Below are 97,465 nucleotides of genomic sequence, written 5' to 3' on the forward strand. Positions count from 1 at the left end.
GAGGTGGTTGAGCCCCCAGAGGTGGTAGAGCCCCCAGAGGTGATTGAGCCCCCAGAGGTGGTTGAGCCCCCAGAGGTGGTAGAGCCCGAGTCAAAGACGTTAATGGTAACAGAGTCATACAGTGGTCTACTATCAGTGTTGCCTGATGTAGATGGAGACGGTATTGCTGAGGTTGGATTGATGCAGGTTGATGAGGAGTCATTAAAGGTTCGTTTGCAGATTTTGAGTGGTAATGACAGAGCTAGTATAAAAGAGCTTGTATGGGTAAACAATTTCGATGACTCCTCTTTGAAGTTACATATTATCCCTGATATGAATGGTAACGGTATCGATGAAGTTGGGTTATTTGGCGTGACAAGTAATGATAGTAAACCGCAGGTTGTTGTTCGAGATTTAGGGACTGGAAATAACGTTGGTGATGTTTATGGGTGGGGGGCTAATTGGAGTGGAGTTAGTGCATTGATTTTAGAAGATATGACAGGAGATGGAATTGCAGAAATTGCGATTCAGGGTCATTCAACAGAAGACGGAAGCTATCAATTAGTTGTTAAAGCAGGTGGCAGTAATTTAGTCTTAAGTACTTATAGTTACCCAGATATTTATGTTGCTCCGCAATATAGCCAACACAGCGATCTTGACGGTGATGGTTTTGCAGATATTAGTCTTTGGGGGAGGTTAATAAGTGATAATAATATACAAGTAAATGTCATTAGTGCTGTGAATTCTGATTTTACTATCGAAACTTATGAATATCCAGACAGTTGGGATGATGTTAGCTGGAACCGTCTAAGTGACAGTAATGGCGATGGTAAAGTAGATTGGGGGTTATTTGGTAAGCTGAGAGAAGATGGCCGTATACAGCTAATCGTTGAAAATGGTACTGACCCTATTAGTAATGAATCGATATATCAATGGCCTGCTGAGATCCAGAATGCAGGGTTTTATGTTGTTCCTGATATGACTAACGATGGAGTAGATGAGGTTGCAGTTGTAGGTCAACTAGAAGTTAACGGACATCACTACCTGCAAGTGCAAGACGGTGCTATCCGAGGCTCAGTTTTAGCCGTGCATGACCTAGATTTGTCGTTAAGTACTGTAACTTATCATCTTTTTCCTGACTTAAATGACGACAATCAAGCTGAAGTAGGCTTTATGGGGGTTAATCAAGAAGGTGAGTACGAGCTTTATGTTCAAAATGGAGATGGAGTAAGTGGAACTGTTGTTAGCTACAATTTAGGCTCTGATTGGGATTTAGCCCCAGTCATAGTTTCATTGGATGACGGATTATCTGATTTGCTCGCTTACTATACCAATTTTGAAGCCGGGAAATCAATATTAACAGAGAATTTCGATACCAATGAGATGACGCTTAAATGTTCAGGTAATTGTCCTGTTGTTACAGATGAAGTGACATACAACGGAGAGTATTCACTAAAAGTTGAATTGGATATCAAAACCAGCCCCATTAGCTACAGAACTGAAATTCAAGAAGCTGCGTTCGCTAATTTTGATGATACATTTTGGTATAGTTTTAGTATCTATTTACCTCATGCCTATGTGTCAGATTCAATATGGGAAATAGTAGCACAATGGCATGCTTATCCTGATTTCGAATTGGGAGAAACATGGCGTAACCCCCCTTTGGCAATATTCACTACAAATGGAGAGTGGATGATTGATAATAAATGGGATAGTAAAGTTAATACCTTTGAAAGTGGTGATAAAGTTTATGATGGGAATGAGCAGTGGAATCTTGGGGAGTATGAAACGGGGAGCTGGATAAATTGGGTTTTTCAGGTGAAATGGTCGCATAAAGAAGACGGTTTGATAAACGTTTGGAAAGACGGAGAATTAGTTGTTTCTAAAACAGGCGCTAATACATTTAATGATAAAATTGCACCATACTTTAAAGCAGGTATTTACAAAGGTTGGCATGACAGTTCAGTTTTAGATGAAAACAATGCCACAAATAGAACTATTTATTTCGATGATGTTGCCATTAAAACGGACTCCAGTAGCTCAAGTGCTATAGCTACGTTACAGTGAGCGAAACTCTGGTTGTCCTTTTAAGTTAGGTGTTTAAAAGGTAGCTAAGCTATCGTGATATTAAGTGGGTGGATTATTTATAATAGTTCGCCCATTTTTTGTTTTTACACTTGCTAAATAATGAAGGGAGTGTGATTTGGCATCAACTTTGCTTTTGCTGGTATGTTGTACGTACACAAAATTTATAAACCCTGAAGCTTTGTTGTGATGTTTGGCTAAAGGTGAAGATACTACCGAGTGTTTTTGAAAATAGTAAAATTAACTAAATAATGGTCTTGGTACTTACTATGATAACAATTAAGTTTATTAAAGCTTTGAGTTTAAGTGTTTTATTAATTCAGCAAGTTAATGCTGCCGTTGATATTTCTCCGATTATTTCTTATCTAAATTCTGATAAGAGCAATAAGAAAACCTTCTTATGGACTGGTGCCACAGAAGGTGTGGTGAGTGCGGCTACCCAAAACTGGAATACATTAAGTGCTGTAGATTGGGGGGTAACTAATAGATCTACTGATTTAGCTGAGCCTGTAAAGCTGTATGCAGATACAGACCCAGGGTTTTCAGGACCAAATGGAGAAAGTTATGGTATTGAAATTGAAGTTGGGTATGTACCTCCAGAGCCTAGGAGTGCAGGCTCGGCGGTGGTTCGTTATTATACTGATTTTGGACAAAGCGGTATCGTAAATAGTGGGATAGATAGAGCCGAAATTTTTATTCAGTCAACCTTAGATACTATGGAATTATCAGAGGGGGATACTATTTGGGTGGGATGGTCTGAATATTATACTCATTTAGATCATCATAGGGATACCAGTCTATTTCAGTTTAGAAATCAGTCTGATGTTTATACCTTGGCTGATAAAGGATTCTCAGAAGAAGAAGTATTAGATTTTTTTGAGTCAGGGTTGACCGATGGTGGTCCGGCTGCGGCTGTATTACATAAATCTATTGATAACGCCGCTCATTACCGCTTTAGTGTCAGGCATGGAACCCCTGCAAATTGGACTTTTACGGCTCATACATTAGAAGAGCCCGTTGCAACTGGGAGGTGGTATGACATTATAATAAAACTTAAGTACTCTCAAGAATCAGATGGAGAGTACAAAGTGTGGTTTTACGATACAACAAAAAACCACTCTAATTATTCAATCGATGACGAGTTAGAGTGGGATTACGCAGGTAATACCATGTATGACTATCCTGATACATACTCACCAACTATGGAGTTTCGGACAGGGTTGTATCGGTATGAAGCCAAAGAGGCCCTCGATATTGATGAAAGCAATCGCTATATGACTAAATATATGGGGCCAACGAGGTTATGGTTGGGCAGTGATGATGAAGGTTTTGACTACGTAAAACCACGTGATTAATTTTAATTTAGGGTATTTTATAATGAGTTTAGTAAAAAAAGTGATCTTAAGTGTAGTGCTATTGTTAGGTTTGAGTTATCAATATGCGGTAGCGGGTAATAACAGTGGTGAAGTAGTGCCTCGCTACTATAAGTTAGGTGGAGATTACTTAACTATTTATGCTGGTGCTGGATATGAGTTTATTGATAATGAGGCGTGTAAAGGCAGTACGAATAGTACTGACGCCATTGTAATTGAAACTGCACGAGATGATTTTAATGAGCTTTATGCAAGTGTAATGTTAGGGTTTGCAAATGACTTAAAACTTGCATTTTGGTTAGATGGGAGCTGCTCTCCTGAAACTCAAGGAGGACCTTACCCTATAGCCATATCGGTTTACGTAGTTAAATAAACAATATATTTAACAATAAGTTACTATTAATCAAACGATTGCCCTCAAAAGATTAAAGAAATGGTGAGTATATCAAAGTGACGTTAGTTCGGCCCTTATCCATAATAAAGATACTTCTTTTTCTGGTGTTTAGTCGTGACGCTTTGGCGGTTGACAAAAACTTTTTACTGTCAGAACATTTTGAATCTGAGGCGTTGCCTTTACGCTGTTCTGGCAACTGCCCTACAATAACAGAAGATTTAGCTTTTAGTGGGGCCAAGTCACTTAAAATCCAGCTTGATCTTGATAGTAGCCCTGTAAGTTACAGAACTGAGGTACAACAAGCGGGCTTTGCTAATTTTAAAGATGTGTATCGGTATGCCTTTAAGATTTATTTGCCAGATTCTTATGTAGCTGACTCTGTTTGGGAGTTAGTTGCTCAGTGGCATGCTTACCCTGATTTTGAAATTGGTGAAACTTGGCGTAATCCTCCATTAGCGTTAGCAACAACAAACGGGGAATGGACAATTAGCAATGCATGGGATGCAAAGAGAAATACCTTCGCAACTGGGAACAGAGTATATGATGGCCAAGAAAAGTGGGTGTTAGGAGATTATGAAACTGATGTATGGACTGCTTGGCTATTTGAGGTTAAGTGGTCACATACAGATGATGGCTATATCAAGGTTTGGAAGAATGGAGAGCTGGTTGTTTCCAAAAGTGGGCCGAATACTTTTAACGATAAAGTAGGTACTTACTTTAAGGCCGGTATTTATAAAGGGTGGCGTAACAAAAACACTATTCCTAAAAATGGGGTGAGATCTAGAACACTTTATTTTGATGACATTACAATTGAAACCAAAAATGGCGGTGTGGATCCACTAAAGTAATAAGTCAATTTTTAAATCTAATCATCATCGTTTTTCACTTGCTTGAGTTAGTTAAATGTTCGGTATATGAGTCATTTGTTAACTTTTAATTGGCTTGCGACTTCATTAGGTCGCTAGTAAAAATTAATGTATTTTTAATGACTTTAAAAATTAAAAACTTAGTTTATTCATGGCTAAGTAGCTAATCATAATAACTTTGTGTAAATTTGAAGTCATAACTTGTTTTGTAGTCATGGAGTATATTAGGTGAGTCAAAGAATAGAGTATTTTGACGTATTACGGGGGCTGGCAATAATTGCAGTTGTCGCTATTCATAGTTCGGTAACAGGACTTCAATTTAGCGAGCAAAGCTTTAATTTTAATTTTACAGTGTTTTGGCGCAACCTTTTAAATTTTGCTGTGCCTTTATTTATAGCAATTTCGGGATATTTTTTAGCAAATAAACAATTGTCTTCTGCCGCAGAGTATACTGCTTTTTTAAAAAGACAAATACCAAAGGTGTTGATACCCGCCGCTATTTGGTCGTGCATTTATTGTGCTTTTTCTCTCGTTGTTTTAAATCGACCGCTAAACCAAGAGTTATTTAAGCTAGTTACATTTCAAGCATCAATTCCTTTTTATTTTATTGCATTAATTATTCAACTTTACCTTCTTTTACCTTTATTGCTGAAATTTTCGAACCTGACTGGTTTGTTGTTCAGTATTATTTTAAGCCTGTTATCAGCTTTGTTGATTTTTTACCTTAGATATTACACTCAAATAGATTTACCAATCATTATATATGCTGGGAACTTTGCATCTTGGCTGATGTTTTTTATGCTTGGTCTTTGTTATGGCAAGGGTAAAATTAACATATCAAACAAAGTATTAGTTTCATTAACTATTGCTTTTTATTTACTATCTTGCGTAGAGTCAATTATTTTAATTGAAGAGTTCCATCAAGCTGGAGACGCCTCCTCAGCTATTAAGGTATCTTCTTTTTTGTATTCATTCTTTTTAATTATTTTGATGTTTGGAAATGCTAATTTGACAAAGTCAAGACTTTTAAGTGATTTAGGGCAGGTTTCATTTGGCGTGTATCTTGTTCACATGTTAGTTATAACAATATTAGTAAAGGTTTTGACTCTACTCGTTCCTAGTCTGCAAGGCTATGCTGTTTTGTTTCAAATTACTTTACTAACACTAACTCTTTTAACCAGCTTTACTAGTATTAAATTTGTAAACCGAGTAATCAAAAATAGATTAACTAAACTTATTGGGTTTAGTTAATCTTATAGTTGGGATTTTTAGTTCTACTAGAGCGCTACTCTAGTAGTTTTACCTTATTTTGAACATTACCTGTGAAATGACACAATTATTTTCTATTAATTATTATATATGGCTGAAATAATCTTATTTAATATCTTTTTATTAAAAATATTATTATAAATATGAAATATAATTGAACCAAACAAAACTGCTAAAAATGTATTTATTAGTGGAGAAGTTATACCTATGGTTTCAAATACCGTTCTCAACTGAAAGTGGGTTAAATATATAAAAAGTGAGCCTGCTGATACAAAACTGACTGGCTTCATTAGTACTTTATTAATACGGAAATTGGATGGTAAAAATAATAATATTAAAAAAGAAATAGTGAAAAAGCCAGTATCAAATACACCTCCATTAAAAGCAAAAGTCGTTAATACAAAGGCAAAAGCGGTTACTATTTTTTCAAAAGTTCCACTAACAAACTTAATGTAGAAGCCAAATGAAAACATAAATAATAATAACCAAGGTAACCTTTGATATGAGTATGTCAAATTGAAACCATACTTAGTGATAAGTAAAAGTAAGCATGAAGTAACAAGAAGTATCAATGCTGATTGTTTGATGTTATTTCGTGTAAATTGTCTTACAGAGCTAAAGGATAGTAATGCATATAAAAATACTAATATTTGGATATAAACTTCAATAAACCAAAAACCATAGCCTTTAGGGTGTTCATTATTAGTAATACTCGAGACTAAAAGAACTGATTCTAAGTTAAAAGAGCCGCTAAAAATATTAAGTATTAAAATATATCCTATTGTCGGGATAAGAACTTTAATAAACATTATTAGTAAGCCCTTAACGCTGTCGCTGCTTAACAACTTATCTATCTTAAATGTTGCTATATTGAAGCCAACCAGTAATAGTAAAAGGTATGCGCCGCCGCCGCCATAGTCAAAAAAATCAAAATGTTCTGAGACTATACAAACTATTGAGAAAAAACGTAATACAGTAGGTATATCATGACTTCTTTTTGTGTTACCCATAATAGCAACCTCTTAAAAATGTTTACGAAAATATCGAATTAATAGAGTGTAAATTGCTGTAAGTTAAATCAACCTTTAGCAATTAAGTTATATAATTAGGCTACTGATATTCGCTAATAGTTTTTTATACTCATTAGACTCTTTTAGTACCCCAGAAGATAACCCTGAATTTTCAGCTAGAATACTGAATAAATCGTCTTGTGTTTTGGCCACATAGACTCCATCTACATTAGAAAATGACCTTGCTGTCGCTAATTGATGATCATTTCTGTGCTCACCTAAAGATGCATCTCTAGGAAAAATAATAATTGGCTTGTTGACTCTTAGAGCGGTTAATATTGAGCCCATTCCTGCATGAGAAATAATGAATCTACACTTCTTTATGTATTCTTCGAATTGCTCTGGTTCTAGAGATTTTAATACAGTGATATTGTTCGATTGAAACTCTGATGAACCAACTTGTGCTACGACCTCCTCTTCGCCGTTGGACTCTACAACCCATTGTTCAACATATTTTATCAAGCGATCGAAGTGTATTTGTGTTCCAACTGTAACTAGTATCATATTACGCGACCTATGTACTTAACACGGGATGTGGCCAGACCTTCCCATTGAGTAAAGCAATCATGAGCGAGGAAAGACGCTAATCGTCCGGAGAAAGAGATTTCTTCAGAATTAGCGATGCTATCTAACCAAATTGTTTTTATGCCTCTAAGTCGAGCCAAAAGAATAGTTATTAAACCCGGTAATGCTCCGGTTGTAATCACGAATGTTGGTTTCTCTTTTTTTAAGATATTCCAAATTCCAGCTATAACTTTAGGTGATCTAGATATGGTGTCTCTACTAATGTCTCCAATAGTATAGTAATTATCGTCTTCAGATAACTCTGTAGGTTTGGTGTAAGTGCATGCATAAATCACTTCACAACCTTTAAACGCAGGTAAAACTCTGCATAACTGTACCCAGTGCCCTCCTGGAGAAGATAACGCAAGTATTTTATTGTTATTCATTTATTTTCTTTCAAAGCTTTAGGTTAGTTAGTTAAAATTCGGGAGTATAAAGCTTCCCATTTAGGTAGTATCACTTTTGAAGAAAAATGTGTTAAGTAGTGCCTTTTAGCGTTTGCTATGACTATTGAGTTATTATTACTTAATACATAGTCTAACTTTAGTGCCATTTCTTCAACTTTCCCTGGTTCAACAAGGTACCCTGTTGAGTTTTCTATTATCACTTCAGGTATACCTCCTACTGGAGTCGTTATAATTGGGATCTCGCAAGCCATGGCTTCGATAATCACCATTGGCAGCCCCTCATTATAAGAGGGAAGAATGAACACACTGCATTCGCTCAATAACTGAGTTTTTTCTTTTGCGTTCACCCAACCATGGTTAGTAACTGAATCATTTAATGCAAGTTCATTAATTAAAGATTGAACCTCATTATTTTCACCTGCACCACATAAATGTAAGTGAAACTCGCTATTAACGTTTTTTAAGGATTTGAGTAGGTCGTAGATACCTTTTCTCTTAATAAAAGCTCCTAAGAAAAGGATTTGATTAGGAACTCTTTCTATATCTTGTTTTTCTATATCTACGTAATTATTAATTACCGCGACTTTTCTTCCGGATATGTTATTTATGAAATCTTGCCAACTTTCAGATAACACAACAAATTCATCAACGTGATTAATAAGCCACACAATTAACTTCTTTTTTGAAGGGCTACTATTAGAGTAATAGTCTTTAAATTCAGAACCGTGTAAATGAACAATAGTCTTGTGGTTAAAAACTTTGGCAATCAATACGAAAATCAATTTTCTAAAAAAGCTGCCTTTGTAAGACATATGACAATGTATCAAGACATCTGTGTTTTTAAAACATAAATTAATTAATTTAATTATTGCAGATATAAACAAATATACGTCATTAAATTTTCCTGCTCCAGCATGTGTACCTATACGTGTATGTTGTTTATTAGAAAATAAATCGTTATCGACATAGCCTTGTATTACTGAGTCTATGCCACCCTTTTGAATTGTACCTAAGCTAATTATATGCATTGTTTTTACTCAAACCTTGACTCTATGGAAAACAGGTTTCCGGAATATTGACATTCAAATAATTTCTGACTACAACCAAAGTACATATATGTATGAGTCAGGTTTTTCTGAATTTTACGCTAATGCATCGTATAAAAATTTAGCAGACCCATCTCTTAATTTTGCTAGCTTTTGGTTTACTTCTGAATAATCGATATTCATTAGGCTCTTTGCTAGTTCTGCAGGATCAACATCACCTCTATAGATATGATTTTCTAATCCTAAAAGAGCGAGTAAGCTTTCTAAACGGGCGAGACCGCGATTATCATTAGGGTAATAAAGAAAAGGTTTTTCAAATAAAATGGCAAAACAAACACAATGAAATGAATCTGTAATCACTAGTTTACTTTCTCGAATATCACTTAACCAATCACTGACAGGACGATAATAGTATTTTCTTCCCTGAGATGAGTAATAAATGTTTTTATTAGAAAAGCTAAAATTTGAGGATGTATCTTCTATGCATTTTTCAAATTTATCGTCGATATCAAGTTTATAAAAGACTATGTCAGAATTATCTTTTGGGATTGCTTCTCCAATAACTGAATCAAAAAATGCACGGCCAACCAACAGTGTAGGGTCTAAAACGTGTTGAGCGTCTACTCCAAAAGTATTTTTGCATATATCAACACCAGAAATTTCTCGCACAGAAACAGCTGTAAACTGTTTTACTTCATCAGCAAATTTCTTGGTGTCTTGTTCGTTAAGTTCCCAAAAGTCGTTACCAAAACTGGCTGCATAAGATATTTTCTTTACGTCATTATTTAAGAACGCTAAAAAATAAACAAGAGCTGAGCTGTCTGCATAGGATGGCCGCCATACTTGGTCGCTCCCTACAATGGCATGAGTATAATTTAAATTTGCTTGCTTAATTTGTTCAAAAGAGTGATAGGTATTGTCACTTCTTGGTAGCCATTTTTGCCTGAATTCTTCAAAAATTTCAGGGTTAATAAATGATGCATGTTCTATTTTTTTTTCTTTTAAACCAAGGTCTCTTAAATATCTATTTATAATACTTTTGAGCTTTGTTTTAAGTTTTGGCTTTGCCCCTTGGGGGATAAAGTTTATATGCTCTGATTCATATCCTAGTGTGTGATTTATATAGAAATGTAACGCTGCTGCTTGCAGTACTGCACCATAGTTATGGTTGGAATATTGGTAATTGACAATGCCTATTTTGTTCATATTTTCCTCTTTAACTCTTCATTGTTTAATGAAAAGTTTAATTTTTTTAATTAGATAAAACTTACAATGTCGTTCACATCTCTACGAGGAGATCTAGGAACGGAGGTATCCTCTGGGGCATAACCTATTGCCATTAGCATTATTATACGTTGAGAAGGGGCAAGGTTTAATAACTTATGAGCCGCTTTGTCTGTCTTGGGTCTCACACACCAATTTAAACAGCAGCTACTTACGTTGTTTGCTTTCAATGCTAAAATTAGACTCATTGAAAAAAGCCCACCATCAATGTAAGGCTCTGGCTTTTCGATAACCCCAAAAAAGCAGCTGGCATCAGCACTTATAACCGCAATATGCGGTGCTAAGTGGCCAAAGCCCGCATTACCATTTTGATGCGATAGTAGTTTTTTCTTCATTTCTGGATCACTCACTATCTTGATATCCCATGGTTGGCGATTACAGGCTGATGGTGATAATTGAGCCATGGAGATTGAGTCTAGCAAGATTTCTCTAGGAACTGGTTTATCTATGAAGTTTCTTACACTACGACGTGCTTCCATTAATGTTTTAAAGTGCTTATGATCACTATTCTGGCTGGTATCTATTGTCATTAGCTTGCAAGGAGTATTATAAGCCCCTCGCTGACAATCATGGTTAATTAGAAAGGCTTTTACATCACTTAAAATGACATCTTTTTCATCTAAATTAAATTCTAGGATTCTGTCGTGATAACTTTGAAGTGTACCAAGAGCGCCAAGGTAAACGGGATCGCTTGCTAAATTTCTAGTATCCCATTTATTTAAAATTTCCATGAGAGATCTTGCGGGCTCTAAACCAAATAAACGCTTTGGACCTGGCATAACTAGTCCTTTTTCTAATTTGTGGTATAGAAAAATGAGCTCGGAGCTGATGATCGCTCTTTTAGGGTCTGAAGTGCGCCAGTTCATGGCTTTGTAGTTCTGCGTAATGTCGTACCAATAATAACGAAGGTTGGTAATTCGTAAGATTTCTGTTTTAACCCGAAAGTAAGCCCGCCAGATTAAAGGGGACTTTTGTATCATTTGTTTTAGTTTTTGTTTTAATTGCAAAATAAATCGCCTTTAAAGTAATTTTAGCTAGTAGCTTTTTTAGTTTTTATTAATGACATTACTTTTTTCAGGCTTCCGATATAAAGAAGCCATGTAAATGATATTAACGCTATAAAAAAATACGATAGATATAATGAAGTTATATAATACTCAACTGTCACTATCAAAACATGAAATATGACTAGTGGTATTAGATTATCTCTGAATGCTGTAAACAGAAGCATTCGTTTTTTAACACAAGAAAATAGTAAACCCATTACAATCGCATTCATTACGGTACCAAATACCGCATATAGTAAAATGGTAGTAGATAAACTAACTTCTAAAAATATACAAGCAACTAAAATGCCAGTGCGCACGATAAAATTACAAGCATGATAAACTAACCTAATATTTTGTTTGTTCATCACATCAAATATGCCGCCAAAACCTTGTACCAGTAATGTTGTCATTGCTAAATATGACAATGAGCTGGCCAGTACTCCAGCATCAGCCCATTTTTCACCTAATAAAATAGTAAAAAGAGACTCACCTACAACAGCTAAAATTGAGAACGGGACCAGTAGGAAAGATAAAAGTAACTTGAAAAAACTCTCTGTGTCCCTCTGAACCTTAGGCAGGTTGCCTTCTGCAATATCTTCAGCAATTTTTTGAGTATAGGTTTTAGATATGGCGTTACCTAATGCTGTTACTGGGATATTTACTATTCTATTAGCTATTGCATAAAGACCAGCGGATACAGCTGAAAAGTAGGCTGCAATAATGATAACTGGAAGTTGTGACCCTGCGCTAATTAACAACATAGAAGGGGTATTATACTGTAAATACCTTTTATATTTTATGATGGTTTTTTTGTAAGAAATGACTTCAATACATGGTGAGTCTGTATTGTTTGGTACTTTCTTAAATGTAGGTGTTAAATACAGGATTGCTAATACATTTGAGAGAAGCCTAGCTACTACTAGGCTCAGTGTAGATGCATATCCTGCGAAACCTGCGGCGATGGCTACTGTTCTATCTATTAACCCCTCAGCTACTTTTGAAACACTCACTAAACCAAAATTCTTTTTTCTAACCCCCCAATAAGTGGATATTAAATAACATCCTTGAAACAAAACAAACATAGGAATGGTGTACACCATCCATTCAGCTGTGGATATATCTAGGTAAGAAACTATTTCAGTTTTGAATGTGATTAGTATGCCACTTAAAAGCATACAAAAGGTGATCATAATTCCAAATGAAAGATGAAGTATTTTATTCGCTTCTACCTCGTTCTTTGGAATGAGCAACGCCAAGTGTAAACTAAGTGTTGATAGCGTCGTAAGTATAAGTGAAATTGCCAAAATTGCAGAAAATGCTCCGTAATCCTCTACACTATATAGCCGAGTGATAATAGGGATCGCTATGATTCCAATTACCTGACCAAGGGCATCGCCAGTAAGTAATTTACTTGTGTTTTTTAGAAAACTCGAAGGCATAAGTAGTGGCTCTGGTATTAAAGTGAAGTGGAGAGTTTGTCATAATGCTAAGTAGTTGGGGTACTAGTAACCTTTAGCTTGTTTTCATAATACCAAGTCAGATAGAGCAATATTCCGCCCATACCAATGCACCATGAAGCAGTAAAAAAGCTTAAGGGTAGAAGAGACAAGGTAAAGCCTAATATAAATGCAAAAGCCGCCACTGAATATGGGTCAGTTCTGCTGCTTTTAATGTAGTATCGCTTGAAAACCACAAGTGACTTTAAAGTGAATACAATCCACATTATTAGACCTAAAGGGCCAAATTGGAATAATGTAGAAAAAGCACCTATATCCACTACGTTATATGGAGGTTGGTTGAGAACATTATTACTTTCAGATGTTCTTGACATTGTGCCAAAGCCTAAACCATAACTTTCTTTAAATATTTCGTAAAAATGCTCAGTGCTTTCGAATCTAATTGATATATTGCTCTCATCATCATGGGCTGTCATGTTACCCAAGCTTTCTATGTGTTTGGAAAATATGATAGGGAATACTGTGAAGATAATGACTACTGCAATTGTTAACAGTGAAAAGGTTTTTTTAGTGAGCCCTTTTAACATTAGCAAGGTTAGACATGCTACTCCCATTGCTAAGAACCCCATGCGGCTTTCCATTATCATAGCTTGCACTAAAAAAAGCATAGCTGTAATACCTAATAGAAATTTGTTAGAAAGCACTCCTTTCTTATTATTAATTATTAGACTTACTGTTGCGATAAAGCCAAAAATTACTTCGTTTTTAAGTAATACAATTCGTCTTCCCTCTAACATGAAAAATGCTGACCGTCTTTGGTATTGATCTAAAAATGAAAATCTAAAATACTGATCTGCAACCAAGAGCAAAGATACTGTAACGGCGACTATAATTAGACTCACCACCAACTCTTTACTAGTAACTTGTATTACGTAAAAATAATAGAAAATTAGAATCGGCGCAAATATATAGAGGGACGGTATCCAATCCCCTAGGGGTTTTGGAAAGAGTAGAGCCGAAGAGTAAAAAGATACAAAAAAAATGACAAAAAATGCAATAAGCGGGTAGTAAAAAGTACTAATTTCACGAGACGCCTTTTGAGTAAGCATCTTGTAAAATGCAATACCACTAAAGACAAGCAAAACAGTGGCAAATGCCATCGCACCTAAGAACCTATTAATTCCTATAATACTCGATATTAGTCCAAAAGTTTCAAATATCACAAAGACTGCAAGCAGAATCTTTAATTTAGACGCGGGCTCTTCTTGAAATTGCAGAATAGTATTAATAGCAATGACTCCATATACGCTAAAAAAAACCGTGAAGGTTAACTTTAAAAAAATTTATCACATTTTGTGACTTAAATTCTTATTTTGAGCATTCTACCATTAAATAAAATAATAGTCGGTTTTCGATAGTTATTTATAGTGAAATTTCATAAATAATCTAAGTATTATTTTTAAAGTGCTTTTTAAAAATCTATTATGGTACTGAAATATATAATATTTTAATTTTATTTTTTCCATAATGTGTAGTTATGCCTAGTTAACACTGTAAGCTACATTAAGTTAACATAAGTGTTATTTTTATTTAATGATGATCTTTTATGATATTAATTGTGCTTTAAAAAAATATAGTTTTGAATATTTCTCTTTTAGATATGAAAGGGTAGATAACAAGTTAATTAGGTCATCTTTAAAAAGGTTCTATCTTTAAGTACTTTATGGTGGTAAAACGCAGCAGATGCGTGGCCTAAAATCAATATCCATAACAATAAAGAGCCAAGCACATCTTTATGAATGAAATCCATTAATGGCTCAATACTTTTGGCTGTTGTATTTAAAATACCGACAATAAAGTAATCGTTAAGTGAAGTACTAGCAAATTTAGGTATAGTAAGTATCTTAAAAAATTGAGTATTGGTACCCGTGCCAACATATCCTGTGATAACCATAATTATAGTCGAAGCATAAAGTAGAAAGTGCCCGATGTGAGCGCAGAGGTGAGCTAGGCGTGAACTCGGCTCTAGTGCTGGTTGTTTGTTTGTAATTCGCCATAAAATTCTTAGCGTTATAATAACCCCTATGCTAACCCCAAACGAAAGGTGCAAATGTAATGCTATTCCATTCATAGAGGTCCCTGGCTCTGTAAACCAATGCCTGAAGTAAACTGTTATATAGCTAAAAGCAAAAAATGCTGCCGTTCCCCAATGAAGGAATTTTGCAATAAGTCCATAATTTTCTTTTGTATTTTTGTATTTCATTCTTAAGGCTCTCAATATGGTTATTGGACTAAAGCAATCATTTTATTGACAAAGCTTTGCCAAATCGATGTATCTAGAATTAACGGCTTTCTTGCGTAGACAATTGTGAAAAGGACAAGGCCAAATATATAGGTTGGGTGAATAACATTCTTTTTATGATAATCAAATACCATGGCTAACATTATAGGTGATAGCCACAATAAGAGTTTTGAGCCTGGTACTGGAAAATATGGTATTCTTATTACAGCAGCGATAGTTAAAAAAAGTGTTGCTAGTAACATTAGTCTTTTATGCACTTCGCTTTTATTTCGATAATAGAAAGCTGCGATCACTAAAGCCGGAAAAACTATCATGTCAGTTAAAGGTTGTAATAAAAAATACCTAGCACTTTCTAATTGCTCGTTTTCTACACGAAGTGAGAACCTATCATAGGTTACATACAACCCATTTATTGTTAGAGTAATAGCTAAAGGTAACCCTAACTTACCTAGTTTCTTATGCTGCTCAATTTTACCAAGTGCAGGAAGTATAGCCTGTAGTGTGTAAAAAAAAATCCAACTTAAAAATAATATAGCATGGCTATGAATCAACAAGTTTACTTCGCTAATTCCTATAATTGCATCGTATACGGAGGGTAAAAAGCCCATAAGTATTAAAGTTAGCATTAAAGCAGAAATAACAAGGTATAACATTATTTTCTGTGAGCGTAATATATTATGTACGGATGTTTTATTATTGCTATTGTCCATTGTTCACCTTTTCAAAGTCCATTTTTTAGTTTTGAATTTAACATATTCATAAATATTCGAAATTCACACTAATTTAAAGGGGGATATCAAAACCCATGAGTGAACCCAAGGGGATGATATTTACTGATAAATACCTTCGTTATATGACGCCACGTTGCTCTTGGTCTAATTCAATAGATTCAAATAACGCTTGGAAATTCCCCTCTCCAAAACCTTTATTACCTTTTCTTTGTATGTACTCAAAGAAAATTGGACCAATACTATTCTTAGTGAATATCTGTAATAAGTAGCCGCCACCTTGTTTCTCTCCACCGTCTACCAATATTCGACGTCCCCTTAGCTTACTAACCGACTCTCCATGTTCTGGTAACCTATCGTCTAATAATTCGTAGTATGTATCTGGAGTATCTTGGAACTCAATGCCAGCTGAATGCAAATTGTCTACTGTACTAAAAAGGTTGTCTGAGCGTAATGCAATATGTTGAATACCTTCACCATTGTATTCTTGTAAATATTCAGCAATTTGAGATTTATTATCTTTCGTTTCATTCAACGGAATAATAACTTTGCCGTTGGGGCTAGCGATAACTTCACTAAGTAGTCCGGTTTTTTTACCTTCTATATCAAATGTTCGTAAACTAGCAAACCCAAATACTTTGCCATAAAAGTCTTTTTGTTTTTCTATGCCCCCTGGGTATAGGTTATGGGTTAAGTGATCGACTTCACAAAGGTAGTTATTGAAAAGCGGAGCTACTGTGTTGGGGGCAAATAGTTCTAGAAGTTGTTTCTCTGCGTTTTTATCTACTAGGTAGATAATTGATGTGCCAATTCCTTGTATGGCTGGTATATCATAATTAACTTGTTCTGCAGCAATAGCGCCGAGTGCAAGGGCTTGTTTAAAAGCTTCTCCACTATTTTCAACTTTAAAACCAAGCGCTGAAGCGCCTCTATTATGAACCGCTCTAAATTTCAGAACGTTACCATTATCTGTAGGGTTAGAAATGAAGTTTATATTTCCGTGTTGATGTAAGGTGATTTCACTACTTTCTTTATGTTGTGAAGGTTTTAGACCCATATTATTAAATAGCTCAACCAATAACGCTGGTTTACTTCCTGTAAACTCAATAAAGCTAATACCTTCAACATTTACAAAATTATTTTCCACACCTATTATCTCCATCAATATTAATTCGCTAAGTTTATTTTTATCGCTATTTTGATTTTGAGGTCGTCAATATAACCTACGAACTCATTATTTTACTAATATGCATTTTTGTCGTTAAAGCTACGCAAAAAGGTGAATATGATAATTTTAAAATCTAGCCACAGTGACCAATTTCTAATATATTCTAAATCAAGTTCGATACGCTTTTGCATTTTATCTAAAGTATCTGTTTCTCCTCTTGCACCATTTACTTGGGCCCATCCTGTTATCCCTGGTTTAACTTTATGTCTTAACATATAAAAGTCTATAAGCTTACGGTATTCCTCATTATGCGCGACTGCGTGAGGCCTTGGGCCTATTACAGACATATCTCCCTTCAATACATTGATAAATTGTGGAAGTTCGTCCAATGAGGTACGTCGCAAAAACGCGCCTACTTTTGTAATTCGAGAGTCACCTTTAGTTGCTTGAGTGACTATATTGGCATTCTCTGTCACTGTCATTGATCTAAATTTCCACATTTTTATTTTACGACCATTGAGCCCATATCTGTCTTGCTTAAAAATGACAGGGCCTTTTGAAGTAAGCTTCACAGCAAGGGCAATGATTAACATGGGGATTGCTATCATACTCATAATGATTGTTGCTAAGAACATATCTTCTAAACGTTTTAGCGCTCCTAGACTGCCCTGCATTGGGTTGTCGTATACACTGATGGTTTGAATGTTTCCTACATGTGCCATTTCACCATGCATTAGACAATACATGAATAAATCAGGCACAACATGCACGTTGGCGGTTGAGTCACCCAATTCGTGCAAAATATCTTGAATTCTTGCTTTAGCTATAATTGGAAGAGAAATGTAAATCACATCATATTTACCATTTTTAGCATTTTCGATACCTTCAGCAAGGCTTCCGCGGAGGTAATAGTGGTAATTTTTATCTAATCTATCTTTACTGCGGTCATCATAAAAGGCACTTAAACGGTATCCTGTTTCTGGGTTATTAATAACTTCATTTGCTAAGCGTCCACCTTTCTCTGACAAGCCGAAGATTGCAATATTACGGGTGTTGTAACCTTTCCGACGCATGTTGCGTAAAAAAAGCTGGAAACAATAGCGCCATGTAATTAGAGAGAAAAGGCTTAAAACCATCCAAGTACTTAAAGAAATTCTTGAAAAATCATCACCACTTTTAGAAAAGAATACGTAACATAGTACTAATATTCCAGAACATACCCAGCAACATACCGTGTAAAAGATTATTTGTTTAAAAAAGCCAGCTCGCCATGAACGATATAAAGAAAATGATTCTGCTGCCAAAGCAAAACCTACTGAGCTGATCAGAGAAACTGTAAAATAATGTTCGTCGTAACTGTGCCCATATAGAACAACACTTACGTACAAAAGTATTTGAATTGCAATTACATCGATTAGCCGGTACGCAGCCGCCAATCTGTTTGTGTTATTTTTAACCATGCCATGTTGAGTAGCCATACATCTTATCCTTACCCATTTTGATTTAAATTAACAGAAAGTTGCTATTTAAATTATCCAAACACTATACTTATAAAGTTCAAAAAACAGTCTATCTAAATAGAGTCGTTTCTATCTAATGATCTGTAACATAGCATTTTTTACGCCACTCTGATCGTATAATAATAACTAAACATGTTAATGGATATTAATGTTTTTGTTTGTTAATTATTTATGATTTTTTTGTGCTTGTTTTTAATCAATCTGTTAGTTTGAAAATGAAATTTATTGGGAGCTTTTTGAATAAAGTTTGTTTCATAGCTGATCGATTTGGTTGAGGCTCTAATTGGCACATATATTGTGCGAAATCAATGCGTAAGCAGAAGGTAGTTTGAGATAATTCTACCATCACCTTATATCAAGAGCGCTTAATATAAGCGCTCTATCAATGTTCTGTTGAATCTGAGGGATGTTAACTTATCTGGTTTTGTTGCGTGAAGTAGCTATCAAACCCAGTATTGTTAGAGCTAATATAGAAATCGTAGTAGGGGCTGTTACTTCAGTTGTTGCTAGTTCTGGTTCAATAATATCTACATCAATCATAAAATCGAAACTACCGCTACCAAGTAACATGCTAGAACCACGCCCAAGGTAATTAGGATTAGAACCCGTTAATAGCATTGAGTAAAATAGTTCATCTTGGTAATGCTCTGTATACGTAGTAGTAACAGTTGCAAGGGCAGTGTCATATGTAAATGCATGGCCAGAACTTGTCCCTGACCCATCCCCGAAAACCGTGTCAAATACCAAACCTATATTCACCCCTTCAATTAATATTGATTCAATACTTCTAATGGTTGTTAAAGTCCAAGCACCTGAGAATGTACTTGAAGCAATTGGGCCAATAGTGTCGCCTTCTTGAGTCAGTGACCAGACCCTATTACCCACACCGCCAGATTCAGGGCCAGTAGATTCCCATACGTCAGATTGGGTATCGCCATTGCCAAACGTTACTGTTACTGACAATCCTGCCATGTCTGCGCCAGTAACCATACTGATTAAACCAGCTTGAGCTTTGCTGGTAGAAAATATTGTTAAGAACCCTAAAATTAACAGTTTTTTCATACATAACTTCCTTAGTCTTTGACGAACATTCTTAAAATTCTCAAGCGTGTCTTCTATTGAATGGGACACAACTATTACATATGCTTGATTAAGCATTATTTGTGCCTATATTTTAATTTGTTTATATAACAAGGTGTTATATTTTTTTTAGTGTCTTTTTTGATGCTGTTATTTAATGAGTGTAAATTTACCTGACAATATTTAATATTCAGGTTATTTCGTTGTAAAGCTATATTTGTATCAGCTCTCGTAAAACTTTTTAAGGATTGCAAATGTATTTTTAGTTTAATCAGTTAGTATTTTGGCGTACAGTTTGCTTGTTATTTAATTAAAGTTTTAGTTGTGACAGAAACTAATTTTGCGAGTACATAAAAAGGAGAATAAATAGTGCTAAAAGCTATACAGGAACAAATTAAGGCGTCGATAGAGACAAAAGAAATTGTGTTAAAAGATGAGCAATTACAACTTGAATTGGTGAGTTTAGTTGAGGCGTGCTTAACCTCTTTATCAGCTGGAGGAAAAATTATTTTCTGTGGCAATGGTGGCAGTTTTGCAGATGCCCAGCACTTATCAGCAGAATTTACTTCTAGATTTATGTTTGACAGAGCGCCTTTGCCGTCACTTGCTTTAGGCACAAACAGCTCTGCGATAAGTGCCATTGGAAACGATTATGGATACGAATTTGTTTTCTCCAGAGAGTTACAAAGCATTGCTACTTCTGATGATGTATTTGTTGCCATATCTACTAGTGGCAACAGTAAAAATGTCATAGCGGCTATTGACGTAGCAATAGAAAAGTCAGTTCCAACTTACGCGTTTACTGGCGCTAATGGTGGTAAAATGAAGTCAATGTGTAATGCACTTTGTATACCTTCAAATGATACAGCTAGAATTCAAGAGTGTCATATATTACTGGGTCACATTCTTTGTGGGCTAGTTGAAAAGCAGTATTTTGCTAGATAGGTGCTTTCTAAAATTTCTGTATTAAGAGTATTTAACGAATTAGCACATGAAAATCACTTACCTCTATACCTCATTATATTCATGAATACCGAAGGCTAGAGGTAAGTTTATTAGAGTGGTTTTAAGTTTAACTATGCTAATAACCAATATTCGCTTTGGTATTTTTAATTTTATGCCAAATTAGAGTGCATATTGTTATTTACCTAACGAATAGGTGATATATATGTTTCAAATTACATTACCCTCAAAGCCTGCTAAAACACTGGTTGTAACAAGCTGTAAGCTCCTATTGGTTAGCTTTTTTTTAATTGGGTGCGGCGGCAGTGAGCCTGAAAATCCAAAAGTTGTAGATACTCCTGAACCTATCATTGTTGCCCCAGAACCAGAACCAGAACCAGAACCAGAACCAGAGCCAGAACCAGAACCAGAACCAGAACCAGAGCCAGAGCCGAACTCAACTGCTAAGTCAGCACCACAAGGTATCTTCCATAGTGCGGGAGTGATTAAAGCAAGTAATGCACGTGCCAGCCTGGTTAGAGAAGATATCGACGGTCAAGACTATGTGTCGGGAACATTGGTTAGAGTTAGCTGGAAAGTTATTAACCCTTCTGAAGGTGTCTTTGATTTTAGTTCGATTGAGAAAGAGCTGACACAGGCAGCCATTTACGATACCGGAATTAATTTAGCTGTGGTTGATAGTAAAGAAATGCCAGAGTTTGTATTGGAACAATGCGAGACATTTTCCTATGTTTTTCAGGCCACCGACACTTTTGAAACATGTTTACCATGGGATACAAGTTATCAAGATTTTAAAAGTGAGTTAATTTTTAAGTTAGGCGAGCAGTTTGACAATCATCCTAGTTTGTCTTCAGTTTATTTTACGTATGCGGCCATGACTAATGGAGTTGAAATGCATTGGCGTGTAAATGAAGATGAATACAGAGAAGCTGGGTATACTGCCGATAAGTTATCTCAAGCATATAACGATGTTATGGATATGTATGCTGAAGCATTTGAAACTACTCCGGTTATAATGGAAGTACATTCTGTTTTTAATGAATCATATTTGGCAGATAATGCCTTCGATTATTGTTATGATGTTTTAGGTTCACGTTGTGGTGTCGCTATATGGTGGTGTGCATCAAGAATGGCAACGGATCCTAAAGAAGCCGAGTATAAAGTTTTTCATATAGCTCAACAGGCTACCAAATTAACGTTTGCTGTATGTCAAACAATTGGAAGTTTTACTAGTTCTCCTGAAAGATTCAATGACGTTCTTGGTTGGACCTCAGAGGAGGCATTAAGGTATGAAATGGAGTTCTTTTTAGAAGAAGGATTTAATACATTTGAGCTGTGGAGTAACGATTTAACTAACCCCTCCTTAGTTGAAATTATTACTGAAATATATCCACAGCAATGAGTTAGAATTGTAATGTCTAAATTGTAGTAAAGTGCAGCACAAATATTAATGGATGGATAGCTCATATGGATAACAGTTTAGATCAATCTGGTTCGAAGGCCTTCTTTTTGGATAGAGATGGTGTCATAAATATAGACCATGGATATGTCTATAAAATTGAAGATTTTGAGTTTATTCCCGGAGTTTTTGAAGCTTGTAAAATTATATCTCAGGCCGGGTTTAAAATTGTCGTAGTTACTAATCAAGCTGGCATTGGTCGCGGTTATTATACTGAGCAGCAATTTAACGAGCTAACATCATGGATGGTAGAGCAATTTGAACAGCAAGGTGTAGCAATATCAGAGGTTCGGTTTTGTCCTCATCATGCCGAGTCAGGAATTGGCCGCTATAAACAAGAATGCTTTCACCGTAAGCCTAATCCTGGAATGCTATTAACTGCCGCAAAAAACTTGAATATTTGTTTAGAACAATCCGTTTTAGTGGGTGATAAATATTCTGATATGTTCGCTGGCGCTAATGCTGGAGTGGAGGCTTTGTTTTACGTTACTGAGGCCGAACTTGAAGTTAAAAAGTCTGACTTCTTCATCCGTTGTCAAAGTTTGCATGAAGCAGTAACTTTATTTTTTGATTAAACAATGATCACTTCGATATTAAAAAGAAAAGATAACTGATATCTCCATTGTTAAACAAACATGACAGACTATTCAATATCGTACTTGAATATAAATATTTTAGGACACTACCATTCTTCCCTGAGAACCATTAACGTCGTGTACATTTGCGCTAAATAAGCGGCGCTATAAAGTTCATTCTTACAACTTATGTCGTTAGTTATCATTTTAGAGGCAGGTATTACTCACTTTAATTTCCTTTCAAATCAACTCTAGTACTATTAATTGCATACCTCGTAAGATTTTGCTAACCAAACAGCTGGTAACTGGTTGGAGCAAGTAATAAGTGAGTTAACTTAGTTAATCTAATACTTTTTAATACCCCCTCGAAGCAACAACATTTATAGATGTTTTGAGCATATATGCGTGTTATCTCTGTCAGTATTTTTTACAACTCTAATTGAGCTGGTGGATTTTTTACTCAAGTAATTGAATTGTCGAATGATTATTTGTGGTCCACTTCATGCATTCTCTTTCATATATGAATTTGAAATATGTAATTTGTTTTAGTGAGACACCTGATTTAAGCAGTTGATATAGTTAGGGATTTGTTGACTAGGTTGCTTGAGAGTTAAGCCCTTTATATGATTGGGAATTACTTAGAATATTGATTTTTTGCACAAAAATGACACATTGGCTGCCTATCTAAAGTGCATTAAGTTTAAGCATCAATTCAATCAATTGTTAATTGAAAGTACAGTTTTTTGAATGGTTTGAATTTAAGTTGTTGTTTAATATGCTTATTCCTTTTGTGGATAGATAAGGTTTGTGGTTTGGCATTAGTCTCGACTTTTATTGTTTTATGTTTGTGCACTAAAGTGGTTCAAGGTTATAATGTTGTATCTTTAAAAATTTATCTCATTTGATTTTTTTGCCAATGTTATTGGCTCAATTAAAGTCAATGTGTTCGATTAGAGTAAAGAAATGGAGGGTCAAAACCCATGGAAGTTTTCCGTTCAAGAGCGCCATTACGTATAAGTTTTGCCGGTGGAGGTACTGATGTTAACCCGTTTGCATCTTTATATGGCGGTTTTGTACTTAATGTGACAATAAATAAATATGCATATACCAGCATAGTTAAAACTGAAAGCTCAAATGTATCTGTCACATCTTATGATTTCGAAAAGACGACAGAGTTTTGCAGCAAATCCTTGGCAACAATTGATTCAGATGCATGTTTTGTTCGCTCAGTTTATCAACATTTAATGTCTAACGCCTCGGGGCTCAAAGTTATTACCCACAATGATGCGCCTCCAGGGTCTGGTTTAGGCTCTTCTTCTGCCATGATGGTATCTATCATTGCTGCATTTAAAGAGATGGAAAATCAAGTTATGAGCCCATACGATATAGGGCGTTTAGCCCATGACATAGAGCGTTTAGAGTTAAAACAACTCGGGGGAATGCAAGATCAATATGCCAGTGCCTTCGGTGGATTTAATTTTATGGAATTTGATGGTGATAGCGTACTTGTAAATCGCCTGAAAATTGATCCTTGGGTGGTCAGAGAGCTCGAGTATAACATGATATTAGTCTACACCCAGAAATCCCGCCTTTCCTCAAATATTATCGAAGACCAAATTAAAAATGTTGAAGCAAACAAAGCCGATAATATCGAAGCAATGAAGCAGATTAAGCAACATGCACAAGATATGAAACGCGTATTACTTATGGGTAAAACTAATGAATTTGGTGAGCTGTTACATGAAGCTTGGCAGCAGAAAAAAATGATGGCTTCTTCGATAACAAATGATGAGCTTGATGAGATGTACGATGTAGCCAAAAAAGCTGGAGCTATTGGTGGGAAAGTCAGTGGTGCTGGAGGCGGTGGTTTCATGATGTTCTACTGTGAAAGCAATAAGAAGCGAGACGTTGTAAGTGCTTTAGAAAAAATGGGTGCTAGGGTCGAGAGCTTTAAGTTTGAACTTGATGGTGTCGAAAGTTGGCGAAATGTAAGAACAGAGCAAAAATTCAAGCGTCACTTTAGTTCAGGATTTTTAGCGCAATAATAAAATTTAGGGATAAGAAATGAGCACTAACTCCTCTTCAGCTAGCCTCAGTTATAAGTCGATTGAAGCTGATATTAATAATACTGCAGAAGTTTTAACACTGCCTAAAAAACTAACGAGTGTGTCTATTATTTTTCCGGCATATAACGAGCAGGAAAACATTGCAGATAGTATTAATAATGCGATAACCGCCTTCGAAAAATATTTTGATAAAATTACTGTTATTCCTGTGAATGATGGTGGTGCAGATAATACTGGAAATATTATTGATGAAATGGCTGCAAAAGATGAGCGTGTTAAACCTGTTCATCATGAGGTGAATCAAGGGTATGGAACCGCACTGAGAAGTGGCTTCAAGGCTGCAACCCATGATTATATCTTTTTCTCTGACTCTGACGGACAGTTTGACCTTGAAGAAATATCTAAGCTTCTACTTTATATTGATAGTTACGATATGGTGTTAGGATATCGAGAGAAAAGAGCTGACCCTTTTCATCGTAAAGCGAATGCTTGGGCTTGGGGCTCCCTTGTCAGAATGTTGTTTAAAATAAATGTTAAAGATATCGATTGTGCGTTTAAATTATTTCGTCGCAGTGTGTTTAATGAGATTACGTTAGAATCTGGTGGTGCGATGGTTAATACAGAACTCTTAGCCCTTGCCACGAAGCGCGGGTTTACAATGAAGAACGTTCCCGTAAGCCATTATTCCCGTGAATTAGGGGAGCAAACAGGGGCTAATCCTCTTGTAATAATCAAAGCGTTCGCAGAACTCTTTAAGTTGTACGCCAAAATTTCGTAGTTATTGACGGTGAATTTATAATGCTTTATCAGCAGTTTTTGAATCAAGTGGAGCGATACCCTGCGGCTATAGCTGTTTGCGCTGGCGAAGAGCAAGTTACCTACAAAGAGTTATTAGATCGCATAGATACGCTCTCAAATTTTATGGTGCAAAATGGTGTCTGTCAGGGTGTTGTGGTTTCTATTTCATTCCCTAATAGTATTGAGTTTGTGGTTGCAAGTTTTGCAACGTTTAAATTAGGGGCGGTTTTACTGCCTCTTAATGTTAACTATACCGACGAAGAGATAGAAAGCTACTTAAAGCAAGCTAGTGCTAAATTTTTGCTAGGTAATGATGAACAAGTAAATAGAATCTCAAAGTTAAAAGATGAGTTAAAATGCATTTCGTTAGAGGGAGATTTGTCTTCTAGTGTTCATGTGGACAATCGAAGTGTGTTTGTCAACAAAGCTCTAATTATGTTTTCCTCGGGCTCAACTGGTGGCTCAAAGCAAATTATACGCAGTTATCAGAATCTAGTCTCAGAATGGGGTATTGCACGAGATACAATTGAAATCACTTCATCTGATGTTTTTTTATGTTCCGTCCCCTTACATCATTCCCACGGTTTCGGAAACTGCTTAATTGCTGCTCTTTTAAATGGCGCTAAATTAGTTATTACTATTGGAGAGTTTAACCCCAGAAACGTTGTTAAAACGCTTGCTAATCACAAAGTAAGTATTTATCCATCTGCTACCTTTATGCTTAAGATGTTGTCTAGGATTAGGATGAGAGAAGAGCCTGATCTTACTAATTTGCGCTTAATCTATTCAGCAGGAGCTCAGCTAGAATTAGACGTTATTAAGGACTTTCAGAAAACATTTTCAAAAACACCTTATCAACTATATGGTTCTACTGAAACAGGTGCTATTGCCATTAATGTAGGAGGAGGGGAGTTGAACTCTGTAGGTAAACCTATGGTGAATACTGAGGTCGAGGTCATTGGCGACGATGGAGAAAAACTACCTGTTAATCAACCCGGAGAAATCGTGGTTTCTAGCCCTTCTGCAGCGACTTTCTATGAAGGGAAACCAGAGCAGTCTTCGAGAACTTTTAAAGATGGATGTTATTTCACTGGGGACCTAGGCTATTTAGATGAACATGGCTTTTTATTCATAACTGGAAGAAAAAAGGCCATGATCAATGTTGCGGGTTTAAAAGTTGATCCTGAAGAAGTAGAGACTGTGTTGCTTCGAATGCCACAAATTAAAGAGGTAGTTGTACTTGGTAAACTTGATGGAGATTATGGAGAGTTAGTTAAGGCTGTTGTAGTCCCAGAGTCTGATGTAACTGAAACACAAATTATAGAGTATTCAAAGCAATACTTGGCTGAATATAAATGGCCAAAAAATATAGAGTTTAGAAGAGAAATTCCAAAAAGTCCTTTAGGAAAAATACTTCGAAAGTATTTGTAAAGGTAGGACGGTTAGCAAACCAGCTCAAATAGGAAGGTATTTATGTTAAAAGAGCATTTTAGAAGTCGGGGTTTTATTGAAGGCGGTATTGTTCGCAATATCAATGAAGATGCAATGGACATGGAGGCTCTTCCGCCTTTTTTGAGAACATTGCTAGTTACCGATGGTACGGTTACAAAAAGCCTAGAAGCTTTCTTCTGGGAAAATATTAAAGTTGAGAAGCGTTGGCAAGAAGAGTTCATTCTCACAATGGACTTGCCTTTTATTCAAGCGAAAGTTGATGATCTTACTTTGAAAAGGGAGGTCATATTGCGAGGTGTGTCGACTAATGATATTTACGCTTATGCAACCTCCTACCTACGTACCGAGTTGTTAGATGAAAATATTAAAGCTCAAATGATAGAAGGCAAAATCGGCATTGGTGAATTGTTGAGAGAAATTGGCCTAGAAACCTATCGAGAAATTGTCGATTTTGGGAGAGAGGTTTTCCAAGCTTATAATAGATTAGATGGCGAACCTGAATACGTCGAAACCATCTATCGAACATATATCATCCACATTGGCGGTAAGCCGGCAATGCAAATAACTGAACGTTTTCCCATCCGTTTATTTCAAAATAAAGCTAAGTAGCAGGTCTCCATATGAGTAATAAATCTGACATTATATCGTCTTTGAAAGAGTGTTTAACTAAGGTCGTAAAGAAAGATTTTAGTGAATTCGGTAATGACGACCCATTACATTTAGATTCAATAAATAGAATATCCCTAATTGTAGAATTAGAGTGGGTATATGACATAGAGATCGACTCAGCATCATTAGAGCCGGAAGTGTTTGACACATTTGGATCGCTAGCTTCGTATATTGAAAAACTGGTGGACGAACGTGTTTGATTTAATAGCGGGTGACCTTAAATTTAAACAAGATTGGTTTTTAAGTCAAAAAAGCTGGTTTGTTAAAAATATTAGAATCTTTTTAGAGCCTGGAACGATAGCCACTGTGGTATTTCGCTATGGTAATTGGACAAGAACATTTAAGTTTTCTCCTATTCGATTTTTACTCCGTATTCCCTATATTTTAGGGAAGATGGTTGTCGTGCTGGGCTTTGGTATTTATATCCCATCGAAAGCTAAAATTGGTAAAGGTTTTACTATTCATAATTTTTCAGGAATTTTCATCAGTGAAGGAGAAATGGGCGAAAATGTTATCGTTTTTCAAGGCGTAACAATTGGTCACCTTAGAGGGCAACCTCACCCTCCCAAAATAGGGAATAATGTTTTGATTGCCGCAGGAGCTAAAGTCCTCGGTAGTGTCACTATTGGTAACAACGTTGTTATTGGTGCTAATTCTGTGGTCATAAATGATATTCCAGACAACTGTACCGTAATGGGTAATCCTGCACGAGTTATATCAAAAGAAACAAACTGGATGTCAGAAAAAATTGCAGGTAAAGACGATAACTATTAAAGCTCAGGCAATCCTAATACTAATAAATAACCTAAGTTGAAATATTAATATGTTTAGTAACTTAAAAGCAGATTTAAAAAAACGCATAGAGTTTGAAGGGAGATCTACAACCTTTATAGGATATGTTGCCACTTGGTTTACCCGTAGTTGGTTAGCAACCATAGTGTACCGATTCGGACGTTACGCCGGTGATGTTAAATTCGCACCTTTGGGTTTGATTTTAAAAGTGATTTATTATCCCATTTTTTTTATAACTCAAGGGCTTACAGGTATTAGTATTCAAGCTCACTGTAGAATTGGAGCTGGATTTGTTGTTAGTGGTGGAGGCGGTATTTTTATTTTGGCCGAGTCAATCGGTCCTAATTTTGTCGCTAGTTCAGGTATTACCGTTGGAAATGTCAGAGGAAGTAAAAATCTACCCATTATTGGCAACGACGTTTTTATAGAGCCTGGCGCCAAAATTTTAGGTGAAGTCAAAATTGGTGACAATGTAATTGTTAGAGGCAATAGTTTAGTACTAACTGACATTCCCGAAGATACAATGGCCGTAGGTAATCCCGCTCGTATAAAAAGAAAACCAATTGAAGAGGGAAGTTAGATGTCTGAGGAAGAATTTTGTGTAGATTTTATTGGCATTGGTTCTGGTAAATGCGGTTCTACTTGGGTTTATGAAAATATAGTCCAACACCCAGAAGTCTTTTCTGGGAACCCAAAAGAAATACATTATTTTGGCGACCTGTATGAGTCTCAAGATTTTGATTGGTATCGCTCATTATTTTCTGGCGCTGAAGGTAAACTTAAAGGCGAGTTTTCAATAAGCTATATGTATCATCCTGATGCAGCTCAGAGAATTTATGATCGGTTTCCCAATGCCAAAATTATCGCTATGGTGCGTGACCCAGTCGAAAGAACATATTCTGATTTTCAGCATTTTATTCGCAAAGGCGATGTTTCAAAAGATTATCCATTTTCTGAGTTTATTAAGGATACTGATAAATTAAAATTTGGTTATTACACAAATTATTTAGCTCCTTTCTATCAACTGTTTCCAAAGGAAAATATCTTAGTTTTAGTATTAGAAGAAATGCAACATGATCTTGCAGGGTGTTACCGAGAAATTTTTGAGTTTATCGGTGTTGAAGATAGTGGATTTTTACCTGAAGGCGTTGAAAATAAACGTAATCAGGGGATGAATTATCGATTTTTGAAATTAGAAAGCATCTTGGTAAGAAGCTACCGGTTTATGGCTCGCAGAGGCTTAACTGGTTTTGCTGAAAGATTGAAACGTTCAGGTGTGGCGCAATTTATTCGACATTTGAATGCTAAATCAGCTCCTTTGCCTGACATGGACAATGACAGTCGTCAAAAGTTAAATCAATTTTTTGCAGAAGAACAAAATAAATTAGTAGAAATGTTAGGTAGGGAACACCAAATATGGACTCGCTAAATATGAGTGGAATTAAATCAGTTTTAAATCGAACACCAACATTACGTAGACTATTAATACCTGGGCCTTCTGTAGCTTTATGTTCTATGGGAGGGGTAGGGTCCACTGCTTTAGCACGGCATATCGGTTCTATCGCGGATAAAACTATAAGAGAGCATGCATATTCTCCATCTGTTTATCACAATGAAAATCAAATTAAGCTCGGATATGTTTTTGGTAACCCTTACAACAGCGTTTTATCTGTATTTAGACGTGGTTATCAGGACATGCATAGCAAAGCTATGAATGCGAATAGTGGTGTCAAACCTGGGAGTCTAAAAGGTGTCGAATTAATAGATTACCTAAACTCAGGAATTGATCAGTTTGGTTTAGATAGGCAGTTAAGTAATTGGCTTAACCCTGGATTATGTAAGCATCCTACTATCTTAATTAAGTATGAAGAGCTTGAAGATAACATCGAAGAAGTATTAGATTTTTTTGATTGTGAAAAGCCTTTTGATGTTAAAACTAGAACGTCTTCATGGACATCTCAACCAGCACCCATAGTGAGTGGTTTAGAAAGCCTTTATGGTAATTTTTATCAAAAGGTGCAAGATATGCCAGCGATAACCATTCTGAACACTAAAGAAGAAATTCAGCAGTCAGTTAAGTCTAATCATGAGTGAGTCAACATTGAAACATAAAGTAGTAATGGTTGCAGCATGTCCTTTCCCAGCGAATCATGGTTCTCCAGCTTCAATTAGAGAAATGTCAGAAGCATTGGTAGACCTTGGTCATGAAGTTCATATTTTGACTTACCCCATTAAGGAAGATATTCCGGTTAACGGTCCGAAAATTCATAGAGTATGGTTTCCTTTTCTGAATAAAAAGAAAGTCACAGTAGGACCAGCATTAGAGAAATTTGTTTACGATCCACTCATGATATTGAAACTTATTTGGTTAATTTGGAAATATAAGATTGACGTAATACATGCTCATAATTATGAAGGGGCCTTAATTGGTTGGTTTGCGAAAATTGTCACTAGACGTCCTATGTTATATAACGCTGTCAATAATATGGTTGATGAGTTAGTCACATACGATTTTATATGGTCTAAGAAGTTTGCCTTACGGTTAGCTAGGATCCTCGATAAAACTATTCCATTTACAGGTGATTTTGTCACTTCAGTGTCTGATTCTTTAAAGACCTACTTGGTCGATATTGGGGTAAAAGAAGATAAAGTTCAGGTGTTACCTGCGGGCGTAAACGCGAAAATGTTTGCCCCACAAGAGATTTTGGCCGTTAGAGAGAAGTATGGCTATACCGCAGATGATAAAATCGTCATTTATACTGGGAGTCTTGATGCGTTTCAGCGTATCGATTATTTGTTACAAGCCACGAGTTTAATCAAAGATAAAGTTACTAATTTAAAGCTCATATTAGCAGCAAATATTGCTAATCAAAAAGACTTAGACTCGATTAGGCAACAAATTACTGAACTAGGTATTGAGGAAATTACCTCAATTGTAGAAGGCTTAGAGTTATCCAAATTACCCGATTACCTAGCGATGTCAGATGTGGCAACGTTACCACGTACCGATTGTCCCGGTCATCCAGTTAAAATTCTTAATTATATGTGTGGCAGCATTGCAATCGCTGGGTTTACAGGTGCTGCAAAGGGGCTGCATCATATGAAAAATGCCTACCTTGTTGATGATCATAATGTTGAGCAGTTTGGTGAGGGTATTGAGTTTTTACTTAATCACCCAGAGGTTTCAAACCAAATTGCAATGAGTGCCAGAGAAACGTTAGGTAATTTATACGAGTGGACTGTTCTTGCAAAAGGTATTGCCATTATTTATGAAATGCTAAGAACAAGAGATTTCGATACTAAAAGAGCTGAGTTAAAACAGTACATAAAAGATAGTTATCAACCAAAGTTTTGGGATAAGCGCGCCGCAAGTAATGAGCAAGTTCCTGCGGACATTATAGAGAAAAGAAAAGGTGATAGACGTCAGCATGACTCAAAGATTAAGTTTATTGAGCGCAGGAAAGTGATTGATGCCGAATAATAGCGAGTCAATGTCAATAAGCCCTAAGCTTGGCATTGCGGCCTTAAAAGTAGATTTACGCCGAAAGCGTCAACACTACACTAGGGTCAATAACTTTGTTAATAAATATATAAAAATGACCTTGCAATGGGGCTCTCTTGCTGTAATGGCATTTAGATTACAACAACAATGTCGTGCAATTAAAGTGCGTATATTTAGAGGTTTTTTGAGTGTTCTGGTGGCAATACCTGTAGGTGTCTTGAGGTTATTAACCGATGTATATATTAACCCAAAAGCAAATATTGGAACGGGTTTGGTTTTACATAATTTTGCCGGTATTGAAATAGATCCTGAGTCTGTGGGTAAGAACTTAACGGTAAATCAAAATGTGTGCATTGGTCTCGATTATAAAATGTCAGGCCGTCCGACAATAGGAAATAATGTCTTTGTAGGGGCTGGCGCTAAAATTTTAGGGCCTGTATCAATAGGTGATAACGTTGTGATCGCTGCTAATTCATTGGTGATTGATTCTATTCCTGATTGTTGCTCGGTAGTGGGCGCTCCAGCGCAGGTTGTATCGCGCGGCGTCACAAGTGATTATTTAAGTTTCGACTGAAGTAGATGAAATTACAGGAACCCTTATGAAAGCATTAATATTAGCTGGAGGTTTAGGAACAAGATTGAGAACCGTTTTAAATGATGTGCCTAAGCCCCTTGCCCCAGTTCAAGATATCCCTTACTTAGCTTATGTTTTAAACGCGCTTTACTCACAAGGGGTGCGAGAAATCATTTTATCTGTAGGCTATAAAGCCGAGCAGTTTGTAGAGTTTGTAGCGATACAAAACAAGGCCCTACCTAAGTTGTCAATTATTTTGGTGACTGAGTCTAAACCCCTTGGCACGGGTGGCGCTATTAAACATTGTTACGACCAATACCCTGATGAGAGTTATTTAGTGTTCAATGGAGACAGCTATTGTGATTTTTGTTTAGAAACAATGATTGCTAATGATCCATCAGACATTTCCACTATGGTTGTGGCAAATGTGCCTGATATTAGTCGTTATGGTGAAGTTTCTCTTTTTGAAAGTGGTAAAGTAAAGGCTTTCCATGAGAAGAAGGGCTTAGCTCAGGACGGTTGGATTAATGCGGGAATCTATTATTTTTCTACTGATGTTTTTAAAAATATTCCTGTAGGCGAATCATTTTCATTTGAACATAAAATTATTCCTCAATTGCTTAACTCTGGACTGCACACAATCAAAGCAAGAGGAAGTTTTATTGATATTGGAATACCTGATGATTATCAAGCTATGTGCGATAAGCCTGATAAATATTTTACTTTAACCCCTGTTTGGGAAGCTTAATAAATTGAGTTTGGCTCTGTATCAATACGAAATCCGAGTTTTATAGTGGCTTACGCATGGAGGGAACAATGAAGTTTTTATTTGTTTTTACAATTACTATGTTGCTTTCCTTTAGTGGAACCGCGAAGCATACAATATCTCAAAATAGAGTAACTGATAATAGTGTTCAAGTGGCAGTAAAACCCTCTGGCATTTTTGTAGGTTCAGGTCCAACAGTAAGCGATGATATTTTATCTTTAGAGCATGTCACTGGTAACCTTATTCGAGTAGGGTGGAATGAGGTTCAGCCTAGTTCTGGGGAGTATGACTTTAGTAAGCTTGATGCGCTAATAGACCAAGCACAAAGATTAAATAAAAAGGTTACCCTAAGTATTCTTAATGGGCCAAGAGCTCCTCAATGGTTGTATGCAAAAGGGGCTAAAGCTTTCAAATATGAGTTTAAAAATCGGCATTCAGAACGAGGTAACAGGCAAGAGGTGATACCTTTACCTTGGGACCCTGTTTATATAAAATATTGGCAGCAGCTAATAGTTAAACTTGGTCAAAAATATCAAGCAAATAGTACTATATCTTTGATACATATTACGCACTCATCTAAAAATGGCTTTGAGATGCATTTACCAGAAGAGCGTATCGCTGGAAGACCTGAAACTCCTACTAATGGGCCTTGGAAAGATGTGGGATATCAAGAAGCTCGATATATAAACAGTTTAAAGTCAATTGTTGACACCTATATGACTGCATTTCCAAACCACTTTCTAGATTTAGAAATACACCCAATTCTTGGCTCTTTAAAACCCGCTACTGATGTTTTTCAGTTTGCTTTTGATAAATATGGCTCACGGTTTGGTTTGTTTTCGGCTTGGTGGAGTGGCAAAAAACAAAGGTGGAATACCTCTATGTATGCGGTTTTGTCTGATGCTTGTGTTAAAAGCTTTTGCTCGGTGCAAATTATTGGCAATCAAACTCGACAGCCAAATAGGTTATTTGAAGGCGATTTAATTAAGACAATGCAACAAGCCCAGAGCCTTGGTGTAAATTATTTTGAGGTCTGGGATATTGATTTAAGAAATGACAGCTTAAGGCCTAAATTAGTCAATTTTAACACTAGATATAAGGGCGGAAATTAATTTAATGGCAAGTACACTAGGACATGCATTATCGGGGGTAGATTGCTTATTAATTGGTAGGCTTGTGTGCCCTAATTTAATAGGAAAAATAAGTGTTAGCGGCATTATTTTTATTGCATTTTTAGCTAATGTTCCTGATTTAGATTTACTTGTTGGCCCAATGTTGGGGAAACATCATCACTTTTTACATGGCCAGATGACTCATTCGATAAGCTTCTCTGTAATGTGGGGGTTATTAATGTGGCTAGGTGCCAAAGTCATAGGAGCCGATGGGGTTAAGTGTAAAACCGCATTCATATTCGGATTTGCTGGAATATTCAGTCATGTCGTTGTTGATTGGTTTACGGGACCTAACCCTGGTGTTCATCCAAGTTTTGGCACTATGATACTTTGGCCTTTTTCTTGGGAGCGGATCCACGCTCCATTTACATTATTTTTAGGGCCTCATCATGGCTCTCTAGAAGAATTTTTGTCGCTTCATAATCTATGGGTGATGGTACGGGAGTTTCTTATTTTTGGTGGTGTTGCCGGGGTATTAATCGCATGTTCCGCAAGCTTAAGAGAAGAAATAATAACAATGTGGCGAGATTTGCTCAAAAAATATTTGAAGTAACAACGAGGGTTATATGTCTGATTCAAAGGGAAATAAAAGTAATAAATCTGAAAAATTAATATCCGGATTTTTGTTAATACTACTTTTACTTACGTTAATCGTTATGGGGTTCTGGGCGGTTAATATTATTTCATCTCATCTTAAGTCAAACAGTGCAAGTTTTGCTAGAGATAATAATTCACCCATTCCGGTGAAAACTGTGGCGGTTGAAAACAAGCCCGTTTCAGCTAGCTTAGTGACCCAAGCAATGTTGGTGGAAAATCAAGAGTTAGAAATCTTTCCCACTTCTAATTCTCTAGTGAAGTCTGTACATGTTCAAGTAGGTGACTTAGTAAAAAAAGGTGATCCGCTTGTTACTTTTCATTCTGAACTGCTGAAAGCTAAAGTTGAATTAGAATCCTCGATGACTGATATCAGCAAAGAAGAGCATGACGAAGCAGTTCGAAATTTTGAAAAAGTAAAGGGGTTATTTGAAAAAAACTTAGTGGGTCAAGATGAGTTTACGAAAGCAACTTTAAACGAAAAGTTAGCAAACTCTAAACTCATCAATAGCCAGTACAATCTTACCGCAGCTGAATTTGAATATTCACAAGTTGAAATTAAAGCGCCGGTAGGTGGGGTGGTAACATCGGTTTCAGCTTTTGAAAACACCCTAGTTCAGATGAGTACTTCCATAGTTAACCTCAGTGTGACTAACCCTATTTATGTTGAAGCTAAAGTAGCGCAACGTTATTTTAGTGACCTGTCATTGGGACAAATGGTGACATTAAATTTAGATGCTTTTCCTGATAAAACCTACAATGCAGCGATTTTACGTCTGGGTTATGAAGTTGACCAAGTGAGTGACACAGTATCGGTTTATGCCAAGCTAGATAACCCGCTTCTTAAATTAAGGCCAGGTATGGGCGGCGTTGCCAATATCGAACTAAATGCTTCACAAACACAAGGCTTACGTATTCCTGCTATTTCGTTACTTGGAAATAACGGTAGGACTGCGTTTGTATTTGTAGTTGATAACAATAATGTAGCCCGTTTAAAAGAGGTGAGCATTGTAGGGTATGAGCAAGGTTATGTAGGTATCAAGTCTGGCTTAGAAGCAGGAGATAATGTTGTAGTCGTGGGTCAACAAGCATTGAACGATGGAGATACAGTGGAGAGTAAAGATGAAACGTAAACTACTCACTTTACTTTGCATAGGGTATTCTTTTTCGGCTGCATCACAGTCATTACCCGTTGGGAATTTTGAAAATTTGATGGCACATGTGTGTGTTGACCCCAATATAGCTGCCGCTGCAAAAATGCAGGTAAGCGCGGCTAAAGATAGGTTAGACACTAGTGAATATGATGCTTGGATGCCAGAAGTCACAGTTGGAGTTGATGTCTATTCTGCCAAGGGACAACCCACTAGTTTCTTTGCTGTTCAAGACGGTGAAGTTCAAGATCCTGCTGTACCTAACTTTTATCAAAAAGGCCAAGCATGGCAAGGTAAATTGGATTTTAATTGGGGCTTATATAATGAAGGAAAGTGGTTGGGGCAGAATGGGGTAACTCATTCAGAAGCTTTTTCAGGATACGAAATAGCACAATCTCAATTATCTAGCGCTCGTAGAGAGGCTATCGAGCTAATTGGACAGTATTATTTTAATGTCTTGGTTTATAGTGCACAGCTTGAAGTTCTGCGACCCTTGGTACAAAAGCGTAAATTACAATTAGAGAGTTTTGAAGATAAAATTTCAGCGGGCATTAATACTAAGGATGACTATTTTACTGCCAAGTCAGCTTATGCCAGCTTACAAGAGCGTTTTGTTCAAGCCTCAAGACAGCTAGATGTGAACTTAAATTTTTTACAATTAATGACGACTAAAAGTCTTGATGTTTTAAGCAGTAAAAATGAACGTAGCTTGATTGAGTTACCCTCGATAGTCGACCGTGAATTGGTCCTTGGTGATATCTCTGAGCTTGTTCAAAGTCATCCCGATGTCAGTTTGTTAACTGCAAAGTTAGCGTTAGAGAATCAAAAGTTAACTGCTCAAAAAGGTAAACTAAAACCTAACCTTAATCTATATGTAAAGCTTCGTACGGCTGATAATTTTAATAATGGTTTAAGGAAAGATTATGGAGAGGTGGGACTAACTTTAGAGTATCCACTTGGTGAGGTAGTCAGTAATTATGGTGAGTCACAAGCTCTTCAAAAATCAATCACAGCTTTAAGTATCGAGTTAAACTACCTTAAAAAAGTTAAAATGTTACAGGCTGCAAATATTGCAGGTGACCTTGATAGCGCTAAAGGAAATATCGCGGTAGCCAGTATCGATTTAGAACAAAAAGAGCACGCCTTGCTCAGTAAGACTCAACAAGTCGAGTCTGGTGTATTAGGTCTAGACGAACTTGTTAAATCAGAAGATGACAAAATAAACGCTCAGATAAGCTTATTCAATACTTATAACCAAGCTTGGATGAAATATATTCAGTCTGTTATTTTTACTGATTCGGCTTGCCAAACGGTAAGCAGGTAAATTAGATGAGTAATAAAAGGGTAGTTCACAATATTTTACTGGTATTTTCTAGTGAAGGTATTGGAGGGATCCTCAGTTTTGTTATTGTTCTACTGTCGGCACGCTTGTTAGGTGTTGATAATTTTGGGGTGTTCTCCTATATCTTAGCCATAACTAGTGTTTGTCAGTTGGTTGCTGATTTCGGTCTAACTAATTTAATTGTTAGAGAAATTGCAAAAGATAAAAGCAAATCAAAATACATAATGAGTAATGTATTGTCGTTGGCTTGGATATTGTCTCTGATAATTTTGACTGTCGTAGTGATGGTTTCTTATTTTACGTTAGAAAGTCAGGATGAAATATTAGCCGCCTGTTTGATGGGATTAGCTGTATTAGCAACGTATCATTCAGTGGTTTATTCTTCTGTTTGTAGAGCCTACGAAAGAATGGGGTACAATGCTTTTAGTTTTGTAGCTCACAAGATTATTTTGCTGGGCTCTATTCTATTCTTTACTTCTTCATTTTCACCTGTTGAGTCTCAGTTATTAGGTATCGCTATTGCCTACCTAATTGCAAACCTTTGCCAATATGTGTTCTTTTTTGTGGTGGTTACTCGTCACTTTGTAACCTTTAGTTTTGGTCGAGATGTTAAATTTTGCATACAACTTTTGCGTGATGCCGTGCCTATTGGTGCATCAATGGTTATTAGAAGGCTTACCTTGCAAGTTGACATTTTAATTTTAACTTTTATTGCACTGCCGAGTGCAGTAGGTGTATTTAGTGCTGCCTACAAGGTGGTACAAGTAGTCGACATGATACCTTTTGCTATTTGTTTGCCTTTATTCCCTGCTTTATCTAGATTAGCCAGTACAGATCTTAAGCAATTAAATACGTTTTTTGCTAACTCCCTTACAGGCTTTTTGATTGTATCAATTCCTATTTCTGGGTTGTTAATTCTCTCTGCTGAAAACCTAGTGATGATGTTTTACGGCGATGAATATAGTAACGCTGGACCAGTATTACAGGTACTTGCTTTTAGCATTGTTGGTTTATTTGTGAATATGTTGCTGAGCTATTTGTTTATTTCACTTAATAGACAACGTTTTTATCTGTACTCAGCAGCAGCTTGCTTAACGATTAATGCCATTGTAGATATCACTTTGATTCCTTTCTTTGGTGAGTTAGGGGCCGCATGGGGGACCATAGCTGGCGAGTTGAGTTATTTTATACTATGTGTGTTTTTTCTTAAGCGATTAAACATTCAGTATGCCTGGATTAAACATACTTGGAGGCCAATTCTTCTTGCGGTAACGGATGTTTGGGTTTGTAGCTTGGTTTTAGATGAGGGAATAAAGAGCCAAATACTAGTATCAATTTTGTATGTGGCATTTTATATCCTTGGGTTATTTGTATTAAGGGTGTTAACCCTTTCACAAGTAAAGCAGGTTGTTGGTTCTATTCTGTCTAAACAAGCACAGAAAGATAATCAACAAGAAATTACATAGTTGGGGCAAAATTAAGTGAAACTTTTTAATCAAAAAATATTTCTTCTGCCTGGAAAGTTCTTAGAAAATTTCCCAATGTTAATTGTGGCTTGTTTGCTGATTTTTATGGGGTTGACAGGGACATGGATTAGTTTCCCTTTATCTGGTGAGGTAGGATTAAAAGAACTTAATTCAAGTGATATTTATAGTCAAACTAAATGGTTGTTATTGACTTTGTTAGGTTTGTATTGCGTTACAACTGTGGCCAAGTATAGCCTAATTAGAGTGTTGGTTTCTCTGGGGATTTTGTGTCTTATTTTGTACCTTGCTCTGCATTTTAGTTTTTTTAGTGGCGAAAATATTTCTCAGTATACTCAAGAAAGTAAAGCTTTCAGAGAAATACAACATGTTTTTGCTTTAAATAACACACCTAATGCCGGCCGCTCCGTTGAAACAGCACTAGCATTTGATGCGTTTAAGTTTATAGACCGTATTGGCGTGACGCTTGGGGTTTTGGGGTGGGGGGCTAAGCTTGCCATTATTTGTTCTGCTTTGTTGTTTTTATATACAATTATGAGGTCAAGTAAAGTTGTTTTCTCTTCTATGATAAGTGTAGTAGTGATGCTGTTCTTTTTTGTGGGCAGTGGTATCGGTGATGTGTCACTAGCTTATTTGAAAATTAATCAAGGGGTTAGGAACTTTACTCAAGGTACTAATATTGAAGCGATGGCGCAGTTCAACGAAGCAGCATTACTTGACCCTGTGCTAAATTACTCTAATGGTTTTCCTTTGTTAACATCTTATGCTTATTTTACAACTTACGGGCCTGAAGACAGGAATGCTTATGCTTATAGAATTAGTCAGGAGTTTGTTGCTGGCGAGTTTTCATCTGTATTTGCACTTAACTCTTATATTCAGAACTCTGCTGTTAAAACGGCAGTTAGTGCAGAATTTAATGATTTAAGTTTACCTCAAAAGTTAGCAATAGAGCGCATTGAAAAGCGTTTGGTTTCAAATGCCTATAATCGAGTTGGGCTCTTATATCTATGGCATCAAGAATGGGCACAAGCAGAGCAACATTTTTTAATGGCGTTAAGATTAACGGATTCTTTGGTGGCCAAAATAGCTTTACTTACTATCTACAACACAACAAAACAGTATGAGTCTTGTAATATCTTATCTGACGAAATTTTGGAAAAAATACACAATCATTCTATGTCAGCAGACATTTGGACCACAAAAGGTGAATGTTTGAGCGCTAGTGGTTACCCATCTGAGGCTAGAAGCGCGTTTCAACATTCTATCCAATTAGATGGTGATAAGAATTATCGAGCAGTAAAGGGGCTTAGTGGTACATGAGTGGATGTAAATTATGAAAAGCAATATATTTTGGAAGCTATTGTCTCTTGTTTTGTTCGGGGTGGTCATAGTTGCTTTTAGTTATATTAAGTCTGCCGATCAAGGAAACCCAAGGTTTACACTTTCATGGGGGCAGAGCCAATGGATAACGTCCCAAGATCCAAGTCCTGTAGGGTATTTTCGTGCCTCGGTTGAGCTAGATAGCAAGGCAAGCCGTGCTCAATTACAAATGGCGGCTACGGATGAGTTTGCGTTGTACGTTAATGGATTTCTCGTTGAAGAAAAAATTCAAAAATCTATGTTGGCAACCGGAGTCTTTGACATCACTACCTTGTTGAATGTTGGAGAGAACATCATAGCTGTTAAGGTTAAACGTAGTACTTATCCAGCCATTGTTGGCTTAAGATATGAGCTAGTCGCCTTAGACGAAGTGGGCAGGAAATCTACTTACTTATCTACGCAGAAAGACAAAGCCAGCCATTTATTGCCACAACAGAACAGTAGCCTTAATTGGTATTCACATGAGTTAGATGATGCTGAGTGGCTAAATGCTAAACCTTGGCAAGGTTCATATGATGTATCAATGGTCGGCTTTGATCCTAACTTATTGATGAGCATTGATGTGCCAGAAACTTTATTAATTAGTAGTCCACAAAGTTGGCGTGTGTCTACTAAAACGGAGTTTGAATATAAGGTTACAGAAAATGCTCAAGTTTGGGTTGCTATCGCTAGTGATTCTCCCTACGAGGTTTCTGTAAATGGAGTTAGTTTGGGGGTGTTCCCTGTTAATGATAGAAAATTAAATTTGAAGTCTATCCACGCTAAGCTACTCGACGGTAACAATCAGCTTAACATTGACTTTTTAAATAGTGGGAACTCCGTTCTCGCTGCAGGTGGAGTTATTATTGATTCAGCCAAAAGTACAGATACTATCTATTTAGACAAGAACTGGTCATATACCCAATCCTCTGGTAGCACCATAGATGCAATTACTGACCTAAAAAGTGTGAATGTAAGCAGTAATGTTAAGGTCGCAAAGTCGAGTGTTAGCCCTGACTATTTCTTCGTAGTTGATGACTCGTTTGTAGCTCCAAATTTGATTCAAAAGGCACCATGGCTACTTTTGTTAAAGTTTGTCGCAATAGCGTTGTTTCTGTCATTGATTTTCAAAGTCCTTGGCCTCTCTGTAAAAGAGCAAATTGAGGCTACAGTTCTAGCTAACTTAATTGCTTTGCTATGTCTATTATGTGCCTGGTTTATGGCACAAGATGTTCGTTTTGACGCTAGGCAGATTTTTTCTGATGGTGCATTGGATCTCGTGTTAGTTATCTGGACTTTACTTGTGTCAATTTCCATGACAGACCAATGGAGAGTAAAGGATCAAAACGACACTATTAAACTAACAACAGCGGTGACACAGTCTTTAAATTTAAATCACCTTACTTATTGGGTGTTGGCTATATCAGCTATTATATTGACGTTTGTAATGCGCTTTGATGGTTTAGACTTAAGAGCATTAACAGTAGATGAAGCGACTATAGCGGGCTTTGCTCGAGGTGTGATAGAGAGGGGATACCCCTATTTGATGGTGGGAGGCATGGAAGTTGAGCTCGCGACTTATGAGTTAGTACCTTATTTTCTTGCTGCTTCAATAAAAGTGTTTGGATATGGCGACTTTGCACTACGTTTCCCTGCGTTACTTTTTAGTACATTGACTTGCGGTGCTATCATTTACTGTGGATCTATGTGGTTTGGTCGTTTGTCCGGTTTGGTAGCCGGTCTACTCTTTGCCGTTTCCCCTTGGGCAATTTACTGGGGACAGAATTGTTTTCACCCGGCACAAACTCAGTTTTTTAACTTAATTGCACTTATCGTGTTTTATCGCTTGTTAAAAAGTGATCAAATATCTATAAAACTTGCGGCTCTTTCTGCATGTATGTTTGCTTTTAGTTATTTAAGTTGGGAAGGCGCTGGCTTAGTTTTGCCAATTATGGCTATTGTTGCTATTTTTATTCGCTGGCGTCAATGGCAATGGTTTATGCAGATGAACCTTTGGATTGCAGCCCTGTTAATTTTGTTTGTAATTGCATTTCAAGGTATTCGCCGTATGTTATTGCAATCTCCTTTTGTTATGGTTGGATTTGGTAAGAGCGATCTAGCTACCCCAAAACTTACCTTCACTGAGTCTTCATACGAGCCTTGGTATTACCTACAAAACTTCTTTTTTATAGAGTCTCATTTTGCCCTCAGTTTGTTTTTTATTATTGGCTTTATCCTCATTTTTTATGATAAGAAATTGAGCTTTGTGGTGTTGTTTGTATTAATGGCTTATTTGTCGCTAACTAATTTACTTGGGTATTACAATGCTCATTACTTCTATTTTGTATTACCTGCTTTTTTAATTGCTGTTTCGGCAATTTTTGTGAAACTGTTAATGGTGATTCAATCATTTAGTTCAAGACAAGGGCTGCTAATTCATCGAGCTCAGGGAGCATTTGTTGGGATGTTAATGGCATTTGTGCTGTTTATTCCTGCTAGCTCAGGGGTCTTACACCTTTATAAGTTGATGTCTAACAGTATTGATGGGTTGAGAGTGGATTACCGAGGTAATTTGGCTGGCATGGATGGGCGAGGTGTATCTAATGCGCTGCGAAAATATAAACGGGAAGGTGACCTCGTCTTGACCTCCATTCCCTTAGTGACTGAGCACTATGTAGAAGATAAAGGTGACTACTTTGTGCAAACCATTACCGACAGAAAAGTGGTGTACGATACCGTTAAAAAGTCGCCCTATTATGTGGATAAGTTTGTCGGTAACCCAGTGTTAAGAAGCAAACAAGAATTACAAGATGTACTGCAAAGAAACGACAGAGTGTTTTTTGTTGCTGCACCAGTCAATGGGCTCACTCGTATCATAGATGAAGAAACTTTAGACTTTATTAACCAGAATATGCGAGTAATTGAAGAAAGTTATGATAGTAGGTTGTATATATGGGAACGCTAAAATATATGAATATGTTTAAGGTTTGGTTTCATTCGAAGGTTACGATTTTATTGACGAGCCCAGTAAAAACAGCCATTGCCCTGTTAGTACTTTCCACTCTGATTGTGGCTTGTGGGGAGGGAAACAGCGTTCTCGATAATGAGGAAAATAGATGTTCTGCAGCTGTAAATCCTAATGCCGGTGACATGGACAGCGATGGCATTATTAACCAATGCGATCTCGATAACGATAATGATTTAGTCGATGACGAGTTCGATAACTGCCCCCTTGTTTCTAATAGCGATCAATTAGACTCAAATAACGATGGCTTAGGTGATGCCTGTGATGCTGATAATGATGGCATAGAAAGTTTAGTTGATAACTGTCCATTACTTGGTAACGAAGACCAACTTGATAGTAATGGCGACGGCGTGGGTGATGCCTGTGATGCCGATGGCGATGGTATTAGTGTTGATGTTGATAACTGCCCTGCAATTGCTAATACAGACCAACAAGATACAAATGGTGATGGTGTCGGTGATGTCTGTGATAGCGACAATGATGGTATTTCAAGCACCGAAGATAATTGCCCACTTTTAACAAATTCTAATCAACTTGATAGCAATGGTGACGGTGTGGGTGATGCCTGTGACCTTGATAGTGATGGTATTAGTATTGATATTGATAACTGCCCGGCTACCGTTAACGCTAGCCAACTTGATAGTAATGGCGATGGAGTGGGTGATGCCTGTGATGTAGACGATGATGGGGTAATCATTACTGCAGATAACTGCCCATTAATTGCGAATACCAATCAGCTAGATAGCAATGGTGACGGTGTAGGTGACGCCTGTGATGCAGATGGTGACGGAATCAATGCTGCTTTTGATAACTGCCCAGCTACAGCAAACGCCACTCAATTTGATAATAACAACGATGGTGTAGGCGATGCCTGTGATAGTGATGCGGACGGATTCTCAAGTACAATAGATAATTGCCCGTTGTTAACAAATTCAGAACAAACAGACAGCAATGGTGACGGTGTGGGTGACGCCTGTGATGCGGATGGTGATGGTATTGACGTGGCCTTTGATAATTGCCCCGTTACTGCAAACACTGACCAACTTGATACTAATGGAGATGGTATTGGAGATGTGTGTGATAGTGATGCGGATGGTATTGCTAGCACCCTAGATAACTGCCCACTGCTAGATAACCCGGACCAACTTGATAGTAATGGTGATGGGGTAGGTGATGCTTGTGATGCGGATGGTGATGGTATAGATGTAGCATTTGATAATTGCCCAGCTACACCTAATACAAATCAGGCAGATAGTAATGAGGATGGAGTAGGTGATGACTGTGATAGTGATGCTGATGGTATTGATAGCGCCGTAGATAATTGCCCATTATTGGACAACCTTAATCAACTTGATAGTAATGAAGATGGATTGGGTGATGCCTGTGATGAAGATGGTGATGGTATTGACGTGGCGTTTGATAATTGTCCAGCTACACCTAACACTAACCAACTTGATACTAATGGAGATGGTGTTGGAGATGAATGTGACTTAGACAATGATGGTATTGCTGTCTATTTAGATAATTGTCCTGTAACAGATAACGTTGACCAACTTGACAGTAATGAGGATGGAGTGGGTGATGCCTGTGATACCGATGAAGATGGTGTTGGACTTAGTGTAGATAACTGTTTTTTCGTAGCCAATCCTGATCAACTAGACTCTAATGAGGATGGAACAGGTGATGCTTGTGACCAAGACCAAGACTCTATTGAGGATCGCCTTGATAATTGCACTATTATTCCAAATTCCGATCAAGCAGATGAAGATGGTAACGGAATTGGAGACCTGTGTGACGTTGGAGAAGGTGCTAATAAGTTTGGCTTTTTTGAGCCATTAAATTTATCAGATAACCCAGGATTAACGTTTAGACCAAGTATCGCCTTTGATGATAATGGCTATATTCATGTTGTTTGGGATGACAACACTGGCATAGAAGGGGCGTTAGAGGTCTATTACAGTGCCGTTCGAGTACAAGGACTTGAAGCCAGCGAGCCAATTAAATTGTCAAATACAGAGTCTAACATTATAGGCTTAGCGCAAAGGCCACAGGTTGCTACCGCCCCAGATGGTGAGGTGCACGTTATTTGGCAAGACACTAAAACGAATTTTTCTGATATTTATCATTTGTCGTTAATCTTTAACGAAGAGTCAGGTTTATTTGAAATTGTCCCTTCTACCGACCCTACTGATCCTAACCCAGAAAAGAACATATCAAATACAAATGAGTCGAGTGTCGAATCAGCCATTGCTATCGACGATAGCGGTAATATTTTTGTAGCTTGGTCTTCTAATACAGATGTATCTGTTATTCGATCTTTGGATGGTGGTGCAAGCTTTTCACCCGCAGAAGAGCAAGTTAAGTTTTCAGTGCCGGTAATTGTTGAGCCGGCTATATTTGCAAGCGGCAACGGTAATGTGAAATTAGCTTGGACCGAAAAAGAATTGCTCCAATTTACGCAGTCTGACGACTCGGCTGCAACGTTCAACGAAATAAGTACCTTGAACGAGTCAGAGTTTTCGATGCAACGGGCTGATGTGGAAGTCTTCGGAGAAAATGTCTATGTGTCATGGGATGAAGAGTTAGAGGCAGGTGGAAACCCAGAGTTATACTTATTAGCATCAAACGATGGGGGCAATACCTTTAACCCTAAGGTGAATATTTCTCAAAATACCGGTACGTCAATTTATGGCTCGCTTAAAGTAGGGCCAACGGGTGATGTATTTATCTCTTGGTCTGATACTACAACGGGTAATTATGAAACAGAGTTTAGCTTCTCAGATGATGGCGGGGTAACTTTTTCTGACTCAGTGGTGGTATCTCCTAGTGATAATGGTTCGTTAGTAGTCAGTATGGATGTGGACAGCAATAACAACGTAGCTGTAGCCTGGGATGACAACCGCTTCGATTCTTTTGATATTTTGATGTCATACGGTGCCATTAACTTACCGGTTATCAGTGATTTATCTAATATTCCTGATTTTTATGATCCTAATTCTGAAGCACCAATCAACGTCACAGCAGCCTTATCTGATTTAATGTTTTGGCAGGTACTAGTAACGGATGATGTCGGTAGGGTACTTCAAAATTCATCTGCTATAGCTAACAGTGTGAGTGTCGTGTGGGATGGTAAGGACAATGAAGGCAACACTGTTGAACCAGATACGTATTTCTACTCAATCGATGCTGAAAATAGAGAGAGAATCAACGCGGTGAGTCGTTTTGGTAGTATTCTTGTAAATGACGCAGATTCAGCAGATCGAGACCCTAAAATTGAATCGTTAATTTCTGACCGAGAAGCGTTTTCGCCTAACTTTGATGGGCGTACTGACACTGCTATTGTTAATGCTACCTTCAATCAAACGTTAGATTGGACTATGGTGGTGACAGATCAAGAAGGTACCGAAATAATACGCAGTTCAGGCAATGGGCCGTCAGGGTATTTAGAATGGGATGGTCTTCTAGAGAGCGGTGACCCAATGTCAGAAGCCATTTATACCATCACCGCATCAGTTTCTAATGATGAAGGCCAGACTGATGAAACGAGTATTGATATTGTCATCGACTTAACACCTGTGGTGGTTGAAGATTTATCCATTACACCGGTTAATTTAACCGATGGCACACCGGGGAATATTTCGTTCCACATAAGCGAAAGTTCTGTGGTGACCATTTATATATTTGATGAGTCAGGTTTTACCACAATTAACGAGTTAGTCCGTACTCAGCTAGGTGGTGGAATAGACGGTGTGGCGGGCGCGCAAGAGGTGTCTTATGATTGGGACGGTACATCGGGTAACGGAATTTTACAGCCACCGGGTACCTACTCTTTAAGAATATGGGTACGAGACTTTGGTGCCAACCTACCTGTTGAATATCCATTTATTCGTGAGATACAGATAGTAGAATAACGGTTGATTTAAATTGGTGGGCCGATTTAGTCCCGCCAATCAACGCTAACGTCATAGCTTTCATACTCACCCTCAGTATTACTAGGTTAGTCGGTTTAACTTTTTTATTTTTTAATCTTAAGCAAGTCATTAGTGACTTGCCTTTTTATAGGGCAAAAACATGCGCATTGTGTCTATTTGTGTACTATTTTTATCGATATCTTGGTCGTCATTGGCAGCAAATAGCGCTGATAGTATCGATAACTTCACCAAAGCTATGCAACATCAAGCAGGCTTTTTTGATTTTTATTATGACTCAAGTAGCGATAAGGTTTATTTAGAAATTGATAAACTTGAACAAGTTTTTTTGTTTCAAAGTAGCTTACCTCAAGGGATTGGATCAAATGATATTGGTTTAGATCGTGGTCAGTTAGGTGATACGCGCTTGGTCAAATTTGAGCGTTATGGTAACAAAGTTTTACTTAAGCAATTAAATACTGAGTACCGTGCCAGTTCGGTTAACGTGGCGGAAAAAAACAGTATTGATGAAGCATTTGCTGACTCAGTAATAGCTGGGTTTAAAATCGTGTCATCGTCACAAGATGCTGTTCTCATCGATTATACCGCTTTCTTACTGTCAGATATTCACCAGATATCACAACGTTTGTCTGCTAGAAAGCAAGGTAGTTATAAAGCTGATACAAGTCGCAGCGGAGTTTACCTTAAAAAAAGTAAAGCTTTTCCTAAAAACACCGAGCTTGAAGCTTTAGTTACGTTTGGCGGCAGCAAACCAGGCCAATATGTTAGGCAAGTCACTCCCGATCCTTTAAGTATTTCCGTTCATTTACATCACTCATTAATTGAACTGCCGGATGATAAGTATCAGCCACGTAGGTTTGTACCGTTTTCTGGGTTTTGGTCTATGGAGTATCAAGATTATTCTGTACCCATAGAAAAGAGTATGTCGCAGAAGTTTATACCAAGGCACAGGCTATTTAAGAAAAATCCAGGCGCCACAATTAGCGAAGCGGTAGAGCCTATTGTTTATTACCTTGATCCTGGCATTCCAGAACCCGTTATGAGTGCCTTAAAAGATGGTGCTTTGTGGTGGGATCAGGCATTCGCTGAGATAGGTTATAAAAATGCGTTTCAAGTAAAAGTACTACCCAAAGGGGCGGATCCCATGGATGTACGTTATAACGTTATTCAATGGGTACATAGGGCAACGAGAGGGTGGTCTTATGGTTCTTCGGTTATAGATCCTCGTACAGGTGAAATCATTAAAGGTCATGTCACACTTGGTTCATTGAGAGTGAGACAAGATTATCTAATTGCCATCGGGTTAACGAGCCCATTTAGTGACGATGCAGAATTAGATGCCAATACAGATGTAAGCAAGCAAAAGGCAATGGCGTTGGCTCGCATTCGTCAGTTATCAGCCCATGAAGTGGGCCACACGTTAGGCATTTCTCATAACTTTGCTGCAAGTGAGTATGGCCGTGCGTCAGTGATGGATTACCCTCATCCATTTATGAGCATTAAGAAGGGGAAAATTAGCCTAGAAAACGCTTACGATGTCGACATAGGTGAATGGGATAAGTATGTAGTGGCTTATGGCTATCAACAATTTACAAACACTACAGCTGAGCAGCAAGGTTTGCACACATTAGTAAAAGAAGCGCGAGATAAAGGGTATAAATACCAGTCAGATCCTGATGCTAGGCCATCACATGCGGCAAACCCATCTGGGCATTTATGGGATGGGGGAAGCTCGTCAATTGCCGAACTTAACCGCTTAACTGAAGTACGAAAAATAGCCCTTCAGAATTTTGGAGTAAAAACCATTGAGTCTGGCAGCACCTTGTCTTCTTTAGAAGAAACGCTGGCTCCTATTTATTTACTGCATCGTTATCAAGTTGATGCCGTCGCTAAGCTTATTGGCGGGGTCCATTATGAGTATGAATCTAAAGGTGATTATCCTAAAGCAAAAGGTATTGAAGTGGTCGCTGCCGATGTTCAGAAAGAAGCGATACAGGCAATGTTAGCCACGCTAAACAGTGAGTTTCTGAGTATTCCTAAACACATCATACAGTTGATTACGCCAAAGGCATATGGAGATAGACGCAGTAGAGAGAGCTTTACAGGTCGTACAGGTATTACCTTTGATGCAATTAGTGCGGCAGAGTCATCTGCAGGTTATAGTTTGTCATTGTTGTTAAAAGCTGAGCGCTTAAACCGTGTTGCTACGCAATCAGAAATGGCTACTGGCACCCCAGACATTGCTTATTTGTTTAATCGTCTTTTTAAGCAAACCATCAAAGACGGGGTCGACAAACATCATAAACAACTAAGCAAACGCATTAATTACTTGGTGCTTGATCAAACGGTTAGGGCTTTGTTTCAAGAGAGCTTAGCTCCTGAAGTTAGAGGCGCGATAGAATCGGAGTTAGTTGTATTACATAAATGGCTTAAAAATAATAACCGCAACCCAGACAATGCAGCAATGGCTAGGCAACTTGAGCAATATTGGCATTTAGGGGAGTGGAAGTCACAATTTAGTGTTAAACCTTTACCTCCTGGCTCACCGATTTAATTTTTATGAAAAAAGCGACCGACACTTTATACTGCGTGAAATGTGGTAGCGATAGCCTAGTTAAGGACGGCGAAAAGGCATACCGTTGCGGCCATTGCGGCTTTACGTATTTTCACAATGCTGCAGCTGCGTCGGGAGCCATTATTGTGTTCAATGGTAAAATATTGTTATTAGAGCGAGCGTTAGAGCCATCAAAAGGAAAGCTAGACATTCCAGGTGGGTTTGTGGATTACCATGAATCGAATGAACAGGCACTTAGTCGTGAGCTATATGAAGAACTTCAACTATCGGTAAGTGATTCAGATCTGTCTTACTTATTTTCTTACCCCAATGAATACTTATACAAAGATGTAAGGTACTACACGGTAGATAGTTTTTTTGAACTCATACTAAAAGCAGAACCAACATTAATATTACAACAAAGCGAAGTAAGTAACTTTTATTGGGTTGACCCAAAAACTCTTAACTTAGATGACTTAGCATTTGATTCATGTAAGCGAGCACTAACTAGTTATTTGGGTTAATATAAAAGGAGCATAAAGCTCCTTGATATAAAAAGAATTCTTCTGAAAAACGGCAGTTAGGCTCTATAGCCAAAGAATTTATTTTTGATGATTTCTTCTGCAACTCCATCAGGAAGGTTCTGTTGCCAGTCGTTATTTCCACCTGATATCTGTTTTAATATTTCTCTTGAATAAATATTAAAGAGCTCTGGATCACTACACTCTATGCCATGTAAAAAACCATTTTCTAATAAGTGACGATACAAAAAGCGTAAGTGCTCTGGCACTTTTACGTCGGTAAACTCACTCAAATTACCATCTTCGTCCATTTCTGGGTATACAAATAAACGAGTGTTGTCAGGAAATAACTTACCAAATCCTTCCAAAATTCCACCTTCAACACCACGGTAGAAATCTTCATTAAAGATTTGTTTGAGATTAACCATTCCTACAACAATGCCAATTTGTAGTTTCGTAAATTGTCTGAAGTAAGCTCTGAGTGAAAAGTACCGAGTATAATCCGAGATCATTACGTTATAACCAAGAGAGTTAAGCAACTGTATTCTTTGTACTATATCTTTCTCTGGCACTTTTGCGTCATTACCATGAATATCATTTAACGATATTTCAGCAATGGCTATAGTGTTTTCAGGGTTCACACCTGGCAGGTTTGCAAATGATTGCTGGCCTTGTTCAATCATATCAACATTAAGTTTGGTGACCGGTCTAAACGAACCACGAATTGTCATGACGTTTTTCTTATAAAGCATTTCTGCAGGAACGGTCACTGTGCCATCTGGCTTAAACATTACAGCACGGGCTTTCCAGCTACGGATAAGGTGAATGTTTTGAGCGCGATTATCTGAATCTTCAAAATATGGGCCCTCGAAGTCAATGGCATCAATTTCTACTCTGTTAGGCTTCATACCATCAGTTAGAGAGTCTATGATCTTTTTGGGATCTTCAAAGTAATGATATGCTGCATAAATTAAGTTTACACCTATTACGCCTAGGGCTTGCTGTTGTGCCTCTGCATTATCATCTAACATTCTAACATGCACTATGATGTTTGATGGCTGAGCACCAGGGTACATTTGCACTCTTACACCACACCAAGCATGGCATTCGTTGTTTCTATTGAAACTTTTTGCTGCAACCGTCGCTGCATAGGCAAAGAATCGAGAAGATTTAGAACGAATGTCAGCCACCCTGTCGATTACTAAATCAAATTCTTGCTCCATCATGGCTTGAACTCGAGCTTTACTTACATATCGTCTATTCTCTTGCACACCATAAATGGCGTCAGAAAACTTCATATCGTATGCGGACATGGTTTTTGCAATGGTACCCGCTGCAGCACCTGCTAAGAAAAATTGTCTGGCGACTTCTTGTCCTGCACCAATTTCAACTATGGTGCCATACTTTTTTTCGTCTAGATTTAAGCGCAGGGCTTTTTGGCTAGTACTGCGACTACTAACACTAGTCTTCGATGCTAATTTTTTGTCCATGATATCTCCAGTGCGAGGCGTAGATGAAATGTTCGTCTCTATTGTAGCCTTTTTTACCCGTATCGATAAAACAATATTTGTAATTCATTGAATCTTAGCAATAAATTAAGGGCTACTAGTTATTTTAGTGAATACTTTTAATTATGAATTAATACGATAGTTTTACTAAACACAAGAAGCTATAGGGTTTTGAAGTAAACGTTTTTGTGGAAGCTAGTTGTTATCGATTGTGTACCTAGAATTGAGTAAAAAAGACCGTGGAGAATTTAATTTATATGAGTTTAAATGGGCTTTCTCGGTGCTACTCAAATTCAACCTAGCATTAATAGCCTATCGTTTAAGTGCTTTGAGCAAGCTCATTTAAATTATCGTTTTTAAAGTATCTAGTACCGCTCCTTAGATGTTACCAAGAAGCAGGGTTTGCTTGTTTCATGTCTTCGTAAAACATATCAGGAATAGTATTACTATCTAGTAAGCAACCCGCATTAACTACCGGATATAATTGAGCATAATTTTTAACATCAGTCCCTTGTACTCGACGGTTTATGTGTCTGGGCTCTAGTTGTTCTAAAGAGCTTAATCCAGCTGCACCTATAAGCTCAACTAAATTGGTAACCGTTTCTTTATGAAAATTTGCTACCCGTTGTGATTTGTCTGTCACAACAATCGCTTTGTTTCTAGATGGATTTTGTGTTGCGATACCCGTGGGGCAGTGATCAGAGTTACAGGTTCTAGCTTGAATACACCCTAAGGACAGCATCATGCCTCGAGCTGAATTGACGGCATCTGCGCCTAATGCAATTGCTCTTAAAATATGGAAAGCTGAGAGCATTTTGCCTGACGCAATAATGCGAATTTTATCTTTTAAACCAAATCCTATTAATGAGTTATTAACAAAAATCAACGCATCTTTAATCGGTGTACCAACTGAATTAGTCATTTCAGTTGGAGCGGCCCCTGTCCCACCTTCACCACCGTCAACGGTAATAAAGTCGGGTGTTATTCCCGTTTCAATCATCGCTTTACAGATCCCAAGAAACTCGTCTCTTCGGCCAATACACAACTTGAAACCCACTGGCTTACCGTCAGATAAGTCGCGAAGTTGTTTCACAAAATCGAGTAAACCAGTAGGTGTTGAAAATGCAGTATGGGCGGGCGGGGATACTACATCCTTGCCCATTGGAACATGTCGTATAGCTGCTATTTCTTCCGTTAACTTAGCGGCAGGTAATATACCGCCATGGCCGGGTTTTGCGCCTTGAGATAACTTGATCTCTATCATTTTAACTACATCGCGAGCGGCGTTAGTTTTAAAAGTCTCGGGGTTGAAATTTCCTTTGTCGTCGCGACAACCGAAATATCCAGTCCCTATTTGCCATACAATGTCACCGCCATGTTCTAAGTGATATGGGCTTAAACTACCCTCTCCCGTATTATGTGAAAATCCGCCTAATTTTGCTCCGCGATTTAATGACATAATGGCATTCTTACTCAAGGCACCATAACTCATTGCTGAGATATTAAGCGGTGACGCCATGTAAGGTTGTTTGCAGTCTGGTCCTCCAAACTTCACTCTAGGATTAAAATCAGTAAGGTGTTTAGGTTGCATAGAATGATTGACCCACTCATATCCGGCACGATTAACGTCGAATATGGTGCCAAAAGGGCGAGTGTCTCTAGCTCCTTTGGCGCGTTGGTACACTAAAGAACGGAATTCTCTTGGTATTGGCATGCCGCTGGTATCGGACTCTACAAAATACTGTTGAATTTCGTCTCTGAAAGACTCTAATAAGTATCTAAACCTACCTATAACTGGATACAAACGGCGAATCGAATGCTTAGTTTGAAGCATATCAATTGTGCCGATTATAATAATTGGGGCTATCACTATAAATGCCCAAAGAGCATTAGTAGAGAACATAGCAAGTGCAACAATGAGTGCACTGGAGCTGAAAATAAATAAAACGAATTTTTGGCGTACGGTCATTTTTGTCTCCTTATTTTGTATTTCATTACAGAATTACAATCATAAGAAAGGCGCGACGTTTTTAAAATTTCATAGATCTCATCGTTTTCTTGATAAAGTAGCATGGTAGTTGCTATGAGAATCTTTTCATGAACTTTAAATTTAGCAGTTTAAATGAACGCTACTTCCCTGTATTCCAAGAATCATCCCACTTTGATCAAATGCGATTTGTACTATATCCCCTGAGCTAAGCTTGCTGTCAATTCGCTGAATTTTGTTTAACGCCACAATAAGTTCTTCTGATATTTGCATTATTTCATCATCACAGGTTTTTAATTCCCAAAATTTTCCTGTAACCGTCAAGGTGGCATGTTTTTGATGATGCTGCGCAAAGGCCTTTTGATGTTCTAAATAGGTTTTATAATTTTGCGCATAACGGTTGCGAATACTTGCTGATGACAGTTCGTTGCTTGGTTTTAATGAATGAATCTCTACAGTTTGATAGGTGAGTTCCGGCATGTTTAATTGCTCTTGGCGTAACAGTATTACTCCAACTAAAAGCAGAGTACTAGCCGCCACCGCGACATAGCTGATTCTATTGAAAATGGCAGTGTGTGTGTTTTCAGTCAATTGTGCTTTGAGTACTTTACGCTTAATCGTAGTCGGTGCTCTGTGCTCAGATTTACGCTTACTGTAAAGTACTGAGAGGGTGTCTTCTGATGGGTCTTTTGGTTCAGTCATGAGATATCTCGAGATCTGTTGCTAATTGTTTACTAAGGGTCTGTTTTCCGTATCTAAGTCTACTTTTGATTGTCTCAGTGCCACAATGAGTGATTTTTGCGATATCACTTAAACTGAAGCCTTCTTGTTGTAGACAAAATGCCTCTCGCTGTTCAAACGGAAGTGATAACAAAGCTTGATCAAATCTACTACCTATATCTGCTCGCGACATACAGGTGTCTAATGTCTTCTTATTATCAATGAGAGTATCAATATCCCCAGAGTGGTTTTTATGTTGCCGCAATTCATCAACTAATTGATTACGAGCCAAGGTAAACAGCCAAGCTTTAAATTTTCCAGAGTCTCGAAACAAATGCTTTTTCTCAATAACCTTGAGCCAGGTTTTTTGGCTAATATCTTGTGCCAAAGTGGGGTCAGATAGTGTTAAAACAAAATGATACAAGTCGTCACCACAGGCCGTATATAGTCTAGTTAATAATGCTTTATCACCAGATTCTGCATACCGTAACATCACTGTTTCGTTACTGTGCCTGCCTGCAATGAACGTTTTTAAGGTTAACGCAAAACTCATAGACGTTCCTCAATGGATAAAGTAACTGCAACATAATATGCTGCAGTGCTTGTTAACTATCTAGCTTAAAGTCTAGCATAACCACCATACCATCTTGGGCCTGTGGTTTGCCCTCTACCATATTAGGTTTATATTTCCACTTGGCTAGTGCCCGTCTAGCGGCTTGGTCGAATACTCTTCGTGGTTCAGACTCTATGACATTAATGTTGTTGACTCTACCTTGAGTACTGATGGAAAAGCTAAGTTTTACCCAGCCTTCTTTTCCGTCTCTTGCAGCGGCTGGTGGATATTTAGGTTCAACTCTAACAATAGGACGGGCAGTACCGTCGTCCATGCCTAAACTTGGTGATATTGTGGTGCTAATAGCGGGTCCTTCAAAATTACTCACATATAGTCCAGGGTTCAAGTTTTGCTGGGTTATTGTTTCTACGACTTTAGGGATAGGCTCAGGCTTTGGTTTAACTTTAGGCTTGGGCAACTTCCTTGGTTTTGTGACTAAGGGCTCTTCGTCAAAGTTATAATTTAGATTTATTGTGGTTGTTTCAGTAACTGGCGTCCGAGTAATGTTGTTATTTGATATTAATATGTTCATCACTACAAAGGTGGCAAAGGTAATACCTGCAGCAAGTACAATGGTAGCTGTTAATTTAGGAAGTTTAACTTTAGAGCTACTAGGGTGAAATGAAGCGAATGTTTGCATTGTGTTTCTCCGTTGGTTTCATTGGAGTAACGAACTGGCAGCGGAAAAGGGGTTAATTAATGTTAAATAAATGTTTTATCAAAGATTAAAACGATTGTTTTTCTTTGCTGTAAAACAATCCACCAAGACTGTAGCGTTTTATGGAAAGTCCTTTTTCCATAAACAGTGTTGAAGCTAATTTAGAATTGGTATTGAACCCCTACATTCAACGCTTGGCCTTTATTGTAGTAAGTGGCAAGGTCTTGATAATCTTCGTCAAGTAGGTTTTCTACACGGGCAAATATTATTAGGTTTGTATTGGCCTGAAAGCGCGCACTTAAATCTACTATTTGGTAATCATCCATGGGGACTCTAACAGATTGAAATATTGAGCTGTCGTATACTGAATCGGTAAAGTCTTTAACAAAGCGAACATTAGCTGACACAGTTAGCTTTTCAACTTGGTAATTAACTCCAATGTTAGCTAAGTGTTTAGGTCGTCTGATGCGTTGTTCGCCAGTGGTGTCTTCGGTATCGTTGTATGTATAGTTACTGTTTAATCGTAGTGAATCAGTTAAAGCAACATCAGCAATTAATTCAATCCCTTTAGAGTATACTTCGCCATTTTCTTGTATGTACCCAGAAAACCCAGCTAAATCAAACTCCAAACTATCGGTAATAGTTTGATCAAAATACACTACTTCATAGTGTGAGCCATTGTGTTGCGTGTATTCTACGGCGACTTCATAACCCTCTGTAGTTTCTTCTTTTAAATCACTATCAGTTGCAGGTGAGTAAGCCCAAGGGCCATTGTTGTAATCAATTTCAGATAAACTAGGAGCTCTAAATCCGGTTCCATAAGCACTACGAAGCTTAAGTTCGTCATCACCTATTGTCCAGATATAAGCGCCACTTAACCTGACACTGGTGTGTTCACCAAAGTCTTCGTTATCATCATGACGTACACCTGCTGTGACATACAAATTCTCAATCCACTGACCTTGGTATTCAAGGTAATATCCTTTGCTTATACGACTAAGGTCAGAGGAACTAATCACTTCCTTTTCCCAATCTAGGCCATATACAAGACCGTGAGCATCACTCACATCATTATTTCCGATATATTCTAAGCGCTCAACATTACCCTTAGTAAAAAAGCTTGAAAGGCCGTCGGTGAAATTTTCTCGTTCTACTAAGGTTTTACCGTAGGCAAACTCATGGGAGCTAAGGGTAGTGTCATAGTTAGCGGTCAGTCTGAGGTTACTTTGAGAAAACTCTGTTTCACAATCGTTTGTTCCAAGTGCAGAAAAACAATTGTCATACTCACCATCACCATCTGTATTTCGTAAAACTAGGCCTAGTTTAAGTGCTTCGTTTACTTGCCAACCTAAGCGTGAATGTAAGGTAGTGTTGTCGTATCCGTCTTCATCAAGAGTCGTATCATCGGTACGAGAGTTAAAACCATCCGTTTGATAGTTAGAAGCTGAAATGTAGTAATCTAGCGTGTCAGTGCTGCCGCCAACATCTGCCGCTAGGTTGCTAGTACCATAACGGCCCGCTTCAGCACTGACGTTGCCCGATAAGTCTTCGCTTCCAGCGCCACTTAAGATGTTGATAACACCTCCAGCGTCTGCACCATAGGCTAACCCTTGTGAGCCCCGTAAAATTTCTACTCGTTCAATATTACTACTTTGTAAATGAGCAAGTTTAGGTCCTACTTGGGTACCAGTAGGATCAGAGATATCAACACCGTCAATACGTACTAAAGTACGATAGCCTTCTTCTCCGCGAATACGTAAAGAAGTGGTTGAGCCTGCTCCACCTGTGTTAGTTACACCTATAGCCGGTTGTACTTTTAATACATCAGCAAGGTTGCTATAGCCTCGTAATTCAATGTCGTCTTTGGTAATAACAGATACAGATGTGGCAATTTCTCTCAATGGCATAGCAATGCGGCTAGACACCACTACTAATTTTTCTATTTCTTGCTCTTCATTATTTTGAGTTTGTAAATTGTCTTGTGCAAAGGCAGAGCTGGCAACAAGTGCAGCACTGACTGATAATGCGAGTGATGTAATTTTCATAAAATCCTCAATCTTAAGTTTAAAAAACGATTGAGAGGGGAGGGTAAAGAATTGCGCGATTTGCTATTAAAAACAAATTTAAACCTTAGGTCTACGAACCTAAAAATCTTTGCAATTTAATGAAGCCCGCCGCTCCATACGTAATACATAAGCTGATCTTTTAGGCCGGTGTCGGGCTTCAATGTACTTTAAGTACAATTTACCGTTGCGGGGGCAGCAGTGGAATTTCACCACACTTCCCGTTTACCCTATCCAGCATAATTAGCTATTAGTCACTATGCGATAGGCACCTATATCAGCGGCGTGCAAGATACGTTCTGCGAACGCTTAAGTCAATGGGACGGGCTCTAAGAAAAAAGTATATTTAATGTCATTTTCAGGCGAGCTAAGTCCTTCTGATTAGGTATCCCAAAGCGTAATGCGTTTTTCTCATCACACAAGCGTACATAAACACTTTGACGACATAGTTTTTCGAAAATTAAAGGCGATTGCTCACACTTTACAGTTTGGAATAAAGCGGTACCTGTGGGGGTAACATTCAAGGTATCTTTGAGTAATTGTGCTAATTCTTGACTTTGGGCGGCTAAAAACGCTCTTTGTTTACGTTGCCATGGTTCATCTGCAAGGGCGAGTTGCCCAATATACTGAGCAGGACCACTGACCGACCAAGGGCCGATAAGATTGGTAAATAAGGTTAACCAACTATCAGAGGCTGACACAAAGCCCAAACGTAGCCCTGCCAATCCAAAAAATTTACCTATGGAACGTAACACTATTAATTGTGGCTCATCGCTGTACCTAATAAAAGAATGCTCTGGAGTACAATCCATAAAAGCTTCATCAATTATCAGCAGGCCTCCTTGGTGTTTTACTTGACGAAATAGCGAAGCGACCTCTTCATAGTCATAAATATCCCCTTTTGGGTTATTGGGATTAATCAACACTATGATGTCCTTAGGTTGAAGCGCAATGTCATTTGCAGAGTGGTAGCGCTGTATAGTAAAGCCAGCGGCAAACCAGGCTTTATAATGTTCTTGATAGCCAACTGATGGGATCCATACTCGACTCGACTGATAACCTTGTTTTGCTGCAATCTGAGGGAGTATTTGGATCACTACTTGGCTACCCGCAATAGGTAATATATGTGGGGTTTGGTAGTATTCACTTGCACTATGAATTAAGGCATCACTAGGCTGAGGCAGTTGCTGCCAAACACAGCCAGGTAAAGTCGGGATGGGAAAGCTTGTAGGGGCAATACCCGTAGATAAATCTAACCATTTATGTAATGGAATATTATATTGCAGAGCTATCTTATTGAGTTGGCCTCCATGCACCAAAGCTTCTTGTTGTTTATTGTGCGAGGCACTAGTTATAGTATCTGGCATAGTATTCCTAGAATCAAAATGCAGAGTAACCAAAGAGCGCTCGCTTGCTTTACAAGCTTAATGCTGGCGGGTATGTCGCTAAGGATTACCTGTCGTTTGGCTCCAAGGGTGACACCAACAACTGGTTTTCCATGATAAGTCGCGCCTCCCCCAATTTTGAAATTGAGAACTTGCGCCCCTACAGACATACACAACCCTCCATTTTTACTTTTATACTGCTGACTTTGTCGCCAAGCGCACCGCAAAATAGAAGCCACTTTGCTAACAGGGCGAGCTTGTAAGCCATACATTAAGCAACTGGTACAAGCGCTAAAGAAACCTAGCAAGTCATCAAGCTTTGCCGCGCACCAGCCAAAATGCAGAAACCGAGAGTTCTTATATCCCCACATGGCATCTAAGGTATTGGTTAAACGATGCAAAACAACCCATGGCGCACCGCCAATAGTAAAATAGAATACACTCGCTATCACTCCATCGTGTCCATTCTCTAATACAGATTCTACCGTTGCTCGTATCATCTGTTGTTTGCTTAATTGTTGTGTGTCGCGACTAACCATAAACCCTGTAAAGTATCGAGCTTTAGGTAAATCGTTATGTTTAAGTGGGTAGTATATCTGTTGTGCATGGGCTGCTAAGCTATGCTGTGCAATTGCCAAATATAAAATAAATGTTTCTAAAGCCCAAAACAGTGGGGTATTGGCTTGCAAAAAAAATAATAAAATAGGTATGGGCAATACCAAAACAAGGCAGCAGCATGAGCCTATAAAACGGCCTTTTCCTTGATGAGAGTTATTAGTTTTTTTCTCTAATAGCTTGGCTATATTTCCAAAACCCACTAATGGGTGCCAGCGATTAGTCTCCCCTAGGATTTTGTCTAGTAGTAACGCTGCCGCAATTTGAAGGGCTGTTATGAGCCAGTCGTTCACTGAGTATCCAACACAAAACCACCTGCTTTTTTTATGAGTCGTATTTCTTGGCAGTTGGCTATTTTGATTGGCTGTTTCCACACACTTAACAAGCAATTTATAGCATCACCATGGCTGATGAGTAATACATTTCCTTGAGCTTGATTAGCAATAGTGTCGAGCTGATTGAACATGCGTTCACGCACATTTGTCGTTGTCTCAGCGCCTTTACTGGGCGTCAAATCAGTGTCAGTGTAGCAGCGCAGGATAAAATCCTGATAGTGGCTGAGCTTACTCAGGGCTTGACCTTGCCAATCTCCAAAGTGGCGCTCTTCTAGCCCTTTTTTTATATCGACAGGCAAATGTAGAGCCGTTGCACATAGCTGAGCTGTTTGCTTAGCGCGCTTCAAGGGCGAGCTCACGACCTGTTTTATGTTCCAATATTTTGCTCTGAGAGCTAGGGATATGGCTTGCTCTTCTCCTAATGCTGTTAGAGGGTTATCCACTTGACCTTGCAGTAAACCTCGGGCGTTATATTGACTTTGTCCGTGGCGACATAAATAAAGATAAATGAGGTTACTCCTTATTTTTGTAGAACTTGCGGGCAAGGTCTATTTGCTCACACATCACCTTTACTTCATCTAACATACGCGTGGTAAGCCTGTGAGTCTTATCGGGGTTTGGGTGTAATATAAAATTATTTTTAGCTGCCGGAATATGCTGCCATTGTTGCCAATTTAGTCCGTCTGGGCTATCGGCGCTGTGTGGATTTGGCTGAATTACAACCTCAGGAAGCGTTGTTAGCACTTGCTCTAATCCAACAATGGGGTAGTCGTCTACCGCGTTAGCAAATGGGTTATTGCCACCACATAATTCAACTTGCTGTTGAAGTAAGGCGTTGTTAGCCACAGTACGAAGTGGTCGTGACCACATTTCGTAAAATACTTTGACCGGTGTTTTATGGTTATAGGTATTTTTAAGGGTATTTAGGGTAGATAAATATTTGGTTGCTAAGGCCTTCGCCTTTTCTTCTCGGCCAGTTAATTCGCCCAGCATTAATATTTCAGCGGCTACGTCTTCTAGTTTGGTTGGGGCAGAGTAAACAACCTTAAGATTATACTTTTCTAAACGTTCTAAATCATCTGAAGGGTTACCACTTTTCCAAGCAATAATGACATCAGGGTTGAGTTGTAATATTTTTTCGATTTGCAGTCGAGCATAATTGCCGATACGTAAAATATTTTTAGCACTTTCAGGGTAGTCGGCATGAGCAGTGGTGCCTATAATTTGCTCAGCTGCTCCTATGGCATAAAGAGACTCTACTAAGTGTGGGGCTAAGGCGATGATCCGTCTTTGTTGTTTTTGCTCTTGAGTTAAGGGCAACGTCTCGGTAATCGCTGTGCTTGGTAGGCTTGTTATCAGCAAAAATACGCTAAATAAAGCTTGGATTGTTTTCACCAATCGATTCCTTTTTGCGCTTTTATGCCGTTATCGAATGCGTGTTTAACTGGGCGAACTTCGCTTACTGTGTCTGCTATTTCGATAATAGCACGATGACAAGCTCGGCCCGTGATCACTACATGTTGATCTTTTGGCCTTGCAGTTAATGCAGCAATGACTTCATCCAAGTCTATATATTTGTATGTCACCATATAGGTGATTTCATCTAATAAAATCACATCAACTCTTGGATCTTGAAGCAGTGTTTTACTGTAATCCCAAGCCGCTTGGGCTGCTTTAATATCAGTCTCTTTGTCTTGGGTTTCCCAAGTAAAGCCAGTGCCCATTACATGAAACTCTACCCCGTTTTTTTCTAATAGATCACGCTCTCCGCACTCCCAGCCCCCTTTTACATACTGCACCACTTTGGCGTTTAGGCCGTGGCCCACTGCTCGGGTAATCGTGCCAAACCCTGAGGTCGACTTACCTTTACCGTTACCTGTTAATACTAGCAACAGTCCTTTGTCTTCCTGAGCGGCTGCAATACGTTCATCTACTTTTGCTTTTTGTTGTTCCATACGTTTTTTATGACGTGTTTTGTCTTGTTCTTGGCTCATGTTAATAACTCTTTTTAATTTGCGATTTAATAATGCTGGTAATTTTTTCCCAATTTAAATGGGCTTCACAGGCATCAGCTAAGCGGTTTAGCTCGTGCTCTTGTTGTTGAGCATAGCTCTCTAATTTATGGGTGGTGGCGCCTGCCCATAATAGTATTTGTTGTAATGCATCTGGGCTATCAAACATTCCGTGTAAGTAGCTTCCGGCTACTTGGTTATCTGTACTTACACAGCCTTCGAGCACGTCTCCATTGTCTAAAACACAAAATGCAGCAGCATTGGTTGCTCTTGTTGTTTCGCCCACATGTATTTGGTAACCCTTTATGGGGAAGCTATGTTTAGAAGTGGTTTTTAATAATAGCTTGCCTGCACTATGGGTAAGCTGTTTTTCTGCTTGTAGTTTGGTATCGACAGGTAAATACCCCAAGGCTTGTGATGTGCCTTTTGCATCTTCAATTCCTTCTGGGTCATGAATGGCATTACCCAGCATTTGATAACCCCCACAGATCCCTAGTACTTTACCTCCATAGCGAAGGTGTTTATCTATGTCATGGTCCCAAGATTGTTGCTTTAGCAAAGCCAAATCACCACGCACATTTTTACTGCCCGGCAAAATAATCAGATCACATCCTGGAATCGCTTTTCCTTGGGGTACAAATATCAGCTCTACCTGAGGATGAGCTCTAAGCATGTCAAAATCTGTGTGATTACTTATACGAGAAAAAACAGGAACCGCTATGCGTAGACAAATATCATCACTATCCAGATTTTGATTGACTTGAATGGCATCCTCTTCTGCCAACTGTAAGTCCATTAGGTAAGGGAGTACACCTAAAACCGGTTTGTTGGTACGGGCCTCTAGCCAATCTAAGCCGCTTTGTAGTAATGCAATATCGCCTCTAAATTTATTGATGATAAAGCCGACTACTCGTTCTTGTTCACTTGTTGATAACAAGGCTAAGGTGCCAACTAAGTGGGCAAACACGCCACCTTTATCTATGTCGGCAACTATAATGACCGGGCAGTCAACTGCCTCTGCAAAGCCCATGTTGGCAATATCGCCTGCACGCAAGTTGATTTCTGCAGGACTCCCCGCACCTTCGACCATGACCACCTGATACTGTGCTGATAAGCGTTGGTGGGAGTCTAATACCGCTTGCATGGCTACTTTTTTATAGTCGTGATAGGCCTTTGCTTGCATATTACTAATAGCTTTGCCATGAATGATCACTTGCGCGCCAGTGTCACTGCTAGGCTTAAGTAATACAGGGTTCATATCTACATTTGGTATGACGCCTGCAGCTTGTGCTTGCACTGCTTGTGCTCGGCCAATCTCGCCGCCATCTTGTGTAACTGCACTGTTTAGTGCCATGTTTTGAGGCTTAAAAGGAGCCACCTTGTAGTTCAAACGTTTTAAACAGCGACAAAACCCAGCGACTAATAAACTTTTACCTGCATCGGTAGTGGTGCCTTGTATCATTAAGGTAGCCGCTAAGTCTGAGGGGCTGTGTTTATGCTTTAAACTAGGCAAAATTTTCATATCCTAAGTCTGCTGGTAACCCTATAAAGTCAACTCTAGGTAGCGCATCTTCATAAGTTGGGATAGTAATTCTTGTTAAGCTACCATAGCCTATTTGCAGTTGGCTGTACCATGTACCGTCTTGCCAATCTGCAGGCAGTAAGTGGCCTAAAATTTGTCTTATTACACCGCCATGGCAAACTACCAAGTTATGTTGGTGTTGACCCGTCTTTATCAAAGACTTCCAACCTTTTATCACTCTGGAATGGAAACCTTCTAGCGATTCACCCTTCGGAGGGGGATGTTGTTTAGGGCTTTGCCAAAAAGACGTCATTAAAGGCCAGTGCTGGGACTGGTCGTCAAATTGAATACCATCCCATTCACCAAAATCACACTCTTGAAAGTTTGGATCTATTTTTAAATCTAGTTCGTGGATACGTGCTATTTCATTAGCAAAGTCACTGCAGCGTCTGAGGGGGGAGCTAATTATATTATCGAGATAGAGCAATTTTCTGGTTTGTTGACGCATTTGCATCAGGCCATTTTCGCTAAGAAGTACATCTGTTCTACCATATAGCGCGGCGGGGCCATCAATTTGACCATGACGTAATAAGTAAATTTGTGTTGGCTGATTAGACTCAGTTTGCGTTGTCATTTTTCAACCTTTTTAAGTGTCATAGGAAGCCCTGCTGCAACAAAGGTTACCGAGTCTGCTTTGGCTGCCAGAGCCTGATTTAGCCAACCTGCTTGATCAACAAATTGTCGGCTGACTTCACCCATAGGAATAACACCTAAACCCACTTCGTTTGCAACTAAAAATATGTCACAGGGGCTGGTCACTAAGGCTTCAATTAAACGAGCAGACAATACGCTAAAATCTTGCGTAGGAGCTGCAAATAATTGATTGTTTAACCATAAGGTTAAACAATCAATGAGTAATATTTGTGGTGGTGATCCTTGGGTTTTTGTAAGAAAGCTTTGTAAATCTAAGGGGATCTCTGCTAAGTCCCAATCTTTAGGGCGTTCTGCTTGGTGATGTGTAATTCTTGTTTGCATCTCAGCATCAATGGCTGTGGCTGTAGCAACAAAAGTCACTGCTAGATTATGGCTGGCACTCAATCTTTTTACTTCATTTAGAGCAAATTGAGACTTTCCTGAGCGTGCTCCACCTAATATTAAATGTATCAATACTTATCCTTGTTTCTCTATTTGTCGTGCAAATATTTGCATTAGGACACACTTGCCAAAATGACGGTGTAAATAAGTAACTCTTGTAATTGTTGTGCGGTCCCTAAGGTATCGCCTGTATAGCCTTGTATGTGTTTCTCAAACCAAAGCTTAAGCCAATATCTCAACGCTATGCATCCAATCAATAAGTAGAAGCTCGTAATGAAAGGTAAAAATAAGCAAGCTAACGCCCCAGTGACTAAAACAAATACTAATTCTTTAGCAGAAAATGCTTTGGCTAAAGGCTCACTTTTACTGCCACTGGTAGGAATGTTGTTAGATACATATTGCATATCTTGAACATGGGTAATAGCCATGGCTCTCGACAAGGGATAAGCCACTAATAAGCTTGTTATTAGGAATTGCTGGCCAGCGAGGGCACTGAGTAATATAAACTTACTAAGCAGGGCCATGACCAGAGCACAGGTACCATAAGTGCCTATCCGGCTGTCTTTCATAATGGCTAGCTTTCTCTCTGTGGAGTGCCCACCCCAAATACCATCACAGGTATCTGCGAGACCATCTTCGTGAAGGGCTCCTGTCAGTAGAAGGCTGACGATTATGATTAAACACAGACTAGGAGCTGTCCCTAACAAAGGTAAAACCAAGTGATAAAGTAGGATTAACATTGATGCTAAAAGCCATCCGACCATAGGGAAGTAGCGACTTGAACGGCGCATTTTACTTGGACTATATTTAAGATTTTTAGCCATTGGTAGGCGACTAAAAAAGCTCAGTGCAAGTAAAAATAAATTCAGTTGATATTTAAGCCAAAGCTGCATTATTAGTTACTCACACCTTTATGTCGGCACTTTCGAAAGTAGCCATATTGTTGTAAAAACTGGCTGCTGCATTTAAGAGTGGGACGGCAAGAGCCGCTCCTGTGCCTTCACCTAAACGTAGCCCTAAATCTAAAAGAGGTTGAGCTGTTAGTTCACTTAAGGCTAGTTGGTGCCCTTTTTCCGCAGAGCAGTGAGCAAATATCATAAACTGCCTAGCCTCTGGTGAAATTTTTATCGCTACCAGTGCAGCAACAGAAATAATAAAACCATCTACCAATATGGCTCTACCTGCAGCTGCCGTAGCCAACATAGCCCCAACAATTTGTACTATTTCGAACCCACCTACTTCTGCTAATGCCAGATGGGGCGGTATATCGATGATACTTATCCGAAGTAGTGCTTTTTCAACCAATTCGATTTTTGTTTTTAATTGCTCTGAATCAATTCCTGTACCTAATCCAACCGTTTCTGTTGCAGGCGTGCCCGTTAATAAGCTAAGTAGCGCTGATGCTGAGCTGGTGTTACCAATACCCATTTCTCCAAAACCTAAGACATTGCTACCTTTCGCTAGTTGCTTGCTTGCTATTTTTGCACCGAGTGACAGGCCTTGCTCAACTTGACGTAATGTCATTGCTGCTTGCTCAGAAAAGTCGTGGGTAGTATCGCCTAGTCGCTGTTGACTGTAGTTTTCGCTGTCGCTTGGTACGGGGAAAAGGATCCCTGTATCAACTATTTTTAGGCCAATATTTAGACTGTTACATAAACAATTTATGGCCGCCCCACCTGTTAAGAAGTTGCTAACCATCTGACTAGTGACGGCGCTAGGGGCGATGCTTATGCCATGTTTTGCAATGCCATGATCGCCAGCAAAAACGATAATGCAAGGAGATATAATAGATATTTGATCATATTGGGCAGTTTGCATTCCTTGAATTAAAGCAAGTTGTGCTGCTAACCTTTCGAGTCGCCCTAGTGCTCCAATGGGTTTGGTTTTGCAATCAATATGCTTTTGAATATCTACCATTCTGGAGTTATCAATATCGGGAATATTCCAGTAATGACTTGTAAAAATTGCAGCTGTAGTTTGCGTCATATTTAATGGGCTTTTAGTTATTGAGTGAGCAATACTCATATATGTTTAGGGGCGTCTTTGACGCATTGCTAGTAAGAAAAATACGCTGCCGATAGCTGAAGTAATAATGCCTATAGGGATCTCTTGATTAGGTAAAGTAATGCGAGCAAGCACATCTACCCATACCAAAAACGCGCCACCTAATAATATGCAGGCAGTTATCAAAGTCCGGCTAGTGACACCAAGCCAGTTTCTAATAATGTGGGGGATCATTAATCCCACAAAGCCAATACCACCACAATAAGCCACGATACAAGCCGTTAATGCCGCGCATATAGCCAATGATAAAATACGTAATTGAGGCACATTAACCCCCAGAGTTTTGGCGTTTTCATCTCCAATTAATAAGGCATCCATATGTCTACCATAAAGTAAGAGTAGCAACACACTTATGATGAGCACGGGTAAGATTACCCACGCATACCAAGTTTCAATTCGCGCCAAGCTACCCATTAACCAAAAAATCACTTTATTTGCAGCAAAGGGTTCAGCCATAAATAAGATGAAATGGCTTAATGCACTTAACATAAACGACACGGCAATACCCGCAAGCAACATGTGCTCGGTTTTACTACCAAAGGTTCGAGTCACGAGTATTTGTACTAAGATGACTGAAAAAAGCGCGCCTAAAAAGGCGGCCACAGGTAAGGCCAAAGAAAAGCTTATACCAGGGAAAAGCTGTAACAGCCCCATGTTTTCTGCAAACTGACTGTCAAATAGTAAGGTAGCTACACTCGCACCAAGGCCTGCTCCTGATACCACACCAAATAAGTACGGATCAGCTAGTCCATTTCGGGTGACATTTTGTAAGGTGGCCCCAGCAACTGCTAAGCCAGCTCCCACTAAAAAACCCACAAAGACCCTTGGGGCACGAATTTCCCAGAATATCATCTGGTTTACATCAGAACTGCAACTTGCCAACAGGCAAGATACTAACTCTTGAGAGCTTAAATCAGCAGCCCCAAAAAATAGTCCTGCAATAGGAGATATAAAGGCAAAAATGGCTAGTAGCCAGAATTTTTTACTCATAGTGAATGATCACTTACTAGGGACGCTGGTGGATAAAAATTAACATGAAAACTTTCTCCTCCTAAACCTTGAGATATAACGCAAGGTAACCGAAATACTTCAGTTAATAGAGACGGGGTAAGTACCTCTTCTGGGGAGCCTTTGGATACCAGTTTTCCTTGGTCTAATAGACATATTTTGTCACAATAGTGAGCTGCTAAGTTAACATCGTGCAGGCTCATTATCACTGTGACGTTGAGGTCTTGTGCTAACGAAGTGAGAAGTTGTAATACTTGATGCTGATAAAATACATCAAGGTGATTAACGGGCTCATCTAATACAATTAATTTTGCTTTTTGTACTAAAGCTCGGGCTATCAAGCCCCGCTGTTGCTCTCCACCAGATAAAGAACTAAATGTTTGTTTAGCTCTGTCAGCCAAACCCACTTTATTCATGGCTTCGTGAATACGCTGTTTGTCTTCTGGTCGCCCTTTACTGATGAGAGAAGAGTGAGGCAATAACCCCATTCTTACAATTTGCTCTAAGTTTAGTGAAAATACGTATTCATTGATTTGGTTGACTACCGCTATCTGCTGCGCTCGCTCCATATCGCCATATTCTTGCAGTGCTTTGTGTTGCCAATGTATTTCACCCAGACAAGATAATTGGCCCGAGAGTATTTTCAATAAACTCGTTTTACCTGCGCCATTTGGCCCCAATACGCCTAGTACTTCACCCTGTTCAACGGATAAACTTATATCAGATAAGATAGATTTAGCACCAACCTCATAGTTTATTTGTTTGGCAATCAGTGGCGCTTGTAGAGGCATAAGGCTTTTCGCTCGTGAACAATAAATAGTTAAAATTAACGTAAAAATAGCGAGCAGGAGAGCATAACGAAAAACAGCCTAAACTGTTAAAAGGTATGTTGTCCGTGTATTCCCGCACGAAAATCAAATAGGCAATCATATAAAAGCCAAAAATAGTGTTTGGATAGGGCTGGTATCTGACTTACGCACCTTTTTAATCAGCATGTTTGATTAAGTACGTTTACAGTTGCGGGTACAGTGTTGGATTCTCACCAACTTCCCAATTAACTTGATGCTTGTTATAACTGGTACAAGCAAAAAACCTTATCTTTATGTCGCGGAATATAGCAAGTAAGTGAATGATATTCGAGGGTTAATTGGCAAGATGATGTAACAATTAATGAGTTCTAATAAAGCAAGCTACATAATATTTTAAAGTGTGGATTGTAAATGATGTGATATAACCCTTATGGGAATCTTCTTAAACCTAAAGCCGAGTTTATATGTATGCAGTTATTGAATTTTGACGCTTTTTTATTGGCTATTACACTCCTCACTATTACACCAGGCATTGATACTGTGCTGGTTATTAGAAATTCTAGTCGCTCCGGTGCTGTGGATGGGGTGGTAACTAGCTTTGGTATTTGCTCAGGACTTTTTGTGCATGCGACACTATCTGCTGCAGGGATTTCAGCTATTTTGCTGCAGTCTGTCGAGCTATTTACAGTCATTAAGTGGTTAGGGGCTGCTTACTTAATCTGGCTTGGAATAGGTGGGGTGAAAGCGGCATTCAATGGACATGTGGCTCTTGCTATTAATGATGTGCAGAGTCGCTCTGTCAATGTAAGTCGATCGTTAAGAGAAGGGTTTCTATCAAATGTTCTTAATCCTAAAACCGCAGTGTTTTACTTAGCCTTTTTACCTCAATTTATTAATCCTGAGTATTCTCCATTTTTGCAAGCTATGACTATGGCTGGGATACATTTCATTATTGCCATGCTTTGGCAATCGCTATTAGCAGGCGCAGTTAGCTCAGCACAGCGTTTTTTTGCTAACAGGGTTGTGTTGAGATGGATGGACGGAATTACTGGAGGAGTGTTGGTATTTCTGGGTTCAAAATTGATTCTGGATTATCCAAAAGAGTGAGTCGTATAAATCAAAAATCAAGCTAGCAAGGTGATTACCTAAGTCTAACTTTATCTTTAAAAAGGAAAACGGGAAAGCGCCTATACACTTTCCCGCCAGGGATTGAGCTAAGTAAAGACCAATAAACTTAACTCCAGAGCAAGTACACATTAATCTAAATGATAATTATTATCAACTATGTTTTTTAATTTTTTTATCTTTTCATTTCTCCATTTACAAAACTCATTACTAGCTATCAATTACAAATGATAATTGTTATTGTTTGTATTTGTTGGGTTGGAAGTTACTACTAAGTTGCATTAGCACTTTTAACGGTATGCTCGATCAACTGTGCGTTTGGTCTGGGTAACTCTATTAAGTCTTAAACATTAATTATGCTTCACAGGCATTCTAAACTTCAGTAATTGGATTGTGTCAGTGATCAAATTAGGGGAATGAAATGTTACAAACAGATCAAATGACTATTTGGAAAACGCAAATATGTGCAGGTAATGAGTGCTTTGAAAAATGTCAAATTCTGTCTGCATTGGCACATTACAATAAAGCCATAAACCAAGCGGAGCATTTATTAGAGAACTGGGTTGATCATCGAGCAGCTGTTGCGTCAGTAGTGATTAGTTATCACAACCTCGCAGATTTATATTTAAAAGAAGACAAAGCTATTTTAGCTGAGCATGAGTTAGAAAAAGTCCACAGAATAATGTCGACTTATCTAAGTGAAGCTCAACCCAATACCTACCGAGCCAACGCTCTAATTTGGGGAGTTAGTCAAACCTATATTGCTTTGATTAACCACCAAAAGAACCACCCGGAACATGTAATTTCAAATCCTCCTTCAGTACCTAATTTATTTGAAACCACTTTTAAAAACACCTTTAACTAGTAGGAAAATCATGAGTAACTTTACAACAAATGTTTATCTTGGAGCTTTAAGCCTTTTAAGCTCTGCCGCGTTTGCACATGAAGGGCACGACCATAATCATTGGAGCAGTGATGCATTACATATTTTGTTCTATGGATCATTAGTGACTTTACTTGCTGTTGTCTCGTTTTTGGGGATAAAGCAACTTAGAAAAAAAGAAAGTAGTAAAAGTGAGGAACTATAATGCTTCATTTATTAACGTCCAAATTAGACAGTTTATTGAGTTTTGAACAGGCTTCGGCTCATTGTGATATACCGTGTAAAATATACGATCCAAGTGGGGCGCAAGTTGCCGCATTAAGTGTGATTCGTTTTATTGATCTCATTAACGAGTTAGATGGTAAAGCAGAACTGACATTAGCAGAACAAGCGCAGTTATCCCGTTTAGTAAGAGAAAAAGAAATCCACGCCAAAAAAGTCAAGGATGAAATCGTCGTAATGTGGGGAGACTATTTTAAACAACCTCAATTTGATGCTTACCCCGAAATTAGTCAACTTGTTCATACTATATTGTTGACAGGATCAGCTTGTAAACAACATATAGATAGAGATAAGGCTGTGGCGTTATTGAATCTTGTCAATGAGTTTGCAACTGCATTTTGGAGCACCAAGGGGGTAGAAGTGTTCACCGCTACTTGTCCTTACCCGCCAAGTGAAAGCGTTGTTTACCCAAAACTAGGCTAAATGTTTAGATTAAAAATTCATCGAGTAGTGGGGCAGAGTATGAACCCCACCTTGGCAGATAACGATTATGTGGTGTGTGGTTTATGGCCCGGGTTTTTGCCTATAAAAGGGTGTTTAGTTGTGGTGTTTCATCCGCAATTATACACACTAGTTAAACGTGTAGAAAATATAGACCGCTCAGGTCGATTGTGGCTATCTGGTGATTCTGACTCAAGTATAAGCTCAGATAAAATGGGGTGGGTTGATAAGAAACACATTGTTGGCCGAGTAATTTACTGTATCTCAGCTTAATTAGTTATGGGAATATATGCTCTTTTAAGAGTAGAGTGAGAAGCGCTTGTTTTCTTTTTTCTTACGGTAATTTACTATTAATTTGCACAATGTATATATCAAAACTATTGTAGCGATAAATACTAAGTCAAATATTAAGTAATGTAACCATTCACTTTGAAAAGACTGAGTTGTTTTAGCTTCTGTTGAAAAAGAGTATGTGCTTTGAAAATACAACCAAAGTACACACACAAGTTTGTTCATTTTATTCATCTTGCGCTCCTTCTATCCTTAAACTCCGCGATACTTAATTTTTAGCAAACCAGAATTAGCTTGTTCTATTTTAAGATACACCAATACTATGTAAATACAAATGATAATTGTTATTATTTGCTTGTATTTGGTAGTAATGTATCTTTTAGACACTCATACAAGATTTGAAGGAAGAGCAATGACAATTAACTTTCTTTGTCCTACACACAGGGATTGGGTTTATTTTCATCCTCAAGAAGCATTAACTTATATAGAAGAAGCACAGCAGCAAGGGGTGATGTTGCTAGAAAAACAAGATTGGCAAGAAGCAACTGCCTTTCTTGGGTGTGCATTCGAAACCACCACGATCCTCATGGAGCTTCAAGGAGTAGGGAGGTCTTATATGCTTTCTAGGTTAACCTCACTGGCAATTTTGCTTGCTAATAGTTTCAATAAGCTCAGAGTGCCCGATAACGGAATGGCAGTATTAAATCTGGCCAAGGCGCTGCTTCAATCAGCGGCAGACTTGTCTTTGGATAATCAGCAAAGGTACACCACAGACCAAGTATTAAACACATTGCAAACTATGCACCCAGAAGAAACCCATTTTTATATACGTTGGGTAAATGAAATAGGTAGACCCATCCCCGCTTGGGCTGGCCCGCAGCGTTATTTAATTTCTGCATACTCGGGAGACATCATACAGACTGGTCAAAGTTGGATAGGTGAGACATTTCATGTCATCACTGATTTGCACAGATGGCTTGCCTTACACGGTGAAAAGAAAGCTATTGGTAAAGAAGTTACGGCTTATAGTAACGTATTATTTCTGTTTTTGATGATATCAGGAGTGTACCTATGGCTGCCTCGGAAGTGGCGTTGGTCGGCTATCAAGTCTCATTTACTATTTAAAACGAATCCTAAGAATCGCCATGCTAAGTATTTCAACTGGCATCATGTATTTGGTTTTTGGGCGTTAATGCCTCTTTTGGTTGTGGTAAGTACTGCAACTATTTTTCACTTTGATTGGGTTAACCAAACTTTATATGGTTTCTATAATGAGGAACCAGCAAAACGTCCAAATAGAGAAGTATTACCTGAGTTGGCCGCGGGAAACTGGTCTTATGAAGCACTCTTTAGCGAAGCTAAAAAATACGCAGACTTTTATGCTTTGGAAAATAGCAATCAAGACTGGTATTCCATGTGGTTAGAGTTTGGTCGGGTTGAAGGACAACTGCGCTTTTATATTGATCCAAGTATCGGTAATAACCCTGAAAGTGCTTACGCATTATTTCTAGATGTAAACACGGCTGAGGTAATGAGGGTGCAACGTTATACCGACTGGACGCCCGGTGGCCGCGCGTGGACTGTGGGGCGTTATCTTCATACTGGCGAATACTTTGGGCTGATTGGGCAAACTATTGCTGGCTTAGCGTCTTTAGCAGCATGCTTTCTAGTTTACACTGGCTTTTTATTGTCATGGCGTCGGCTTGTTTCACCTTACTTTACTCGCAAAACCTAAAGCTACTTAAGCTTCACACTCTTTAAAAATATCAAAATAAAAGTCTGCAGTACTCTGCTTTTTAATATAGTGCTAATGAAAGGGTACAGTAAGCTAGCATTTATTTTTATTACCACATACAATGCAAATGATAATGGTTTGTATTTAAATTAAATAAAGAGTGGAAATGAAAAATTACCGTAAAATTGCTTGTGTGCCTTTGGGGTTAATATGTTCGGCCTACGCCCAAAGTGGGATGGCAGATGAGTCTGATATTGAAAAAATCACCGTCATTGGTGAGCAAGTCTCATACTTTGAAAAAGCTGGCGATACGGCCATGAAAATGACAGCAGATCACATGAAAACGCCTTTCACTACTAACGTGATAAATGCTGCTGTATTAGAAGACTTAAAAGCAAATACTTTAGAAGATGCCTATGCATATATTGGGGGCCTATCTCGTACTGCAACCAATGCTAATTCATTTACTATACGGGGTCATACGGCAGACTTACAGAATCTTCAAGTAGACGGTTTACCTGGTTTAGTATCTCGATTTGGCTCTCCCGTTACGGCTAACGTTGAGCGTGTTGAAGTATTGAAAGGTGCAGCGTCTGTGCTTTATGGGTGGATGGATCCAGGCGGCTTAGTAAATATTGTGACTAAAAAAGCTGAACCTGGACATTTTAACAGTGTTGACATCACAGGGCAGTATTTTACCGATCAAGGTGAGTTTGGCATAGAGGGCTCGGTAGACTCAAACGGATCTTTAAATGAGGATGAGACTGTAAACTATCGCTTGATAGCAGGCTTTGAAAATGAAGACTCATTTCGTGACCATGTTGAAAACCAAACCGTGTATTTTTTCCCGAGTCTTTCTTGGTTAATTAGCGACAACACTCGATTTGATGCGCAATTAGAATATATAAAAGAAGAACGCAGTGCAGACAACGGTTTATTTGTGGCGAATAACGATATTAGTACCATTAATGATATCGAAACTTATTACCAAGAACCCGGTGACTATGACAATGATGATGGCACAGCTATAGCCCTTAGCCTAGAGCATGAATTTAGTGAGTCGTTAACATCATCTGTTAAGCTTCGTAGCGTTTGGCATACAGACGAACGACACCTTTACGAGAGTAATAGTGTAATTCAGGCGGATAATATAGCGGACACAGAGTTACGTCGTCGTAATCGCAATCAATTCAATGAACGTGAATACCATTTTATAGATGCAAATTTACAATATCGTTTCGGTGATGCTATTCAACATGAAGTATTGGTAGGTGTAAATAGCGGTTATGAGTATCGCCAATATGATAGATACGCGTTCGGTGACCGCAGTGTCGAAGGTTACATTAGTCTTTATGATCCAGAATATACTGGGCAAGTGTTAGTCGATGAACCTGGTACGTTTAGACAGTGGAATTTATATAACACTGGTATTTATGCCTTTGATAAAATCTCCTTAAACGAACAATGGACAGTGGTTGTTGGTGCTCGTCATGATCGCCAGAAAGGAGACTATAAACTAATAGGTACTGATACCTTCGAAGAAACCACAAGCTCTAGCACTACCTTCAATGGTGGTTTGGTGTATCAAGTGACGCAAAGTACGTCACTTTACACTAGCTATGCAGAGTCATTTAATCCCCAGACAGTGGGTAGTTACGATATAAATAATGAACAACTGCCAGCAGAAGAAGGGGAGCAGTTTGAAGCAGGTATAAAAATTAGCATGTTAGATGATGATCTAAATATTAACCTTGCTTATTTTGACTTAGTTAAAAGCAATATTAGCGAAGAAAATCCAAATACAGGCTTTGATGAGGTTATAGGCGAAATCACCAGTGAAGGAGTGGAATTTAGTTTACAGTATCAACCGACCCGTACGTTACAATTTCAAATGGGTTACACCTATTTAGACGCTTTTGTTTCTCAAAGCTACAATGAAGAAGAGCTTGGCAACATAGCGGCATTTGCGCCGCAACATAACGCCTTCTTTTTTGGGCGATATAACCACCCAGAAGAAATCATGGGAGGTATTGTGGGCGCGAGCTTAGGTGCCAAATATGAGTCATCTCGTTTTACTGATGTTAATGTCGACGATCGCGTTTCATTACCTAGCTATGGCGTAATTGATATAGGTATATTTTATGAGCTTGATGACATCAAGTACGCGCTAAATGTATCGAACTTAACTAATGAAACCTATTATGTTGGCGGGGTACAAGACTACCGTATTTACCCCGGCGAGCCGACTAAAGTATCTTTATCAATGCGTTATAACTTCTAATGAAGTGATGATTTAACAGATATAAAATCCTGTCCGTGACACATCTAATAAGGGTCGCTAGCTAACGTTGCGACCCTTAGTTTTTATTATTTCCTGCTGTGGTAGCTATTTTAGGGGCTACTTCAATTTCAACTTTTGCCCAAGAAACGAATGCAGCTTCTGAAGAAGAGTCAAAGTTAGAAAAAATAACTGTGTATGGTAAACACAACGAGCTCATTCTAGATTCAGGTACGGCGACTAAATCAAATATGAGTTTGATGCATACACGCGCTGCTGCTGTGGTTGTGGATTGGTTGGCCTGGTTATCATGTAATAGACTATTGGTTGCCCTGCTACTTTGTTGGAAAAGCGTCAAGAGATAGTATTACACATAGATAAGCTACTAATGGTCTTGCAAGTCCCAACTCGTTAGAAACTCATCGCCTTTCCAGCTTTGTATCGTTAGCCACAACTTGTGTTCTGGCTTAAATGATTTTGGTGCGATAGCGTGCACCTCTTGACCATGTTGAGAGCCATGCAATATGCCATGGCCTTCAGCTTGTAATTCGTCCAAAGGCAGCGGCTCATCGCCTATATTTAAATAAGCTTGGCGAATATCTTTAACTTGTCCTTTGTTAAACATCAGAAAAAAGTCTTTAGTATAGACACCATCATGAAGGTAGGGAGGATCCAAGTTGTAAGGCATTGGTGAAATTTCAAATTCTCCAACTTGCTTCGCTTCCCACATATCTGGAAATTCAGGGGTTAATGACTGATAAAAGAAGTAGCAAGATAGCAGTAATACTAAGCCGCTAATATTAAACTTATTGCGATTCCACCAATTATCGTTAACCCGTGCCATCTTAACTTTCCTGTTTATTGAGTGTGTAGCTTGAAGCGTTGTCAGACGTTTCATCATTTTTATGCTTTTTAACTGCCTGAATAGTTCTATTACCCCACATTAAGAAGCCCGTAATTGACATTCCAGTTAAAAACACTCCAAACACAAACCAGATTATTTTGGTCCATATGCCACCTATGGTTCCGTAATGCAGAGGGTTGGCGATGTGTGATAGGGTTTGCAAGATATTCATTTCATTGGGATCTCTGACCTGCATAATCTCGCCATTCCATGGATTGACAACTACCCCATAGGAGTATTGATCAAAGAAAATAAAATCGCCTTCTCCGTACAGTTTGTAAGTATCACGGTAATGCTCTGGTGGTAAAATATAAGTACTTTTAAAATCTGGATATTTAACGTTGGCTATGTGTAAGGCATCGGCAAGTGAAACAGGCCTTTGAGGAACCTCACCATAGATTGAAACATTCGGAATATCTGAAACAATAGGTGCATGAGGGTCTATTTCAACGTCGTTATGCCATAAAATCGCTTGCACTAAATACCATATTCCGGTTACGGCCATTAGTAATATAAACCAAATAGACCATACACCAGCAAGGCGATGTAAATCGGCTAAGGCTGTTTTTTTACCTTGGTTTAGGCGTAGTTTAGGTTGGGTGAATGCACGCCAAAAATTTTTGTACACCATTAACCCTGTTATCAATGCACCTAACATGGTGATTGCCATGGCAGAGACCATGTAGTAACCAATGCTATAGTTGTTCTTCCAAGGGAATAATAGCCAAGCATGTAACGTGCGCATAAAGCCTATAAAAGTCACACCTTGATTAATTTGTTGAATGTCTCCAGTGTATTGGTTCACATAGGCCAGAGCATAAGGTTTGTCGCTGTCGGTAAAAATTGCCACATTCACTAGGTAAGGTTCGTAGTTCATTACTGTACTAACTTTAGCACTAGGGTACGTGTTTTCGACTATGGCGGTTATCTCTGCCATCGTTTTGATAGGAAGGTTATTAGGGTTGTCTGCTCTTGCAGCTGAATTAGTAAGCCAAGTTAACTCGTGACTAACCACTGCTATTGTGCCTGTTAAGCATACAGCACAAAACAGGACCCATATAGGAAGCGACATCCAACCATGAAGTTGAAACCAGAGACGATTACTGATTTTTGCCATTTTTTCCTCAAACTGATTGGTAGCTAACTTGCACTTGGTGCGAATTCTAATGACTGAATAGTTTTATACAATAAAAACGTTGAAAATGAGCGTGAGGCTTTTCTACTATGGCCTATGTACGAGTACATTGACCATAGCAATACATAAAAGCGCTTAAGGTTAAAACTTGTAGCTTAAACTTACAGAGCCGTTTCTTGGGGCGCCGTAGTAACTAGGCTGAGCTAGACTAATAATATACTTTTCATCAGTAATATTATTGATATTCGCTTGCAGTGACAACTGCTCTGAAATATCCCAACGAGCAAATATATTAGCTAGCAAATAAGACTTCTGCTCAAGAGCATAAGTGTTATTTTTTATTTTTGACTGCCATTTTCCGCCTAAGCCAAATGTGAATTCTGGCATATTAGGGACGGTATAACTTAATGAATAGTTGACGACATTTTCAGGCACCCACTCTGTGGTTTCTGCTCCAAATTCATCTTCAACATTAACATTAGTATATCCAACAACCGCTGTTAAGTTATCCGTGATGTGCCCAACAAGCTCCATCTCAATGCCTTTTGACTCTACATCAAATCCTGCGTAATAAATGTTTCCAGCAGCATTTAACCCTTCTTGCTGTATAGGTAAGTTATTTTGCTCCGCTGCGAATATCGCAAACGTGGCTAATAAACGATCATCTAGCCATTGTGTTTTTATGCCAGCTTCGTAATTAATGCCTTTAGTTGGATCAATAAACTTGCTGTCATAATCATATTGCTCTTGTGGTTGATATACATCTGAATAACTAGCATAAACATTAATATCTTCAGTAATCGCATAAGTCGCGCCAATATAAGGGCTAACTTCACTTTCATCGTTATTGATTTCACCAGAGGAGTTAGTCCCTTCTCGAGTGAATTTAATCGCATTAAAGCCTGCAACAACAAACAAATCATTGGTGATGTTTAACTTAGTTGAACCAAAATAGCGGGTAATAGTCATGTCTATATCTGAATAGAGCGTTTTATCACCCCATACAGGTTCAGCAATCGCATCTGCAGCATAGGGGAAAGATGGCGCCGCGCCGAAACCTGAACTTGGTGGACGACTATATGAAAGTGTTTCACTTTTAGCTGTGCTTGCCCCTAAATTAAGCTCATGGGTTTTACCAAATAATGAATATTCCCCAATTGCAGTAACATCAAATATTTTAGAATTAAAATCAGATTCGTAGCTTCCTGGCCATATGCCTAAGCCTAATCCGGTTTCTGTATCTACAGCACCATAAATATAGAGTAATTCTGAAGGGTCTTCTGACTTGCTTTGGTTATAGGTGGCTTTTACTTGCCAATCATTAGCAAAAATATAGGTATATTCAACAAAAGCGTTGGTACTTTCTGTATCCCAGAAAGTCCATTCTTGGGCAGTACTAGCACTCGTGTCCCACTCGGCTTGAGTACCGTCAGTGTTATTAAATACTAATCCGCCCCACATAGTGCCATCAGTATTACTGTTTTGATAAGATACACCAGCTGCTAGTGTAGAATTGTCGGTTAACTGCCCATCAATTACACCGTAAAAGTAAGTTCGGTCGCTTGATAACACATCTAAGTGAGATTCTTTATCTTCGGAAACTGCGACTACTCGTGCAGCCCAGCTGCCACTTTCGGTTAATAAGAATGAATAGTCAGCTTGTAAGCGCTTTAGGTCGTATGAACCTAATGTCACTCCTACTTCACCTTGATTCTCATTGGTTGGGCGCTTGCGCACATAGTTGATTGTTCCTGCCGCATTACCAACACCGGTCAATAAACCATTAGCGCCCCGAATAACCTCTATCTCTTCATAACCATAGGACTCCACAGGGCCAGTGACAATTCCCCATCCATTGGGCATACCTACGCCGTCAACTTGTGTATTTTTGATATCAAAACCGCGGGCTGTATAGTTTGTGCGAGTGGTTTCATATTCTTCAACAGTAACGCCGGTGGCTAATTTCAAGGCGTCATTAATGTTGTTTGCAGCAAAGTTTTTGATTAATTCAGAGGTAACAACACTGATCGATTGAGGTGTTTCACTCAGCTCCATTGTTAAGCCAGTCGCTCCTTTACTTGCTCGGGTTTGACGTACACCCACAATTTGTATTGTTTCTGTTTGTTCTTTGTCGTTTTCAGTACTTACAACCTGTGTTAAGTCTTGTGCGACAGCGGTGTGCAGCCCCATCGCTAAAATTAACGGAGAGAGAGTAAAAGTTTTTGTGAGTTTCATAGTAGCCCTTATTGCTTAAGCCTAAAAATTTTTGCGGGAGTATACATGATTAAACTACTAATGATAATAGTTATCATTAGTAGTTTTGTTTGATGGCTTAAATTACATGCAATGGCTAAAGTAAGGTTGCGATATCAATTTACGATTAATTGGCCGACGTTAACTTATAGGAGGGGCGTTAAAATTTAGCGACTAAACTTTTCATTCAGTTTTTCAGGTCATTTACCTCTTTGCTTCTTTGAACCTCTATAAATAGATTCCGCAGATACAGTGTTAAATAAGCTCTAATGGGGTGTGAACAGAGAGTCACCAATCCACTGTCTATTATATAGATGACAATATGAATAGGGTGAATGAAGTGAATGCTGAGTAAGCGAAGTTCATGACCAGTCTCGCAGCGACAATTAAAATGCGTAGACAACAAAAAACCGGCTTTCGCCGGTTTTAAAATTAAACTTGTAAAGAAGCTATCCTAGCTAACAAACATACTAAGACTTAGCAGGACGACCCGCTTGCTTACGCAAGTTTTCAGTTAACAACTTTTTACGTATACGGGTGCTAACTGGTGTGACTTCAACCAACTCATCGTTGTCGATGAACTCAAGCGCTTGCTCTAGTGTCATCACAACTGGTGGTACCAACGTTTGCGCTTCATCAGTACCTGATGAACGTACGTTAGTTAATTGCTTACCTTTAAGGGCGTTAACGGTAAGGTCATTTTCACGAGAGTGAATCCCGATGATCATGCCTTCGTAAACTTCTAAACCGTGACCGATAAATAAGCGTCCACGACTTTGTAAGTTAAACAATGCGTTAGTTAGTGCTTTACCTGTTGCATTGGCAATCAATACCCCATTTTTACGCTGACCGATTACGCCACCTTTATGAGGACCGTAATGATCAAATGTGTGGTACATCAAACCAGAACCTGAAGTCATAGTCATAAAGTCTGTTTGGAAACCAATTAAGCCACGGCTTGGGATCATGAAGTCCATACGAATACGGCCTTTACCATCTGGTGCCATATTGGTTAATTCACCTTTACGTGTACCTAGTTGTTCCATTACAGAACCTTGATGTTCTTCTTCGACATCGATAGTGACAGATTCGTATGGTTCGTGAGTTACACCGTCAACGTCTTTCAATATTACTTCTGGACGTGAAACTGCTAGCTCGTAGCCTTCACGACGCATGTTTTCAATCAATATACCTAAGTGAAGTTCACCACGGCCTGATACGCGGAATTTATCCGGGTCAGTTGGGATTTCTTCAACTTTAAGTGCCACGTTGTGGATCAATTCGTGTTGTAAACGCTCAAGGATATTACGTGAAGTAACAAACTTTCCTTCTTTACCAGCAAACGGAGAGTTGTTTACTTGGAAAGTCATAGTAACGGTTGGTTCATCTACAGAAAGAGGTGGTAGCGCTACAACGTTATTTGGATCACAAATAGTATCTGATATTTTAAGTTCACCAATACCCGTGATTGCAATGATGTCACCTGCATCTGCAGCTTCTACTTCATGACGCTCAAGGCCTAAATACCCTTGTACTTGACCTACTTTACCGTTGCGAGTACTACCGTCAGCACCAATCACAGTAACTTGTTGATTTGGCTTAACCGAACCACTAGTAATACGACCTATACCAATTACACCCACATAAGAGTTGTAGTCAAGTTGTGATACTTGCATTTGGAAAGGGCCATTGATATCGGCAGCAGGTGGCTTAACGTGTTTGATTATAGTTTCAAATAAAGGCGTCATGGTGTCGCTTTCAACGTCTAAATCGTTAGTTGCCCAACCATTAATTGCTGATGCGTAAACTACTTCAAAATCTAATTGGTCGTCTGTTGCGCCTAAGTTGTCGAACAAATCAAATACTTGATCCATTACCCAATCAGGACGAGCGCCAGGCTTATCGATTTTGTTGATAACAACAATAGGCTTCAAACCTTGAGCAAAGGCTTTTTGCGTTACAAAGCGAGTTTGCGGCATTGGGCCTTCTTGTGCATCAACTAGTAATAGAACTGAGTCAGCCATAGACATTACACGTTCTACTTCACCACCGAAATCAGCGTGCCCTGGAGTGTCAACAATATTGATACGGTAGTCGTTCCATTTAATCGCCGTGTTTTTGGCAAGAATGGTAATACCGCGTTCTTTTTCGATATCATTCGAGTCCATCACACGTTCTTCGGCTTCGCCGCGACTTTCTTCTAATGTACCTGATTGCTGTAGTAACTTATCAACTAGGGTGGTTTTGCCGTGGTCGACGTGGGCGATTATCGCTATGTTCCTCAAGTTTTCGATTGAGGTGGTAGATGCACTCATTGACTTTACTCTGTAATGGCGGTTGTTCGTTTGAAACTGGCCGCAAAATTAACTGAAATTTTATGGGCGCGGATTGTACAGTTTTATCGGACATTTAGCGAACATCAAATTCATATTGCTATAAATAAAAAATGAAAGCTGATTTCAATAACGTCTAATTAACATTTTCAGTGAATTCTCTGTTGTTTAATGGTCTTTTGTTTGTTTGTGGTGCGCTGGTGCGCTATTGTGGTGCCTTGTGCTGTATTCGGCTCTCGGCTGTCTTGCAGTAGAAATCCTAATATAAGGCATTCCAAATAGCCCAGTATGTGGCATGATTATGGTTTTCAAGCGCAGCACATCAGTTTTTTAGGGTCTACGGTTGGGTCTTAATGAACAAATATTGTATTTTTAATCTGGAGGACATTTATGTCAGCACAAAAGGTTTTAGACCTAATTAAAGAAAGCGAAGCTAAATTTATCGATTTACGTTTCACAGATACTAAAGGTAAAGAGCAGCATGTAGCTATCCCTACTCATCAAGTGAACGATGATTTTTTCGAAGAAGGCAAAATGTTTGATGGCTCTTCAATCGCTGGTTGGAAAGGAATAAATGAGTCAGATATGGTGTTGATGCCTGATGCAGACACTGCTGTTTTAGACCCGTTTGCAGAAGAAACTCAAATTAATATACGTTGTGATATTCTTGAGCCAAGCACTATGCAAGGCTACGACCGTGATCCACGTTCTGTTGCTCACAGAGCAGAAGCTTACATGCAATCTACAGGTATTGGTGATACTGCATTCTTTGGTCCTGAACCAGAGTTTTTCTTGTTTGATGATGTGCGTTTTCACACTGATATGTCAGGTTCATTCTACAAAATCGACGCGGCTGAAGCTAAGTGGAATTCAGGGGCAGAGTTTGAAGAAGGTAACATGGGACATCGTCCTGGTGTTAAAGGCGGTTATTTCCCAGTTCCTCCAGTCGACTCTTCAAACGATACACGTGCTGCCATGTGTATGGTTATGGAAGAAATGGGCCTAACTGTTGAAGCTCATCACCACGAAGTTGCTACTGCTGGTCAAAACGAAATTGCTTGTCTTTTCAATACATTAGTTAAAAAAGCTGATGAAGTTCAAATCTATAAGTATGTCGTTCACAATGTTGCTCATGCTTATGGTCAAACTGCTACCTTTATGCCTAAGCCTCTGGTTGGCGATAATGGCTCTGGTATGCATGTTCACCAATCCATTGCTAAAGACGGTAAAAACATATTTGCCGGTGATAAGTATGCTGGTATGTCTGAAGAAGCTTTGTTTTACATTGGTGGTATCATTAAGCATGCTAAAGCAATTAATGCGTTTGCTAATGCTTCAACTAACTCTTACAAGCGTTTAGTTCCAGGTTTTGAAGCGCCAGTAATGCTTGCTTATTCAGCTCGTAACCGTTCTGCATCTATCCGTATTCCTTTTGTAACAACTGATAGAGCGCGTCGTATTGAAGTACGTTTCCCTGACCCAACATGTAACCCATACTTAGCATTCTCCGCTATGTTGATGGCTGGCCTTGATGGGATTAAAAACAAGATTCACCCTGGTGATTCAATGGATAAAGATTTGTACGACCTACCTGCTGAAGAAGCGGCGGCCATCCCACAAGTTGCTAGTTCATTTGAAGAAGCATTAGACGCACTTGATAATGATCGTGAATTCTTAACGGCTGGCGGTGTAATGTCAGACGATATGATTGATGCATACATAGAGCTTAAACGCGAAGAAGTTCAATTACTTAACATGACTACTCACCCAGTTGAGTTTGACATGTATTACAGTGTTTAATGACTATAGGTTACGTTAGTTATACCAATTGATAACAAGCCCGTATTTACGGGCTTTTTTTTGTTTCAAATAGCGTTACACTTAGCCATAGCTACTAGATGGGTATTGAAAATGTCAGAGGTTAATAGTGAAGTTATTATATATTATTAGTTTGCTACTCTTATGTATAACTGCGTCAGCTAACGTTATATATAAAACCGTAAAAGAAGATGGAACCGTAGTTTATTCTGATATACCCACGAAAGGTGCAGCCTCAGTAAACCTATCTGGCGTTAATAGTGCAGTGATCCCGACACTTAATGGGTCGAATACTAAGCCAAACGTGAACAAACCATACAAGAAGCCAGAGAAGGTTATCACTTATACAGTAAGCATTTTAAATCCAGTGGCAGAGCAAACTATACGAAATAACGCGGGTGAGCTTAATGTGAAGGCACAAGTGTTTCCTGAAACGTCAGGGCAGTATAAATTATTTGTTGATAATCAATTGGTTAGTACTAAAAGTAGCGGGTCATTTCGATTGGAAAGTCTTGAGCGGGGAGCTCATGAGATTGAAGTTAAGTTTTTAAACAACTCAGGCAAGATCCTTGCATCATCCGATACGCAGACCTTTTTTTTGCATAAAGCGTCCGCACTTTTCACTCCTAACTAATGCCAATTAGGCATATTTTATATAAGTTAGTAGTAATTACGAAGTAGTAAATAATTGCCTTGCACTAATTCTGTGCATGAATATACTGAGCTTATGTCTGAATTTACCATCTCTGAAAATTTGTTGGACAACCTGTCTACGGGCATAATTTTACTTGATTATGATTTACGTATTCAATACGCCAACCATACAGCTCAAGCTTTCTTTGAACGTAGCTTGAACTTACTGATTGATTGTCCTATTCATCAAATTGTCGCAACTTCTAGTTTAGATTTTGCTCGCTTTAAAAACTTTACTCAATATGGTGAGGTTTTTTCTGATAGTGAAGTGCAATTTAAGTTTACCGATGGTAGGTATTCTCAAGCCGACGTTTCAATTACGAATATTGCAGAAAATGGCAAGTATCAACTATTGATTGAAATTCGTTTAGTAGAACAGCAGAAAAAAATTAGTCAAGAAAACCATCAATGGGCACAACAACGTGCAGCAAGAGAATTAGTACGTGGATTAGCCCATGAGATCAAGAACCCTTTGGGGGGCATTAGAGGAGCGGCTCAATTACTGTCAAAGCAGTTGGTTTCAGCTGACTTAATTGAATTCACTTCTATCATAATTGATCAATCTGATCGATTGACTAATTTAGTTGATCGTTTGTTGGGTCCTAATTTAAGGCCCAATTTTGAGTCCCATAATGTGCATAAAGTAATTGAAAAAGTGTGTGCTTTGGTTGACTTAGACTTAAGTCATAATGTTGCGATAACTCGTGATTATGACCCCAGTATTCCTGATGTTCACATTGATCAGGATATGATGCAGCAGGCGACCCTTAATATTGTTCGCAATAGTTTGCAGGCGTTGTCTGAGCATCCTGAAATACCTGGTAAAATTAGAATTGTGACTCGTATAGAGCGACAAGTAATTGTCCATGGGGCATGTTTTCCATTATGTGCCAAAATACAAATAATTGACAATGGTCCGGGTATTCCTGCTGAGCTTCAGAACACCTTGTTTTACCCTATGGTTACCAGTAAAAAAGAAGGCAGTGGTTTAGGGCTTTCAATATCACAAACTTTGATTGGCCATCATAGGGGCAAAATTGAAGTGGAAAGTTGGCACGGAAGAACCGCGTTTACTATATATTTACCAATTGATAAAAAGGAAATCCAGAAATGAGTTCAGAACCAGTATGGATAGTCGATGATGATAGCTCGATTCGCTGGGTGTTGCAGAAAGCGCTACAATCCGCCAATATTCCTTGTTTCAGTTTCGAAAATCCAGAAGATTTATTACTACAACTTGAGACAGGGCAGCCACCAGAGGTGATTGTTTCTGATATTCGCATGCCACAAATGGATGGGATGAAGTTGCTCGAAGAAGTGCATAAACGATTCGAGAATATTCCAGTGATTATTATGACAGCCCATTCAGATTTAGATAGTGCAGTTAATGCCTATCAAAGTGGTGCCTTTGAATATCTGCCTAAACCTTTTGATATAGATGAAGCTGTGGGGTTGGTACAACGGGCGTTAGTACATGCTCGAGAGCAGTTAAAACAAAATCAAGTGCCAGAGGTAACACAAGCCACAGAAATTATTGGCGAAGCACCTGCAATGCAAGAAGTGTTTAGAGCCGTTGGCCGACTTTCTCGTTCAAGTATTAGCGTTTTAATTAATGGTCAATCGGGCACCGGTAAAGAATTAGTGGCTCATGCATTACATAGACATAGCCCTCGAGCCGATAAAACGTTTATTGCGTTAAACATGGCGGCAATTCCTGCTGATTTAATTGAGTCAGAACTATTTGGTCATGAAAAGGGGGCATTTACAGGTGCCCAAGCAGCTAGGCAAGGCCGATTTGAGCAAGCAAATGGAGGAACTTTATTTCTAGATGAAATAGGCGATATGCCTTTAGATGTGCAAACCCGTTTGCTACGTGTATTGGCAGATGGCCAGTTTTATCGGGTCGGTGGACATAACCCTGTTAGCGTTGATGTTCGAATCATTGCTGCGACTCATCAAAACTTAGAAGAAAGAGTTGCAGAAGGTAAGTTTCGAGAAGATTTATATCATCGCCTTAATGTTATTCGCATCCATATTCCTAAGTTAAGTGAAAGGCGTGAAGATATTCCTTTGCTAGCTGCACACTTTTTGCAGACCGCAGGAATCGAGCTAGATGTTGAGATAAAGGTTTTGTCAAAAGAAACCAAGAAAATACTCTCAAATTTACCTTGGCCTGGTAATGTTCGCCAACTAGAGAATATGTGTCGTTGGTTAACGGTTATGGCGAGCGGGCAAGAAGTGTTACCCCATGACCTGCCTCCTGAAATTCATCAGCAACCTGTGTCTATTGAAAAAAGTTCACAATCCGGTGATTGGCAAACGCTTTTAGCTAGTTGGGCCGATGGTCAGCTTCAGGCTGGGCAAAATAATATATTGGATGAAGCAATTATTAGCTTTGAAAAAATATTATTAGAACGTGCGTTGCATTATACACACGGCCATAAGCAAGACGCCGCGAAGCGCTTAGGGTGGGGGAGAAACACTCTTACTCGTAAGCTAAAAGAATTAAATATGTAACTTAATTCTTGAGGTAACAAAAACGCCAGGTTAAATCCTGGCGTTTTTGTTTATAAAAATTATGCCATTGCGTTTAGGTTATTTGGTTAGTAAGGCCGCCATGCCTGAATTAAATGCTTGCATCCACTTTGTAGAAAATTGACCTTTGGCAATACGGTTTATTTCGATGACTGCCTTTTTCTTCGGGCGTTGTAAGTGCGATTCGTGGGCTCTGGCATGAGTAATGGCATCAAAGGTATCTAGTATCCCTAATAACTTAGCTCCGTCACAAATATCATCTTCTTTGATACCCAAAGGATAACCACTGCCGTCAATGCGCTCGTGATGTTGCATTACAATTTTTCGGGCCTCGTCCCACTGGGTCAGGTTTTCTAGTAAACGAGCACTTTTATAAACGTGTGAGCGCATGAGGTTAAATTCAACCTCTTCAAGTTGCTCTTGTTTATGTAGAACGTTAACTGGCATAAAGGCCATGCCAAAATCGTGCATATAGCAGGCTACGGCAAGTTGCACCTCATTTATAGGTGAGCCCGCTATTTTGTTGATATAACCAGCAAGCTTTGCGATCCTATCGCCTCTACCTTCCCAATATCTCGAGCGCTTTTCTATTGGCTTCATCAATTCACGAAAGAACAGTAAATCTTCACGTTCAATATTAGTAATTGACTTAGGGATCCCCGTTGTTGCTACGCTAGCAGGTGTAGAGGAGGTAGTTTTTTCTGTAGTGCTTGCATCATTTATTTCTATTCCTAGATCTAAACTAGGATCAAGAATCAAAACAGCTTTAGCTAAAAGCTGCTCATGGTCATTGCTATTGTCTGGTGTAATACAAATAATTGCCGCAACAAGTCGCTCGTACATGTCTTTATCGTATTCAGCTTGTCCTGTTTGAATACAGCTTTGAACAAATATTTTTACTTTGTCCATTATTAATAAGACTAAATCACTCATGTTACTGGTGTATTGAATTTGCCCTTTACGTAAATAATCGAGTAAATCTTCACCGTGTTGTAAAAGAGGGATAAGTGGAGTGAAATTAACTAGTCCTAAATCACCTTTTATCGTGTGAATCGAACGAAATAGTGAACGCTGTAATTCATTATCGGTAGGTTTTAGTTCTAACTCTATTAGGGTTTGTTCACTCGCTTCATAGAGTTCATTAATCTCTTCCAACAAGTCTGTCAAAATATCTTCGTCGAGATCTTCATGTTTGAATGTTTGCATTTATGGAGTGCCCTTTTAGTGTAATTTTTTATATTTAAATAAGTATCGGCTAATTAGTAATTTAATTCATTTATTTCAGGTAAATAGTGTCGTCGTTTTAACAAACGGGTAATGTTGAAAAACTATTATTAAGTGGTTTGGGTAACAGTAAAAAGTGCGTATACTCGGCCACCTTTTCGTTTTCTGGATATGTAGATGTTAGCTCTGATAAGAATAGTTGCCTTAATTTGTTATTTTATTTTGATAAATATAGTTCTACTGCTTGTCTGTATCGTAAGGCCATTTCATAGAGATAACGTATATATCGCTGGTAAATTATATAGCTCAATATCGGTTATTTTGGGATTAAAACTAGAAATGACCGTGCCCGATAGTGTTAAAAAAGGTGGCCCATTTATATATATAGCTAATCATCAAAATAGTTATGACCTAGTGACTATTTGCAAAGCAGCCCAGAAAGGTACAGTAACTGTTGGTAAAAAAAGCCTAAAGTGGATCCCAATTTTTGGCCAAGTTTATTGGTTAACTGGCAATATCATGATCGACCGTAACAATTCAGGAAAAGCTAGGACTACGTTACAAGTTACTGCTGACAAAATTAAGCAAAAAGCTCTTTCTGTTTGGTTTTTTCCTGAAGGTACAAGAAGTAATGGACAAGGATTGTTGCCTTTTAAAACGGGGGCATTTCGTCTAGCTGAAGAAACCCAAGAACCTATAGTAGTCGTGGCAGCGAGTAACTTACACCAAAAAATTCGTTTAAATCGTTGGAATAACGGCAGGTTTTTGATGTCGTTGTCAGAGCCAGAGTTTATGGATGAAAATAAGTCAATAAAAGAAAATATGGCATATTTTCATAATAAAATGGCTGATATGATAAAAGTTCTAGATACAGACATTGAAAATTGTTAAATATTCACCCCATCAAAAGGTATTAGTATGAGTTTAGAAGCAGAGTCAGAGTTAGCCGAGTGGTTTGAGTTTAATCAAGAAACAGTGGCTGCCTTAATTGAAGATGGCAGTGATAATAGCCAAGCACATACGATAGAATACCATTTTTCCAGTGTGGATTTTGAGGCTCTTGAAAAGGCAGCGGTTGATGCTTTTAAAGCGGGTTTTGAAGTAGGCGATGCAGAAGAATTAGAGCTAGATGATGGCGGTGAAGTATTCTGTTTTGATGCAGTAGTTGAGCGTATGTTAGATGTGAGTTTGATTGATGAAGATACCAAAAAGCTGTTTGCTATAGCTGAAAAACATCTTGTGGAGTTTGATGGTTGGGGGACTTATTTTATTGAAAAATAGTTATATTTGATTGGCTTAAGTGTCACTAAAACCGCATAAATATGCAGTAAAAAAGTCACTTAAGCGTCATCAGTTGTATATCTTAGCTTCATATAAAAGCGTCAAATTATCGCCCACTATAAAAACATACTGGGAGATACCATGAAAACCACTAACCGCACAAAACTGGCAATATCTATTGCCAAGATAAGTTAGTCGCCGCTTTTCCGTACTTACGAATAAGAGAAGGTGGAAGTGAAGACAGCCCATATCCATCATCAATATCTTTTTGATGTATACGCTCTACTTTTTGAATTTGTTTAGTTATTTCAGTCTTGGCTAATTCTGGAAACATAGTTACGCGGTCTTTTTGGCCTTTTGAACGAAAAATAAAAATGGTGTTTCGGTCAAAATCAAAATCTTTTATACGTAACCTAAGCACCTCTGATATACGAAAACCTCCACCATACATGAGAGTGCCGATAGTATGATGAACACCTCGTAAATTATTGATTACCGCAATTGCATCACTATGACTTAATACTTCAGGAACTCTGACTGGGGTTTTAGCAAATGTAAAAGCCATGTTGGTCAAATCCATTTCAAGCACATGCCGATACATAAAAATAATGGCGCACAAAGCTTGATTTTGTGTGGTTGGTGATACTTTCAGTGTAATAGCAAGGTGTGTTAAAAACTGCTCAACCTCTAATTCACCCATATCTTTAGGGTGACGCTTGCCATTGAAATAAATAAATCTTCGAATCCAGTGAAGATAAGCTTTTTCCGTTTTCAAGCTATACCGTTTGGTTCTCAAGATAAGTCGTATGGATTCTATAAAAGGAGATTTTGACATTATGTTTCTTTCTGAAATAGATGCTGTGTTTATATACAGCTATAATGCATGTTTTTATATAATGCCAATATTGCTTCCTACTGTGTAAATTTCATAGGTCTCGTTTTGTTTTCCAAATAAACGTTAAGCTATTAATTTAGCTATAGAAATTATTTTACACATAGTTTTTAATAGGAAGCAGAAAAATCGGGTTAAAGTCGAGTCTCCTTTTGCTTTTGCAACTCTTTGTGGTTTTGATAGCATGAAAGTTAAAAATATTTAATAAAATCAAAAGGTAAGAACTGGAAATGACGGGAATAAAAATCAAATCGAGAAGTTACATATACGACATGCTCGATAATAAGCGTTAGCTTTCTTGGAGATATATGGATTACTCGAAGTATTCAGTCAATGAATTAATGGATTGCCTCAATAATATAGATAAAGATGCACATCCGGAAAATTATAAAAAATTAGTGTTGGAAGTTGAAAACAGAAAGCCTGAAATTGAGGCCGCTCAAAAACAAGGCCAAGAAGAATTCACTTTTTCAACTGAAAACAGAGTCAAACTATTGAGTTGGTTGCAAATAGCAACATGTGCTGGTTTTATTATTGCCTTTGTTAATGTGCTATTTGGCTCTAAGGAATTACTAGACTTAATTGTTTATGGAGTCATTGCTGTTTTTAATGGGGTTGCCGGCTATAAGCTCTTAAAAAGATTACGCTATGGGTATGAGCTCTCTTATCTTAATCAAATTCTTCAAATTTTGACTATAAACACAGGCACTTTGTTTTTTACCTATACTGGCTTAGGTAGCTTTTTGATTGGGATAGAAGGTGAATTATTCTTTAGGGCTAACATTTTAAGCACCGATTTCAGATTCTATACTGGTGAAAACTTAGGCCAATTTGGTTTTGGCGTAGACTTAGTAGCCATCTTCTTTTTGAGTGTACTGCATTCATGTAGAGAGTTGGGGCTAGATACGAAAGCTAACAAGCAAATAAACAGGGACTAAAAACCGCGGGCTTTTTTCGCTTCGCTCAAGTTTAGCCCACAATTTTTAGCCCGTTATTTGGGCGTTATAACTACCGAAGCCTTCGATGAAAAAACTAGTCACAATAACTCTTATTTGTTTAGTCGCTATTTCATTATTAGCAAATTCAATAAGCTCATTTACTTTATGTGGTGGGACATTGATGCAGAACTTACTAAATATAAGTGCTTGTACGGATACACAGGAAAGATTTATTGGGTTTAGAGGAACATGTTTTTTCTATGAAAGTGAGTCCGTTGGTGCCGCTTTGTTATTTATTGGTTTAGTCGCTCTAGCACTGTTTCTGTTTTTAAGGAAAAGGTTGAATGGAAAGTAGTTATAACAAAAACATCAACTGGAAAACTACTCGCTGTAAAGCGCTCGTATTTTCCAGTTATATTAAGCGTTAGGTGGCCTAGGTTGCTAAAGCTCAAAATAACTACGGGTTAGCTTTCCTTCATTTCTTCGTAGACCCAGTTCAACTTTTGAATCAGCTAAGCTTTCATCTTCAAGGTTGTTTTGTTTCTTCGATTTAAAATCACCTTCCAATTAAAAAATAGCTGTTGTTTGTTCTCTCTTCGGGTAAGGTAATTTCTATGAAATGGTTAAACAAAACACATTGTTCAACACTAGGTGGCGGCAAAGCCGCTCTGATGACAACAGGTTGGGCACCTAACAAAACAATTAATTGGACACATCCTCGCTGGCTGCGCTCGTGCCTCGCGTATTTTAGCCAACTCGTCTGTGCCATTTATTGCAAGCGTTATATGCCAAGGAACGCTGAGTGAAACTTTGGAAAGGCATCTTCTGGGTGCTGGTGATTTTAACGTTATTTGATTTGGTATCTTTACCTTTTAGTGATGATATCGAAGTTTATGACTTTATTGCCTTAACTATAGGTACTTTATTCCTAATTCCATACTATGGGTATGCGTATCAGGTAGCAATCGGCTGGAAATTTTTGTGGCAAATTTCCTTTGTTGTTAATGTCGTTTTAATCGGGTATGGAATTCAAGATCCCTTTATTGAAAATGTTTTCTACAAACCAGAGGTTGTTGATATTGTAATATTGTTGTTGTTAACTTCCTCAGTATTTGCATTGCTAATTCCTTGCTACAGATATGCATTTAAGTCTAAGGAGCTTTGGAGTGAAGGCATATAACAAAAAAATCATGGTGGGAATTTTACTCGCTGAAAAAGCGCTCCTAAAATCCCCATATTTAATGCGTTATGTATCTTGAAGTGTAAGGTTGAGTGAATGACTAAAGTTTGCCCTAGATGCAGAGAAAAGTATTCTTTCTTCAACTTGTTAACCCAACCTATGATGTGTGGATCTTGTTTCAGAGCTGAAAGAGAAAAATCAAAATCAGAAGAGCAAGTGAAAATAAATGATAAGCCGTTCTCATTAAATAAATTGATACTTGATTTATTAGGACTTCTAGCTGGGGGATTACTTTGTTATTGGATGTACACTAGATTTGAGAACTTCGAACAATGGTTTGATGGCCGTCGTTCAGATGGTTATGGTTTCTTGTTAGGCTTGTTTATCATTACAGTGTCTTTGTGGGATATTATTAGAAATTTATTTAAGCTAATTAAAGCAAAAAAAGCTTAACGATAGCGATACATAACAAATGAATTATTTCGTTCGTAAACTCACCGGGAATTTTACTCGCTGGCCTTCGGCCAAGGCGCTCCTAAAATCCCAATATTCAAAGCGTTAGGCATTAAGGAGTATTTGTGAGAGTCTTTTCACTTTTAACAGGTGTAGTTTTTTTACTTTCAGGGTGTGCTAGCACAAAAGTTGAAGTAAAGCCTGAAGAGCAAATTGTCGGTGTATGGCATTTAAAAGATTACGGTTCAGGAAGTTATGAGTATAGTCAATTAGGCTTTACTCCAAACGGGCGTAAGTGTGTGGTGTCTATTTCAATGAATGGTAATGGAATTCCTATGGTCGATTATTACGATAATACATGGGAGATAAATAATGGTGTTCTAGAAAGTACTGTCGGCAATAGTCCATCAAGTTCACTTCCTAAAGGGTATTTAATTAAAGATCATATTAAATTGCTCAACCAAGACGAATTGATTGTTAAAATGGAAAGTAGTTATGGCTTCGACTCTCCGCTGGAAAAGCATCAGAAATTACATGGTGTAAAACCAGAACGAATTTGCCAGTTGGTAGAGAATTATGCACGTTCTTTAAAGCGTAATAATGCCTAACAAGTCACTCAAAAGGACAAATAACAGTTGGCTGTTTGCTCCTTCGTCGCTTATTTTAACCAACTATTATTTGCCTCTTAGTGAGGCGTTAGGTTTCAAGGAGAGTGTTGTGAAATTGGTTGGCTCTAAAACTGAAAAGGAAATAAAGTCGGAGCTTTTAAAAAATACTTCATCCGTATTTTCAAAATCAGTTGAGTCTCACGTAAAAACTTTATTTTTAGATAATGACTTGGATACAGCTAAAGTCATTGTTTTAGACTCCTTTCCGGATGACAGAAGTGTTTATTATTGGTTACTTATTGAATCACGGATGATTGGTAGAGTAGAAGTCGAGCTAGATTGTCCTGAATGTACAGGCATGGATACTTTTACTCTTCTAGAATATCGCCATAAATTAAGTAAGATCCAACAAATAAAGCTAGCTGTCGCAATGGAGTTATTAGCAACAGAAACCTAACAAGAATTTCAAGCGGGACTGCTAACAGTTTGCTCGGTTTCGCTTCGCTACACATTTTAGCAAACAATTATCATCCCCTTAAATGGGCGTTGAGGCTGTAGAATTTCTCCCAAATCGCACTTTCAATATATTTTTGATTACTTTTACATTGTGCGTTTTTTGACCTTGAACCGACATGTTCGCTGTGATCTAATAGATATTATTCCCCTAGAGATAAAACTTCATGGCCAACTACAAGCCTGACTTATCTTGCCAAAACAAGTTCATCCCCGTTAATTTTTCAGAGCAAATACTGCCTGGCACATTTGAATATGCGCTTTGTTATATCGTTGATAATAAGCTCGATTTGTCTGGGTTTGATGCATGGTATAACAATGACAGAACAGGTGCTGCGGCTTATTCGCCATCAGTGATGTTGAAGATTATATTACTGGGTTATGCCCATGGCTTAATCAGTAGTAGGCGTATTGCCAAGGTTTGTGAAACCAATATTCACTTTATGAGTGTGTCGGGAGATGTGCAGCCACATTACACATCTATAGCTGGGTTTGTGGCCAAGATGCACGAACAGATTGAGTTGCTTTTTACTCAGGTACTGATGATATGCGATGAAGAGGATTTAATCGGCCGTAACATGTTTGCTATTGATGGCTGCAAAATAAAGTCAAATGCCAGTAAAGAATGGAGTGGCACATTTGAAGAGCTTGGACGTAAGAAAGTAAAGTTGGAGCGCGCGAGCAAACGTATAGTTGAGCGTCATCAAGCACAAGACGGTTTAGGCGAAGAGCAGCTTGTTCATGATTTGAACCAAAAAAACAAGCTAGATAAAAGTGCCGATAAAATCACCGCATTCTTAGCAACTCACGAAGAGAAAACAGGCAGTAAAGGTAAGCCGGTTAAAAGCAATATCACCGACCCAGATAGCGCGAAGATGACGACATCAAAAGGAACGATCCAAGGGTACAACGGGATAGCAATAAACGATGATAAACACCAGGTCATACTCCAAGCCCAAACGTGGGGCTCAGTAGGAGAGCAACAAACACTTAAGCCCGCCATCGAACAACTTAACCAACAACTCGATAAACTCAACACTGCCAAAAATAATGATGATAAAGCACATGTATTTACCACGAAATTCACAGCAGATAGTGGCTTTAATAGTGAGGAGAACTTAGCGTTTATGGCAAGTAGTGGGTTTGATACTTATATCGCTGACAACCAGTTTAGAAGCCGAAATCCACTGTTTAAAGAAAGCGAAACGTACCACACAGAAAAAGAAAAACGCCGCCTTAAAAGACGACATGGCAAACCGAGACTCTTTACCTCACAAGACTTTCATTACGATAAAAATAGTCAGACCTGTCGTTGCCCAGCAGGTAACCTGATGTGGTTAAGTGGTATCAATGTAAAAAGTAACAACAAAGAATACACCCGATTCGGTGGCTATTTAAAAGACTGTAAAACCTGCCCATTACAAGGACAATGCATGCGTAAGCCTCCAACCGAAAGAGGGCGACAAGTTCAGTTCTTAAACGACGAGTCACGAAAACGGCTCAGTTATAGTGACAAGATGAAAATCAAAATAGATAGCCCAATGGGTCGCAGGCAATATTCGAAACGACTGGGTTGTATCGAGCCTGTGTTCGGTAACATCACCACCAATAAAGGCATGAATAAACTGACCTTACGAGGCCAAACTAAAGTGAATGCACAATGGCAACTGTATTGCCTAGTACATAATATAGAGAAACTGCAAAACACGGTATATTAAGGGGGATAGCCCTTTTATACCCACAGAAAAGCCTCCTAAACCTGTTATAACATCCTTCAAAACAATATTTAATCACCACTTCTTTATCTTGAAGGTAAACTGAGTAATAGATTGAATCAGAATATGAACTCAGATATCGTTTGTGGATGAATTAAATAAATTTAAAACGGGTTAATCTACAGCCTCGTTATGTGCAATGGAGTTGCAATGAGTCTTCCTGTAAATCTCTATAAATATGAAACATTTTCTATTCAGTCGCTATTAAATCTTAAAAATCAGACTGTATATTTCGCATCTCCTGCAGGGTTTAATGATCCTTATGATTGTGCAATAAAAGCACAAATTGATGAGCCATCAGATGATGAATTAGAAAGATTACGTAAACTTTACCTCTCGAAAGGTTGGCCTCAAAACGTTATTGAAGCACTTGAATCGAAATCTTTACCTGAATTAAAGCCAATCTTGTTAAAGCTAGCAAGGGAAGTTAATTCCACTATTATCGAAAATTTCATAAAAAATCGCGGTGTATCATGCTTTTCCGAAGTGAACAATGAGCTACTTATGTGGGCACATTACGCAGATAAATATACTGGTTTTTGCTTGGAGTTCGATACGAACTCTGAAATTTTTGAGAAAGCTAGAAAAGTAAAATATGTAGACACAATGCCTAAATTAAATATTGCGAGCATTTTCGCGGATAAACAACGCGAAGATATAATGGATCTTTTTTGTTTAAAATCCAAAGCTTGGGAATATGAGCAAGAGTGGAGAACTATTCATAGTGAAGCCGGCAAAATTTTCACATATGACACAGATGCACTGACTGGTATTTATTTTGGTCCCGAAATGGATCCCGCAGCCATAGAAGTTATTTGTCTTGTTCTACAAGGCCAAAATCCCAATATTAAATTTTGGCAAGGCAAGAGAAGTGATACAGATTTTATAGTTGAGTTCAGTGAAGTGTTTTATATATCAGCACTAAAGTAAAGGAATTGGGACTTAGCACATAACAAGTCACTCAAAAGGACAATGCTCTTCCCCCGTTTTAGTGGACACCTCCTCATCACTTTGAGGAGGCTACAATGCCCAAATATACCCAACCTAGAAGGACATGGTTTTACCCTGTTAATTTCAAAATCAAAGCCGTCGAACTAAGCTTACGAGACGATG

The 97,465-nt window shown here is 38.4% G+C and carries 88 protein-coding genes and 2 riboswitches; of the genes, 50 read left to right on the forward strand and 38 right to left on the reverse strand.

What is annotated here, in order from left to right; genetic code table 11:
- From ABJD71_RS17780 to ABJD71_RS17800, 5 genes are all read left to right on the forward strand, one after another.
- The coding region (locus tag ABJD71_RS17780; RefSeq protein ID WP_348172686.1) for a polysaccharide lyase at positions 1-2,046 on the forward strand (2,046 nt) is incomplete at its 5' end.
- Between the two features lie 287 nt (positions 2,047-2,333).
- Entirely contained in the window at positions 2,334-3,419 is a 1,086-nt protein-coding gene (locus ABJD71_RS17785) for a heparin lyase I family protein (RefSeq protein WP_348172689.1), read from the forward strand.
- A 22-nt stretch (positions 3,420-3,441) separates the two neighbouring features.
- Positions 3,442-3,810 (forward strand): hypothetical protein, encoded by a 369-nt coding sequence (locus ABJD71_RS17790; protein WP_348172692.1) that lies wholly within the window; start codon positions 3,442-3,444, stop codon positions 3,808-3,810.
- A 125-nt stretch (positions 3,811-3,935) separates the two neighbouring features.
- Positions 3,936-4,679, forward strand: coding sequence for a polysaccharide lyase (locus ABJD71_RS17795; RefSeq protein WP_348172695.1), 744 nt, complete (start codon positions 3,936-3,938; stop codon positions 4,677-4,679).
- 246 nt (positions 4,680-4,925) lie between these two features.
- Positions 4,926-5,948 carry an acyltransferase gene (locus ABJD71_RS17800; protein ID WP_348172698.1) on the forward strand — a complete coding sequence of 341 codons (1,023 nt, stop codon included), beginning with the start codon at positions 4,926-4,928 and terminating at the stop codon, positions 5,946-5,948.
- Positions 5,949-6,043: 95 nt separating this feature from the next.
- Here the strand turns inward: ABJD71_RS17800 and ABJD71_RS17805 are convergent, their stop codons facing one another.
- The 13 genes from ABJD71_RS17805 to ABJD71_RS17865 all read right to left on the reverse strand — a co-directional run bounded on the left by ABJD71_RS17805 (position 6,044) and on the right by ABJD71_RS17865 (position 19,623).
- Entirely contained in the window at positions 6,044-6,976 is a 933-nt protein-coding gene (locus ABJD71_RS17805; RefSeq protein ID WP_348172701.1) for a hypothetical protein, read from the reverse strand.
- A gap of 87 nt (positions 6,977-7,063) precedes the next feature.
- Positions 7,064-7,540, reverse strand: a complete 477-nt coding sequence (locus ABJD71_RS17810; RefSeq protein ID WP_348172704.1) for a glycosyltransferase — start codon at positions 7,538-7,540, stop codon at positions 7,064-7,066.
- Entirely contained in the window at positions 7,537-7,986 is a 450-nt protein-coding gene (locus ABJD71_RS17815) for a hypothetical protein (protein ID WP_348172707.1), read from the reverse strand. The genes ABJD71_RS17810 and ABJD71_RS17815 overlap by 4 nt, the downstream gene beginning before the upstream one ends.
- Before the next feature lie 23 nt (positions 7,987-8,009).
- The gene (locus ABJD71_RS17820) at positions 8,010-9,035 is read right to left on the reverse strand and encodes a glycosyltransferase family 4 protein (protein ID WP_348172710.1); all 1,026 of its coding nucleotides are present in this window, start codon (positions 9,033-9,035) and stop codon (positions 8,010-8,012) included.
- Between the two features lie 114 nt (positions 9,036-9,149).
- Positions 9,150-10,259: a polysaccharide pyruvyl transferase family protein gene (locus ABJD71_RS17825; RefSeq protein ID WP_348172713.1), complete on the reverse strand. Its 1,110-nt coding sequence runs from the start codon at positions 10,257-10,259 to the stop codon at positions 9,150-9,152.
- Between the two features lie 50 nt (positions 10,260-10,309).
- Complete coding sequence (locus ABJD71_RS17830) at positions 10,310-11,344, reverse strand: nitroreductase family protein (protein ID WP_348172716.1); 1,035 nt, start codon at positions 11,342-11,344, stop codon at positions 10,310-10,312.
- Between the two features lie 23 nt (positions 11,345-11,367).
- On the reverse strand, positions 11,368-12,825 hold the full coding sequence (locus ABJD71_RS17835; RefSeq protein WP_348172719.1) for a lipopolysaccharide biosynthesis protein: 1,458 nt from the start codon (positions 12,823-12,825) through the stop codon (positions 11,368-11,370).
- Positions 12,826-12,872: 47 nt separating this feature from the next.
- On the reverse strand, positions 12,873-13,745 hold the full coding sequence (locus ABJD71_RS17840; protein WP_348172721.1) for an O-antigen ligase family protein: 873 nt from the start codon (positions 13,743-13,745) through the stop codon (positions 12,873-12,875).
- Positions 13,746-14,527: 782 nt separating this feature from the next.
- Positions 14,528-15,106 carry a cytochrome b/b6 domain-containing protein gene (locus ABJD71_RS17845; protein WP_348172724.1) on the reverse strand — a complete coding sequence of 193 codons (579 nt, stop codon included), beginning with the start codon at positions 15,104-15,106 and terminating at the stop codon, positions 14,528-14,530.
- 20 nt (positions 15,107-15,126) lie between these two features.
- A complete protein-coding gene (locus ABJD71_RS17850) occupies positions 15,127-15,855 on the reverse strand; it encodes a hypothetical protein (protein ID WP_348172727.1) in 729 nt (242 codons plus the stop codon).
- A gap of 139 nt (positions 15,856-15,994) precedes the next feature.
- Complete coding sequence (hppD, locus tag ABJD71_RS17855) at positions 15,995-17,020, reverse strand: 4-hydroxyphenylpyruvate dioxygenase (RefSeq protein ID WP_348172730.1); 1,026 nt, start codon at positions 17,018-17,020, stop codon at positions 15,995-15,997.
- 95 nt (positions 17,021-17,115) lie between these two features.
- The gene (locus ABJD71_RS17860) at positions 17,116-18,519 is read right to left on the reverse strand and encodes an undecaprenyl-phosphate glucose phosphotransferase (protein WP_348172733.1); all 1,404 of its coding nucleotides are present in this window, start codon (positions 18,517-18,519) and stop codon (positions 17,116-17,118) included.
- Positions 18,520-18,975: 456 nt separating this feature from the next.
- Positions 18,976-19,623, reverse strand: a complete 648-nt coding sequence (locus ABJD71_RS17865; protein WP_348172736.1) for a hypothetical protein — start codon at positions 19,621-19,623, stop codon at positions 18,976-18,978.
- 387 nt (positions 19,624-20,010) lie between these two features.
- Between ABJD71_RS17865 and ABJD71_RS17870 the strand changes: the two genes are divergently transcribed.
- The 25 genes from ABJD71_RS17870 to ABJD71_RS17990 all read left to right on the forward strand — a co-directional run bounded on the left by ABJD71_RS17870 (position 20,011) and on the right by ABJD71_RS17990 (position 50,391).
- Positions 20,011-20,586, forward strand: coding sequence for a D-sedoheptulose 7-phosphate isomerase (locus ABJD71_RS17870; RefSeq protein WP_348172739.1), 576 nt, complete (start codon positions 20,011-20,013; stop codon positions 20,584-20,586).
- 223 nt (positions 20,587-20,809) lie between these two features.
- Positions 20,810-22,006 carry a hypothetical protein gene (locus tag ABJD71_RS17875; RefSeq protein ID WP_348172742.1) on the forward strand — a complete coding sequence of 399 codons (1,197 nt, stop codon included), beginning with the start codon at positions 20,810-20,812 and terminating at the stop codon, positions 22,004-22,006.
- Positions 22,007-22,071: 65 nt separating this feature from the next.
- Complete coding sequence (gene gmhB, locus ABJD71_RS17880; RefSeq protein ID WP_348172745.1) at positions 22,072-22,638, forward strand: D-glycero-beta-D-manno-heptose 1,7-bisphosphate 7-phosphatase; 567 nt, start codon at positions 22,072-22,074, stop codon at positions 22,636-22,638.
- Between the two features lie 980 nt (positions 22,639-23,618).
- Positions 23,619-24,683, forward strand: a complete 1,065-nt coding sequence (locus ABJD71_RS17885; protein WP_348172748.1) for a GHMP kinase — start codon at positions 23,619-23,621, stop codon at positions 24,681-24,683.
- Between the two features lie 19 nt (positions 24,684-24,702).
- Positions 24,703-25,482, forward strand: a complete 780-nt coding sequence (locus ABJD71_RS17890) for a glycosyltransferase family 2 protein (protein ID WP_348172751.1) — start codon at positions 24,703-24,705, stop codon at positions 25,480-25,482.
- 20 nt (positions 25,483-25,502) lie between these two features.
- Positions 25,503-26,933 (forward strand): class I adenylate-forming enzyme family protein, encoded by a 1,431-nt coding sequence (locus ABJD71_RS17895; RefSeq protein WP_348172754.1) that lies wholly within the window; start codon positions 25,503-25,505, stop codon positions 26,931-26,933.
- Between the two features lie 42 nt (positions 26,934-26,975).
- Positions 26,976-27,563: a chorismate pyruvate-lyase family protein gene (locus ABJD71_RS17900; protein ID WP_348172757.1), complete on the forward strand. Its 588-nt coding sequence runs from the start codon at positions 26,976-26,978 to the stop codon at positions 27,561-27,563.
- Between the two features lie 11 nt (positions 27,564-27,574).
- Positions 27,575-27,823, forward strand: coding sequence for a hypothetical protein (locus tag ABJD71_RS17905; protein ID WP_348172760.1), 249 nt, complete (start codon positions 27,575-27,577; stop codon positions 27,821-27,823).
- Positions 27,816-28,397, forward strand: a complete 582-nt coding sequence (locus ABJD71_RS17910) for a serine acetyltransferase (protein WP_348172763.1) — start codon at positions 27,816-27,818, stop codon at positions 28,395-28,397. The genes ABJD71_RS17905 and ABJD71_RS17910 overlap by 8 nt, the downstream gene beginning before the upstream one ends.
- 49 nt (positions 28,398-28,446) lie before the next feature.
- On the forward strand, positions 28,447-28,995 hold the full coding sequence (locus tag ABJD71_RS17915; protein ID WP_348172765.1) for a hypothetical protein: 549 nt from the start codon (positions 28,447-28,449) through the stop codon (positions 28,993-28,995).
- A complete protein-coding gene (locus ABJD71_RS17920) occupies positions 28,996-29,844 on the forward strand; it encodes a sulfotransferase domain-containing protein (protein ID WP_348172767.1) in 849 nt (282 codons plus the stop codon).
- A 2-nt stretch (positions 29,845-29,846) separates the two neighbouring features.
- Positions 29,847-30,509, forward strand: a complete 663-nt coding sequence (locus ABJD71_RS17925) for a hypothetical protein (RefSeq protein WP_348172769.1) — start codon at positions 29,847-29,849, stop codon at positions 30,507-30,509.
- Complete coding sequence (locus ABJD71_RS17930) at positions 30,502-31,896, forward strand: glycosyltransferase family 4 protein (protein ID WP_348172772.1); 1,395 nt, start codon at positions 30,502-30,504, stop codon at positions 31,894-31,896. The genes ABJD71_RS17925 and ABJD71_RS17930 overlap by 8 nt, the downstream gene beginning before the upstream one ends.
- On the forward strand, positions 31,886-32,491 hold the full coding sequence (locus tag ABJD71_RS17935) for a serine acetyltransferase (RefSeq protein WP_348172774.1): 606 nt from the start codon (positions 31,886-31,888) through the stop codon (positions 32,489-32,491). Before ABJD71_RS17930 ends, ABJD71_RS17935 begins: the two co-directional genes overlap by 11 nt.
- A gap of 25 nt (positions 32,492-32,516) precedes the next feature.
- The gene (locus ABJD71_RS17940) at positions 32,517-33,239 is read left to right on the forward strand and encodes a sugar phosphate nucleotidyltransferase (protein WP_348172777.1); all 723 of its coding nucleotides are present in this window, start codon (positions 32,517-32,519) and stop codon (positions 33,237-33,239) included.
- A gap of 68 nt (positions 33,240-33,307) precedes the next feature.
- Entirely contained in the window at positions 33,308-34,369 is a 1,062-nt protein-coding gene (locus ABJD71_RS17945) for a beta-galactosidase (protein WP_348172780.1), read from the forward strand.
- Positions 34,370-34,373: 4 nt separating this feature from the next.
- Complete coding sequence (locus ABJD71_RS17950) at positions 34,374-34,982, forward strand: metal-dependent hydrolase (protein WP_348172783.1); 609 nt, start codon at positions 34,374-34,376, stop codon at positions 34,980-34,982.
- Between the two features lie 13 nt (positions 34,983-34,995).
- Entirely contained in the window at positions 34,996-36,156 is a 1,161-nt protein-coding gene (locus ABJD71_RS17955; RefSeq protein WP_348172786.1) for an efflux RND transporter periplasmic adaptor subunit, read from the forward strand.
- The gene (locus ABJD71_RS17960) at positions 36,146-37,498 is read left to right on the forward strand and encodes a TolC family protein (protein ID WP_348172789.1); all 1,353 of its coding nucleotides are present in this window, start codon (positions 36,146-36,148) and stop codon (positions 37,496-37,498) included. The genes ABJD71_RS17955 and ABJD71_RS17960 overlap by 11 nt, the downstream gene beginning before the upstream one ends.
- Before the next feature lie 5 nt (positions 37,499-37,503).
- Positions 37,504-38,982: a flippase gene (locus ABJD71_RS17965; RefSeq protein ID WP_348172792.1), complete on the forward strand. Its 1,479-nt coding sequence runs from the start codon at positions 37,504-37,506 to the stop codon at positions 38,980-38,982.
- A 15-nt stretch (positions 38,983-38,997) separates the two neighbouring features.
- On the forward strand, positions 38,998-40,320 hold the full coding sequence (locus ABJD71_RS17970) for a hypothetical protein (RefSeq protein WP_348172795.1): 1,323 nt from the start codon (positions 38,998-39,000) through the stop codon (positions 40,318-40,320).
- A 13-nt stretch (positions 40,321-40,333) separates the two neighbouring features.
- On the forward strand, positions 40,334-43,324 hold the full coding sequence (locus ABJD71_RS17975; protein ID WP_348172798.1) for a glycosyltransferase family 39 protein: 2,991 nt from the start codon (positions 40,334-40,336) through the stop codon (positions 43,322-43,324).
- A 5-nt stretch (positions 43,325-43,329) separates the two neighbouring features.
- Positions 43,330-47,295: a thrombospondin type 3 repeat-containing protein gene (locus tag ABJD71_RS17980; RefSeq protein WP_348172801.1), complete on the forward strand. Its 3,966-nt coding sequence runs from the start codon at positions 43,330-43,332 to the stop codon at positions 47,293-47,295.
- A gap of 160 nt (positions 47,296-47,455) precedes the next feature.
- The gene (locus ABJD71_RS17985) at positions 47,456-49,867 is read left to right on the forward strand and encodes a zinc-dependent metalloprotease (protein ID WP_348172804.1); all 2,412 of its coding nucleotides are present in this window, start codon (positions 47,456-47,458) and stop codon (positions 49,865-49,867) included.
- A gap of 5 nt (positions 49,868-49,872) precedes the next feature.
- Positions 49,873-50,391 carry an NUDIX domain-containing protein gene (locus ABJD71_RS17990; protein WP_348172807.1) on the forward strand — a complete coding sequence of 173 codons (519 nt, stop codon included), beginning with the start codon at positions 49,873-49,875 and terminating at the stop codon, positions 50,389-50,391.
- Between the two features lie 56 nt (positions 50,392-50,447).
- Here ABJD71_RS17990 and ABJD71_RS17995 read toward each other — a convergent pair whose 3' ends face one another.
- The 18 genes from ABJD71_RS17995 to ABJD71_RS18080 form a co-directional block, all read right to left on the reverse strand.
- A complete protein-coding gene (locus ABJD71_RS17995) occupies positions 50,448-51,878 on the reverse strand; it encodes a TonB-dependent receptor (protein ID WP_348172810.1) in 1,431 nt (476 codons plus the stop codon).
- 403 nt (positions 51,879-52,281) lie between these two features.
- Positions 52,282-53,865 carry an FMN-binding glutamate synthase family protein gene (locus tag ABJD71_RS18000; protein WP_348172813.1) on the reverse strand — a complete coding sequence of 528 codons (1,584 nt, stop codon included), beginning with the start codon at positions 53,863-53,865 and terminating at the stop codon, positions 52,282-52,284.
- Positions 53,866-54,006: 141 nt separating this feature from the next.
- Positions 54,007-54,585, reverse strand: coding sequence for a hypothetical protein (locus ABJD71_RS18005; protein ID WP_348172816.1), 579 nt, complete (start codon positions 54,583-54,585; stop codon positions 54,007-54,009).
- On the reverse strand, positions 54,578-55,156 hold the full coding sequence (locus ABJD71_RS18010; protein ID WP_348172819.1) for a sigma-70 family RNA polymerase sigma factor: 579 nt from the start codon (positions 55,154-55,156) through the stop codon (positions 54,578-54,580). Before ABJD71_RS18010 ends, ABJD71_RS18005 begins: the two co-directional genes overlap by 8 nt.
- 52 nt (positions 55,157-55,208) lie before the next feature.
- Entirely contained in the window at positions 55,209-55,856 is a 648-nt protein-coding gene (locus ABJD71_RS18015) for an energy transducer TonB (RefSeq protein WP_348172822.1), read from the reverse strand.
- A 179-nt stretch (positions 55,857-56,035) separates the two neighbouring features.
- Positions 56,036-57,919: a TonB-dependent receptor gene (locus tag ABJD71_RS18020; protein ID WP_348172825.1), complete on the reverse strand. Its 1,884-nt coding sequence runs from the start codon at positions 57,917-57,919 to the stop codon at positions 56,036-56,038.
- A gap of 145 nt (positions 57,920-58,064) precedes the next feature.
- A riboswitch (cobalamin riboswitch) is annotated at positions 58,065-58,228 on the reverse strand.
- A 38-nt stretch (positions 58,229-58,266) separates the two neighbouring features.
- Complete coding sequence (gene cobD / locus ABJD71_RS18025) at positions 58,267-59,304, reverse strand: threonine-phosphate decarboxylase CobD (protein WP_348172828.1); 1,038 nt, start codon at positions 59,302-59,304, stop codon at positions 58,267-58,269.
- A complete protein-coding gene (gene cbiB, locus ABJD71_RS18030; protein WP_348172831.1) occupies positions 59,289-60,230 on the reverse strand; it encodes an adenosylcobinamide-phosphate synthase CbiB in 942 nt (313 codons plus the stop codon). Before cbiB ends, cobD begins: the two co-directional genes overlap by 16 nt.
- A complete protein-coding gene (locus ABJD71_RS18035; protein ID WP_348172834.1) occupies positions 60,227-60,817 on the reverse strand; it encodes a histidine phosphatase family protein in 591 nt (196 codons plus the stop codon). The genes cbiB and ABJD71_RS18035 overlap by 4 nt, the downstream gene beginning before the upstream one ends.
- Complete coding sequence (locus ABJD71_RS18040; protein ID WP_348172933.1) at positions 60,786-61,628, reverse strand: cobalamin-binding protein; 843 nt, start codon at positions 61,626-61,628, stop codon at positions 60,786-60,788. Before ABJD71_RS18040 ends, ABJD71_RS18035 begins: the two co-directional genes overlap by 32 nt.
- Before the next feature lie 35 nt (positions 61,629-61,663).
- Positions 61,664-62,266, reverse strand: coding sequence for a cob(I)yrinic acid a,c-diamide adenosyltransferase (cobO, locus tag ABJD71_RS18045; protein ID WP_348172837.1), 603 nt, complete (start codon positions 62,264-62,266; stop codon positions 61,664-61,666).
- Between the two features lies 1 nt (position 62,267).
- A complete protein-coding gene (locus tag ABJD71_RS18050) occupies positions 62,268-63,746 on the reverse strand; it encodes a cobyric acid synthase (protein WP_348172936.1) in 1,479 nt (492 codons plus the stop codon).
- Between the two features lie 43 nt (positions 63,747-63,789).
- Positions 63,790-64,440 (reverse strand): alpha-ribazole phosphatase family protein, encoded by a 651-nt coding sequence (gene cobC, locus ABJD71_RS18055; RefSeq protein WP_348172840.1) that lies wholly within the window; start codon positions 64,438-64,440, stop codon positions 63,790-63,792.
- Positions 64,437-64,973 (reverse strand): bifunctional adenosylcobinamide kinase/adenosylcobinamide-phosphate guanylyltransferase, encoded by a 537-nt coding sequence (gene cobU / locus ABJD71_RS18060; RefSeq protein ID WP_348172843.1) that lies wholly within the window; start codon positions 64,971-64,973, stop codon positions 64,437-64,439. Before cobU ends, cobC begins: the two co-directional genes overlap by 4 nt.
- Before the next feature lie 41 nt (positions 64,974-65,014).
- Positions 65,015-65,794 (reverse strand): adenosylcobinamide-GDP ribazoletransferase, encoded by a 780-nt coding sequence (locus ABJD71_RS18065; protein WP_348172846.1) that lies wholly within the window; start codon positions 65,792-65,794, stop codon positions 65,015-65,017.
- 10 nt (positions 65,795-65,804) lie between these two features.
- On the reverse strand, positions 65,805-66,887 hold the full coding sequence (cobT, locus tag ABJD71_RS18070) for a nicotinate-nucleotide--dimethylbenzimidazole phosphoribosyltransferase (RefSeq protein ID WP_348172849.1): 1,083 nt from the start codon (positions 66,885-66,887) through the stop codon (positions 65,805-65,807).
- A gap of 45 nt (positions 66,888-66,932) precedes the next feature.
- Positions 66,933-67,955: an iron ABC transporter permease gene (locus ABJD71_RS18075; RefSeq protein WP_348172852.1), complete on the reverse strand. Its 1,023-nt coding sequence runs from the start codon at positions 67,953-67,955 to the stop codon at positions 66,933-66,935.
- Positions 67,952-68,764 carry an ABC transporter ATP-binding protein gene (locus ABJD71_RS18080; protein WP_348172855.1) on the reverse strand — a complete coding sequence of 271 codons (813 nt, stop codon included), beginning with the start codon at positions 68,762-68,764 and terminating at the stop codon, positions 67,952-67,954. The genes ABJD71_RS18075 and ABJD71_RS18080 overlap by 4 nt, the downstream gene beginning before the upstream one ends.
- A gap of 149 nt (positions 68,765-68,913) precedes the next feature.
- A riboswitch (cobalamin riboswitch) is annotated at positions 68,914-69,085 on the reverse strand.
- A gap of 165 nt (positions 69,086-69,250) precedes the next feature.
- Here ABJD71_RS18080 and ABJD71_RS18085 point away from each other — a divergent pair.
- The 7 genes from ABJD71_RS18085 to ABJD71_RS18115 all read left to right on the forward strand — a co-directional run bounded on the left by ABJD71_RS18085 (position 69,251) and on the right by ABJD71_RS18115 (position 75,820).
- The gene (locus ABJD71_RS18085) at positions 69,251-69,889 is read left to right on the forward strand and encodes a LysE family translocator (RefSeq protein WP_348172858.1); all 639 of its coding nucleotides are present in this window, start codon (positions 69,251-69,253) and stop codon (positions 69,887-69,889) included.
- A 439-nt stretch (positions 69,890-70,328) separates the two neighbouring features.
- Positions 70,329-70,772 carry a tetratricopeptide repeat protein gene (locus tag ABJD71_RS18090; protein WP_348172861.1) on the forward strand — a complete coding sequence of 148 codons (444 nt, stop codon included), beginning with the start codon at positions 70,329-70,331 and terminating at the stop codon, positions 70,770-70,772.
- Between the two features lie 10 nt (positions 70,773-70,782).
- Positions 70,783-70,995, forward strand: a complete 213-nt coding sequence (locus ABJD71_RS18095; RefSeq protein WP_348172864.1) for a hypothetical protein — start codon at positions 70,783-70,785, stop codon at positions 70,993-70,995.
- Positions 70,995-71,495 (forward strand): superoxide dismutase, Ni, encoded by a 501-nt coding sequence (gene sodN / locus ABJD71_RS18100; protein WP_348172867.1) that lies wholly within the window; start codon positions 70,995-70,997, stop codon positions 71,493-71,495. The genes ABJD71_RS18095 and sodN overlap by 1 nt, the downstream gene beginning before the upstream one ends.
- Positions 71,496-71,786, forward strand: a complete 291-nt coding sequence (locus tag ABJD71_RS18105; RefSeq protein ID WP_348172870.1) for a S24 family peptidase — start codon at positions 71,496-71,498, stop codon at positions 71,784-71,786.
- A gap of 430 nt (positions 71,787-72,216) precedes the next feature.
- On the forward strand, positions 72,217-73,539 hold the full coding sequence (locus ABJD71_RS18110; RefSeq protein ID WP_348172873.1) for a PepSY-associated TM helix domain-containing protein: 1,323 nt from the start codon (positions 72,217-72,219) through the stop codon (positions 73,537-73,539).
- Positions 73,540-73,705: 166 nt separating this feature from the next.
- Positions 73,706-75,820: a TonB-dependent receptor gene (locus ABJD71_RS18115; RefSeq protein ID WP_348172876.1), complete on the forward strand. Its 2,115-nt coding sequence runs from the start codon at positions 73,706-73,708 to the stop codon at positions 75,818-75,820.
- A 76-nt stretch (positions 75,821-75,896) separates the two neighbouring features.
- Here the strand turns inward: ABJD71_RS18115 and ABJD71_RS18120 are convergent, their stop codons facing one another.
- From ABJD71_RS18120 to typA, 5 genes are all read right to left on the reverse strand, one after another.
- Positions 75,897-76,175: a hypothetical protein gene (locus tag ABJD71_RS18120; protein ID WP_348172939.1), complete on the reverse strand. Its 279-nt coding sequence runs from the start codon at positions 76,173-76,175 to the stop codon at positions 75,897-75,899.
- 27 nt (positions 76,176-76,202) lie between these two features.
- A complete protein-coding gene (locus ABJD71_RS18125; RefSeq protein ID WP_348172879.1) occupies positions 76,203-76,661 on the reverse strand; it encodes a hypothetical protein in 459 nt (152 codons plus the stop codon).
- Position 76,662: 1 nt separating this feature from the next.
- Positions 76,663-77,838, reverse strand: a complete 1,176-nt coding sequence (locus ABJD71_RS18130) for a PepSY-associated TM helix domain-containing protein (protein WP_348172882.1) — start codon at positions 77,836-77,838, stop codon at positions 76,663-76,665.
- A 159-nt stretch (positions 77,839-77,997) separates the two neighbouring features.
- A complete protein-coding gene (locus ABJD71_RS18135) occupies positions 77,998-80,091 on the reverse strand; it encodes a TonB-dependent siderophore receptor (protein WP_348172885.1) in 2,094 nt (697 codons plus the stop codon).
- 488 nt (positions 80,092-80,579) lie between these two features.
- On the reverse strand, positions 80,580-82,424 hold the full coding sequence (gene typA, locus ABJD71_RS18140; RefSeq protein ID WP_348172888.1) for a translational GTPase TypA: 1,845 nt from the start codon (positions 82,422-82,424) through the stop codon (positions 80,580-80,582).
- 408 nt (positions 82,425-82,832) lie between these two features.
- On the opposite strand from typA, the gene glnA reads away from it, so the two are divergent.
- The 4 genes from glnA to glnG all read left to right on the forward strand — a co-directional run bounded on the left by glnA (position 82,833) and on the right by glnG (position 87,470).
- On the forward strand, positions 82,833-84,242 hold the full coding sequence (glnA, locus tag ABJD71_RS18145) for a glutamate--ammonia ligase (protein ID WP_348172891.1): 1,410 nt from the start codon (positions 82,833-82,835) through the stop codon (positions 84,240-84,242).
- A 127-nt stretch (positions 84,243-84,369) separates the two neighbouring features.
- Positions 84,370-84,894: a DUF4124 domain-containing protein gene (locus ABJD71_RS18150; protein WP_348172894.1), complete on the forward strand. Its 525-nt coding sequence runs from the start codon at positions 84,370-84,372 to the stop codon at positions 84,892-84,894.
- A gap of 93 nt (positions 84,895-84,987) precedes the next feature.
- A complete protein-coding gene (gene glnL, locus ABJD71_RS18155) occupies positions 84,988-86,067 on the forward strand; it encodes a nitrogen regulation protein NR(II) (RefSeq protein WP_348172897.1) in 1,080 nt (359 codons plus the stop codon).
- Positions 86,064-87,470 (forward strand): nitrogen regulation protein NR(I), encoded by a 1,407-nt coding sequence (glnG, locus tag ABJD71_RS18160; protein ID WP_348172900.1) that lies wholly within the window; start codon positions 86,064-86,066, stop codon positions 87,468-87,470. The genes glnL and glnG overlap by 4 nt, the downstream gene beginning before the upstream one ends.
- Positions 87,471-87,548: 78 nt before the next feature.
- Here the strand turns inward: glnG and ABJD71_RS18165 are convergent, their stop codons facing one another.
- Positions 87,549-88,694, reverse strand: a complete 1,146-nt coding sequence (locus ABJD71_RS18165; protein WP_348172903.1) for an HD domain-containing phosphohydrolase — start codon at positions 88,692-88,694, stop codon at positions 87,549-87,551.
- 195 nt (positions 88,695-88,889) lie between these two features.
- Between ABJD71_RS18165 and ABJD71_RS18170 the strand changes: the two genes are divergently transcribed.
- Positions 88,890-89,603 (forward strand): 1-acylglycerol-3-phosphate O-acyltransferase, encoded by a 714-nt coding sequence (locus ABJD71_RS18170; protein ID WP_348172906.1) that lies wholly within the window; start codon positions 88,890-88,892, stop codon positions 89,601-89,603.
- A 27-nt stretch (positions 89,604-89,630) separates the two neighbouring features.
- Positions 89,631-89,993 carry a ribonuclease E inhibitor RraB gene (gene rraB, locus ABJD71_RS18175; RefSeq protein ID WP_348172909.1) on the forward strand — a complete coding sequence of 121 codons (363 nt, stop codon included), beginning with the start codon at positions 89,631-89,633 and terminating at the stop codon, positions 89,991-89,993.
- Between the two features lie 175 nt (positions 89,994-90,168).
- Here the strand turns inward: rraB and ABJD71_RS18180 are convergent, their stop codons facing one another.
- A complete protein-coding gene (locus ABJD71_RS18180) occupies positions 90,169-90,828 on the reverse strand; it encodes a phage integrase N-terminal SAM-like domain-containing protein (RefSeq protein ID WP_348172912.1) in 660 nt (219 codons plus the stop codon).
- A gap of 365 nt (positions 90,829-91,193) precedes the next feature.
- Between ABJD71_RS18180 and ABJD71_RS18185 the strand changes: the two genes are divergently transcribed.
- From ABJD71_RS18185 to ABJD71_RS18215, 7 genes are all read left to right on the forward strand, one after another.
- Complete coding sequence (locus tag ABJD71_RS18185; protein ID WP_348172915.1) at positions 91,194-91,823, forward strand: hypothetical protein; 630 nt, start codon at positions 91,194-91,196, stop codon at positions 91,821-91,823.
- Between the two features lie 802 nt (positions 91,824-92,625).
- Positions 92,626-93,003, forward strand: a complete 378-nt coding sequence (locus ABJD71_RS18190; protein ID WP_348172918.1) for a hypothetical protein — start codon at positions 92,626-92,628, stop codon at positions 93,001-93,003.
- 96 nt (positions 93,004-93,099) lie between these two features.
- Positions 93,100-93,456, forward strand: coding sequence for a hypothetical protein (locus tag ABJD71_RS18195; protein WP_348172921.1), 357 nt, complete (start codon positions 93,100-93,102; stop codon positions 93,454-93,456).
- A gap of 125 nt (positions 93,457-93,581) precedes the next feature.
- Positions 93,582-94,064, forward strand: coding sequence for a hypothetical protein (locus ABJD71_RS18200; RefSeq protein WP_348143614.1), 483 nt, complete (start codon positions 93,582-93,584; stop codon positions 94,062-94,064).
- A 109-nt stretch (positions 94,065-94,173) separates the two neighbouring features.
- Positions 94,174-94,521 carry a hypothetical protein gene (locus ABJD71_RS18205; RefSeq protein WP_348172924.1) on the forward strand — a complete coding sequence of 116 codons (348 nt, stop codon included), beginning with the start codon at positions 94,174-94,176 and terminating at the stop codon, positions 94,519-94,521.
- A 223-nt stretch (positions 94,522-94,744) separates the two neighbouring features.
- The gene (locus ABJD71_RS18210; RefSeq protein WP_348172927.1) at positions 94,745-96,295 is read left to right on the forward strand and encodes a transposase; all 1,551 of its coding nucleotides are present in this window, start codon (positions 94,745-94,747) and stop codon (positions 96,293-96,295) included.
- 207 nt (positions 96,296-96,502) lie between these two features.
- Positions 96,503-97,282 (forward strand): DUF2971 domain-containing protein, encoded by a 780-nt coding sequence (locus ABJD71_RS18215; RefSeq protein ID WP_348172930.1) that lies wholly within the window; start codon positions 96,503-96,505, stop codon positions 97,280-97,282.
- The last annotated feature ends 183 nt before the right edge of the window (positions 97,283-97,465 follow it).

Source organism: Paraglaciecola sp. (assembly GCF_039943935.1).
GTDB lineage: Bacteria > Pseudomonadota > Gammaproteobacteria > Enterobacterales > Alteromonadaceae > Paraglaciecola.

Coding starts and splice junctions, on each gene's coding strand:
- rraB (WP_348172909.1), top strand. CDS start 89,631: ATGAGTTTAGAAGCAGAGTCAGAGTTAGCCGAGTGGTTTGAGTTTAAT.
- ABJD71_RS18185 (WP_348172915.1), top strand. CDS start 91,194: ATGGATTACTCGAAGTATTCAGTCAATGAATTAATGGATTGCCTCAAT.
- ABJD71_RS17990 (WP_348172807.1), top strand. CDS start 49,873: ATGAAAAAAGCGACCGACACTTTATACTGCGTGAAATGTGGTAGCGAT.
- sodN (WP_348172867.1), top strand. CDS start 70,995: ATGCTTCATTTATTAACGTCCAAATTAGACAGTTTATTGAGTTTTGAA.
- ABJD71_RS18010 (WP_348172819.1), bottom strand. CDS start 55,156: ATGAGTTTTGCGTTAACCTTAAAAACGTTCATTGCAGGCAGGCACAGT.
- ABJD71_RS17930 (WP_348172772.1), top strand. CDS start 30,502: ATGAGTGAGTCAACATTGAAACATAAAGTAGTAATGGTTGCAGCATGT.
- ABJD71_RS17965 (WP_348172792.1), top strand. CDS start 37,504: ATGAGTAATAAAAGGGTAGTTCACAATATTTTACTGGTATTTTCTAGT.
- ABJD71_RS18000 (WP_348172813.1), bottom strand. CDS start 53,865: ATGACCGTACGCCAAAAATTCGTTTTATTTATTTTCAGCTCCAGTGCA.
- ABJD71_RS18135 (WP_348172885.1), bottom strand. CDS start 80,091: ATGAAACTCACAAAAACTTTTACTCTCTCTCCGTTAATTTTAGCGATG.
- ABJD71_RS17975 (WP_348172798.1), top strand. CDS start 40,334: ATGAAAAGCAATATATTTTGGAAGCTATTGTCTCTTGTTTTGTTCGGG.
- ABJD71_RS18115 (WP_348172876.1), top strand. CDS start 73,706: ATGAAAAATTACCGTAAAATTGCTTGTGTGCCTTTGGGGTTAATATGT.
- ABJD71_RS17895 (WP_348172754.1), top strand. CDS start 25,503: ATGCTTTATCAGCAGTTTTTGAATCAAGTGGAGCGATACCCTGCGGCT.
- ABJD71_RS17985 (WP_348172804.1), top strand. CDS start 47,456: ATGCGCATTGTGTCTATTTGTGTACTATTTTTATCGATATCTTGGTCG.
- ABJD71_RS17960 (WP_348172789.1), top strand. CDS start 36,146: ATGAAACGTAAACTACTCACTTTACTTTGCATAGGGTATTCTTTTTCG.
- ABJD71_RS18065 (WP_348172846.1), bottom strand. CDS start 65,794: ATGCAGCTTTGGCTTAAATATCAACTGAATTTATTTTTACTTGCACTG.
- ABJD71_RS17955 (WP_348172786.1), top strand. CDS start 34,996: ATGTCTGATTCAAAGGGAAATAAAAGTAATAAATCTGAAAAATTAATA.
- ABJD71_RS18005 (WP_348172816.1), bottom strand. CDS start 54,585: ATGACTGAACCAAAAGACCCATCAGAAGACACCCTCTCAGTACTTTAC.
- cobO (WP_348172837.1), bottom strand. CDS start 62,266: ATGAGCCAAGAACAAGACAAAACACGTCATAAAAAACGTATGGAACAA.
- ABJD71_RS18170 (WP_348172906.1), top strand. CDS start 88,890: ATGTTAGCTCTGATAAGAATAGTTGCCTTAATTTGTTATTTTATTTTG.
- glnL (WP_348172897.1), top strand. CDS start 84,988: ATGTCTGAATTTACCATCTCTGAAAATTTGTTGGACAACCTGTCTACG.
- ABJD71_RS17810 (WP_348172704.1), bottom strand. CDS start 7,540: ATGATACTAGTTACAGTTGGAACACAAATACACTTCGATCGCTTGATA.
- ABJD71_RS18165 (WP_348172903.1), bottom strand. CDS start 88,694: ATGCAAACATTCAAACATGAAGATCTCGACGAAGATATTTTGACAGAC.
- ABJD71_RS17835 (WP_348172719.1), bottom strand. CDS start 12,825: ATGCCTTCGAGTTTTCTAAAAAACACAAGTAAATTACTTACTGGCGAT.
- typA (WP_348172888.1), bottom strand. CDS start 82,424: ATGAGTGCATCTACCACCTCAATCGAAAACTTGAGGAACATAGCGATA.
- ABJD71_RS17900 (WP_348172757.1), top strand. CDS start 26,976: ATGTTAAAAGAGCATTTTAGAAGTCGGGGTTTTATTGAAGGCGGTATT.
- cobD (WP_348172828.1), bottom strand. CDS start 59,304: ATGCCAGATACTATAACTAGTGCCTCGCACAATAAACAACAAGAAGCT.
- ABJD71_RS18015 (WP_348172822.1), bottom strand. CDS start 55,856: ATGCAAACATTCGCTTCATTTCACCCTAGTAGCTCTAAAGTTAAACTT.
- ABJD71_RS17940 (WP_348172777.1), top strand. CDS start 32,517: ATGAAAGCATTAATATTAGCTGGAGGTTTAGGAACAAGATTGAGAACC.
- ABJD71_RS17820 (WP_348172710.1), bottom strand. CDS start 9,035: ATGCATATAATTAGCTTAGGTACAATTCAAAAGGGTGGCATAGACTCA.
- ABJD71_RS17995 (WP_348172810.1), bottom strand. CDS start 51,878: ATGGACAAAAAATTAGCATCGAAGACTAGTGTTAGTAGTCGCAGTACT.
- ABJD71_RS17805 (WP_348172701.1), bottom strand. CDS start 6,976: ATGGGTAACACAAAAAGAAGTCATGATATACCTACTGTATTACGTTTT.
- ABJD71_RS17860 (WP_348172733.1), bottom strand. CDS start 18,519: ATGGCTACTCAACATGGCATGGTTAAAAATAACACAAACAGATTGGCG.
- ABJD71_RS17885 (WP_348172748.1), top strand. CDS start 23,619: ATGGAAGTTTTCCGTTCAAGAGCGCCATTACGTATAAGTTTTGCCGGT.
- ABJD71_RS17825 (WP_348172713.1), bottom strand. CDS start 10,259: ATGAACAAAATAGGCATTGTCAATTACCAATATTCCAACCATAACTAT.
- ABJD71_RS17945 (WP_348172780.1), top strand. CDS start 33,308: ATGAAGTTTTTATTTGTTTTTACAATTACTATGTTGCTTTCCTTTAGT.
- ABJD71_RS17915 (WP_348172765.1), top strand. CDS start 28,447: ATGTTTAGTAACTTAAAAGCAGATTTAAAAAAACGCATAGAGTTTGAA.
- ABJD71_RS18090 (WP_348172861.1), top strand. CDS start 70,329: ATGTTACAAACAGATCAAATGACTATTTGGAAAACGCAAATATGTGCA.
- ABJD71_RS17785 (WP_348172689.1), top strand. CDS start 2,334: ATGATAACAATTAAGTTTATTAAAGCTTTGAGTTTAAGTGTTTTATTA.
- ABJD71_RS18210 (WP_348172927.1), top strand. CDS start 94,745: ATGGCCAACTACAAGCCTGACTTATCTTGCCAAAACAAGTTCATCCCC.
- ABJD71_RS18130 (WP_348172882.1), bottom strand. CDS start 77,838: ATGGCAAAAATCAGTAATCGTCTCTGGTTTCAACTTCATGGTTGGATG.
- ABJD71_RS18095 (WP_348172864.1), top strand. CDS start 70,783: ATGAGTAACTTTACAACAAATGTTTATCTTGGAGCTTTAAGCCTTTTA.
- ABJD71_RS17865 (WP_348172736.1), bottom strand. CDS start 19,623: ATGAAAAAACTGTTAATTTTAGGGTTCTTAACAATATTTTCTACCAGC.
- ABJD71_RS17905 (WP_348172760.1), top strand. CDS start 27,575: ATGAGTAATAAATCTGACATTATATCGTCTTTGAAAGAGTGTTTAACT.
- ABJD71_RS18020 (WP_348172825.1), bottom strand. CDS start 57,919: ATGAAAATTACATCACTCGCATTATCAGTCAGTGCTGCACTTGTTGCC.
- ABJD71_RS17920 (WP_348172767.1), top strand. CDS start 28,996: ATGTCTGAGGAAGAATTTTGTGTAGATTTTATTGGCATTGGTTCTGGT.
- ABJD71_RS17875 (WP_348172742.1), top strand. CDS start 20,810: ATGTTTCAAATTACATTACCCTCAAAGCCTGCTAAAACACTGGTTGTA.
- glnA (WP_348172891.1), top strand. CDS start 82,833: ATGTCAGCACAAAAGGTTTTAGACCTAATTAAAGAAAGCGAAGCTAAA.
- ABJD71_RS17845 (WP_348172724.1), bottom strand. CDS start 15,106: ATGAAATACAAAAATACAAAAGAAAATTATGGACTTATTGCAAAATTC.
- ABJD71_RS18075 (WP_348172852.1), bottom strand. CDS start 67,955: ATGAGTAAAAAATTCTGGCTACTAGCCATTTTTGCCTTTATATCTCCT.
- ABJD71_RS18105 (WP_348172870.1), top strand. CDS start 71,496: ATGTTTAGATTAAAAATTCATCGAGTAGTGGGGCAGAGTATGAACCCC.
- glnG (WP_348172900.1), top strand. CDS start 86,064: ATGAGTTCAGAACCAGTATGGATAGTCGATGATGATAGCTCGATTCGC.
- cobC (WP_348172840.1), bottom strand. CDS start 64,440: ATGACAACGCAAACTGAGTCTAATCAGCCAACACAAATTTACTTATTA.
- ABJD71_RS18110 (WP_348172873.1), top strand. CDS start 72,217: ATGACAATTAACTTTCTTTGTCCTACACACAGGGATTGGGTTTATTTT.
- ABJD71_RS18215 (WP_348172930.1), top strand. CDS start 96,503: ATGAGTCTTCCTGTAAATCTCTATAAATATGAAACATTTTCTATTCAG.
- gmhB (WP_348172745.1), top strand. CDS start 22,072: ATGGATAACAGTTTAGATCAATCTGGTTCGAAGGCCTTCTTTTTGGAT.
- ABJD71_RS18050 (WP_348172936.1), bottom strand. CDS start 63,746: ATGATACAAGGCACCACTACCGATGCAGGTAAAAGTTTATTAGTCGCT.
- ABJD71_RS18085 (WP_348172858.1), top strand. CDS start 69,251: ATGCAGTTATTGAATTTTGACGCTTTTTTATTGGCTATTACACTCCTC.
- ABJD71_RS17850 (WP_348172727.1), bottom strand. CDS start 15,855: ATGGACAATAGCAATAATAAAACATCCGTACATAATATATTACGCTCA.
- ABJD71_RS17980 (WP_348172801.1), top strand. CDS start 43,330: ATGAATATGTTTAAGGTTTGGTTTCATTCGAAGGTTACGATTTTATTG.
- ABJD71_RS18180 (WP_348172912.1), bottom strand. CDS start 90,828: ATGTCAAAATCTCCTTTTATAGAATCCATACGACTTATCTTGAGAACC.
- ABJD71_RS17890 (WP_348172751.1), top strand. CDS start 24,703: ATGAGCACTAACTCCTCTTCAGCTAGCCTCAGTTATAAGTCGATTGAA.
- ABJD71_RS17935 (WP_348172774.1), top strand. CDS start 31,886: ATGCCGAATAATAGCGAGTCAATGTCAATAAGCCCTAAGCTTGGCATT.
- ABJD71_RS17790 (WP_348172692.1), top strand. CDS start 3,442: ATGAGTTTAGTAAAAAAAGTGATCTTAAGTGTAGTGCTATTGTTAGGT.
- ABJD71_RS17815 (WP_348172707.1), bottom strand. CDS start 7,986: ATGAATAACAATAAAATACTTGCGTTATCTTCTCCAGGAGGGCACTGG.
- ABJD71_RS18195 (WP_348172921.1), top strand. CDS start 93,100: ATGACTAAAGTTTGCCCTAGATGCAGAGAAAAGTATTCTTTCTTCAAC.
- cobT (WP_348172849.1), bottom strand. CDS start 66,887: ATGACGCAAACTACAGCTGCAATTTTTACAAGTCATTACTGGAATATT.
- ABJD71_RS17925 (WP_348172769.1), top strand. CDS start 29,847: ATGAGTGGAATTAAATCAGTTTTAAATCGAACACCAACATTACGTAGA.
- ABJD71_RS17950 (WP_348172783.1), top strand. CDS start 34,374: ATGGCAAGTACACTAGGACATGCATTATCGGGGGTAGATTGCTTATTA.
- ABJD71_RS18125 (WP_348172879.1), bottom strand. CDS start 76,661: ATGGCACGGGTTAACGATAATTGGTGGAATCGCAATAAGTTTAATATT.
- ABJD71_RS18080 (WP_348172855.1), bottom strand. CDS start 68,764: ATGCCTCTACAAGCGCCACTGATTGCCAAACAAATAAACTATGAGGTT.